This is a genomic window from Bacillus sp. GW823-FHT06A10 (genome assembly GCF_058795375.1).
In genome coordinates, this window is sequence record NZ_JBXAHT010000001.1 from 1,589,860 (window position 1) to 1,705,202 (window position 115,343).

Below are 115,343 nucleotides of genomic sequence, written 5' to 3' on the forward strand. Positions count from 1 at the left end.
AAGCCATCTATAAAATGGCAATATAACTAAATAATTGTTTGGTATGATTTTTGGATTTGGTTTTTTATCCGAATTTTCTGATTCAAATATTTCAACTTTATGAATATAGTAGGTGAAATATTTGTGTGATAGTATTTGAGATAGAAAAAAGCCAACTTTAAAAAGGATGTGAATTGAATGTGCAAACGACTGTAAAGGGTTATATTAAGGCAACGTTTAGCTGTTATTAGTGTAAGGGAAAGATATATTTTGTAACAGTTGATATAAAAATGAAGAAATGGGTACGCTTTATTTTATCTGACTATTTTAAAGATATAAAAAATAATAGTTTAAGTTTTGACGAAGTTAAATTTTAGGTGAGATGTCAATAATGATTAATTTGGTTTAATAAAGAGGTACCTTATACGCGAAAGCGTTTATATTAGTAACCTAAGGAGCTTGCTTTTATGAAAACTACCGATTCAAAAGGCCTATTAGGAAATAGGGTATATTTACAAGTTTTCTCTGCCTATTCATTGCTTATGCTTGGTGTTTTTATTGATATGTTAGCGATTATGACTATAGTTGGGTTTGAATGGGAAGTAGATCCTACTATGATTGGATTGATTCCTGTTGCATATGCACTTCCAGGAATTATTTTTGGCTCATGGGCAGGTGTTATTGCAGATCGTTTTAGAAAAATTCCAATTATGATGTTCTGTAATCTAATGGTTGGTCTAATAACGATTGCTCTTTTATTTGTACAAGATATCCACTGGCTCTTAGTGGCATTAATGATTCGTTCCATTTTTATTGTTTTCTATTATCCTGCACAGCAAACACTAACAAGACAGATTGTATCCCCGGATTTGCTTACTAAAGCAGTAAGTATCAACGGAATAGTAGAGCAGGGTACCAAAATAGTAGGCCCACTTATAGGGGGTATGTTGCTGAGCTGGTTTCAACCAGAGTTCTGCCTCATTATAAGAGCTATAAGTTGTTTATTAGCTACCTTAGTTCTCATACCCACAATAAAATTTAAAGAAACTATATCGAAAGAATTTGTTGAAAAGCAAAAACAAAGTACTTGGACCGCTTGGGTACAAGGGTGGGGTTATGTGTTATCTAATCGGATAATATTATCAACCATGATTTTCGTTACAATAGCCATGGCAGTATTACAATTAGTAGACTCACAATTCCCAACTTTATTTAAGAGCCTATTCCCACATGATAAAAGTAAAATGGGATATATCATTTCTATTATTGGTCTTGGCGGGATACTTGGTGCATTACTAACTCAGAAATTAAAACAATTTCAATATGGCTGGGTAGTATGTGGAGGTATGGTTTTAATGGGAATTGGTTTTGGGGGGATTGGTTTGATAACGCCCGGTACGGTCTTCGTTTTAGCCTATTTAATTAGTTTTATCGCTGGTATCGGAAGTGGGCTGATGCTTGTATCTAATCAAGTCATATTACAAATAGAATCCGATCAAGATCAAGTAGGAAGAGTATTTGGTATTCAAAGTAGTTTAACAAACGCAGTTTTAATTATTTCTCCTGCTATGAGTGGCCCATTAGTGCATTTGTTTGGAGTAACTCAACTCTATGTTTATGGAGGGATTGGGCTTGTTATTATTGGAGTAATTGGAGTTTCAATGCAGAAATATTTATGGGGTAAACATAAACACGAACCTATAAGAGCAAATAATTTTTGAAGGGAAGATTTTTATGACCAATGAGGAATGTTATCCATTAAGCCATCCGCAGCGAAGAATATGGTATACAGAAGTTATTCATTCTGATAAAGGAATATGTAATTTAAGATTTTTATTTAAACTTCATCGAAAAATGAATTATTCAAAATTAAACCAAGTTGTGAATCGCGTTATCAGTGAAAATGACGGTCTGTGCATTAGGTTAAAAGAAAATGGGCATCAGGAACCGAAACAATATTTTATTAAACATGAAGAACAAGAATTTGAGTTTTTTGATTTCAGTAATGTGGAGAATACAAATTTGCTTGAGGAATGGATTGAGCAGAAAACAAAAGAAACGTTTACATTATTTAATTCGAATTTATACTATTTCGCTTTAATAAAATTAAACGATAATGAATGTGCAGTCTTTGGAAATGTTCATCATATTATTATGGATGGTTTATCAATTCAAATATTTACTGAGCAGATTGCAAAATATTATTATGACATGCATAACGAGAATGAAGAAGGCGAAATTAAAAATTCATATGTTCAATTTCTGACCAATGAACAAACATACTTGAATAGTAGTCGCTTTCAAAAAGATCAAAAATTCTGGTTAGAGGAATTTAAAACACTGCCATCTGCGACTGGATTGAAGCCTTATAATACGTACCAAGTTAGTACCAAAGCATCACGTGAGACGTTTATATTAACGGAGCATTTGAAGAGAAAGATAGAGAAATTTTCTGAAGATTCAAAATTTAGTTTATACACCCTTTTTGTTGCTGCTTTCTCGTTGTCCATGTATCGGTGGACCTCATCGCTTAATATTGGTTTAGGAATGGCTTACGGCAACCGTATGACTAAAATGGAACGAAAATTGATTGGAATGATGGTGAGTACAGTTCCTTTAAGAATGGATATTGATCCAGAAGAAGAAGTACTTTCATTTATTAGTAGGGTGTCCAGAAAACAAAGTAAATCATTAAGACATCAGAAATATCCATTTGATTTGTTATTAAAGCGGATTAATAAAGAGAATAACAGTAATGTGAGACTTTTCGGAACTACGATTGATTATAGGGATCGTGATGAAAGTGGTGACTCACTATGGATTCCAAACCGTGAAGAAGTACAAGATTTTGCAGTGCATATTGAAAATCTAATTGATATAGACTCTTTACATGTACATATTGATTATCGTGAGGAGCTATTTTCTAAGGAAGAGATAAAACAGTTTTTTAACGTGATGTTAGCGATAATGGAAAACACTTTTGAAAACCCAAAGCAGAAGGTGGCTGAAATAGAAATCATTTCTGAGGAAGATAAAAGAAAAAGTTTAGTTGAGTTCAACAATCCTAAACTGGATGTCCCGCCTCAAGTAACTATTCATGAAATGTTCGAACGGCAAGCGATGATTTATCCAAATGCTATTGCAGTTACGTATGAAAAAGAAAAAATTACTTATAAGGAGCTTAATGAACGTGCAAACCAGTTAGCTCATTATCTGCAGAAAAAAGGAGTAGGACCTGATACTTTAGTTGGACTGTGCGTTGAACGTTCCCACGAGATGATTGTAGGTATTTTAGGGATTTTGAAGGCTGGTGGGGCTTATGTCCCACTTGATCCAACATATCCAGAGCAACGACTTCAATATATTTTAGAAGATGCTAGCATTCAGTTATTCGTAACGCAAGAAAGTTTAAAAGAATTGAACTGGTTACCAGAAAATGTTGAGTCGATTTGCCTGGATCGTGATCAAGATGAGATTGGGAAAGAAAGTAAGACTTTGCCGGTTTCTAGTGTCGGTCCCCAAAATCTGGCATATGTAATCTATACTTCGGGATCAACGGGAAATCCAAAGGGCGTTATGATAGAGCATCACAATGTCATTCGGTTATTTAAATCGACGGATTGTTGGTATCAGTTTAATGAAAAAGATACTTGGACGCTTTTTCATTCGTATGCATTTGATTTCTCAGTATGGGAAATTTGGGGAGCATTATTATATGGTGGAAAATTAGTTGTTGTTCCGTACTGGATTAGTCGATCACCTAAGGATTTTTATCAATTATTGGTGGAGGAAGAAGTCACAGTTCTAAATCAGACACCTTCCGCATTTCGACAATTAATACGAGTGTGTGAACAAGAAGATAAGAATAAAAATTTGCAGCTGCGTTATGTCATATTTGGCGGAGAAGCGTTAGAACCTACTAGCTTGTTACCGTGGTTTCAAAGGTATGGGGAGAAAAATCCACAGTTAATTAATATGTATGGAATTACAGAAACTACAGTTCATGTTACATATTATCCAATTACTCTAGATGATGTGCAGCATGCTTCAAGAAGTAATATTGGAAAGCGGATTCCCGATTTAGAAGTGTATATACTAGACGCTTATCAACAACCTGTTCCTATAGGTGTCGATGGTGAACTTTATATTGGCGGGGCAGGGCTTGCACGTGGGTATTTAAATAGACCTGAATTAACAGCAGAGCGTTTTATATCTCATCCATTTAGTAGTGATCTGAAAGCAAGATTATACCGGACAGGAGACTTAGCGAGGTATTTGCCAGATGGGAATCTAGATTATCGTGGAAGAATTGATCATCAGGTTAAAATACGTGGTTTCCGAATTGAGATTGGGGAAATTGAGTCTACTTTACATACATATGCATATGTAAAAGAGGCAGTTGTAATTGTAAGAGAAGATCAGCCGGGCGATAAAAGATTAATAGCATATGTTGTAGGAGATGGAAATGTAGATGCGTGGAGAGAGTATCTTAAAGCGAAACTACCAAGTTATATGGTTCCTTCGGGATTTGTGGCGATGGAAGCTATTCCACTTACAGCTAACGGTAAAGTTGATCGTGAGGCCTTACCTATGCCAGAGGAAAAGCAGATTAATAGTGAATGTGTTGGCCCTCGGAATAGTAACGAACAGATACTGACTACCATTTGGAAGCGAGTATTAGGTGTTAAAAAGGTGGGAATCTATGATAATTTCTTTGAAATTGGTGGCGACTCGATTCTCAGTATTCAAATCATATCTCAAGCAAGTCAAGTGGGGTTAAAACTTACTCCAAAGCAAATGTTTGAATGCCCAACTATCGCTGAGCTGGCACAAGTGGCTATAGAAACGCAGGGAGTACAAGCGGAGCAGGGAATTGTGATAGGTGATGTGCCTCTTACTCCAATTCAGTGCTGGTTCTTCGAGCAAGAACATCCACATACAGAGCATTGGAATCAATCAATGCTTTTAAGAGTAAAAGAAAGATTGAATGTGAAATTACTAGAGGGAGCGATATTAAATTTACTGAAACATCATGATGCTTTACGTTTCCGGTACGAACAGTTACCAAACGGAACGTGGAGGCAGAGAAATGAAGGGACTGATGAGCTGTCAGTACTCCATGTTGTAAAACGTAATCAAGTTAATGAAAAAGAGTGGAATAAAATAATACAAGAAGAGATGAACATTAATCAAGCTAGTTTCAATTTAGTTAATGGTCCGTTAATGAGAGTAGTGTACTTTGAAGATAACTTGACTAGAAATGATCGAATATTCTGGGTGATTCATCATTTAGTAGTAGATGGAGTGTCATGGAGGATTCTATTGGAAGATTTACAGGTGGTATATAACCAGATGAAACAAGGTCAAGAAGTTCGCTTACCTGCGAAAAGTACATCTTTTAAAGAGTGGTCTGAACGACTCCAGACATACAGTGATTCGGGTATTTCAAAAGAAGTACAAAATTATTGGAATGAACAAGTAGAAAAAGAAACGATGAAAATTCCAATGGACTATCCAATACAAGAAACAACAGAAGAATCGATTGATCAAGTGACGAGGACTTTAGGAATAGAAGAAACACAAACATTGTTACACGAAGTTCTAGTCACTCATAAGACAAGGATTGATGAGGTACTATTAACGGCATTAGGACAAGCTATCGTCGATTGTACAAATCAGCAAACCGTTTCTATTCATCTAGAAGGACACGGAAGAGAAGAGATGATTGAAGGTATTGATTCATCAAGGACAGTGGGCTGGTTCACGAGTATTTATCCCGTTCATCTCAATTTTCAAGGAACTCAAACACCTATTGAAGGGTTAAAGGCTGTCAAAGAACAATTACGTCGAATTCCAAATCGCGGAGTTGACTATGGTATTTTACGTTACTTGAATAAAGGATTACTTCCGTTTTATCAGCAAAAGCCTTCAATAAGCTTTAACTATTTGGGCCAATTTGATCAGGTGTTTTCAAGGGACTCTTTGTTTATGCAAGAGACAGGATTTACATTTTTAGATCATGCTCCAGATTCCAAACCATCTCATCTAATTGATGTTATCGGAATGGTGAAAGATGAAAAGTTACATTTTGTTTGGATGTATAGTAGAGAACAGTTTTCTAAATTGAAAATTCAATTGATAGCAGATGGTATGTTAAGGCATCTCCGTCAACTTATAAATAAACCAACAACAGAGTCTGCTTTTACGGTATCAGATTTTGCTGATGCAGAGGATCTTACGGAAGAAAGCTTGAGCAAAGTATTACTTAAATTAACAAAGAAGAGGGTGTAAAAATGGGAGACGTTATTGATATATATGGTTTATCACCTTTGCAAAAAGGAATACTGTTTCATACTTTATACGATCAAGATGATGAACATTCTTTTTCCTATATTGTACAAGTAGGTTTCTTGCTCGGGGGGCAATTGGATGTTGATATTTTTGAAAAGGCTTGGGAATATGTTATTAATCGACATGAGGTTTTACGTTCAGTATTTGTGTGGGAGGAAGTAGAAAAGCCATTACAAGCGGTTTACCAACGTCTTCCTTTTACTATTCATCAAGAGGATTGGAGCACCCATCCACATGAGGAAAGGGCGAAGAAATTACAACATTTTTTGAATGTAGATCGTAGAAAAGGATTTTTATTGGATGAAGCACCATTGATGAGAGTCACTGCGATTAAAGAAGCAAAAGAGGAAACGAGAATTATCTGGACACATCATCATATTTTGCTAGACGGATGGAGTGTGTCATTGGTCTTTAGTGAAGTGATGGAAGTTTATCTCAAGATGATAAAGGGAGAATTGTTGAATCTTCCTAAATCTCTTCCTTATAAAAAATATATTCAATGGATAAATAAACAAGATCAAAGTCAAGCAGAGGAATTTTGGAAAGAAGAATTAAAAGGGTTCTATGCACCTACTCCATTAGCAATGGAAAGAAAGGATCAAGGACAAGAGAAGGGTTATGGAGAGTGTGCTTATCAAGTATCTGAGGAACTTACTGAGAGTTTACAAAAGTGGGTACGAAATAATCGATTAACGTTGAATACGTTAGTACAAGGTGCATGGGCTTATTTGATGAGTAGGTATAGCGGTGACAGTGACGTCGTATTTGGCGTAACTAGCGCTGGACGTCCTACTGATTTAATAGGAGCAGAGAATATGGTGGGGCTATTTATTAACACATTACCTACCAGAATTCGATTAACGGATAATACATCAGTAGTAGATTGGCTTCGTAAAATACAAATGAAAGACATGGAACGAAGACAGTATGAGTATAATTCGTTGATAGATATTCAAGGCTGGAGTGAGGTTCCGCGAAATTGCTCCTTATTTCATACCTTGTATGTGTTTGAAAATTATCCAATTCAAGGTGAGAGAAATGATGATTTAAGATTACTAGATGTTAAAAGCACGGAACAAACAAATTATCCTTTAACACTCATTGTAATGCCCGGTAAGAAAATTACTTTAAAGTTGATGTATGATCGAAGCTATTTTAATGAAGAAGCAATAAATCGGATTCAGAATCACTTATTGCAAATATTAATTCAGATGACGAAGAGCCTAGATTCAAAACTATTTGAAATTACTCATTTAACAGAAGAAGAACAAATACAGTTACTAGAGGAATGGAATCATACTCAAGTTAATTATTCGGCTGAAGGCATGATTCATACGATGTTTGAGGAGCAAGTAAAAAAAACACCGGAAGCAATCGCGGCTAGTTACGAAAATGAACAAATTACCTATAAAGAGTTGGAGAAGCGTGCAAATCAGTTAGCTCATTATTTACAAAAGCATGGTGTAGGCCCAGAGTCTCTAGTTGGGGTATATATGGAACGTTCATTACAAATGATGATAGCGTTATTAGGTATTCTAAAATCAGGAGCAGCGTATGTTCCACTTGACCCTACTTATCCAGAGAGTCGACTTCGATATATATTAGAGGATGCTGGAATCGAAGTACTAGTGACGGAAGAGAATTCTAAAAATTTGTTTGTATCTGAAAATATAGAAACGATTTGTATGAATAAAGATTACACTGCAATTGAAAAAGAAGAAACAACCCCATGTATAAGTGGTGTAACAGGAGAAAATTTAGCGTATGTTATGTATACTTCAGGATCTACAGGGAATCCAAAGGGAGTAATGATTGAGCATCATTCAGTAATTAATTATCTAGAATGGATGCAACATAAATATCCGCTTTCTGAAAAAGATGTGGTCTTGCAGAAAACGCCATTCTCATTTGATGTCTCTGTTTGGGAATTGTTTTGGGGCATTCACGTTGGTGCAAGTGTATCTTTCCTACCTCCAGGTGGAGAAAAAGATCCTTCTATTATAGCTGAAGTGATTAAACAACATCAGGTTACTATAGTTCAATTTGTACCTTCGATGTTATCTGTTTTCTTAGATTACTTCAATCATATTGAATTGAACATGAATTGTTCGTCCGTACGCCATGTATTTTCTGGTGGAGAAGAACTAAGTTCAGGGTTAGTTAGACGTTTTCAACAGAAATGGGATTATAGTGGACAAGTGAAATTAACCAACTTTTATGGGCCAACTGAAGCCACTATTTATGTGAATGCATTTGATATTCAGCCTAATCAAGAATTTGTTTCTATTGGGAAGCCAATACAGAACACGCAATTATATGTATTAGACCAAAATCAACGCTTGCAATCAATAGGAACTGAAGGTGAGTTATATATTGGTGGTGTTGGTTTAGCGCGTGGATACTTAAATCGTCAGAATCTTACTGCTGAAAAATTCATTTCGCACCCATTTCAATTGGGGGAACGACTATATCGAACAGGAGATTCAGTAAGATATCTAAATGATGGAAATATAGAATTTATAGGTAGAATGGATCATCAAGTCAAAATGCGTGGTTTTAGGATTGAACTAGGAGAAATTGAAGCAACTTTAGAAAAATGTTCGTTTATTAAAGAGGCTGTCGTATTAGTTAGAGAAGATCGTCCAGGTGATCAACGATTGGTTGCATATGTAATAAGCGATGGAAATACCGAAGAGTGGAGAGAGTATTTACAAAACCAATTACCGAATCATATGATTCCAGCGCACTTTATAGAGTTAGAACATTTCCCGCTTACTCCGAATGGGAAAATTGACCGAAAGGCCTTGCCAGCACCTGATGAGCAAGCTATTGAAGATTTAAATGTGCTACCTCGGACGCCATCGGAAGAGCTTATTGCCTCGGTTTGGAGTCAAGTGTTAGGAACAGAAAATATTGGCATTCAGGATTCCTTCTTTGAACGTGGTGGGCACTCACTACTTGCTACTCAAATCGTCTCTCGATTGCAAGAACTGTTCCAAATTAAAATTCCATTACGTGAACTTTTCAAGCACGATACAGTGGAAGCATTGGCGAAACGAGTGGATCAGTTACGAAAGGAAGATAAAAAACGAAAGGTTGCTCCTCTTGTACCTATGAAACGAGAAGAAGTTATCCCACTTTCCTATGCGCAGAAACGTCTATGGTTTATTGATCAATTAATGCCAAATAGTGCTATGTACAATATTCATGCAGCGTGTCGCTTAACAGGTAAATGGTCAATTGAAGCATTGGAGGTCGGATGGAATCAATTGTTGGAGCGTCATGAATCATTAAGGACGACAATTCTAGAACAAGAGGGTGAACCTTTTCAACAGGTTCAATCTCATGTGTTCAGGCATATTCCTCAAACGAATCTAACAGATCTTTCTTTGGAAGATAGGGAAAGAGAAATGAAACGCCTTATTCAAAACGAGGCGGAGGAACCATTTCATTTTGGACAGGGTCCTCTGATTCGAACACGAATATTAAAAGTGGACAGGGAAGAATGGGTTCTCATTTGTACGATGCATCATATTATTTCAGATGGATGGTCAATGGGAATCTTACTTGAAGAATGGATGGCTTTTTATGAAGGAGCACTAACCGGAAAACCAGTGGAATTGAAGGAGTTATCTATCCAATATGCAGATTTTGTCATGTGGCAGAAGGAATGGCAAAAAGAGGAGAGTTTGAATCAGCATCTTCAATATTGGAAGGAAGAATTATCTGGGGAACTACCGGTTTTACAATTACCGATGGATCGTCCTCGACCTGCAGTTCAAACCCATCGTGGTGCAAGTCAGTCCTTAATAGTGGCGAATTCCTTACAGGAAAAGCTCAAAGATTTAAGTTTGCAAGAAGGATGCACTTTATTTATGACATTGATGGCAGCGTATCAAAGCTTCCTTTCTCGTTATACAGGACAGGACGACATTATAGTTGGAAGCCCAATCGCTAATCGAAATGTGAAAGAGATTGAGGGATTAATAGGATTCTTTGCAAATACGTTAGTTTATCGAGCTGATTTCAGTGGAAATCCGACGTTCCAAGAACTATTGTCGCAGGTAAGAAAAAAAGCGCTAAAAGCATTCGAGTATCAGGACATCCCATTTGAGAAAGTGGTAGAATCCGTAAAACCTGAACGGAATACAAGTCATTCACCAATATTCCAAACTATGTTTACTTTACAGAATACGAAACAAGAATTTCTTCAGCTATCTGAAAGACAAATGGAACTCATGAAAAGCCATGCTTCTGTTGCCAAATTTGATTTGAGTTTATTTGCTTCTGAGACGGAAGAAGGATTATCACTAACCTTTGAATATAATACTGATTTGTTTAATGATACAACCATTGAACGTATGGCAAGTCATTTTAAACATTGGTTAAATCAAATTGTCTCTCATCCAAAATGTATACTATCAGAACTGAATATGTTATCGAAAGTAGAATATAAGCAACTACTAGAGGAATGGAATGAATCAGCCGTTATAGATATAGAAGATAGTACGATTCATACAATGTTTGAAGAACAAGTGGAAAAAACACCAGAAGCAATTGCAGTAGTGTGCGAAGATGAAGAACTAACATATCGAGAGTTGGACGAACGCTCAAATCAGTTGGCACATTATTTACAAAAAAATGGTGTAACATGCGAATCATTAGTTGGGATTTGCGTTACACGTTCATCCGAGATGATTGTCGGTCTCTTAGGAATTATGAAGGCGGGAGGAGCATATGTCCCAATTGATCCAGCGTATCCGGAAAGTCGACTGCAGTACATTTTAGAAGATGCTCAAATAAAGGTACTGGTGACACAGGAAAAGTTACAACAAAAAATGGTTATACCTACATTCGTCAACGTCATTTGTATTGATCGTAATCGAGCAGAAATAGAACAGGAAGTTACTACGGTATGCACGAGTGAAGTGACGGGCGATAACTTAGCCTATATTATCTATACTTCAGGTTCCACTGGAAATCCAAAGGGAGTAATGATTGAGCACAGGAATACAGTAACAATGATTCATTGGGCGCATCACACGTATTCTCGAAAGGAATTAGCGGGAGTATTAGCTTCAACTTCACTATCTTTTGATTTATCCGTTTTTGAAGTATTTGTTCCCTTAACGATGGGTGGTAAGGTGATTGTCGCTGAAAATGCTCTACATCTAGACAAGTTGTCTACCAAAGGTGTGACTTTGGTTAATACTGTGCCATCGGCAGCAAAGGAACTGGTTCGAGCAAAAACAATTCCTTCTTCAGTAAAGGTAATAAATTTGGCTGGAGAACCGTTACCATATCCGCTTGTTCAAGATTTATACGAGAGAAGTACGATTGAGAAGGTGTTCAACTTATATGGACCGTCTGAAGATACTACGTATTCCACGTATATGGAATTAGAAAAGGGTGTCATGCATAGGGTACCACCAATCGGTAAACCAATCTTCAATACAGAAGTATATGTATTGAGTGCTGAACAAAAAATGGTTCCAATTGGTGTAGTTGGTGAGCTATACATTGGTGGATCAGGGTTAGCACGTGGATATTTAAAACGCCCTGACTTAACGAAAAATCGATTTATACCGCATCCGTTTAAAGAAGACGAGCGAGTATACCGGACTGGAGATCTAGTAAGGTATTTGCCGGATGGAAATTTGGAGTATGTTGGAAGAATTGATCATCAGGTGAAAATTCGTGGATTCCGGATTGAACTAGGAGAAATCGAGGCGGTATTACAAAAGCATACATTAGTTAGCGAAGCTATTGTGATGGTGCGGGAAGATTATCCTGGCGATCCACGTTTGATCGCCTATGTTGTAGGAGACGGGGATGCTCAAAAGTGGCGTGATTATCTCAAGGATCAACTACCAAATTATATGATTCCAGCCTATTTTGTTGGATTAAATGCATTTCCACTCACTCCTAATGGGAAAATTGATAGGAAGGTCTTACCAGCACCAGAGAGACAGGAGATAGCAAGTGGTTATATTGCTCCTCGTACGTCTACGGAAAAAACAATTGTTTCGATATGGCATGAAGTTTTAGGTATGGAAAACATCGGAATTCAGGATTCGTTTTTTGAAATTGGTGGACATTCATTACTTGCTACGCAAGCTGTTTCCAATCTTAAAGAGGCTTTTGGAATCGAGATACCATTGCATGATTTATTTATGTTTCATACGGTGCAGCAATTGGCAGAACAGATTGATCAATTGCTCTATAACAAAAATCAAGAAATGCAGAATGATAGTAAAGAGAATGTAAGTCTTCAAGACTATATTCAAAAAGAAGCAGAAGTCAGTAATGATGAAGAATTACTAGAACTGCTTAAGCAATTAGAAGGGCTATCAGAGGAAGAAGCACATGGGATATTCGAGAGTAATTTGATTGAGGAAGGGGTAAAAAAATGAGAAGTGATTTACTTGCAAAGCTGAGTTCACTTTCTCCTGAGAAGAGAGCATGGCTTCAGAAGCAAATGCAAAAAAAGGAGAATAAAGAAGCACTCCCGTTGTCTTATGCACAACAACGTTTGTGGTTTATGGACAGATTTAACCCAAACAGTTCTTTATATAATATTCCAACAGTATGGCATCTAAAAGGAAATTGGATACCTGAAGCATTAGAGAAGGGATTCAATCGACTCATTGAACGTCATGAATCATTACGAACTGTTTTTAAAGAAGTAGGAGAACAGCCTGTGCAACAAATTGTCGAATTCCTTCCTAGAGCATTACCTGTAAGGGATTACTCTCAACTTCCTCTAGAAGTAAAAGAAAAAGAGGTAGATAGTTTAATTGCGAGAGAAGCGCAAGAACCATTTGATTTAATGAATGGTCCTTTAATTCGTAAGCAGCTTGTTCAATTAGAGAAGGATGAATGGTTATTACTGTGTACGATGCATCATATTATTTCTGATGCTTGGTCCATTGGTATATTCATGAATGAATTACTTGCTTTCTATGAAGAAGAAACGGGCGGAAATCCTGCTAAATTAAGTTCACTATCCATTCAATATGCAGACTTTGCGAAGTGGCAAAAGGAGTGGTTGCAAGGTGATGTGCTAAATCGTCAGCTTACGTATTGGCAGGAAGAATTGTCTGGTGAACTTCCTATCTTACAACTGCCAGTGGATCGACCTCGACCGGTTAAGCAGACTTACTCTGGGGCTACGCATCATGTAATTTTTCCTTATAAATTGCTTAGTCAATTGAAGGATATAAGCCGACAAGAAGGATCTACTTTATTTATGACTTTAATGGCCGCATACCAGAGCTTTCTTGCTCGTTATACAGGACAAAAAGATATTCTAGTTGGTAGCCCGATTGCAAATCGGAACCATAAGGGAGTAGAAGGATTAATTGGTTTCTTTGTTAATACGTTGGTTTATCGATCAGATTTGAGTGGCACCCCTACCTTTCGGGAGATTTTGAACCAAACAAAGAAAAAGGCGTTAAAAGCTTACGAATATCAAGATATACCATTTGAAAAAGTGGTAGAAGCTGTGCAACCTGAACGAAGCATGAGTCATTCCCCTATATTTCAGACCATGTTTACGCTACAGAATATAAAACAAGAACGACTAGATTTGCCTGATAGAAGTATTGAAATGGTAGAAAGTAATATGTCTATTGCTAAATTTGATTTGAGCTTAACTGCCTATGAAGTGGAAGAAGGTCTATTCGTCTCATTTGAATACAACACGGATTTATTTGATAGTAGTACCATTGCACGTATGGCAGGACATTTTGAGAACTGGCTAAATGAAATCACGTATCATCCAGATGAATCATATACAAAGCTGTCAATGTTATCGGATACTGAGCAAAAACAACTCCTAGAAGAATGGAATGATACGGACGTAGTTTATGGTCATGATTGTATGATTCACGAGCTATTTGAGCAACAAGTTGCACGGACACCTGATGCAGTGGCGGTAGTTTATGAGGGTGGAAAGCTAACGTATCAAGAACTAAATGAAAAATCGAATCAATTGGCACATTTTCTACAAAAACGAGGTATCGGACCTGAATCATTGGTTGGTATATGTATTGAACGTTCTCCTGATATGATTATCGGTCTCTTTGGGATTTTGAAGGCAGGTGGGGCTTATGTCCCACTGGACCCAAGTTATCCCGAAAACCGCCTGAGATACATTTTGGAGAATTCACAAATTCAAGTGCTGTTAACAAAAGAGGCACTACAGGACTGGTTACCTAAAGATATTCAAGCAATTTGTTTAGATCGGGATCAAGTAATGATTTCTAAAGAGAGTAATTTAGCTCCGGTGAGTGGAGTAACAGCAAATAACTTAGCCTATATTATATACACTTCGGGTTCGACAGGAAATCCAAAGGGGGTAATGATTGAACATCATTCTGTTATAAATCGCCTACAGTGGATGCAGAAAAAATACCCATTGTCTGAGGAGGATACAATCCTACAAAAGACACCGTTTTCGTTTGATGTTTCTGTCTGGGAATTATTTTGGTGGTCATTTGTAGGAGCACGTGTTTGTTTACTTCCACCAGGAGGAGAGAAAGATCCTGCGGTGATTGAGGAGTATATTGAACGATACCGTGTGTCCACCATGCATTTTGTTCCGTCGATGTTATCTACTTTCTTAGATTATATGGAATTATATAATTCGAAAAGGGATGTATCGTCTTTAATTCAAGTTTTTACTAGTGGAGAAGCGTTAAACACTGAACAGGTTCGCCGGTTTAAGGGGATCTTTTACAATGCTCAGCAAACAAAGTTAATTAACTTGTATGGTCCTACTGAAGCAACTGTGGATGTGACTTATTACGATTGTGATTTAGAAAAAGAACCAATGCTTATTCCGATTGGTCGTCCGATTGATAATACAGAGTTGTATGTGTTAGATCAATATCAACAAGTGGTCCCGATTGGTGTGGCAGGGGAACTTTACCTTGGAGGAGTAGGATTAGCACGTGGCTACTTCAATCGACCGGATTTAACTACTGAACGTTTTATTCCGCATCCCTTTAAGGACGGGGAACGATTATATCGAACGGGTGACTTGGTTAGATATATAAATGATCGTAACTTAGAATATATTGGAAGAATAGATAACCAAGTTAAAATTAGAGGATTCCGAATTGAATTGGGAGAAATAGAAGCAGCTTTACATGATCACTCATCTGTAAAAGAGGCAGTCGTGTTGGTGAAGGAAGATCGACCAGGAGATAAGCAGTTAGTAGCTTATGTAGTGGGTGAAGGGGATGCTGGGGAGTGGCGTGAATATCTCAAGAAGCAATTACCACATTATATGGTTCCGGCATACTTTTTCCAAATTGAAGGTATGCCACTTACTCCAAATGGTAAAGTGAATCGGAAAGCATTATTGGAATTAGAAGAACAGTTCATAAGTGAAGATATTACTTCATCACGAACACCAGTGGAGGAGCTCATCGTTTCCGTTTGGAGCCAAGTGTTAGGAATAAAAAATATTAGTGTTCAGGATTCCTTTTTTGAAATCGGTGGTCATTCACTACTAGCTACTCAAGTAGTGTCACGTTTACAGGGAATTTTTCAAATCGAATTACCAGTACGTGAACTATTTGAATATACAACGGTGGAGTCACTGGCAAAGCGATTAGAACAGTTACGTAAAGGAGATAAAAAACGAGAGATTCCGCCACTAATACCAATGAAACGAGGAGAAGCTATTCCACTATCTTATGCCCAACAACGTTTATGGTTTATTGATCAATTTACACCTAATAGTGCCCTTTACAATATGCCAATGGTATGCCGTCTTACAGGGAATTGGCTACTTGAAGCATTGGAAACGGGATGGAATCAACTAATAGAACGTCATGAATCGCTGCGGACGGTCTTTCAAGAAGTGAATGGTCAACCCGTACAGCAAATTGAACCGTATGCTTTTCAATCAATTCCGAAAACGGATTTAACCATGCTTTCTTCTGAAGATCAAGAAGAAGAAGTTAAACGTTTAATTCAACAAGAAACAGAAGTGCCATTTGATTTAACAGAGGGTCCATTAATCAGGACAAGTATTTTGCACGTGGGAGAGGAAGAATGGATACTCCTTTGTACTCTACATCATATCATTTCAGATGGATGGTCAATGGGAATCCTACTTGAAGAATGGATGGCATTTTATGAGAAAGCAACGGATGGAAAGGTAGCGGAACTTGAACCATTACCGGTTCAATATTCCGACTTTGCTCAGTGGCAAAAAGGATGGCTAAAGGAGGAGGTGCTTGATCAACAACTCCAATATTGGAGGGAAGAATTGTCTGGGGAGCTTCCTGTACTCCAACTTCCTGTGGATCGCCCGCGTCCCGCAATACAAACTCATCACGGGTCGACATACACTATGGTTCTGCCAAGCACGCTACATGATAAATTGAATGAACTTAGTCGAAAAGAAGGGGCTACGCTCTTCATGACGCTTTTAGCTGCATATCAAAGTTTTCTATCTCGTTATACGGGACAAGAAGATATTCTGGTCGGAAGCCCAATTGCGAATCGGAATTATAGAGAAATTGAAGGACTAATTGGTTTCTTCGTTAACACGCTGGTTTATCGAGCTAATTTGAGTGGTAGACCGACATTTCAAGATGTACTGTATCAGGTTCGTCAAAAGGCATTGAAGGCGTATGAATATCAAGATATTCCATTTGAAAAAATTGTAGAAGTTGTGCAACCGGAGCGAAGTACAAGTCATTCGCCAATCTTCCAGACTATGTTCATCTTGCAAAATATGAAACAAGAGTTACCGGTGTTATCTAGTAGAAGTATTGAAATGATAGAAAGCCATAGTCCAATTGCAAAGTTTGATTTAAGTGTAATGGCAGTTGAGACGGAAGAGGGATTACTTTTTACTTTTGAGTACAATAAGGATTTATTCAATGCTACTACTATTGAACGGATGGCAGGACACTTTGAGAAATGGCTACATGAAGTTTCTCATCGCCCACAAAATCCGTTGCATGACCTGAGCATGCTATCAGAACCCGAACGTACTTTGTTATTAGAAACATGGAATGACACTGTAATGGAAATGTCTCATCAGGGTCTTATTTGCGACAGATTTGAGGAGCAAGTAGCAAGGCGTCCGGATGCGATTGCGGTAGTTGATCAAACAAAACAGTGGACTTATGGTGAACTGGATACACAAGCAAATCAGTTGGCAAATGTTTTACGGCGAAAGGGAGTAGCCCCAGAGTCAGTGGTAGGAGTTTATCTTCCGAGGTCAGCTGAGCTAATGGCAAGTTTACTAGGCATTTTAAAAGCTGGTGGAGCTTATGTTGTTTTAGATCCGTTATATCCAAAATCAAGGTTAGAATACATGATTGAAGATGCAGGAATTCAATTTGTAGTGACGGCGGAAGGACAAGAAGGACATTTCGCACACGTCGAAATGGTGAGGTTAGAAGAACTAACAGTGGAAAGCGTAATCGCACCTACACGTCAAATAAATCCAGAGAACTTAGCCTATATTGTTTATACCTCTGGTTCTACAGGAAAACCGAAGGGTGTCATGGTTGAAAATCGCTCATTAATGAATATGGTTTCTTGGCATCAAGAAGTTTATCATATTTCAGCAGAGGATCGTGCGACTCAGATTGCAGGGGTTGCTTTTGATTCGGCTGTCCAGGAGATTTGGCCGTATCTAACTGCTGGCGCAGCACTCTACTTGTCAACAGAGGAACTGAGAATTAATCCAGAAGCACTAAGGGACTGGCTCATTGATTCACGAATAACAGCTAGTTTTGCACCTACGCCTATTCTGGAAAGACTCTTGAAATTATCTTGGCCAGATAAAACGGATCTTCGTTTTATCATTACTGGTGGGGATCAATTAACGCAGTATCCATCTAGCGATATTCCTTTTGCGGTAATTAATCAGTATGGTCCATCGGAAAATACCGTTGTTACCACAGATTGTTACGTACCTGTAGGGGTGACAACAGGTACGCCATCGATTGGTCGACCGATTGCGAATACAGAAGTTTATGTGTTAGATTCTCATCTTCAGCTAGTACCAATTGGTGTAATTGGAGATCTCTATATTGGAGGGAAGAGTCTTGCACGTGGATATGCTAATCGTCCGGATCTTACAAAGGAAAAATTTATTCCACATCCTTTCAAGTCAGGAGAACGTCTCTATTATACAGGAGACAAAGCAAGTTATCTTTCTGATGGTAATCTCCAGTTCCATGGACGTATAGATGACCAAGTAAAAATTCGTGGTTTCCGGATTGAATTGGGAGAAATAGAAGCTGTTTTGCAGGCACATTCTTCTGTGAAAGAAGCAGTTGTATTGGTACGAGAGGATAATCAAGGTGATAAGAGATTAGTAGCTTATGTAGTTGGTGAAGGAAGTGTCCATGAATGGCGAGAACATCTACAAACACATTTACCAAATTACATGGTTCCAACAAACTTTATTGAGATGGAATTTTTACCACTTACACCGAATGGAAAGCTTGATTTGAAGGCATTGCCTATACTTAGTGAACAATCCGCTGAAAATAATGTATACCCAAGAACTCCGCTGGAAGAACTTATTGCTTCAGTGTGGAGTCAAGTGCTAGGAATAAGAGACATTGATGTTCAGGATTCATTCTTTGAGCTCGGTGGTCACTCTCTACTTGCTACACAAGTGGTCTCACGCTTACAGGAAGTCTTTCAAATCAAATTGCCAGTACGTGAACTGTTCGAATATTCAACGGTCGAAGCATTATCGAAACGAATAGATCAGTTACGTAAGGGGAGCGAAAAACGAGAAATTCCACCATTGATGCCGATGGAACGAGGGGGAAATATTCCACTGTCTTATGCCCAACAGCGCTTATGGTTTATTGATCAATTTGCACCTAATAGTGCACTTTATAATATGCCAATGGCATGCCGTCTTACAGGGAATTGGTTACCTGAGGCATTGGAGTTGGGATGGAATCAGTTGATAGAGCGTCATGAATCTTTGCGGACTGTATTTTATGAAGAGGATGGCCATCCTATGCAGCAGATTCAACCGTACGTTTTCCGTCCGCTTCTGCAAATGGACTTAACTAAGCTTTCATTAGAGGAGCGAGAAAGAAAGTTGGAGCAATGGATTCAAACTGAAGTCGAATCTCCATTTGATTTAGAAAAAGGGCCATTGTTCCGTGGGAAACTCATAAGAATTTCAGAAGAAGAATGGGTTCTTCTGTGTAATATGCATCATATTATCTCAGATGGATGGTCGATGGAAATCTTGCTTCAAGAATGGATGGCATTTTATGAGAATACGATTGGTGAAAAACAAGCAGAGCTGGAATCACTACCAGTTCAATATGCCGATTTTGCTCAGTGGCAAAGAGAATGGTTGAAAGATGAAGTACTATATCAACAACTTGCGTATTGGAAGGAAGAATTATCCGGTGAGTTACCAGTCTTAATGTTGCCAATGGATCGTCCGCGTCCGCCAGTGCAAACCCACCATGGATTAACTCATAATGTTTTGTTATCGCGCTCATTACTGGATAAATTAAACGAACTAAGTCGTCAAGAAGGGGCCACACTTTTCATGACCTTATTGGCATCGTATCAAAGTTTCCTTGCTCGTTATACGGGACAAACGGATATTATTGTTGGCAGCCCAATTGCAAATCGAAATTATCGAGAAATTGAAGGGCTGATTGGTTTCTTTGTCAATACATTGGTTTATCGCGCTGATTTAAGTAATGCACCGGCATTTCAAGAGTTGTTGTCTCAAGTGCGGATAAAAGCATTGAAGGCGTATGAGTATCAAGATGTTCCGTTTGAGAAAATTGTAGAGGTTATCCAACCTGAACGAAATACAAGCCATTCTCCGATTTTCCAAACCATGTTTACTTTGCAAAATACGGGACAGAAGCTACCAGAACTATATGGAAGAAATATAGAAGTAATGGAAAGTAATGCTCCTATCGCTAAGTTTGATTTAAGTTTAACTGCTGCAGAAGTGGAAGAGGGTTTATTACTTACTTTTGTTTATAGAACTGATTTATTTGACAGCTTAACTATTGAATCCATGGCTGAACATTTTGGGAACTGGTTGAATATAATCGTGGAGAATCCTGATAAATCATTAGCTAAGTTGCCTATATTGTCAGGATTACAGCAAAAACAGTTGGAGGAGTGGAATAATGATGCTGTAGCATATCCACAGGAAAGTACAATTCATCAGCTGTTTGAAGAGCAAGTAAATCGTACACCTGATGCGGTAGCAGTGGTAGATGAAAAACAGCAGTTAACGTATCAAGAGCTGAATGAAAAAGCTAATCAATTGGCCCACTATCTTCAGCAATGCGGAATTGGGAATGAATCATTGGTTGGACTTTGCTTTGAGCGTTCAATTGAGATGGTTGTTAGTATTATGGGGATTTGGAAGGCTGGAGCAGCCTATGTTCCATTAGACCCATCATATCCAGAAAGGCGCCTACGATATATTTTGGAGGACACTGGAATTCAAGTATTAGTTACGAACGAGTCATTGAAAGATTGGATACCTAAAGAAATCAAGATAGTTTGTCTAGATAGGGATCAAACAATGATTTCGCAAGAAAGCATTCTTTCACCAAAATGTGAAGTAACAGGAGAAGACTTAGCGTATGTTATCTATACTTCAGGATCAACGGGGAATCCAAAGGGTGTCTTGATACAGCATCATTCTGTACTAAACTTGTCGTATGGTTTACAAAAAGAGGTTTTCGAACATGAGATACCATCTAACATGCATGTCGGTCTAAATGCGTCAATTGCCTTTGATGCATCTATCCAGCAATTACAAATGCTGCTTTATGGTTCAAGTTTGTATATTATTCCGAATGAAGTACGAAGTGATCCGGAACAGTTTGTAGCTTATATTAGGGAGAACAAGTTAGCAATCTTTGATATAACGCCTTCAATGCTTCAATTACTTATAGATGCCGGATTGTTAGAAACGTACGATGGTGTTCATGTTCCAAGTAAGGTATTGGTTGGCGGCGAAGCGATTATGCCGTCATTATGGGAACAGCTAGTAGAGACTGATAAAATACAGTTTTATAATGTATATGGTCCTACAGAATGTACGGTTGATGCAACATGCTATCATATCAAAAAAGATAGTAAGAGAGTAACAATTGGGCGTCCATTGCCTAACATCCAAACTTATGTATTAGATAGAAATAGGTTGCCAGTTCCAGTTGGTGTGATGGGGGAACTTTATATCGGAGGAGCAGGTCTAGCAAGGGGGTACTTGAATCGTCCAGAGTTAACATCCGAACGATTTATTTCTCATCCATTCAAAGAAGGCGAGAGGTTATATAGAACAGGTGATCTTGTGAGATATCTTCCTGATGGTAATATAGACTACTTAGGAAGAATGGATAATCAAGTGAAGATTAGAGGATTTCGAATTGAACTTGGAGAGATTGAGTCGACTTTTCAAGAGCATGACTTGGTAAAAGAGGCAGTTGTAATGGTTAGGGAAAATCAGTCAGGAGATAAGAGGCTGGTAGCTTATGTAGTGGGCGAAGGTAGTTTAGAAGAATGGCGAGAGTATCTTAAAACAAAACTGCCAATCCATATGATACCTTCCTACTTTGTCGAAATGAAAGAATTACCGCTAACCATAAATGGAAAGATTGATCGAAAATCGTTACCTATACCAGATTATCAAGGAACACAAGAAGGATACGTGGCCCCAAGAAATGAACGTGAACATAAGCTTTCTATCATTTGGGAACGTGTGCTAGGTTCAAAACGTATTGGTATGAATGATAACTTCTTTGAAATTGGTGGAGATTCAATTCTTAGCATTCAGATTGTCTCTCGCGCAAAGCAAGCTGGTTTACAATTGACACCAAAACAAATATTTGAACACCAAACGATTGCTGAGTTGGCGCAAGTAGTCAAAGAAGAACAAGGTGTACAAGCTGAACAGGGAATTATAACTGGAGAGACGATACTTACACCTATTCAGCAAAGGTTTTTTGCACAAAATCATCCTAATCCACATCATTGGAATCAATCCATGTTCTTTAGAACGAAAGAGAAATTGGACATAGGATCACTGGAAAAGGCGGCAGGTAACCTTCTACTTCATCATGATGCCTTGCGATTAAGATATGAACGTTTACCTAATGGGGTTTGGAAACAGTGGAATGAAGGAATAGAAGAACAATTGATGCTTACTGTCATTTCATTAGACGAAGTGCCGGAAGCTGATTGGCATCAGGTTATTCAAAAAGAGATTAATGTTGCACAAGAAAGTTTGAATTTACATGATGGTCCGCTAATGAGAATGGTGTATTTTGATGAAGGTGAGCACGCTGGTCGATTATTTTGGACAATTCATCATTTAGCCGTGGATGGTGTTTCTTGGCGAATTTTATTGGAAGATTTGCAAACAGCATATACGCAAGTAGTCCAAGGGCAGAAAATTCAATTACCTATGAAGAGTACATCTTTTAAAGAATGGTCGGAGAAATTACATCATTACGCTGAAACTGGAATATCAAAAGAAGTGCTACATTATTGGGAGCAGCAGGCTGAACAAGACGTAGTTATACTGCCAGTAGATGGTACTATAAGTAATCCAGTAAGCTCAGTAACTGAGGGAATTACTGTGGTGTTAAACGAGAATGAGACCCGTATGTTATTGCAAGAGACTTTAAGCACTCACCGTGTCCAAATCAATGAAGTATTATTAGCAGCATTAGTACAAGCTACAGCAGCATGTACGGGGCAGCCGATATTAAGCGTAGATTTAGAGGGGCATGGTCGAGAAGAGATTATTGAAGATGTTGATTTATCGAGAACCGTGGGATGGTTTACAAGTATTTACCCAGTTCATTTAAATATTACTAATACTAATACGCCAATTGCAGCATTAAAAGCAGTTAAAGAACAAGTTCGCAAAATTCCTAATAAGGGTGTTGATTATGGGGTGTTGCGTTACATGAACGCAACAATGTGTGAGCAATTAAGCTCCCAATATACACCGTCTATTAGTTTTAACTATCTTGGACAATTTGACCAAATGTTTTCTAGCGATGCAATGTTTATTCCAGAGAACGAATTTAAGCGTTTAGATCATGCTGCCGGTTCCAAGCGATCGCATGTAATTGATGTAATTGGGGTTGTAACGGATGGAAAACTTCAGTTCACTTGGGTATACAATGTTGGACAATTTGCCAAATCAACGATTCAAAGTATTGCACAGAATATGCTATATCAACTGAGTAGATTGATTCAATCTTCAGATAGAGAATCTGCACTGACCATTTCGGATTTTGCAATGGCTAATCTTAGCCAAGAAGGTTTGACAAATGTACTAAACAAAATGCATCGTGGAAAGAACAATCAGATTACTGATTTATATCCACTATCACCTTTGCAAGAAGGTATGATTTTCCACACATTGCATGATCAAGGGGATGAACATGTTGCACCGTATATAGTGCAATTGAGTTTTATGATTCGAGGAAAAATGAATATTCCTACATTTGAGCAGGCGTGGAAATCTGTAATTCAGCGGCATGAAATTTTTCGTACAGCATTTGTATGGGACGAAATTGAAGAACCTGTACAAGTGGTGTATGAAAATATCCCATTTAAAGTGAACAAAGAAGACTGGAGTACAATGACAAGTGAAGAGATAGAAGAAAAAAGAAAAGTCTTTTTGGAATTAGATCGAAAACAAGCCTTCCAATTTGATGAAGCACCATTGATGCGGGTAACGGTCATTCAAGAAGGTGAGGAAGAATATCGGGTTGTTTGGACACATCACCATATTTTACTGGATGGATGGAGTTTACCATTGGTCTTTAATGAATTACTTACAGTCTATCAGAAGAGAATGAATGGAGAAGCTGTGAAGTTACCTAAATCCTCACCATATAAGAAATATATCCAATGGCTCAGAGAACAAGATAAGGAGCAGGCGGAACAATTCTGGAGAGAGAAGCTAAAAGGTTTTACTGCACCAACTTTACTGGGCTTAGAAAGTAAAGAGGAAGAAAAAGGTTACACAGAGAAGGTTACGTATTTATCAGAAGAGCAGACTCAAGAGTTACAAGGATGGGCGAAACGAAATAAACTTACTTTGAGTACAGTAATTCAAGGTGCATGGGCATATCTCATGAGCCGATATAGTGGAGAAAATGACATTGTTTTTGGTGTAACAAGCTCAGGGCGTTCTACGGAGATTATTGGTGTTGAAAACATCGTAGGTCCTTTCATTACAACGTCACCGACGCGAATTCAATTGATGGATGATATAAAAGTAATAGATTGGTTGCAGAAGTTACAAGAGGAAGAGATAGAAAGAAGACAATATGAGTATGCTTCTTTGACAGAGATTCAGGGGTGGAGTGAGGTTCCTAGAGGTACACCGTTGTTCAATTGTTTATATGTGTTTGAAAATTATCCAGTGAAAGAAGAATCTTCAGAAAATCTGGAAATTGGTGAATTGAAAGGGGTAGAACAAACCCACTATCCATTAGGATTGGCTGTAGTTCCAGGAATTCAGTTATCGTTAAAGTTAATGTATGACCGTAGTAAGTTTAATAGAGTAACCATTGAACGAATGCTGGGTCATTTACACAAAGTGTTAATGCAAATGCTCAAAAACATTGATCAAAATCTATCGGAGCTAGTATATATTACGGAGGCTGAACAAAGAAAGCTATTGGAAGAATGGAATAATAATGCTATATCCTATCCACGTGAGAATGTAATTCATCAACTATTCGAAGAGCAAGTAAATCGTACACCTGACGCGGTGGCAGTGGTAGATGAAAAACAGCAACTAACATATCGAGAGCTGAATGAAAGAGCTAATCAATTAGCACATCATTTACAGAAATGTGGAATTGGGACAGAGTCATTAGTTGGCCTTTGCTTTGAGCGTTCAGTTGAGATGGTTGTTGGTCTCATGGGAATTTGGAAGGCTGGAGCAGCCTATGTTCCATTAGATCCATCGAATCCGGAAAGCCGCCTACAATATATTTTAGAAGACACAGGAATTAAAGTGTTAGTTACAAATGAAGTATTACTAGGCTGGATACCTAAAGACATCAAGACAGTTTGCCTAGATAGGGACCAAGCAATGCTTTCTCAAGAAAGCAAACTTTCACCAATATGTGAGGTAACAGGGGAAAACTTAGCGTATGTTATCTATACTTCTGGTTCGACAGGGAATCCAAAGGGGGCTTTAGTACAGCACCATTCTGTAATAAACCTATCCTATGGTTTACAAAAAGAAGTTTTCTCACATGAAATACCTAATAATATGCGCGTCGGTTTGAATGCGTCAATTGCCTTTGATGTATCTATTCAGCAATTACAAATGTTGCTTTATGGTTCAAGTTTATATATTATCCCAAGTGAAGTTCGCACTAATCCGGAACAATTTGTGTCCTATATTAGGGAGAATAAATTGGAAATGTTTGATATGACACCTTCATTACTTCAATTACTTATAGATGGAGGATTGCTAGAAATAAGTGCTGATGTTCATGTACCGAGTAAGATATTAGTCGGTGGTGAAGCAATTATGCCGTCATTATGGGAACAGCTAGTAGAGACAGAAAAAATTGATTTTTATAATGTATACGGTCCTACAGAATGTACGGTTGATGCAACATGCTATCATATCAAAAAAGATAGTAAGAGAGTAACAATTGGCCGTCCGTTGCCGAACGTTCAAACTTATGTATTAGATAAAAATTTGTTACCTGTTCCAGTTGGTGTAACAGGTGAGCTATATATTGGGGGTGCAGGTATAGCGAGAGGATACTTGAATCGCTCAGAATTAACAGCAGAGCGATTCATCCGTCATCCATTTAATGAAGAAGAACGTTTATATCGTACGGGAGATTTGGTTCGTTATTTACCTGATGGTAATTTAGATTACTTGAGAAGAATTGATAATCAAGTGAAAATTAGGGGCTTTCGTATTGAACTTGAAGAGATTGAAGCGAGTATAGAGAGGCATCCATTGGTAAAAGAAGCAGTAGTTTTGGTAACAGAGGATAAATTAGGAGAGCAGAGATTGGTTGCTTATGTAGTTGGAGATGGTAGTATGCATGAGTGGCGTGAGTATCTCAAGACACAAGTACCAAATTATATGGTTCCCGCTCACTTTATTAAGGTAGACGAGATTCCTCTTACAACAAATGGCAAAGTTGATCGAAAGGCATTGAACAATTTAACTATTCATAGAGAAAATAACTTCTCTACACCAATCATTCCAAGGGATGAAATTGAATATCAGTTGATTAAAATCTGGCAGGATGTGTTACAGATAGAAGATGTCTATGTAAATGATGATTTCTTTAATAGAGGAGGACACTCTCTCCTTGTAATTAAATTAGTTTCAAAAATTAGGGAGAAGTTTGGAAAAGAGATTAAGGTGTCTACATTGATTAAGAATCCAACAGTGGAAGGAATCGCATGCCTTATTCGTGATAAGCATGATATGACGAAATCAGTAGCAGCGCTAGTTTCACTACAAGAATCAGAGAAAAGACCTTTCTTCTGCGTTCATCCGTTTATGGGGAATGTATTCTGTTACATTCAACTAGCAAGATTGCTTAAGAGCCATTGTTCATTTTATGGTTTACAGAATCCTCTTATAGAAAAGAAAGAAATTGACGAGTTAACTTTGCCGGAAGTAATTCAACTTTACATCGAAGAAATAAAACGTGTTCAGCCAGAAGGTCCATATCGTCTTGGAGGATGGTCTTTAGGCGGTGCGATTGCTTATGAAATCGCAACTGTACTAAGGAGTCAAGGTGAGGAAGTTGAGTTGTTGGTACTAATGGATACAAAAGTACCTTCAGAGCAGGATCATAAAACAAGGGAGGATATGCTCTCATATATATATGAGCATTTCATTCCTAGAGATTTTACTGAGCAGGAAGAAGGCCTCTTCCATAAACAAGATATGCTTGTAGAGCGATTAATTATGGAAGGAGTACTCCCGCCTGATGCAGATCTTATCAATTTGAAGCAAGTTATCAATGCTCATAGGAAATGCCTGAATATAATGGCAGAGCATGATTTAATACCATACTCTGGAGAAGTTCTCTACTTTAGTGCTGAGGAAGGAAAAGAGTTGTTTACAGATTGGGGACCTTTATTAAAAGGAAGAGTAAATAAGTATTCTGTCCCTGGATCACATGAGGAAATAGTAGACTTCCCCGCAGTTGAAAAGATAGCTAAGTACCTATTAAATGAATTTGAAGGGATAAAAGAAACATCCCTTTCATTAACTGAAAAGTAGAGAGTGCAAAAGATGCAACGCAATGAACGAAAAGGGGAGACCAATACCTGCATGCATATCAAGTGTAGGGAATAATGAATATATTAAGAGCATTACTTTTTAAGGGGATAATGTAAAAAGTAATTGGTAGAGACATAGAAATCTTTGTAATAGAAGCGAATGCCTGATGATATTACTGAGGAAAGGTGCATATTTTCATTGATATGTAAATATGCACCTTTCCTATTGTATATGCAATTTAGTAATGTGAATTTGAATTTATGTAACGTTCATATATGAAGTAATTCTTTAAAAAAGGACGTGATTTATCATACAAATTCAAGCTGTGAAAATACCAAAGAATATTGAAAGTCATTTGTTTAAGCAACTTAGTAACTTAGTTTCAAATGAGAAGAAAGAACGAATGAAGCGTTTATTAAATTCATGCGACATTAATAGGACCCTGATAGGAGATTTACTAATCCGATCTCTAATCTGCCAAAAGTATAAAATTAATAATGAAGAAATTAGATTTATATATAATGAGTATGGAAAACCTTTTGTTGAAAACTTTTCTGACTTTCATTTTAATCTGTCACATTCAGGAGAATGGGTGGTTTGTACTACTGCTAATTTTAATGTGGGTATTGATATAGAAAAGATTTCAGAGATAGAGGCTCTTAAATTAGCAAATGAATTTTTTTCAGAGGAAGAATTTTATGATATATCTAATATAAATTCTGATGAACAAATTAATTATTTTTATGATTTATGGACATTAAAAGAAAGTTATATAAAAACGATTGGAAAAGGGCTTTATATCCCGTTAAATTCATTCTCTATAAAAAAAGAGTCACCAACTTTAATTTCATATAAGTATATACCTCAAAACTTTTACTTTAGACAATATAACATTGAGCCAAATTATAAGGTATCTGCTTGTGCAACAAGGGATGAATTTCCGCAAGAGATAATAATTAAAGACATTTATGCAATTTTCCAAACTATATACAAATTTGAAAGTAAGGAGAAAATCAATGCAGAAGACTAAACTTTTTTGCTTTCCACATGCTGGGGGATCCGCGTTTAGTTACGCAAAATGGAAAAATTACTTTAATCCATATATTGAGGTAGTCCCGATAGAGTTAGCTGGTAGAGGATATAGAATTGAAGAAAGTTTGTACGGAAGTATGGAAGAAGCGGTAAATGATGTCTATAATAATATCGTTATGCAGATAGATGATTCGCCATATATTTTATTTGGGCATAGTATGGGAAGTTTGATTGCCTATGAAGTAGCTAGAAAAATACAAGATTCTAAAAGCGTATTGCCTAAATTTCTTGTCTTATCCGGTAGAAATCATCCAAATAGTAAAATAAAAAACATCCGACATAATCTTTCTAACGAACAATTTAAAAGAGAAGTTATTGCAATGGGAGGTACACCATCTGGGGTACTGCAATCAGAAGAATTAATGGAGATTTTTCTCCCTATTCTAAGAGCAGATTTTAAAATCGTTGAGACGTATATTCATGACAAAAATACACAACCATGTGATATTGATTTTCTTATATTTAATGGGGAAAATGATGAATTTACTACATATGATCAAGTAATAAAATGGGAACGATACACAAGTAAAACGTGTACTTTTCATTCTTTTGAAGGTAATCATTTCTTTCTAAATGAAAATATTGAAGAAATAGCAAATAGTATTATAGGAAAGTTTAATTCTAAAAGATTATCAACTAGTTTTTAGAGATTTTCTTTGATCATCAGACAGTCGTTGGATAACTGGTGAGTTAATTGATGCAATTTGTGGATCTTGCTTATAATGCTAATTGTAAGTATTATGTACTTTAAAACCAAAACTTTCCCAATTTAATGTTGAGAAAGTTTTGGTTTTTATTATTCTAGTAGTAATCACTTTTTAAAGTTATAGAAATTTAAAAATAAAGTATTGTATACATGTAAGTATGATTAAAAATAAAAAGTTGTAAATGCTAAATTTAATTAAATACGCCTTACTCTCTTTAACATTGGCCTGAATGAATAGTTTATAGGAGATTACACTGGCTAAAGATGCGATAATTGTTCCAAGCCCTCCAATATTTACTCCTAGTAATAAAGCTTTCCAATCAGAAGTAAAGTTTGATAGAAGAATTGAAGTAGGAAAATTGCTAATCAATTGACTCAAAAATATGGAACTAAAGAAGACTGAAGTATCTCCTCTTAAATTAGCGCGAGCAAATGTCCCCAGTGCATCGGAATGGGAAATGTTTCCGATAAAAATAAAAAAACAGACAAAGGTTATTAGAAGAAAGTAATCGATCTTAAATAGTAAGTTTCTATCTAACGTAAATGCTGCTATCAGTGTGACTATTAGCGCAATGTAATAATTAATAACACTAAAAATAGATGCAATGATAGTAATAAGTATCAAAATCCAGACGGTAGCTTTTTTTTGATTTTTCACGGTAATAACAGGTAGTTCTATTTTCAAATCTGTTTTTTGAAGTTTTTGAGTAAATATAAATAACAAACTAATTCCAAGTACAGCTAAAAGTAGGATTGAACCTAAAAATGGGATGAGCTTAATTCCATAGTAAGAATATAGGTATAAATTTTGTGGGTTTCCCATAGGCATCAAGCTACTACCGATGTTTGCCGCAATTGTCTGCAGGATGATTGTATCCATCATGTTCATTTGTGTTTTTTTACTAATGACAAGTGTTATTGGTACAAAAGTGAGGAGAGCGACATCATTTGTTACAAACATGGAGCAAATAAAGCATAACAAAATTAGAATAATAGATATTGACCTGCTGTTATTGCATTTATTTAAAATCGCAACGGCAAGTTTGTCTAATATCTTTAGCTGTTCCAAGGCCTTAATGGCTACCATCAGATTAAATAAGCTAATTAACACTTCAAAGTTAATATATTCGATCTTTGGCGAATGTATTAAGCAGCTGACAATTGCTAGTATCAGTGAAATGGTAAGTACTAAATCCTTTTTTAAAAATTCGAATTTCATAAGGAGTCTTTTTTTATTTTGAACAAATACTATTTCTTTCACAATACACCACCTGTAAGTTATGTTAGTAAATATACGTTTTTTGGGATAACTCGATATTGCTAGAAAAGAGGATGACATAAGGTCCTAAATAAGAGTTTTGTAATGTTTCATCCCTTCAACAAAATCCTTTTTTTCTTAGTGTCTTTCATGTTGTAAATATGTGCAATATAGACGAATCCAGCTAGGGGGATTAATTGAGAAAACAAATGTTTTTTGTATGATACCATAAATAAATTAAATGTTTTATTTTTTTAATATTCCTATAATATTCCGTCGATTCTTGATTTCAAATAATTTATATGAACTTCTAAAAGAGAAAAAGTATGCATGTTTATATGAAGAAAATAGAGACTTGTCAAAGGATAGATAGAACAAAATCTGCGACGTTTGGATACTGTATAAAATTCACAAAATCTCACTGTTTTTTTAGATGAAAAATCTTAAAAAATTTTTTGTTTTTATAAAAATCTGTACTTTTTCGTAACATTCTGTACTTTTAATTATAAATTAAAGACAAACTTCTCTTAGTTAAAGATTGAAAGCGCTTTATAGATTTTTCGTGAAATTTTTACCTAGCCTATTTTTGAGATTAGTAGTAAGAAAGGAGATATTTCCATGTTCTTAAGAAAATTAACAAAAAACCAGTTAATCACTATTGATTATTATGATTAAAATGTAAATCACCGGTAAACGAAACAAACATAATAGTACAACAACATTAGTGGATAAGAATATTAGTTTTGCAGAAGGGGATAGAGCATCGTGTGTATAAATGGTAAGTTTTTAGAAAATTTAGTTTCGCAGTTGCGTGTTGCGATGTTTGTTTAAACAGGCCAATTCTATTAATATAGAAAATTTTTATCCTTGTTGTATTTGAATATGAATGAGGTATTTATGCCAAGGAATATAGGTGATTTTATATAGATTATGATAGATAAATTTTTGGTATGGAGTGATAATATGGAAAGATTTTTTGTAGAGTTAGTCGGATCAACAAATGATTTTTTATGGTCTAAATTGTTAATTATTATGCTTGTTATTTGCGGAATTTATTTTACATTTAAATTGAATTTTGTACAGTTTCGAATGTTAAAAGAGATGGTCCGTGTATTAATGGAGGGGAAAAGTGGTTCTAAAGATCAAATCTCTCCTTTTCAAGCGTTTTGTATTGGTATGGCAGCCCGCGTTGGAACAGGGAATATCACAGGAATTGCGATTGCAATTGCATTAGGTGGTCCTGGAGCTGTATTTTGGATGTGGATTATTTCTATTATTAGCTCGGCCTCCAGTTTTGTCGAAAGCACATTAGCACAGATATATAAAGTAAAAGATAAAACTGGTTTCCGCGGTGGTCCATCCTATTATATGGAAAAAGGGTTGAATAAACGTTGGATGGGAGTATTATTCTCTATTTTAATCACAATTACTTTTGGTCTTGTATTCAATTCAGTACAATCAAATACAGTTACAATTGCTTTTCAAAACTCATTTGGTACAGATCGTCTAACAGTTGGGATAATCATGGCCATTGCTTTCGCTGCGATTATTTTTGGTGGTGTACAACGTATTGCAAAAATGGCTGAATACAAGGTGGTATTTTTAGCAGTATTATACATTGGAGTTGCCTTATTTGTTGTAGTTACCAACATATCAAAAATGCCGGAAGTTCTTTCTCTTATTGTTCAAAACGCATTTGGTTTTAAACAAATAGCAGGTGGTTCAATTGGTGCAGCACTTATGAATGGAGTTAAACGCGGTTTATTCTCAAATGAAGCTGGTATGGGAAGTGCACCAAACGTTGCCGCAACAGCAACAACAAGTCATCCGGTGAAACAAGGACTGATTCAAGCATTTGGTGTATTAACGGATACACTGATCATTTGTACTAGCACTGCCTTTATTATTTTGCTGTCTGATGCATATAAACAACCGGGGTTAAATGGTATTGCACTTACACAAGCAGCATTAAGTGAACACATAGGTCCTTGGGCATCGGGTTGTCTTGCTATCTTTGTTTTTTTATTTGGATTTGGTGCGTTAATTGGCAACTATTATTATGGTGAAACAAATATTCGCTTCTTACATACAAGTAAAGTGTGGTTAATGATATACAGAATAAGTGTGTTGGCTATGATTGTATTTGGTTCTGTTGCAAAGATTCAAATTGTATGGGATTTAGCGGACTTATTTATGGGCTTTATGGTTATTATTAATTTAATTGCTATTACCTTACTTTCAAAAGTAGCATTTGCGGCGTTACAAGATTATATAAACCAGAAAAAAGCTGGTAAAGATCCTGTTTTTTATAAAGAAAACATTAAAGGGCTTGAAAATATTGAATGTTGGGATAGTTATGAGAAAACTTCAAAAAAGAAAAGTGTGTAATAAGAAGGATATTCAGACTGCAATATGTCTGAATATTTTTCTTGGTTCTAGTGCAAATATTATTGATTATAGTAAAGAAAAAATCATTCTATATAAAGTTAATAGTACGGGGGAATATGATTAAATGATAAAGGATTCTAGCGTTCAAGTTGAGGGGCAAGAAAAAGTTTGCTTAGATCAATGGGTAGCTCATTATCGAGCGTATGCAGCTAAGGGACGAAGCGCCAGTTATATTCCCGCTCTGGGGGAAATAAATGTATCGCAGTTAGGTATTTGTATAGTAAAGCCAGATGGAACAATGATAAAATCAGGAGATTGGGAGATACCTTTCACATTACAAAGTATATCAAAAGTAATCGGTTTTATAGCCGCTTGTTTAAGTCGCGGTATTTCTTATGTATTAGAACGAGTTGACGTAGAGCCAACTGGAGATGCCTTTAATTCAATTATTCGTTTAGAGATACATAAACCAGGAAAACCTTTTAATCCTATGATCAATGCTGGAGCGATTACGATAGCTTCACTTTTGCCAGGGACATCGGTGCAAGAAAAATTAGAATCTCTATACGTATTAATTGAAAAAATGATAGAGAAGCGTCCCGCTATTAATGAAATAGTATTTCAATCAGAATGGGAAACGGCTCATCGTAATAGAGCATTAGCATACTATTTAAAGGAGAATGGTTTTCTAGAATCAGATGTGGAGGAGACACTAGAGGTTTACTTAAAACAATGTTCGATTGAAATAAATACAGAAGATATTGCCTTAATAGGGCTTATACTAGCACATGATGGATATCATCCTATTCGCAAAGAACAAGTGCTTCCTAAAGAAGTAGCTAGGTTAACAAAAGCTTTAATGCTAACTTGTGGAATGTACAATGCTTCTGGAAAATTTGCTGCTTTCATTGGATTACCAGCTAAGAGTGGGGTATCCGGCGGAATTATGACACTTGTTCCCTCAAAATCTAGGAAGGATTTATCGTTCCAAGATGGATGTGGTATTGGTATTTACGGACCAGCCATTGATGAATATGGGAATAGTTTACCAGGAATTATGTTGTTAGAACATATTGCAAAAGAATGGGATTTAAGTATATTTTAAAAAGGAGCACAGATATTTTGGTGTTAGAGCGAGTCCAAAAGTGTTCAGACCTTATATTGTGTCTGAACATTTTTGAGTTATAAAGTATCTTTCTAAAGTAGAAGGGTGTAATGAATACTCACAATCTATAATGCTTTCGTTTATATCTTATTTATCAGTTTTTGAAAAAAATAGAGTAAGTATTGTATTAATGCAAATAGGTTTGTATACTGACTGTTAGGCGAAAGTGAGAAGTGATTATTTTGAATCTTAGTAATTTAGTAAAAAAAGACATCTATATTCTCGTTTTAATGATACTTACAGTACCCTTAGTAGGTGAAATAAAGTCATTTCCTTTAAATGAAACATTTAGAATGAGCTTTGGCGCACCAACATTTTTCTTTTTTTTGTTATTGTTTCGACGAATTCCAGCATTTTTACCGGGTTTTTTAACAGCGATAGTCGTTGTAGTATTTCGTATCTCAATGGATGTCATTATAAAGGGAAATATGGATTGGCTAGCCGCTTTTCATACTCACTATCCTAGTTTTTTCTTTTATTTTACTTATTCGTATCTCTTTCATTTAGCAAAAATCAAACGTTTTTATCATCAACCACTCATGATTGGTTTTATTGGTTGCATGATTGAAATACTGTCAGACTGTGTGGAATTAATGATTCAATATTTCGTATTAAAAACATCGATCACATCCGAGGCAATAAATGAGATTATTGTTATCGCATGTTCCCATAGTTTTATAGTTCTAAGCTTTTTCAATATGATGAAATTGTATGAAGCGCAATCAAGGGAGAGACATATAAAGAAGCAAAATGAACACATGCTCATGCTTATCTCTAATTTATATGAAGATGCTGTTCATTTAAAGAAAACATTACAAGATGCTGAGAATATAACAAAAAAATCCTATGATTTATATAAAACCTTAGACTCTTTTGAGCACAAACAGATGGATTTTCAGTTTGGGGATTTAAGGCAACAGGCATTACAAATTGCTGGTGAGGTCCATGACGTTAAAAAGGATAACCAACGTATTTTTGCGGGACTTTCAAAACTAATTTCTGATGAAAGTTTTACAGATTATATGTCTGTACATGAACTAGTAAATATCATTATACGGGCAAATACGAAATATGCACGGTTGCTAGAGAAAGACATCCAATTTGTGTATAAAATTGATGGTGTGCATTCTCATTATCATATTTACACAATCTTATCTATTATAAATAATATCGTTACAAACGCTGTAGAAGCTATCCAAGGTATGGGAACCATCACAATTGACATTAATAAAGACCACCATTTTGTTGAATTTCAAATAGGCGATAATGGTCCTGGTATTTCTTCAAAATATAAAGATTCAATTTTTGAGCCTGGGTTTACTTCTAAATATGATGATTTAGGCAACCCATCGACAGGTATCGGATTATCGTATGTTAAAGAAATGGTCGAACAACTTGAAGGTGATGTTACGCTTGAGGACAGAACCGAAGGAAAAGGATCAATTTTTATAATTAGATTAGGGATTGATCATATAATTTCGAAAGGGTGATTCTATGTATTTTTATATAGTAGATGATGAAAAAGCGGTTCGCTCAATGTTGGCTCAAATTATCGAGGATGAAGATCTTGGGGAGGTTATAGGAGAAGCTGAGGATGGTTTATCTTTAGAGCAACAAATGCTAATCCTTAAAAATATAGACATTTTATTTATCGATTTGTTAATGCCGATTCAAGATGGAATAAAAACAATCCGTCAAATAAAACCTTCGTTTAAAGGGAAAATCATCATGGTCTCTCAAGTAGAATCAAAAGAATTAATTGCTGAAGCTTATTCGCTTGGTGTTGAATACTATATTATTAAGCCAATTAACCGGATTGAAGTATTAACAGTTGTTCGGAAAGTCATTGAACGAATTCGTTTGGAAAAATCGATAAAAAACATTCAAGAATCGCTTAATATGGTACTAAAATTAGATAGTAATTCAAGTGCGCAAGAAAAATACCGTAATGAAAAACATTTAAATACTTTTAATCATTTTCAAAATTCCATTCATTTTCTTTTGTCTGAATTAGGAATAGCCAGTGAAAGTGGAAGTAAAGATTTAATGGATATGCTAGATTATTTATATAAATATGAACAAGATAACACGTTGGAACAAGGCTTTCCCTCACTAAAAGAGATTTTTATGAATTTGGCTCAAAAAAAACTTGGGGATTCAGCTGAAGATGTCGAATTAAAAAGGTTCATAGAAGCTTCCAAACAACGGATTCGGAGAGCAATTTATCAATCATTAAACCATTTAGCATCCCTTGGACTTACTGATTTTTTAAACCCGAAGTTCGAAAATTATGCTTCTAGATTTTTTGATTTTACTACCGTAAGGAGAAAGATGACAGAATTGAATAATGAACCAACATTACCTGCTCGTATTGATACGAAAAAATTTATTCAAGTTCTTTATTTTGAAGCAAAACGAATACACTTGGAGTTAAGATGATAAACTCTTGCTAAGTATTATTTTCAATTGATAGATTGATAATAGTTTTTCTTTTTATTCTCCTTTATTTCATATTAGTTTTAAAATCAGAAAATTCCGTATCGATTTGCTAGAAGTGTATGAACTTAGAACAAAAGAATATGTATTTTTTACACATTAATATTCATTTAAAAACGATTATTTCCAAAATAAAATATAACTACATAGTAAGTTGAATTTAAAAAAAGATGCTATCTTCTAGCATCTTTTTTTCTTTAAGAGGAAATATCATTGATCCTTATATTATTTGAAATTCAAATGCGGGCATATAAATAACGGAAAAGGAGATAATATTTAACAAATTATAATTGGAAATGGTATTTTAGGTCAGAAATGTTTTTATACTAATTAGGTTATTTGTACTAAATAAGCATAATGTCTCGCTTTTCTGCTCTTTAATCTTATAGTTATTTTTTATTAAGTACATATCGTTTTTTAGAAATCTCAATCCTAGCAGAGTATATAAATTGGGTGATAAAAATGTGGAACATAATTACTTCTTATCTTCCAGATTGGAAAGTCTTTGTACAAGCTTTTATCTTGTTTTTAATTCCGTATACTATCTCAAGAGTTTTTCATTGGGTTCGTATGTCAGAGAAAGAGTGGGAAGAATGAGTTGGTGGAAGTCAAGAGACAAACAAGTGAAAAAAAATAATATTCAAAGTAAAACGAAACAAGAGCATAAACCATCTCAAAATGCAATCGTTCATTTCACAAATGATTTTGCCTCTAACTTAGAACTTATAAAGCAACAAATCGGACATAATTCTGATGTTCGCTTTCGGAAGTTTAATATTGGACGCACAGATATTCAGGCTGGGATCGTTTTTGTTGATGGCCTATCAGATAAAGAGATAATTGACAAACATATTATGAAATTACTAATGGATGATTTTTCTGATGAATATAAAAATGAATCTTCTTATGTGGAGGGGACTGTTTCAAAAGAATATATTAAAAATAAAGTTCTTACAATTAGTGAAGTAGCAGAAGTCCATTACATAAAAGATTTAATACCCAAAGTATTGATAGGTTCAACAGCTCTTTTAATTGATGGTTTAGCAGATGTGTTTATTCTTGGTACAACAAAAGCAAATAAACGAAATATTGAAGAACCAGTATCGGAGGCATTAGTCAGAGGGCCACGGGTCGGTTTTACTGAAGTATTGAGTGATAATACCTCACTTTTGCGACGACACTGTGCGGATGAGAACTTATCATTAGTAAAGCTACCAGTAGGAGAACGTGCAAAGAAAGAGTTAGTTGTCGCATTTATTAAAGATCTTGCTAGTACAGAATTGGTGGATGAAATAAAAAACAGAATTCAGAAAATTGACATAGACAGTGTACTCGAATCTGGTTATATAGAGCAACTTATTGAAGATAATTATCTCAGTCCTTTTCCGCAGATTCAAAATACAGAACGACCTGATCGTGTTATTAGTGCTTTAATGGAAGGTCGAGTAGCTATTTTGTTAGATGGAACACCATTTGTTTTAATTGCTCCAGTTACATTTAGTATGCTGCTGCAATCACCAGAAGATTATTATGAAAGGTGGCTTCCTGGTACGCTTCTCCGCTTATTACGCTTCATGACAGCTTTTGTTTCATTATTTGCCCCAGCACTATATATTTCTTTTATTTCATTTCATCCAGGATTAATTCCCACTAAGCTCGCTATTTCTATTATCGGATCGCGAGAAGGAGTTCCTTTTCCCGCTTTAATAGAAGCGTTAATTATGGAAGTAGCTATCGAAGTTTTGCGAGAAGCAGGTTTACGTCTGCCTAAACCGATTGGGCCTGCAATGGGAATTGTGGGTGGTTTAATAATTGGTCAGGCTGCCGTAGAAGCAGGAATTGTTAGTCCAATAATGGTTATCGTTGTTGCGGTAACAGCTATTTCTTCTTTTACTATTCCGCAATATAGTGTGGGAATTACGTTACGCATTCTTCGTTTTATAGCTATGTTTTGTGCTGCGATATTTGGCTTGTATGGAGTTATTCTCTTCTTTCTTTTACTTTGCAGTCATTTAGTGAAACTGAAAAGTTTTGGCGTTCCTTATACCAGTCCTGCTGTTCCATATCGATTTAGTGACTGGAAAGATTTTATGGTTCGCATGCCATTAAAAATAATGAGACGTCGACCAAAAATAATGCATACTAAAAAAAATATCCGCAAAAGGTAGCTGATGACGAAAGGAAGTGGCCTTCAGTGATTACTAAACTTAAAGACCGAATAACAACTTCGCAAGCAGTTGTTATTATTGTAAATTACATACTTGGGACAGGAATCCTCACTTTGCCCAGAGCATCTGTGGAAAAAGTGAAAACACCAGATGTATGGCTAAGTGTGATATTAGGTGGAATACTGGCAATGGTTTCAGGAGTAATTATGGTCAAATTAAGTCAGCAGTTTCCAGAAAAAACATTTTACCAATACAGTCAAGATATTGTAGGGAAATGGATAGGCAGGTTGCTTAGTTTTCTTATTATAGGGTATTTTCTTACAACTTCAGCATTTCAAATTCGTTCAATGGCAGAAGTAATAAGCTTTTTTTTGCTCGAAGGAACCCCCACATGGGCTATTGTTATGCCTTTTATGTGGATAGGTCTCTATTTGATTATGAGTGGTATTAATTCAATTGCACGGATGTTTGAAATAATATTTCCTATTACTGTTTTTATTTTTTTAATCATTTCCTTTATGAGCATCGGAATATTCGAGATAGATAATCTCCGTCCCGTATTGGGTTTGGGGATTAAACCAGTGTTAGATGGGATAAAAACAACGTCTCTCGCATATACAGGTCCTGAAATTATGTTAATTCTTTTGGTATTTATGGAACAACGAAATAAAGCAGTAAAAGCTATTTTAGTTGGAATTTCTATTCCGTTAATCTTTTATGTAATAACTGTTGTAATGGTCATTGGTGCATTATCAATTGATGGGGTTGTAACAAGAACATGGCCGACAATTGATCTTATGCGCAGTTTTGAAATTTCTGGATTGATATTTGAACGTTTTGAATCTTTATTGCTTGTAATATGGATTATGCAAATATTTGCTACCTATACGATTAGTTATTATGCAGCTGCATTAGGATTAGCACAACTCTTTAAAAAGGGAATTCATCCGTTTATTTTTGCTTTGATTCCAATCATTTACATCATTGCTATGACTTCGAAAAATATAAATGACTTGCTTAAATTGGGGGATATGCTCGGTAATGCTGCTTTATTTTTATTTGGTTTACTGCCACTGCTTCTTCTTATTATTACGCGATTAAAAGGAGGAGTAGTGTGAAAAATAAATTTAATTATATGCGGTTCTATTTGGCTTTGTTATGGACGCTTTTGCTTCTATTTTTAACAGGATGTTGGAGCAGTAAAGAAGTAGAAGAGTTGAGTTTAACTGCAGGTATAGCACTAGATAAAGGGAAGGATTCAACAATTGAGAAAGAGGATGAGGAAGGAGGTTATCCTAAAAGAAATCTTATAACAGCTACTTATCAAATTGTTAGTTCGCAAGCACAAAGTAAAGGAAATGGACAACAAAAACGTTATATAAATGTTTCTGAGACCGGTGATTCCATTCATCAAATTGTTCGTGAGTTTTCATTGAAAAGAGAGAGCACAATGTTCAGCCCACATTTAAAAAACATTGTTATTAGTGATAGTCTTGTACGTACATTCAGTTTAGAACAATTACTTGAACAGTATCTCCGTGACAATGAAGTTCGGCTTAGCTGTATGCTCTTAATTAGCAAGGGTCTAGCGAAGGAGGTACTGGAATCAAACAAAAAAGGAGAAATCCCAGCATTTCGTTTGTCTGGAATTGCAGATAATAGAAATAGAACAACAAGGATTTTACCTCCTGTATCGCTCGCTAAATTGGAAGGAAAGATGCGGTCAGGGTCCAGTTTTCTTTTGCAAAATGTAATCTCGATAAAAGGGGAAACAAAATTTGCAGGAGCTGCTGTAATTAAAGGGAAGACAAAAAAGTTGATGGGCTTTTTAAATGAACAGGAATTGGAAGGAGTAGTATGGATAAACGGAAAAAGGAATGGTGGTGTGGTAAAAACTTTTGATAAAGAATCAAAGAAACTCATTATATACGAAATAAAGTCAATAAAAAGCAAAATCATACCACATGTTAACGGAAATAATATTTCCTTTGATGTAAACATTGAATCAGAAGGGCGTTTGTCTGAAAATTGGATGCAATCAGGAAAAGATTTTGAAAATGAATTTTTAAAAAGGGAAGAAAAAGCTATTGAAAAAGAAGTAAAGCACTTAGTACATCATGTTACAAAAAAAATACAAAAAGAATACCAAGTCGATATTGCGGGTTTTGGCAACCAATTAAGAATTAAACACCCGAGAACATGGGAGAAAGTCAAAAAAGATTGGGATCAAACATTTAGTAAAGTACCGATTAAATATCATATAAATGTAACTATACAAGATTATGGAGCGTCAAGTTTAAAACGGTGAGATACATTAATTGAAATTATATTTACATCAAAACAAAAAGTTATAAAAGTTTTAATTTGAAAATTTTTGTAACTTTTTGTTTTTTTATGTCCTTCTTATTATAGATTAAAGAAATGATTTTATCCCGCTATTTGCCGGGCAGTAAGACCCACACCTCAAAATTCAGCGAAAGCAAAGAAGTTATTAGAGGTATATGTAAGCTCTATATAGGAAGGAGAATTTTGAAATTCTATTGATAAACCAAGTAATTGTAATAGCCCTTATTTAGAATAATAATTTCAAAATCAATAAAATTTAGAGTAGAAGGAGCAAGAGCAAATTATTATGAATAAACAAATAGGATTCATCGGATGTGGAAACATGGGTATTGCTATGATAGGTGGGATGATTAAAAAAAATATAGTTTCTCCAGATCAAATAATTTGTTCAGATTTAAATGTTATTAATTTAAAAAATGCTAGTAATGAATATGGCATAACTATAACTACTAACAACAATGAAGTCGCTAACAGCGCTGACATTTTAATTTTATCAATCAAACCAGATTTATACTCATCGGTAATTAACCAAATAAAAGATAAAATAAAAAATGATGTAATCGTTGTAACTATTGCTGCAGGAAAAAGTATTAAGAGCACTGAGAATGAATTTGGTAGAAAGTTAAAAGTTGTTAGAGTAATGCCTAATACACCGGCACTTGTTGGAGAAGGAATGTCTGCGTTATGTTTTAATGAAATGGTTACAGAAAAAGATATAAAAGAGGTACTGAACATATTTAATATTTTCGGCCAGACGGAGGTTATAAATGAAAAACTAATGGATGTTGTTACATCTATTAGTGGTTCTTCTCCAGCATATGTGTATATGTTTATAGAAGCCATGGCAGATGCTGCTGTACTTGGCGGTATGTCGAGAAAACAAGCTTATAAATTTGCTGCTCAGGCTGTATTAGGTTCTGCAAAAATGGTATTGGAAACAGGAATACATCCAGGTGAATTGAAGGATATGGTTTGTTCTCCAGGTGGAACGACGATAGAGGCTGTAGTAACGCTAGAAGAAAAAGGTTTAAGAACAGCTATCATTTCAGCTATGAAACGTTGTACGCAAAAATCTATGGAAATGTCTAGTTTAACTAGTAAGTGAGAAGCGAATTTATATAATATTTTAAATCTATTTAATGTAAAAGAAATATTATGAGGCTAGTTAATAACTAAGTAAATTTATATACAACACTAACGAGAAGAATAAACCTTATTTTAAAGGGGATACAGAAAATATGAGTAATTTACTAAAAAAGAAATCCGTTACACAATTGTTAGAGCATAATCAAAGCAAGACTTTAACGAAAACATTAGGAGCATTTGATTTAATTATGTTAGGGGTAGGCTCGATAGTTGGAACGGGCGTTCTTGTGTTAACTGGATTAGTAGCAGCAAGAAATGCTGGCCCAGCAGTTGTTTTTTCATTTATACTTGCAGCAATTATATGTGGATTTATAGCATTATGTTACGCGGAAATTGCTTCTACACTCCCGGCGTCTGGTAGTGTATATACATACTCATATGCAACAATTGGTGAGTTTGTTGCTCATCTAGTAGGTTGGTCATTGCTATTAATATATATCGTGGCAACAGCGGCTGTCGCTGCTGGATGGACAGGCTATTTCCACAATTTAATAAAGGGATTTGGATTAGAGATACCTAAAGCTCTAGTAACGATTCCTGCGCATGGTGGTATTGTGAATCTACCAGCAGTAATCATTACATTGATATTAGCATGGATGTTATCCCGTGGTACGAGGGAAAGTAAACGAATCAATAATACAATGGTATTGATTAAAATTGGAATGATTTTGTTGTTTATTACGGTTGGTATATTCTATGTAAAACCAATGAACTGGATACCAATTGCACCATACGGTTTAAGTGGAGTTTTTACGGGTGGAGCAGCTATTTTATTCGCTTTTACGGGTTTTGATATATTAGCAACTTCAGCAGAAGAAGTAAAAGATCCGAAACGTAATCTTCCGATCGGTATTATTGCATCATTAATCATATGTACAATTATTTATGTTATGGTATGCCTTGTTATGACAGGAATGGTTTCCTATAAAGAATTAAATGTTCCTGAGGCGATGGCTTATGTAATGGAAGTTGTAGGACAAGGAAAAGTCGCTGGTGCAATTGCTGCAGGTGCTGTAATTGGCCTTATGGCTGTTATTTTTTCCAATATGTATGCGGCAACACGAGTATTCTTTGCAATGAGTCGTGATGGATTATTACCGAAATCATTTGCGAAAGTTAATAAGAAAACTGGAGCACCCACTTTTATAACTGGATTGGCAGGAATAGGGAGCTCTATAATAGCTGGGTTTATTGATTTGAAAGAATTAGTTAATTTAGTTAATATCGGTAGTTTGGTGACGTTTGCGTTAGTTTGTCTATCAGTTATTATTCTACGTAAATCACACCCAAATTTAAAACGTGGATTTATGGTACCTTTTGTACCTGTATTACCATGCGTTGCAATTGTATGCTGTGTGTTTTTAATGCTAAATTTACCGTTAAGGACATGGGTGTACTTTAGTATTTGGATTACTATTGGGGTAGTAATATATTTCCTTTATTCGATAAAACACAGTAATTTAAATGAGGAAACGATCTCGAAATTACATGATAAAATTGCGAGATAATAACGATCGAAAATTTTATTAATAATCATATTGATAGTTGAGGAACATAGAAACAGTTTTTTGACATTTAGCAAGAGATAAAATAAGAGATGCTAGGGGAGCTAAGTACTTTTTTAGAAACCTTGCTTGTTTTTTACGATTTAAAACTGCTAAGGAGAGAGAAGTATGAGTGAATTGCATTTTATGAGTATAGAAGAATTAGATAATAAATTGAAAAAATCTGACAGTGGTATTTATTTCATTAAAGATTATAATGACAATATTATTTATGTAGGCAAGGCTTTTAGTATAAAAAGTAGAGTATTAGCTCATTTTAATAGTTATTCCAATATTGAGGAATATGTCCATTTATTTAATAAAGTAGCGTATCTCATTGAAGATAGTTTGTTAAAACGCTCATTGTTACAAGTTACTTATATGATTAAATATAAACCAGTATTAAACAAAGAAGTACAAAAAGAATTCCCAGAGTTGTATACTCAATACATTAAGCAGACAAATAAAAAATTTATGTTGTTAGAAATTGATGAAGCTAAAGAAAAAGGGGATGAGTTAAAGAATAAATTAGTAAAATTAGTGGGTGGAAAAACTATGTTTTATGACATAATTTCTCTGTTAAACAATGGATATAACTATCATGTCCTCGCAAAAGTATTGAACATAGAACTTCAAACTTTAATTATAATAAAAGAACAACGAAATAAATTCCCGATACCACATAATTATAAGAGGACAATAAAACATCAAGATATAATGTATGCTTTATCTGGAAAAAAGAATTTAAGTACTTCAAGGTTAAACACTTAACTTTAAAATAGTAAATTCGTTGCTTTTGTAGCTTTTATTGTTATATTGAAATGCAATGTACATTTGTGTTTCAAATTTAATTGGTGGAATAAGGGGAGGGAAAGGGTTCCTATAAAAATACTGGAATAAATTAGGTTGCTCATGCATAAATAGCATAATTAGGTACATGTTATTTATAAATATTCAAAGATGCGAAAGTAATACAAATGAAATTCTTATTTCTGCTACTACAAGTACTATTGAGCAAATGAAGTATGAAATTGCTTTTGAACTAGGAGTCACACTGGGACCTGATACATCACATCATCTGCAAATGGTTCGGATCGGTGGAGAGATTACAAAACGCTTAGTTCGAATGGCTGAAAAACAGTTAACAGGTCAATACAGAGTACACTAAGAAAATAATCCGTATATATGGATTATTTTTCCTTTAATTTACAAAAAAATAAATTTCGAAATTGAAAAAACCTCTCAGATTCCTTTGTAATAAACTTTTTTAGTTGTGTTAATGACATAGGTATCAAAAGATAATCAACCCGATACGAACGATTTACGAGCCCTTAAAAGAGTTTTGGTGTTATTTGTAATTTTAATTTCATAATACTTAAGCCGATATAATAAAATGTTTTATGTCTAAATTGATATAAAGTAATAATTATTAAGTGATATTTCTTTTTTATAGAATAAGTAAAAACTGATATTGTAGTAATTACTGTTTTGAGGTCAATTTACTGTGCACCTTAATTATTGAAGTTTTTTTGTTGATTAACAACTATTGTATTTGGAAATTAATAATAAGTTTATCCCGCTATTTGCCGGGCAGTAAGACCTCCACCTCAAAATTCAGCCGAAGCCAAAGAAGTTAGGTGGGGGGCGGGCTGCCCGTAAAAGCCCGATTGGTGAGAGCTAATAATCAGTGGGGGATGAACAAAACCCCCACTGATTAAAGTTTCACTTTATGTGATGCGGTAATAAAACTATCTAGTTTGCTATTCTTAGTATTTGTAAAGTCTATATATTTTTCCTCTTTTGTGGAAAGTAAAACTATTGTTACGACCAGTAATATAGTGTCATGTTTTTGAATATTCCATTCGTTTTTTATTTTTAGTTGATGAAAAGACCTTTCTCTCAATTAAATATTTAATTGAGTACTTGAATTTCCTCCACCTTGTACTTTTCAAAGCATAGTGCTTCAAAAATAGCCGTATCGCTTTCATCTGTTTCCAATTTCACAACTTCTTTATTATCTTTTTCTAAAATTTGGAGCAAAATAGTTTTTCAGTTTCACATTTAAATTAGCAGTATTTATTTTTTGAATTCAATTTGTATAAATGATTGAATTGGAACTTTGACTGTTGTTTCTTGCGGTGGTACAGTATCTCCTGTTACTTTCGCTTTATTTTAAATCTTTTTCCAGCTTGGTCCTCGCATTGACTACCACTGTATTTTGAAGTACTTCACTGTTTTCTCAAGTTCAATAATTATATTTTGTAGAATTAAGAAAAGAACTTAGTGTATTTCCTTTACTTATCTACTCTGATATTTAGATGCTAACTACAATTAAATAATATATGATTTTTATAAAAAAGATATAGTAACATTTTGTTGTGAATTGTACTAATTTGATATTTTATAGTATTATTTGTCGTGAATTATATATAACAGAATATATTTTATGGATCTATAAAGGAGAATGTAATGAATACTTCCATCGATATACAACACTTGTGTGATCTTGCACATAAAGCATTTAATGCCCCTGTGCATATTTTGTCTACAGACAGAAAAATTTTATATCATTCTACATCTGATAATGTTTGTAGTCCTTTTTATTCTTCAAAAGAAGAACATCTTAGTGATATTTATCAAGAAAACGATCCCTTTAACTTGCCACTTTTTCGAAGCAACAACTATCTTGAAAATTTTGTTCTAATTCATATAGAAAATCATGATGATATTAAAGGGACTATTATAATCGGTCCTACTATACATTCAAAAGATTCAGATGATATGATCATAAAATTTCAGAAAGAATTTAAATCAAATGATAACATTCAAGAAAGACTTGCCTATTATCAGTGTTTATCTGAGATTAAAAAAACTACATTAATTGATATGGGAATTTTATTACATTACATGATTTTCAATGAAAAGTTAGATGTAGATATTGTCTTGGAAAAAAATAAAGTACTAGAGGAAGTTCCTAATAAAATTGTAAAACCTGATTTATATATTTTAAAACGCCGACAAAACAAACCTAAAACGCACAATATGGCATTAGTAAATGATTTCTTTTCGACTATCAAAGAAGGAAATAAAAAAAAGTTAATACAGTATATGTATGCGGTTTCGCAAGAAGATGTTGAACTTATGCTAATAGAGGATCCGCTCAGGAATCAAAAAAACCTTGGAATTATTGCGATTACCTTAGCCACTCGATATGCAATAGAAGGAAATCTGCCACCAGATATTGCTTTTGCCCATAGTATTTTATATATACAAACCCTAGAACAATTAGATAATGTAGAATCTGTAAAGCGATTATCAGGGGACGCTTTACGTACCTTTGCAGATCGTGTGAAAGAATACAATGCAAAAAAGTATTCTTACGCGGTTACTACATGTATAAAACATATTAATAAAAATGTTTACGATGGAATATCTCTGAATGAACTTGCTAATCATTTAGAAATTACGCCTACTTATCTGTCTAAACTATTTAAAAAAGAAATGGGAATTACTTTAAGTGAATATATTCAAAGGGAACGAGTGGAAGAAGCAAAGAAATTATTAACCCTCACTACTTATTCGTTATCAGATATCTGTGCTTGGCTTAACTTTAATGACCAAAGTTATTTTATAAGAGTTTTCAAAAAAATCACTAGCATGACTCCTAGGCAGTACCGTGAAAAATATACAATAATATAAGCTTGTTATTTGCTGTCTCCAATGTAAAGACTTAAACATGGGTGTAAGTATCCCAAAAGATGAAAATACTGGACTTATTACTCTAGAAAGAGTTTGTGATTTGTCTAGAAAAAGAACTTGTATTCAAATAGACGTATGAGATTAACCAGATATTATCTTGTTAGCGGAACAGTTTCAATTTTTAGGAGTTAGAAAAATAATGGAGAAACAAAGTATATCTATTTTTTTAATAACAATCATGTGCTGAATTTATCCCGCTATTTGCCGGGCAGTAAGACCTCCATCTAAAAATTCAGCGAAAGCAAAGAAGTTAGGTGGGGGGCGGGCTGCCCGTAAAAGCCCGATTGGTGTGGGCTAATAATCAGTGGGGATGAACAAAACCCCCACTGATTAAAGTTGCATTTTATCGGTATAGTTCTGAATCAGATAAACTAGTCTGATGTCAGCTCAAACAAATAGCTCTTGAAGACTTTATAAACACATATGTGAGCAAAAGCTCAATGGAAATCTTTGTACCATATTGTTAATTTGAAAAAATACACTAACCGTTATTTTGCTAAAGGAAATAAAAAGACAGAAGGCTGCAAAGTGTTCCAAGGAAGCTTTGCAGCTTTTTTGTAATTCAAAACCTACGTTTATAACGAAGATAAGTTTATAGACTAATATCTTCATATTATATATTTATTAATAATGATATTAGGATGTTTTGTAAAAAATCAACAATATAACATATATTACTAAATATATCTACATTTTATGCAATTATACATAAGTAAATAAAGGTAAAAAAGTATAAAAAGACCTATTATATTATTCTATAAGTATTTTTTCTAAAATAAAATTTCTTGGTTGAGCTAAAATAGTTATTTTTAACCGTATACACATTAATTTGTAATCATTCCAATTACAGAAATGAAATTTACGAATAACTATATTTATATAATTTTTTTCGGTTCATATTTTTATTTAACAGTAAATTATCGAGCTTAATCGACAAAATTTTTCTATTTACGCATTAAAAATTTAATGTTTTAATGAACAACATAACTGGTATGACCAGACAGAAAGGAGAAGGTTACGCTAATAGGAATTATAGTGAAGTTATAAGTAACATTATGTTTTTAATAATTTTCTAAATAGTCAATTTATTCACAAGAGGTCAAGAATCAAATTGGTAATAAACGTGTTCTAAGTTTCTGCATAACAAAAGTGAAGTTATTCCGCAATAAAAGTATAAGCAATGTACAGTATAATTTCATCTTTTGTTGTCTAGTAAGGAGTTTGCTGACAAAACTAAGAGGGATATTATCAAATTGAAATTAAACAATGTTATGACAAGATTAACTGTAAGCATTGGTTTATTGATCCTCACGATTCTGTAAGTTAAACCGCAACTTTAGGAAAGAATTAATAATTTACTACTCATAAGGTGCCTGATTCAAATATAGTTAATAAATTTTTGTTATTTATATTTTAAAAAATAGAGTATCGAAATGAGAGATAAATAAAATCCTTATATCCTATTAGAAGTAAAAAACAACGATATTAACGTATCTGAAAGATTTCTCCTTCTTATCCAGTTTACAAAGAGAGCGGTCGTACAAGTTATATGAATTAAGTTATAAAAACAATGGTAAAGGAGTGTACGGAATGAAAACTAAAATAATGACAGGATTTTTAATAACATCCATTGTAACTGGAGCAACTATTCCTATCAATACTCTCGCAACACCAATCGTTCAAGCAGAAACTCAACAAGAAAACATGGATATTTCTTCATCATTACGAAAATTAGGTGCGCATTCTAAATTAGTCCAAACGTATATTGATCAATCTTTAATGAGTCCTAATGTACAGCTAGAGGAAGTCCCAGCTTTAAATACCAATCAATTCCTAATCAAACAAGATATGAAGGAATGGTCATCGGAACTCTATCCACAGTTAATTCTATTAAATTCAAAAAGTAAAGGATTTGTAACAAAATTTAATAGTTATTACCCGACATTAAAATCGTTTGTAGACAATAAAGAAGATAGAGAAGGGTTTTCGGATAGACTTGAAGTACTTCAAGAAATGGCTATGACGAATCAAGAAAATGCGCAACGACAAATCAATGAATTAACAGATCTTAAATTACAGCTTGATAAAAAATTAAAAGATTTTGATACTAATGTGGCAACTGCGCAAGGCATACTAAGTACAGATGGAACAGGAAAAATAGATCAGTTAAAAAATGAAATATTAAATACCAAAAAAGCAATTCAAAATGATTTACAGCAAATTGCATTAATACCAGGGGCTTTAAATGAACAGGGATTTGCTATATTCAAAGAAGTTTATAGTCTTTCAAAAGAAATTATTGAACCGGCTGCTCAAGCAGGGGTGGCAGCGTATAACAAAGGAAAAGAAATTAACAACTCTATTTTAGAAGCGGAGAAAAAAGCGGCGCAAGAAGCGACAGAACAAGGTAAAACTGCTCTAGAGATTGAAGCAGCAAAAAAAGCAGCTCGTGAAGCAATTGAGAAAAGCAAACAAGGTGAAATAGCAGCCGCAGCCGCAGCAAAAACACAAGAGTATGACCTGATGAAGGTCATTGATACCGAAAAGATTAAGAAAACATTTGGCGTTTTTGCTGAAGTAAATAAATTAACAGCAGAACAGCGAGCATATTTAGATGATTTAGAGAAACAAAATCAAAAAATATATGATTTAACAACGAAATTATCAATAGCTGATTTACAAAAATCAATGCTTCTTCTTACACAAAATGATTTGCATACGTTTGCAAATCAAGTAGATGTAGAACTGGATCTACTAAAGCGCTATAAAGAAGATTTAAATCTAATAAAAAATAGTATTACAAAATTATCCACTAATGTTGATACAACTAACGAGCAGTCTCAAAAAGATACATTAAGACAATTAAAAAATGTAATAAGTTACCTTGAAGAACAAGTATATAAATTTTAATATTGCGTTTTTTGGTAATTCATAAAGATTATAAGCATTTAGCGAAAGAAGGAGAATAGTCATGAAAAAATTTCCATTCAAAGTATTAACTTTAGCTACATTAGCAACAGTTATAACTGCTACTACCGGTAACACTATTCATGCATTTGCACAAGAAACGACCGCTCAAGAACAAAAAGTAGGCAATTATGCATTAGGCCCCGAAGGACTGAAGAAAGCATTAGCTGAAACAGGGTCTCATATTCTAGTAATGGATTTATACGCAAAAACAATGATTAAGCAACCAAATGTAAATTTATCTAATATCGATTTAGGCTCAGAGGGGGGAGAGTTGCTCAAAAATATTCACCTTAATCAAGAGCTGTCACGAATCAATGCGAATTACTGGTTAGATACAGCGAAGCCACAGATTCAAAAAACTGCTCGTAATATTGTAAATTACGATGAACAATTTCAAAATTATTACGACACATTAGTAGAAACTGTACAAAAGAAAGATAAGGCAGGTCTAAAAGAGGGTATAAATGATTTAATTACTACAATCAATACAAATTCAAAAGAAGTTACAGATGTGATTAAGATGCTACAAGACTTCAAAGGGAAACTATATCAAAATTCTACAGATTTTAAAAATAATGTTGGTGGTCCGGATGGGAAAGGTGGATTAACTGCAATATTAGCAGGTCAACAGGCAACGATTCCACAACTTCAAGCTGAAATTGAGCAACTTCGTTCTACTCAGAAAAAACATTTTGATGATGTATTAGCATGGTCAATTGGTGGTGGATTGGGAGCAGCTATTTTAGTTATTGCAGCTATTGGAGGAGCGGTAGTTATTGTTGTAACTGGCGGTACAGCAACACCGGCTGTTGTTGGTGGACTCTCGGCTCTTGGCGCAGCTGGTATCGGTCTAGGAACTGCGGCTGGTGTCACAGCATCTAAGCATATGGATTCCTATAATGAAATTTCTAACAAAATCGGAGAATTAAGTATGAAAGCAGATCGTGCTAATCAAGCAGTTCTTTCGCTTACTAACGCGAAAGAAACATTGGCATATTTATACCAGACTGTAGATCAAGCGATATTGTCTCTAACAAATATTCAAAAGCAATGGAATACAATGGGCGCAAATTATACAGATTTATTGGATAATATCGATTCTATGCAAGACCACAAATTCTCTTTAATACCAGATGATTTAAAAGCCGCTAAAGAAAGTTGGAATGATATTCATAAAGATGCAGAATTCATTTCAAAAGATATTGCTTTTAAACAGGAGTAGAACTGAAATTTAAAACCTAAATTGGAGGAAAATGAAATGATAAAAAAAATCCCTTACAAATTACTCGCTGTATCGACGCTATTAACTATTACAACCGCTAATGTAGTTTCACCAGTAACAACTTTTGCAAGTGAAATTGAACAAACGAATAATGGAGATACGGCTCTTTCTGCAAATGAAGCGAGAATGAAAGAGACCTTGCAAAAGGCTGGATTATTTGCAAAATCTATGAATGCCTATTCTTATATGTTAATTAAGAATCCTGATGTGAATTTTGAGGGAATTTCCATTAATGGATATGTAGATTTACCTGGTAGAATCGTACAAGATCAAAAGAATGCAAGGGCACATGCCGTTACTTGGGATACGAAAGTAAAAAAACAGCTTTTAGATACACTGAATGGTATTGTTGAATACGATACAACATTTGATAATTATTATGAAACAATGATAGAGGCGATTAATACAGGGGATGGAGAAACTTTAAAAGAAGGGATTACAGATTTACGAGGTGAAATTCAACAAAATCAAAAGTATGCACAACAACTAATAGAAGAATTAACTAAATTAAGAGACTCTATTGGACACGATGTTAGAGCATTTGGAAGTAATAAAGAGCTCTTGCAGTCAATTTTAAAAAATCAAGGTGCAGATGTTGATGCCGATCAAAAGCGTCTAGAAGAAGTATTAGGATCAGTAAACTATTATAAACAATTAGAATCTGATGGGTTTAATGTAATGAAGGGTGCTATTTTGGGTCTACCAATAATTGGCGGTATCATAGTGGGAGTAGCAAGGGATAATTTAGGTAAGTTAGAGCCTTTATTAGCAGAATTACGTCAGACCGTGGATTATAAAGTAACCTTAAATCGTGTAGTTGGAGTTGCTTACAGTAATATTAATGAAATGCACAAGGCGCTTGATGATGCTATTAACGCTCTTACTTATATGTCCACGCAGTGGCATGATTTAGATTCTCAATATTCGGGCGTTCTAGGGCATATTGAGAATGCAGCTCAAAAAGCCGATCAAAATAAATTTAAATTCTTAAAACCTAATTTAAATGCAGCGAAAGACAGTTGGAAAACATTACGAACAGATGCTGTTACATTAAAAGAAGGAATAAAGGAATTAAAAGTGGAAACTGTTACTCCACAAAAATAGGGAAATATTAATTCTGTTGTAAAGTGAACTAAAACATAGAAAGTCTATGATTACACTGTTAAACAGAAAAGTAATAATTAATAAATCCTTATATAACAGAAAGGCGGAGTCTCATTAAAGACTTCGCCTTTCAATTATATATAAGTATGATTCGAATAAAAAATAACCTTGTAGTTTAATTGCTTTTTTAAAATTTGCAACAGAATCGGTTAATTTGAAGCAGATTATATACATTTTCTTTAATACTTAATGATTTGAAGGCTGCTAAAGAAAGTTCAAACGATACTGATAAAAGATGTAGAACTCATTTTGAAAGACATCGCTTTTTAATAAGATTAGAACTTGAAACCATACCTTATATAGGAGGAATACGAAATGATGAAAAAAATCCCTCATAAACTACTCGCTGTATCAGCGTTTTTAACTATAACAACTACTTATGCAGTCATACCACTAGAAACTTTTGCAATTGAAATTGAACAAACGAACACTGAAAATATGTCTCTTTCAGCAAATGAAGAACAGATGAAAAAAGCTTTGCAAGATGCTGGTTTATTTGCAAAAGCTATGAATGAATATTCTTATTTGCTAATTAATAATCCAGATGTGAGTTTTGAAGGAATAACTATTAATGGAAATGCAGATTTACCTAGTAAAATTGTACAAGATCAAAAGAATGCAAGAGCACATGCTGTTACATGGAATACACAAGTAAAAAAACAGCTTTTTGATACATTGACAGGCATTATAGAATACAATACAAAATTTGAAAATTATTATGAAACATTAGTAGAGGCGATCAATACTGGAAATGGAGATACTTTAAAAAAAGGGATTACAGATTTACAGGGAGGAATTCAACAAAATCAAAAGTCTGCAAAAGCATTAAAAGAAGAATTAATTCAATTAAAAAATGCTATTGGAGAAGATGTTAGAACATTTGGAAGTCATAAAGAGACATTGCAATCGATTTTAAAAAACCAAGGTGCTGATGTGGAGGCTGACCAAAAGCGTCTAGAGGACCTTTTAGGACAAGTAAAATATCAGAAAGACATAGAATCTAAGGGCTTAGACATGGTGAAAATCCCCTTTATTCCAACCTTGATTGCTGGTGGCATAATGATAGGTGATGCAAGAGGTAAGTTAGGTTGGCTAGAACCTGAATTAGCAAAATTGCGTCAGACTGTAGATTATAAAATAACATTGAATCGTGTAGTTGGAGTTGCATTTCATAATATTAGTGATATGCATAGTATGCTTGATAGTGCTATCACTGCTCTTACTTATATGTCTACGCAATGGGAGGATTTAGATTCTCAATATTCGGGTGTACTGGGACATATTGATAAAGCTGATCAAAAAGCTGATCAAAATAAATATAAATTCTTAACCCCTAGCTTGAATGCAGCGAAAAACAGTTGGAAAACATTAAAAACAGATGTTGTCACTTTGCAAGAAGGGATAAAAATTGCAGAGAAAAAAGAACAGGATTTTTTGAATCAGCTTCGTCCATCAAACGTTTTCTACTTTTATAAAAAAATTCATAACGCATACACTTTTGAAATAAAGACTGGAACAAATGCGCCAAATGCGTCTTATAAAGTTATGAATTTAACTAAAAACACTGTTCATAATATGTGGAGTGGAGGGGCTAATACTAACATGTGGGCTGATTGGCTTTCATTCAATCCAAATGATGAATTTGCGGTAGTAGCAGTAGTGGATGGTAAAGAATATGTTGTGTATAAAGACAAAGTACAAAATATAATGAACTGAATCTGAAAGTAACGAAGTAATTGGAGCTGGAGAATAAACTAGACACCAAGTTAATTGAAAAATTGCAATGGCATATATCTCCTTATATCCTAGAATAATTTGCTCAAGAAAAAGAATTTGTTCAGCGAAAAAGTAAATATTGAACCAAGGAGTTAGTTGTATTATGTGTATGGTTTTACCGAAAGGTTTCAAGTACATTACTCATACAATTATGTAGTTATCCTGAAGCATCTACAGGTGTTCTTATCGACCTTGAAGAACTACTTAGCTTCCTAAGTTGAGTGATTTTATGCAAAATTAAGTGAACGTTTTTGTACATAGATTAGTTGACATTTATATAGTTTTTTTCCATTTTTAAAGATAGTTTTGTTTTTTATGTTATTTTTCAAAAATTACTGCTGAAATTTCTATATTCATCACTCAGCATATAATCATTGTTTGATGAAATGACATACCACGTCCCTTAGAGTTTCAGACATATTACGATAAATTAAAGAAAAAAGATAATAGTAGTCAACGGTTACTATTATCTTTTTTGAACTATTTTTCATTAAAATATCTCATCTGCTGTGCCCCTTATTTACTTTTCTAGATTTTATCCTAGTTTAAAATTTATGTATTTGAACTGTTTATACAATTTGTAGGATTTTTAGCTTTTTTGTCGAATACACTTAATGCAAGGAGGGACATTACATGATTATTAAAGATTATTTCATCAACCTTTCTATTTTTTCTTTATTAGTTAGCGCAGCAATATTTATTCAAGTGTTTACAATTAATTCTAGTCGATATTTTGAAAAGCTCTATGGAGGGATTATTGCAGTTACGTTAATGTTCTTTTCTTTTCCATACATGGGATTTTCCTACGATCTTCGAGTTGTTCCTCTTATTCTATCTTTTATTTACTTTGGTCGTATTGCTGGTTGGATTACGTTAATTAGCATAATTGTAATGCGTATCTTTTACACAGGAGGGTACTGGGAACCTCCTGTGATTGCTTATTTAGGTATGGGGATTCTATTTTCTACCTTTAAAACTTATTTTAAAAAACTACATCCTTTTAAAAGTGCATCGTTATATTTTTCTGTTTTTATTGGAATAAAGTGGCTAGTTGGCGTATTATTTAATACTACATTACTTTACACAGGAGGCTTATTATATATAGCGTTAGGACTTTTAATTGGGCTATTTCTTATGGAAGCCTACCAGAGATTGTATTATTTAACACAGGACTTATCTAAAATGAATCGAGAATTAAAAAAATCGAAGCAAGAACTTGCAGATACCGTACATGAGCTTCAAGGAGGAATTTTTAAATTTAAAAAAGTGGGTAAGCACTTTATACACACTTTATGTGATGGACAGTTTTATTATCAAAACGGATTTTATTCTGAACAGGTGGTAGGAAAAAGCTTACGTACTATTGATGCTTCTATTGTTCCTCCACATTTAGTTCCACAATTGATGAAGTACTATCTTCAGGCATGGGAAGGGAAAGAAATTATATTTGAATTACCTTGGCCAAATGATAAAACTATTATTCTTATTGCGCTTAGGCCGATTAAACGAAATGGACAAGTTATTGAAGTTGTTGGTTCTACAGTTGATATAACCGAAAGGAAAAAGGTAGAATCAGAATTAAGCGCTACCAAAGAATTATTGGAATCATTTATAAAGCACAATCTAGATGCTATTACCATTTCTGATCGAGAAGGGCATATTTTACAAGCGAATAAAGCTTATGAAAAGATATTTGGGTGGTCATCACAAGAAATCATAGGTAAGAGATTACCTTGTGTACCAGATTTTTTAATGGAAGAATCGCTTAAAAATATTCAGAAAATTCTAACAGGTGAATCTGTGGTTACTAGATTAGAAACTGTTAGACAAAGGAGCGATGGGAGTCTTCTTGATGTCAGTCTGACAGTTTCTCCTATACTAGATGTAAGAGGAAATGTGATAGCTTTATCAGCAATATGTAGAGACATCTCTGAAAGAAAACAAGCAGAAAGAGAACGACATCGATTACACCAGCAATTAAGAGATAGTGAAATGAAGTACCGTGCACTAATTGAACAAGCAACTGATGCGGTATATGTAGTAGAGCTGAATGAAGATAATGCTCCAAGTCGATTTATTGAGGTAAACCCTGTTGGGTGTAGAAGATTTGGATATAGTAGAGAAGAGTTGCTCTCATTATCATTTTCAAATGTAGTACCACAAGATTCTCAAATAATCGTAAGGTTATTAGAAAAAATTAAAAAGGGACAAACTTCCTTCACTTTGCAAGATGAATATGTTTTTCCAACAGGAAAAGTAATAACAACTGAGTTTAGTGTTCGTGTTTTTAACTTAAATGGTAAAAAAGTTTTCCTAAGTATTTCTCGTGATATCACTGAACGGCTAAAAACAGAAGAATTATTACGAAAATCTGAAAAACTTGCTGTTGTAGGACAATTAGCGACTGTAATGGCTCATGAGATTAATAATCCATTAACTGCAATGAAAGGGTTCATGCAATTACTAAAATCAACGGAAAATGAAAATAATCAAGGTTATATAAATATAGTATCATCAGAGATTGAGCGTATAGAGAGTATTACAACTGAATTTATGGCGGTAGCCAAACCACAGGTGGTAAAAATAAAACCTAATGATATTAGTGTGCTAATGGATCAAGTTTTAATGCTACTACAACCTCAAGCAATGATGAATAATATAAAAATTAGAATCGATCTTAACCCTGGTATTCCATTGATTTCATGTGAAGGAAATCAATTAAAGCAAGTATTTGTTAATATATTAAAAAATGCAATTGAATCTATGCCGATGGGAGGAGAAATTCTCATTCAATTAAATATACTTGATAATAATCAAGTAAGTATTCGTTTTATCGATCAAGGGTGTGGGATTCCAAAAGAACGTATACCATACCTCGGAGAACCTTTTTATAGTATTAAAGAAGAGGGGATTGGCTTAGGGTTAATGATCTGTTATAAAATCATTGAAACACATCAGGGAAAGGTATTTATTGAGAGTGAAGTGAATAAGGGAACTACAGTTGAAGTCACTCTCCCTATTTGTACACTTCAAAATTAATATGTTCTTTTACTGAAATTTTTTAAGAAACCATACAGAATGTAATGATAATGTTACTTAATGAAATAATAAAGAGAAGAACACTGGTAAATGTACCCTATAGAATAGACACTTGAAAAAGCCTGTTATAAAAACATCCTTTCTTTAGAACCAAAAGAAAGGATGTTTTTAATATTGTAATTTTTCTTGGGGATATTTAAAATTTTTACTTGTAATACATTTTTTAACTAATTTTGGTTAAGTTAGTTAAAAAGGCATTATTTTTAATGAGCATATTGACATATAAATATCCCTCATTTTTAAAATAGAAATTTCTAAAAACTATATATAGGTTCTTTTTGAAAGGAAGGGTATTATCAATTGAAACCACATGAAAAAGTACCTGTTCACTCTATAAAATCTTTGCAGGAATTAATGCAATTACTAAAAAAATCTAAAGATTTTATAACGTTGGAGATCGCTTCAAACAAATCCTCTATAGTCATTTCATATTTTAGAACCTTAATCGATGTAAATATATTTCATGAAGAGGTTTTAACTTATATAAAAGAGAAGAGCTGCGATTCATTACAAGATATTCGGTCTGTCTTACCCTTTGAAAATTCAAAAATAACAAATCAAATTGAAGATATTCAGGATAGTATTTTAAATGGCTATATACTTATTCAGTTCGATACAGATAAACTAAATTGTTTGTTAGTAAATGTGTCAAAGAAAGAAAAAAGGGATATTACAAAAGCTGAAATTGAATACAATATTGTGGGTCCGCAAATCGCATTTGTCGAAGATTTAGATGTAAATTTAAATTTAGTACGTAGAAAGCTCCCAACACCTTATTTACAAATGAAGGAATTGAAAGTAGGCTCTCTCTCTAACACAACTGTTGCGATTGTATTTATTGAGGGAATTGTAAATGATCAAAATCTACAAGAAATTATAAAAAGGGTAAGTCAAATAAAAACAGACCATGTTTTGGATAGTACTTATTTGATGCAGTTAATTGCAGACAACCCAAATTCTATATTCCCTCAATTTTTGAATACAGAACGTCCGGACCGTGTGGCAGCTGTATTAGCAGAAGGGAAAATTGCACTTTTTGTAGATGGCTCGCCTTATGCCATCACTCTTCCAACAACATTAATTGATTTTTTTTCTACGACAGAAGATTACACCATGCCTTGGATTATAGCCTCTTTTTTTCGTCTATTAAGGCTTTTTGCTTTTATATTTTCTGTCTTAACGACGCCATTATATGTCTCGATCTTAACATATCATTACGAGCTTATCCCAAAAGAACTTCTTGAAACGTTAATCATATCGAGAAGTAAAGTACCTTTTCCTCCATTAATTGAAGCACTTTTTTTAGAAATAACGATTGAATTACTGAGAGAAGCAGGGGCACGTTTACCAACTAAAGTGGGTTTAACTGTCGGTATCGTAGGTGGTATTGTAATTGGACAAGCATCGGTAGAAGCAAGTCTTACAAGTAACGTACTTATTATCATTGTTGCACTTTCAGCTCTTAGTTCATTTACAGCACCAATATATCGAATTGGTAATACAATTCGAGTAATTCGTTTTCCTTTTATAATATCTGCACACCTATTGGGCTTATTAGGAATTGTTTTAACAAGTTCTTTCCTTTTAGTACGCTTATTACGTACAGAATCATTAAGACGTCCTTATTTGTTCCCTTTTTATCCTACACGTCCTACAGATTGGAAAGACAGCATTATACGTATGCCAATCTCAGCGATGTTTCGACGTCCTATTTTTTCAAGGTCTAAACAGCGTTTTCGCTTTAATCCAGAAGAGGTAGAGAAAAATAAAATCATATCACGAAATGATTTTGATGATTGAATTTAACAGGGAGGAGCATTATGAAACAGATCCCAATTGAGTATCAAGTCTCGCCATATATGGTATTTTTTTTAATTATTACTATACAGTTGGGAGTTGGTATGCTTGGTTTTGAAAGGATTAGTGCAAAATTAGTTGGAAATGATGCGTGGATTAGCACGCTACTTTTTGGAATATCTGTTAATGTTATGATTTGGATCATATATCAGATTTTAAATCAGGGTAATGGAGACATCATTGCAATCAATCAAAACGTACTTGGAAAATGGATTGGTGGATTGCTCAACTTCATTTTTTTATCTTATATTGTATTGTTAGGTGCAACAACACTACATACTTATATCGAAGTAGTACATGTTTGGATGTTTCCTTCAATTTCATCTTGGGTTATAGCAGGGGCTTTTTTGGGTCTATGTTATTACATTGTTACTGGAGGATTTCGTGTAGTTGCCGGAATCGGCTTCTTTGGAATCGTTATCCCAAGCATTCTAATCTTCACATTTTTTTATCCTTTGCAGTATGCAGATTTCCAGAATTTATTTCCAATTGCACAGCATTCATTCCTAGAAATTATGAAAGGAATGAAAGGAAATATGTTTAGTTTTTTTGGATTTGAAATGTTATTGCTGTACTACCCATTTATTAAAAAGGCAAAAACGTCTCAAAAATATGCGCACTATGCAAATTTAGTAACGACTATTGTCTACACATACCTTATGATTTTAACTCTTGCATTTTTTAGTGAAAAACAACTAGCGAGTGCGATATGGGCATATTTAAGCATGATTAAAATTATACAATTTCCCTTTATAGAGCGGTTTGAATACATTATTGTTTCTGTTTGGGCTTTTTTTATATTACCCAATGTTTCCTTTACATTATGGGGAGTAAGTCGTGGTATAAAAGAGGCACTGGGAATAAAGCAAAAATATGTTTTGCCAGTTATCATCCTATTCATCTTTGTTTTATCATTTTTCTTGAATAATCGTAATAAAATTAACTTATTAAATACTTGGACAGGTCAAATGGGCTTTGTATATATATATGTATACCTACCTGTACTATGGCTAATTCAAACGGCCAAAATAAAGTTAAGGAGATAAACATGAAGCGATGGATACTTTTCCTTATATTAAGTGTCTTCTTAATAGGTTGTGCTAAAACGAAAATTGTGGATGACATTGACTTAGTTCAAGTTGCGGCATATGATACCGAAGCAGAAGGTAAGCTAAAAGGAACCTTTGCGATTTCAGCTTATAAAGGAGGCGGGGAAGGTGAAACAAAAATCTATTCAGCATCAGGCCAGACTGGTAGAGAAGTTCTTGCAAGAGCATCCGAAAAATCTTCTGGACCTCTAGAGTTGGGGCAATTGCGTGTTATTATATTTAATGAAAAAATAATTGAAAAGGGAATGCAGGAAATTTTAGAGACTTTGAACCGAAATCCTAGTGTAGGAAATGCAATTTATTTAGCAATTACAAATGTAAAAGGGGAATCACTATTAAAGGGGAACTATTCTAAAGAAAAAGAAATTGCTTCCTATCTATCCTCTTTACTGGAGCAAAATATGGACAATGGAACGCAGCCCAAAACAAATTTTTTTATGTTTTTAAACCAACTTAATGATGATGCGAGAGATTCCTATTTACCGATAATATCTAAAAAAGGTAACGTGTTGGAGTTAGATGGAATAGCACTTTTTAAAAGATGTAAAATGGTTGATAAAGTGAACCCTAAAGATTTATTTGTATTTAAATTGTTGACAGATAATTTTAAACAAGGTACATACCAATTCAAACTACCTGGTTCTTCAAATACTTACGCTACGATAGAGAATATAAAAGCTAGAACAAAATATAAGATGGAGGGGAATAGTAAGCATCCATTCGTAAATGCTCATATTCAAGTTAAAGCTGAAATTCAAGAATTTACAAAAACAAAAAATCTAGATAATCCTAAAGAAATAAAAAAATTAGAAAAAATTATGGAAAAAGAAATAGAAAAAAAAGCAACTACATTGATAAAGAGATTTATTAAAAAAGACACAGATCCTATAGGACTTAGAAAGCTTGGTAGAACTCACGTAAGAAAATGGAACAGTCAAGAATGGGAAGAATCCTATAAACATTTACGTTTTCGTGTAACAGCTGATGTAAAAGTAACCCAATCTGGTGTTACAGAATAAATAAATCAAATAAGATATGGAAAATTTCAATAAAAAAATATAGTCTCGCAGGAGATTAGGGAGAAGAGAAACTATTAACAAAGCATTTCATAAACATTAAGATGCTTTGTTAATAGTTTTTATACTTTTATAGCCATATCACTAATATGGGGTATAGAATTCCAGAAGGCTGGCGGATATGTGGTGAAAATGTGTATGCTTGTCATAGTATTCACTATATAGCACTGACGTCCTATTTTTATGTCTTTTCAATATGGAATGAGAAAAATGAATGTTTATCGTGGGATGCAACAGTTGCATGGTGTAAAAAGTTAGGCCTTGCACACGTTCCATTGTTATATCGGGGCCCTTATAACGAAAAGGTAATTTATTCCATTTTAACTTGGTGAACGGTAGAGAAAATACAATGAATTGTAAATGAAATCTGTACGGGAATCTAGTACCGTATAGTACAGTGCATATGAAAAACTCCTCAATGCTATCTCTCAAAAAATAATAATTCTCGGCTTTATAAACTGTATTTTCAAAAATATTGCGAGCTTGTAAGAAAGATGAAAGGTAATTCAATATGAGATAAACAACTTTACTACTACAATGAAAAACAGAATCATTCTTAAAAATCATGAGATACGATATCAAGTTATTTGCGTGTTTAATTCATTTTACTAAATATTCCAGTTTCAATAAGGAAAGTCGAATCAGACTATTAACGAATGGTATATTATTCGTATTTTGGAAAAGTCAAAATGAAGACAAGTATCTTCTATCAAATCTCATTCTTGGTGTATACATTTGAAGGGAATTTCTCATATGAAATTAGTAAAAGTAAAAGATCTTAGTTAGGAGAAGGATGATAATGTTAACAAATTCTATGGGAAGGTGAAGAAACAAGGTAGCGTAGGCCTAATCATTAGGGGGCAGACGCCTCTCTTTTTTTATGTCGCAAATAGCATTAATTCGTTAATTAATTTATATGAGATTATCTTAAATAAGTTAGTTAAGAAAGAAAAATAAAAGTGAGTAAAAAGATAAAAATACACAGGTACGTAAAAAATAAGGAAGTTGTATTTGCAAGTGTTTTAGTTGGGTGTGATATCAATTGTATTGGTAAAGGTGAATATTACGTTTAAATTGCCATGGATGGAAAAGGAGGAGTTTCAAAATCTATGGATGGTAAAGTGACGCGAAAGGAGTATGAATATACATTATCGGGTTTTGATAAGGAAGGTAAAGAAAAAGAGTTAGAATTTATTGCACAAAAGAATCTTCGTAAAGAAGCATTCCTACGTGTATATTATTCAGATAAAAAGGTGTAACAGCTTGGGAGGAAGTGCAGGAAGACGAGCTCCCGAAGAAAGCAAAAGAAAAACTAGGTGTGAAATAATCATTTATTTGTGATGGTGGATTCTTCTAGGTTGAGGGTCCGCCGTTTTTTATTATATGTTATGTTGTAGTTTTTATATAAAGCATATTGAAAAGATAGGTTAAATCTTCTGGAATAATATCTCCATAATTAATAACTTGTACAATAACCTTTCAATTATCACTAAATCCATTCATATCAACAAGTTGTGCCATATATCCGTTTGTAGCAATATCTTTTAAAGTACGCTAAAAATACCTTTTATTTTATCTTATCTTTATCTTATCTTTACCTTATCTTTAAATTTTTATATTAAACTTGAAACCTTAAAGTATTGATGTATGAGTCTAAAAAGGGCGGGAGATAGGTGTTCATTACATAGTTTGTATATAACCAATTACCTTTGAAAAATTGAATTTCTTATACGAGGAGGAATATATGAAGGATACAAGTAAAAATCAAATTATAAAAGCGTTCCTTATTAGTATTTTAGGCTTAGGAACAATACTTGGAATGCTATATTTTAATCATAAAACCAATATTCAACAAAATAAAGCGCAAGCCACCGAAAAACGTGTATTGCAATATGAGTCTACCTTAAAAAAAGAATTAGAAAAATATAATTTAGGAGAGAAAACACCAATTTTATTAGGAATTATGTATCAAGAGAGTAGAGGTGAGGGAAACGACCCTATGCAGTCATCCGAATCACTTGGATTAAAGCCAAATGAAATTCAAGAGACAAGCTTGAGCATTAAACAAGGGGTAAAGCACTTTGCTAAAATGTACAAATATGGAACGGACAAAGATGTTAGCATAGATACAATTATTCAAAGTTATAATATGGGGCCAGGGTATATTGATTTTATTGCTAGTCAAGAAGTTAAACAACACTCGGAGGATTCGGCCAAAAAATTTTCTAAGATGAAAGTTGATCAAAATCCAGCGATGTATACTTGTGGTGAAAATAAAAATAATTTTAGGTATCCATATTGTTATGGTGATTTCACATATGCCACAAAGGTAAATGAAAAAACAAAACTTATTGAAGAACTTCTTCGAAATGTACATAGCTTTTCTAAATAAGTTGCAGAATGAAATATAATGATACCATCAGTTATTAACAATAATATCTAAGAAAAAACTACTTTCTTTCTTAGTTCGCATAATTTTCAAAAACAAATCCCGTGGATGTTAATATTTGTTATATAATATATTTGTCAAAGCATTACCCCTAAAGTTTCTAAATTCAAGCTGTAAGATAGTTTGTTTGGCCCGTATTTTCACCTTGAAAGTGGAGTTTAAATATAGTTGCAATTTTTTTAGGGGGAAAAGTAAATGTTTATAAAAACAGAAAGATTATTAATACGAAAATTTGAGTTCAAAGATTGGCAAGCTGTTCATGAGTATACATCAGATATCAATGTTATGAAATACATACCTGAAGGGGTCTTTACTGAAGAAAATACAAGAAACTTTGTGAATGAAAACATTGGTGAAAACGCTAAAAACTTTCCTGTAGTATTAATTGATAAAGATATTCTGATTGGCCATATAGTTTTTCATAAATATTTTGGTGAGCATACATATGAGATTGGTTGGGTGTTCAATCCTAAATATTTCAATAAAGGATATGCTTCTGAAGCAGCAAAAGCTACTTTGAAATATGGCTTTAAGGAAATGAAATTACATAGGATTATAGCTACATGTCAGCCACAAAATACCCCATCATATCGAATAATGGAGAAGATTGGAATGAGAAGAGAAGGCTATTTCAGGAAGTGTATACCACATGGGAATGAATGGTGGGATGAATATTATTACGCTATTTTAGAAGAAGAGTAGTGCCTTGGAACGCATCATTTAAATTGACACTCCTATTCTTAAATAGGCAAGTTGGCTATCTTTATTGGGGATCCTTGCTACTAAAGGCGAACTTTATTTCCGGTATCGCTGACGTGCAAAACTTTGTATAATCTGATCTTATCTCTAAATCACAACTGTTACCCCCATCACCATCAAGTTAAAGTTTCATTTTATTTTGCTAACTTGATGGTGATGTGACGTAACCTTAATTATTTAAAAATTGAAAAAAGTTCCCTTAGTCATGTTAAAGGGACCTTGATCACGCAAATGATATGTAAGCCAATTCATTTTTGATATACAGATTATTTGTATGATAATTTTTATAAATAATTGCTAAATAGTGAATTTACATAAATGCTTTTAGAAGTTCTTGAATTAATGGGATTGCTCCACCTATAAATTTTAAAACTGCCATTGCGATTTCCATATTATTCTCTCCTCTTTTTCGTATTAAGATGTGATAAATCTTTATAACCTCATCATAGTAAGCGCTTATAATCATAACAATACATTTTCGTATGCAATATTGCATATTTATACATTGGATCTCTATTATTCATTTTTTAATGGTACTATAGCGAGGTGAGAGTCTTTAAGAGTTCTCCTTAATAGGAGGAAATATGGAAAGAGTGTAAGCGATTTACAGTAATCAAAAATTTAAGAGTTGGGTTAAACAGGTATTAGCTGTAGGAGGAGTAATAGGGGGCTGTTATTTGGTGTTATATGTTTTCTGTTTCTTAGTTATCATGTAAATATTATACAACTAAACTAGTAGAGTCTTGCCTAGAGAGGTAAGGCTCTTTTATTGTAGTACCTGGAGATGAGCAAACTACATACAATATCTCTCAGGTTTTTCAGATCACTTTGTATAATTCCTTGTTTAGAACACTAATTTCTATTATTGAAACTAAATAAACATCTATTTAAAAGTTTCAATTTATATTGAAAACAGAATTCCATTGATAAAAAATATGTTTTTACTAGATACATATTAAAAAGACAAGCATAAATTATATTAGATTTTGGCAAAGTCTTTTTGACTTGGAAAAGGATTTAAATCTTACTTATAGATTTGATTCCTTTTTATATACTATAATCATTATATTTCTACGTAAATATAATACATTAATAATGATTTAAAAGCAAGAATTTTAGTAGCGGTACGTTCACACATCCATCAACTTAAGATTTTAAAGTAGCTCTTAAACAAAAAAATTCTTTTTTTAATTGATTAATTAATAGTAAACAAGGAAGGTTGGCAAATTAACAACTAAAGAGATTTCTTCAGGTAAGCTAATAAGTAATCTATCAAAAAGTCCTTTACAAAATTTATACCTAAGTCAATTATAAGATCATGTAAATTTAAAATAATGTAAATATTATACATTTTTGTAAAAGGCACTCATTGACACTTGTGTATATAAGTAACTATACTCGTTACATCAAATTGAATGTGTGATAATACGATTTTATTATTATTACAAACATGTAAATATAAAAATAGAAAATCCCAATTTGATAAATACAATGGTAGAGGTGTTTATTTTAATGAAGCACAAATTAATTGCAACAGGTATCCTTGCAGGATCTATATTATCCTATTCTTCTAATATTTTAGCAGATACTCATACATTCCCTGATGTTCCTGTATGGGCCGATAAATCTGTTAATTATTTAGTTGATAAACAGGTATTGAATGGTTATCCAGATGGAACTTTTGGTTCAAATGACTCATTGGACAGAGCTTCGGCTACAAAAATTATGACAAAAGTTTTAGGGATACAAATTGATCCTAATGCAAAACCATCTTTTACTGATTCACAAAATCACTGGGCTACTCCTTATATTGCTGCTGCTGAAAGAGCTGGTATTGTTAAGGGTGAAGGTAATGGAATCTTCAATCCATCTGGAAAAGTAACTCGCGCTGCTATGGCTACGATGTTAGTAAATGCATATAAACTACAAAGCACAGCAAATCATAACGAGCAGGTTAGATTTGTAGATTTAAAAGGGCATTGGGGAGAAAAATACGCCAATATTTTAATAGATTTAAAAATCTCTAATGGTACCGAGAACGGTTGGCAACCAAATAGATTTATAACACGTGCTGAAGCTGCTCAACTTACTGCAAAAACAGATATGTTACAACAAAATTTAAACGATGAAAAAGAGATTATTACTGCTACCTCATATGAAGATTTAAATTTAACAGTGGCTTCGAAAATTACAGCTCAAGAGATTGATAGTTTTATTGCGAAATATCATTCGGATAGTCCTTTAGTTGGCCATGGGCAAGATTTTATCAATGCGCAAAATCAATATGGTGTGAGTGCTCATTATTTAGCAGCGCATGCGATTTTAGAATCTGGATACGGAAAATCAGAAATCGCATATCAAAAACATAATCTATTCGGTCTACGTGCATATGATGGAGATCCGTTTAAATATGCGAAATATTTACCAAGCTACGGCGATAGCATTGCTTATAATGCTAATTATGTACGAGAAAGATATTTGGAAGAAAGCGGTATGTATTATAACGGGCCAACATTAACTGGCATGAACGTGAAATATGCATCAGATAAAGGCTGGGCTAAGAAAATTGCAGGCATTATGGAACGTATTAAACCGTTTCGTGTAGAAGACTATACATATGCAAAAAAATTACCAAAGAATCCTGAAACATTAGATGTCGACGCGTTATCTAATGAAATTCCATATAAAATGTATGCAGACGATTCAAGCTCAAATGTTGTATCATCAGCTACTTACTATCAGGTACCTTATCCATTTAATTTAAAAATTAAAAGTAGACCAGATGTAGCTGTCGAGGAGAATAAAGTTGGTACAGTAACTCCTGGAACAACCATCTTTATTTATCGTGAAGATCCAAATGGATGGGTAGAATTCTCTTTTGAAGCGAATGGAGAAAAATACTGGACATTAAAAAGTAAATTAAGTATGTAATTAAAAAGATCTATTTCACTAGTTTTAATCTCATATAATTGAGAGACAAGTTTTTTACTTTCTTAAAATAAAGTTATGTATACAAGAAAAGTTAGAGAATTATTTTCTCTAACTTTTCTTCGCTAGTATTTGAAATTAAAAAGATGGTGGAGTTACTCCAAATATAACAGTGACTTTGTTTAAAGAAGTGTTTTCCCACTTATGCTTTGCATAAGGTGGGATTTTAACACTATCACCTGTATTGAGAAGTAAAACCGCATCATTTAGATATAGTTTCACTTGTCCTTCCATAATAAATGCTATTTCTTCCCCTTTATGTGCCACAGGCTCCATAGATGAAGCAGTTTGAGGTAACAGATTCATTAAAGCCAATTCTAGTGCTCCATCTAAATTAGGAGATAATAGCTCATACGAAACATTGCCGCTTTCAGGAAAAATTATTTTTTTCCTTTGGTTAGCTCGTACAACTAATTCTTCTGTATTGGTATCCTCTAAGAAAAAATTAAACAATGGAATATTTAATGCTACAGAAATTAATTTTAGTGTTTGTAATGAAGGATTTGTGATTCCTTTTTCAATCTGACTTAACATGGAAGGTGTTATATCAGCTAACTCTGCTAAACGCTTACTGGTTAATCCGGCACCTTTTCTAAATGCCCTAATTCTGTGACCAACATTAATATCGTTCATATATGTAATCCCCTTTAAATAAGTAAATAAAATTAAATAATTATTAATTTTATTTACTTATACTTAATATATTGTTAATATATACTTAATTATAATAAATTATGATTAAGTTTAAAACATCATATGTACATATGGCAGCAGCTGCGAAAAAGTGGGAAAAAGATTTACTTAGAAACAAAGGGGCTACTATTTTTGAATATACAGCGGGCTATAGTAAAGCAGTAGAAGAAGGAAGAATACAAGTTAATAAGAATCAAATGTGCTATTTGATTGACGATGAAAAATCAAAGCATTTATTTTAAGGTTATGCAGTAGCTGCTACTCGTCTGAATAATTGATATACAAATAAAAGTTGATGAATCGCATCCTCTATTTGTATATCTACCGTGTGGAGTAGGATTTGGTGGTGTTTCGTTCGGTTTAAAAATTATTGTACGGGATCATGGACATGTAATTTTTGCTGGGCCTACCATTTTCCGTATATGCTAATAGGTATGATGACCGTATTATATGATGGGATTTCCATACAAGATTTTTAATGAAAAGGATTCTAATAAGTAAAGGACAACTTAAGAGTAGACTTCAATGCTGTATTGTAAAATTTTTAAGGAAGTGAAAATAGTATGAAATCAGCTTTAAATAGTATTATGATCTCCTCGATTCTTGCAGTAGGAGGGATCCTTTCGCTTTTGTTTAATTTAATGGGGGATCAAGATTGGATCTGGAATTGGGTAGGGTTATTACTGGCATATCTATCTTTGGGCATTTTAATCGGTTTATATAATAAAACTGTGGATCACAAAACATTTCCTAAAATACTAAAAAGAACTTTGTTTATTTCCTTTAATGCTACTATATTAGGGATAATAATAGGGGTAACATACCAACTATTAGGAAAGTGGAATCTTACTATAATGATGTATTATTGGTTGATAATTTTATTATTACATTTAATTACTATAATAACATTAGTCATCCTAGTATTCGAAAACCGTAATAGTAAAAATTACAGCTTACTATATAGTTTTATTATACTTTTAAACATTGTCCTTACCTTAGGACCAGTATTATTTCCAGTAGTTCTAACTATTATAGGAAATGCCATGAACGCTAGTGCAGGGCACTAATTTTCACCTATATAGATTATTAAAATGATTAGTCCAAAATTGAGATTGGTTAAGTTAAAAAACTTAATAAACAAATAGGATAGTAAAACTAAACGACATAAAGTGGAATGATTTGATAGAAAGAAGATTATAATATGAAAATTAAGCTTAAGAAAAAAAGAATTATAAGTGTATTGTTGGCTATTACATTAGTAGCAATAGGGTATTACATGTTTCAATCTATTACGAATCCTAAGCTGGTAAATGCGGAAGAGGCAAATAGTGTTCAACAAGTGAGCAGTCTACCTAAAAATGAATTGAAAAAATCGATACCTAATCGTTTTGATGGTAAAGAAAGAAAAGTTGTATATTTAACTTTTGATGATGGACCAGGAAAATATACAGCTAATCTATTAGATGTATTAAAGAAAAATGATGTGAAAGCAACATTCTTTTTAATTGGCGATAACGTGAAAAGGTTCCCAGATTTAGTGAAACGAGAGCATGTAGAAAACCATTATGTGGGCATGCATAGTATGACACATGATTTTAAAAAGCTGTACACCAATCAGGAATATGTTAAGGAAATGAAAGAAGATCAATCTTTAATTAGAAATGTTATTGGAAACACACAGAAATTAACACGTCCACCATATGGATCAATGCCTGGCTTAAATGAATCACTTCGAAATGAAGTGGTCGGAAATGATTTGAAAGTATGGGATTGGACAATTGATTCTTTAGATTGGAAATACAATAAATTACCTGTGGATGTAGCGGCCGCAAAAATTGTTCAAAATGTCTTAGCAGGTGCGACGTCTTCAAAGGAAATTGTTTTAATGCACGATATTCATCCACAATCTGTCGCAGCAGTTCCAGCAATAATAAAAGGATTAAAAGAAAAAGGGTATGAATTTGAAGCTTATGATGAGAATAATCATTTTCCAATAAACTTCTGGCATGATAATCGTATATAAAGAGATGTATTAGTTAAAAGAAAATCAGAATGGAATAAGCAAATCATATAGGGTTTAAATATTTGTAAGAGCGTGTTTAGATAGATGAAACACGCTCTTTTTACTGGGCTATTTTATTGTAGATTTAAGTATAGGCTTTCTAATTTTAGAAAAATTTATATGATTTTTTCATTCATTTCTACATAAGCGTTGGATATTTCGTATGTTTGTCTAGAGTGAAAAGAACTCATAAAAAACCGCCATTATTCACGTTCTTCTTCATATAATTGCACCGCACTTATTTTTTGTATGTGGTTAAAACTAGTTTTTAAGAAGCATATGTTTTAGCAACTGCAGAAATTCTGTATCACTTTTATCATCTTTTATATAATCCTGTTCGTAGTTAAAAATCATTCGTACTAACATAAAAGCTGTAAGCGGTAATGGGACCTTATGCAAAGCTCCTTGCTGATAACCTTTTTCAAGTAAATTACTTATCATGTTAATTGCTTCTTCTTCAGATTGTTTAAAACAAGTTGTAATTTCAGGTGAATGGTACTCTTTATATTCTTGAAAGAGTGTAGAAACAAATGGATCTTGATGATATTCTAGGCTGATATAATGAAGAATTTTTTGTATTCGAAGTAAAACATCTTTTTCTTCTTTATATAAATTAAATAATTGTGAGCGTTTAAGCTGAATATGACGCATATAGCAGTCGCATAATATTTCAGTTTTATCTGTATAGTAATAATAAATAGTACCTTTACCAACTTTAGCTGTCTTTGCAATTTCATCAACCGTTGTGTTACGGACACCACGCGTAGAGAACAGTATTGTGGCAGATTGAATGATTTTCATTTTTTTATTTTCTTTTTCTAATTTGATCATTGTCTACACCCTATCCTTGAAATATTTAGCGAAGTTTTCTGTCTTTACATTCTGTATTAGTTCATTTCTAATTTTGTAAATCCTAATAGAAAGTCCTCTATTTGCTTCTTATAGAATAACATACACCATTCTTATTTCTAGTATATAACTATAATAGAATGCAACTGTATCACTTAAGATAAAAATGAAAGTTTAAGGTAATAATTTTTTAATCGGACGATGATTTCTTTCTTGATTTAATTATTTGATTTTTTATTCAATTCATTTTATTATATAAACATGACTAAAAGACGTTTTTAGTCGGATTTTTTTACGGAAAACCGACTGATATTCGATTTTAGTCGGTTTCTATACTATTTGAGAGAAGGTAGACACTATGTGTGGAATTGCAGGGTGGATAGACTGGTCTAAAGACCTGTCTAATGAACAAGAAACGTTAAAAAAAATGACAGATGCTATCATTCACCGAGGACCTGATGCAGAGGGGCATTGGTTTTCAAAACGAGCGGCATTAGGTCATCGACGTCTCATCGTCATTGATCCTGAAGGTGGCCTTCAACCTATGCTCTATAAAGATGGAAATGATATGATTGGCCTTACGTTCAATGGAGAAATTTATAACTATCAAGAATTACGTAAAGAACTTGAGGAGAAAGGTCATAAATTTCAGACCAAGTCGGATACAGAGGTATTACTACATGCTTACTTAGAATGGCAAGAAGATTGTGTTCAACATCTAAATGGGATTTTTGCTTTTGGTATTTGGGATGAAAGATTTGGGAAATTGATGCTTGGTCGTGATCATCTAGGTGTGAAACCTTTATTTTTTGCTCAAAGGGGAAGCGCAATTCTCTTTGGTTCAGAGTTAAAAGTTTTACTTTCGCATCCATTTGTAGATGCAGAGGTAGATAAAGAAGGACTTTCTGAAATATTTTGTCTTGGGCCAACACGTACTCCTGGTCATGCTATTTTCAAGGATATACATGAAGTGCGTGCTGGGCATTACATGACGTTTACCTCTAATGGCTCGACTACGACACAGTATTGGAAACTTGAAAGTAAAGAACATGTAGATGATATTGATACAACAGTTGAGACAATCCGTTCCATTTTACAAGATACGGTAAAACGTCAGTTAATTGCTGATAAACCAGTGGTATCTATGCTTTCTGGAGGTTTAGATTCCAGTGGTTTAACAGGTTTAGCAGGAAACGAATTTGGGAATAAAGGGGAACGTCTTCATACATATTCCCTGAATTTCATCAATGATGAAAAAGACTTTGAGCAAGACTTCCTTCGTTTTGATCGTGATGAACCTTGGGTGAAACGTGTGGCTGAATATGTAGGAACAAAGCATCATTCTATAGAGTTAGGATCAGATAGTTTAATAGAGCATTTATTAACTCCAATGCGAGCGCGTGATCTACCTGGAGTTGGAGAATTAGAAACGTCTCTTTATTTGTTATTTAAGGAAATGAAAAAAGATGCAACAGTTGCACTTTCAGGCGAATCCGCAGATGAAGTATTCTCAGGATATCCATGGTTCCATCAAGAGAAGTTTCTAGATGCAGAGATATTCCCTTGGAGTGTTAATTTATGGTATAGCACAGAAATTCTATCAGAGGATTTTAAAGCGAAGATTAGCCCTGAAAAATATCAAAAACAAAAATTTGAAGATGCGGTTGCTGAGGTTCCTTTTTTAGAAGGTGAAAGTGATCTGCAAATGAAGCAACGTCAAATGTCTTACATGTTTATTACACGTTTCTTGCCATTTATGCTAGAACGAAAAGATCGCACAAGTATGATGAATGGCTTTGAAGTACGAGTTCCATTTTGCGATTACCGGCTTGTAGAATACTTATGGAATGTCCCATTCGAAATGAAAAGCATAGACAATATTGAAAAAGGTATTTTACGTCGAGCTTTTGAAAATGTACTTCCAGAAGATGTGCGTTATCGCAAAAAAAGTGCATATCCAAGCACAAAGGATGCCTCTTATGTACAAGGTATTAGTGATTGGATGTTACATGTGTTGAACAATCCTGAATCACCTATTTTGCCATTAATTAATGTAGAAAGAGTTTGTGCTATTGCAGAAGGAAAAGACGAAGTAATTTCAGGTAATGATGCACGAGGTATAATAGATTATTTACTTCAAGTTAATAGTTGGCTTCAGGAATATAATATTAAATTAGTATGGTAGATGTAATTTTCAAATAAAGAGAATAGCTGAAACATCAATGACCTAAGTGAACCGCATTTCCAATGGATTAGATATTTATCTAATAATTGGAGATGCGGTTTTATTATTTTGGGGTAACTAGTTCTTTTAGCATAATAGCGATGTGTTAGTTCTAAAAACTCAAGAAAGCTTTAGAATACTATTATAGTTGGTCAAGGACATGAACTAGACACCTAATTATTTCAGAGGATTTCTCGATTTGCTCTGGATCAAAATCTGAAAGGTTCGCATTAAGAATATGTTTTAGTTTTTTCTCTCTTTCTAAGTGACAGTTTAAACCACTAGGCGTAAGTTGGACATTGACAACTCTCCGGTCGTTATTTGAACGAACACGCTCAACGTAACCAGCCTGTTGTAATCCATTGATTAATTGAGTAATACCAGCGGCGGTAGTTTCTGCTCGATCAGCTAATTCTTTGACTGACAATTCGCCTTCTTCAGCTAATACTTTAAGGGTTCGAGCATGGACCATTGAAACTGCCCCTAATGTACGAGTAGCTCGCCCTCTTAAACGTCCATCGGCTGCAGTCAGACTATATATAGCTTGACTAAGTTCGTCTATCGCAGTTAACTTATTTGAAGAATTTTTCATAACATCACCATTTTCCCGTTAACTAAGTACTTAATTATATGGTGTTAACATTAACATATGAAAAAGAGTAGAGTCAAATTAAGTAGAGACTGGCTATTCATTTTCCAAGCAATATTATATATGCTCACCTTAAATCATCAATAAAATAATAAGACGACTTGGTTTGTAGTCTTGACAAAAGTACATATTATCCTTCATTATTTTAATTAAGTACTTAATTGTTAAGTACTTAATTAAAATAATGAAGGATGATTATTATGACTCAACGTTCACAATCTCAAGGATGGGCTTTAGATATAGCCCTTGCACTTGGTGGGTTTGATGCTTTGCATCCTGAAGCAAAGGCAACTATGGAACAGTTAGGACATGACCACACTGATTTTGATAAAGTTTTTTCTCAAGTAAAGAGTGGAGCAATGATACCAAAAGCATGGGCGACGGTTGCTTCTCAGGCTCAAGAACGTGCAAAACATTATGAACAAAAGGGATTCACTGTTACTGCTCGTGATCTATATCAGCGAGCTGCTGTTATGTGGGGACGTGCACAATATTCATATTTTAATGATGATCCACGAAAATTGGCATTTCGAGAACGTTGTAACGAATGTGTGGCAGCTATTTCATCACTTGGAGGAGGAACAGTACAACGTATAGTACTAGAATTTGAAGGCAAACAGATATATGCACTACTTCATTTGCCCTCAGGTGAAGTTCAGAATGCACCAGCAGTAATATTAGGTCCAGGTATGGATATGATTAAGGAAGACTATATACAGATTGCGCAACGTTATTATACGTCTCGTGGTATCATAGCTCTATCAATTGAAGGACCGGGTCAAGGTGAATCTGTATCTGAAGGTCTAAAAGTCGATTTGACTAATTACGAACGCGCCGTTAGTTGTTATATCGATTTTCTATTAAAACGGCCTGAGGTTGATCCAAAACGGATTGGATTTTTTGGTATCAGTATGAGTGGGTATTGGGGGATGCGAGCTGCTGCGAGTGATAATCGTATAAACGCTATAGCCACTTTTGAAGGTGTATATGGTGAATTTGATACCATCTTTAACAGAGCTCAGCCGAGTTTCAAAGCCAATTTTATGTACATGTCTGGTTACACTGATGAAGTTGCTTTTGAAAACGAGTTGAGTAGCCAGATGAACCTGTGGAAATTGGCGCCAAAGATTACTTGTCCAGTCTTCATGGGAATAGGAGAATTTGATGAACTTACCCGTTTGGAAGAAGCATTAAGTCTTTATGAGTTTGTAGAAGCACCAAAGGAGATACGCGTCTATGAGAATGAATTTCACCCGCTTGGTGGAGTAGCTGCAGAAATTTTTCGTTTTGGTGCAGAGTGGGTGGAACTTGCACTTGAAGGAAACTTTAAAGCTAACCATGATGAGCGTTATTACATGCATCGTGATGGGGGTGTTACTGAAGGGACAGCTTTTCCAACTTATTGGCTTGGTGCCCAGCCGGCGGAAATTAAAGCACGCAAAAAGTGTAATAAATTAAACGCTTGTAATAATTAACAAATTTATACTGATTAAAAAAGAAAACAACAAAAATAGTATGTAGCTTTTTTACACTATTTTTGTTGTTTTCTTCAAATTTTTAGACTCCTCATAATTATGGACATTGATGAGGATATTCAAAGTGCGGAAGACTTCGAATTGCTGAAAAACACGGAGGAAAGTTACAGGAAATGTTAAGGGATTTATAAAGTAGGAAGACAAACTATATTTTTTCTTGAGCACAACTAGCATACATATATTCTCTAGGGATCCAGACCCGAATTGTTGAGACAGACAATGACAAATCTACGGTCTGAGGAACATGACCTTCATAAAAGGCTAAGTATCATTGGATGGGATTGCAAGACAAATCAAAGTCCCTATTTTTGAATTTTTAAGTTGATGGATGTGTGGCGGTACCCCATAGCTATTAAGTTAATATTTTAAATTACCCCCATAACGAAAATTTTATATCACTACAACAGTCATTTATGAGAAGTTAAGGCATTTTATTTATTGCTATGCTGTTTTCTTGTGACACAGAGTACAATTATAGACAACATCTAAAATATTAAAGACTTTCTTTTTCTCATAACAGTGGAACTTTCGCCATTTTTCTGTAGGAGGATAAACAGGCGAAGCAGAATTACTTGAGTTGAAAGTTCTTGATACAATCCGATATAAGCTTAGTAAATTTCGTGGGTTTGTCCTGGTTATAGCTAGAATGAATTTGACAATTGTTACAGAAAAAAGAACTGACATTCTTACAAATCTGGAAAATTGAAAATGGCTGTTTATGAAACTTTCAATATTTATAATTAAAGTTGGTGCTACTTCTTTATTGCATTAGATAGCAATGTAATTTATAATACGTTTAAATGATTAAATTCTTAAACGGAAGGTAATGTTAGCGAAATGAACTGTAATGATAAAGTAATGCATATTTTAGAAAATTTAAGACCATGTTTCCAAGGGTTGGGAGATCCAACTCGTCAGCAAATTGTATCGCTTTTAATTGATAAAGATAGCTTGAATGTGACGCAAATTGCGGAGCATATTCCCATGTCAAGACCTACTGTATCTCATCATTTGAAAATATTGAAACAATCAGGGTTACTTCGAGTTCAGAAAAAAGGCACTGAAATGTATTATTGTCTTGAATTTAATGAAACAATAAATCTTTTAAAAGAACTTGTTTCTTTAGTTGAAGATGAATGTAAGAATTAGGTACTCATTTATAGTTTAGGGGCACCCTTTGTCCCTTTTTTTAGCGACATTATGTTAAAAGGTTTAAGCTTTTAATCATTTGAACTTATGATTTCACACTAATTAAAATGGAGGTTTCAGATGAATAAGAAAACAGTATTAATTGTTGGTGGGTATGGTGTTGTTGGTAGTCAAATTGCTCAAATTTTACATGATCGACATCCTGATTTGGAAATTAGATTAGGAGGAAGAACTTTAGGGAAAGCGTTACCTTTTGAATCAGATAGAGTAAAAATAGTCACTGTAGACAACACAACAGATGATCCGTTAAGAAATTTGGATGATAATTTCACATTAGTTGTTAATGCGGTTAATGACCCGCAAGATAGACTACTTCTATCTGCAGTTCAAAAAAAAATTCCATTGGTTGACATTACTCGTTGGACTGAACGTTTTAAGAGTTCTATTGATCGATTAAAAAATGTTGAGGTCCAATCCCCTGTTGTATTAGCTTCAGGGTGGATGGGAGGGACAGCAGCCCTTTTTGCTAAAATGTATTCAAAAGATATTCAAGAGGTTACGGTTGATATCAACGCACTATATTCTCTTCAAGACAAAGCAGGACCAAATTCAACAGCATATATGGACCGGTTAACGATTCCATTTGAAGTCAAAGCTCGAGAGGGAATGCGACAGGCTTATCCAATGACTGATCCGATCAAAGTCCGCTTTCCCAACGGTTATATAACCAAATGTTATCGTTTGGATACTCCTGATCACGTAACCCTGCCAGAATCAATTCATGCTGTTTCGGCTAACTTTCGGATTGCTTTTGATAGTAAAATATCTACATATGGACTGGTTTCTCTGGTGAATACAGGAATTTGGAAACTGATTAGTGGAGAAAAATTTAATGACTTACGAAAAAATATTCTTTATAAACCCGGAAGTGGAAGTGCACATAACATAGTTATTCATCTTAAAGGTTATGATGCTAATGGTGTATTGCATAGGCGATGTGTGAACATATCAGATCCGTTAGGACAGACACATCTTACTGCTTTAGGAGCAGCTGTCCAAGCAGAGAACATTTTACAAACATCTGATATTATGGTTCTGGATTCTAAAATTTACTTTCCGGAAAATTTATTAGATTTGGGTATGAATGCATCTGTAATTTTAGATTTTTATAGGGAATATGGGGTTAATATTACGAAAGAAAATATATAAAAGGTATCGTTCTATTCGTGGTAGTACACATATGGCTATCAAGCAAAGAAGAGCAAATACCCCAAATAACTTAATGGCAGTTTAGTTTAATAAGAACCAATGGTAAAATGATGAGAATTAATTATGCTATGGGGCTGGTCAGTTGTAATTTTATAAAGGAGTTGTGAAAAGTTGAAATATCGCAAAGCAAATATCGATGATATTGATAAATTGGTCGAGTTAAGAAAAAGCAATTAGTTGATGAGGGGATAGAACCTAATATAGATATTGGTAGAGAACTATATGCTTTCTTTAAAAATAAACTAAGTGAAGGTACTTTAATTAAATGGCTAGTGGAAGATAATGAAGAAACTATAGCTTGTGGTGCAGTAATTTTTTATGAATTTCCACCTTGTTACACCAATAAGACTGGAAAAAAGGCTTATATCACAAATATGTATACTAATGAAAATTATCGTGGGCAAGGAATCGCAACAAAGCTGTTAACTAAATTAGTTGATGAAGTCAAGATTTCAGGTATCTCACAAATATGGCTTGGGGCTTCAAAAATGGGTAGACCAGTGTATAAGAAGTTTGGTTTTATGGAAACTGATGAATTTCTAGAATTAGGGTGTTTTTGCCCATCCACCGAAAAAGGGGAATAAGACAAGATATTCCAATGTGGAAAAGTAACTCTAAAATCAACCTTTATTATATATTTTGGAGTTACTTGACGTTAACTTTTCTACGGAAAGTTGACACTTTTATCCTATGCCTAAAGGCGGACTGAATTCCTGCATAGGTTTTCCAGTATCACTGAATTTGTAATGAAAAGTTGTGAACAATTGAAAAAATAATGGTTGAAATAATGAAAGGTGAAAAGGAGTTTATTTCTAATAAGCGAAATATTATATTGTATTGTTTTATCCTAAATTATTTGTAAAGGTGGATACATAATGACAGTAAAGAAGCTTTATTTCCTCCCAGCAGGTCGTTGTATGTTGGATCATTCTTCAGTTAATAGTACACTTACACCGGGTAAACTACTAAACTTACCTGTTTGGTGTTATCTTTTGGAGACAAAAGAGGGACTTATTTTAGTAGATACAGGTATGCCAGAAAGTGCTCTTAATAATGAGAATCTTTTTAAAGGTACATTTGTTGAAGGACAAGTTTTACCTAAAATGAATGAGAACGATAGGATCGCAAATATTTTAAAGCGTGCCGGATATGAGCCAGAAGATCTTCTTTATATCATTAGTTCTCACTTGCATTTTGATCATGCAGGAGGAAATGGCGTTTTTACAAATACACCAATTATTGTACAGCGTGCTGAATATGAGGTAGCACTCTACAGAGAGGAATATTTGAAAGAATGTATATTGCCGAATTTAAACTATAAAATCATTGAAGGAGATTATGAAGTAGTGCCAGGTGTGCAATTAATATATACACCGGGACATACGCCAGGTCATCAGTCATTATTAATTGAGACGGAAAAATCAGGTCCAGTGTTGCTAACTATTGATGCATCATATACGAAAGAAAACTTTGAAGATGAAGTACCGTTTGCTGGGTTTGATTCGGATTTAGCTTTATCTTCAATAAAACGTTTAAAAGATGTTGTTAAGAAAGAAAATCCGATTATTTTCTTTGGCCATGATATGGAGCAAGAAAAGGGCTGTAAAGTGTTCCCGGATTATTTGTGAGATAGCATATAAAAAGTCATGGGCTCGTTTGAGGTGACCCCGAAAGTTAGGTCATGACTTTTTGTTTTGGGGTGTTATAAAATTCTTAAGTTGATGGGCATGGGGTAATAATATGAATTGGAGGTTCCTTTCTAAGAGTAGGGAGTCTCTTTAATCTCGCTACCGATAATCAAATGATATGTTAATTAGATTTGAATATTGTATGCATCGCCTTTTCTTCAATAAATATTAAGTGATAAACTTCATATATAGTATATAAGGAGATTATCTCATGGGTTATTTGCAAATATTAGATGGGGAGTATTTGACACATACATAACCTAAAGATTTAGATGAAATTAATATAGATAAGTATTTACTACGATTGCCTTCCTATTTTTCTTAGAATTTTTTTAGTGAATCAAAATTTAAATTGCGTATACATCTTTTGTATTAGTAGACCTAAGTCTAAAAGTATGTACAATTACACCATTTGACTAATGGGTAAACTTCACAAACTGATATATACTAGTATTGTGTCTTGCCTTTTTAGGTGTAGTACACAGCCGGTGATTGGCTAGTGGATGTCCTTCCATTTTGCCAGTGCCGGTTTTTTGTTGGATAATAGAGAAGATGAAGTTTTTATAAGGAAAGAAGGGGTTGTTTTGAAAGATGTAAATTCTATCTTTATGAGAGAAAAGATTGCTAGTTTTTATCTTTATTTTATTTCTTTTCTTGGTTTGGTTACTATAACTATATCTTTACTTGAAATTAAAATCCCTTCTCATCTAACAATACTAATATTGTTGTTACTTTTTATGGGGATTGCAGAGTATTTTCCTGTAAGATTTTGGAGAGGAACTAGTTCGCTTACCTTTCCGATAATTTACGCTATGAGTTGGCAGTTTGGAATCCATATAACTATTGTTGCTATTGTACTTGTCACGCTAATTATTCACCTGCATCGTCGTTCACCGATACAAAGAATGTTATTTAATAGTACTCAACATGCACTTAGTTTGATCTTTGCCAAATGGTTTTCAGACAAATGTATGTCCTTAATAATTAATAAGATAGGTATGTCAGTTCTGTATGAGAATTTAATATCTTTGTTATTATTTTGCGTGTTTTTTTGTTTTTTCAACAATCGCTTTTATGATTTGTTAATGATACTTCTTCCGCAGCCATATTCAATTTATCAATGGTATAAAAAAACTATTACGGTATTTCTTTGCGAAACTTTTGGTTTCTCTTATGCGGCACTGATGCATGTACTAATTAGTACATATAGTGTGGAAGTAAACGAAATTACAGTACTGTTTTTCTTTTTTCCACTTGTAGCAACTTCCGTTATTAGTTCTTTTTCTGTACGGATAAGGATGGAGAAGGAACGATTATATGAGTTATTCCTTATTACGACTGAAATTAGTCGAGGATTAACCGGAGGAAACTTGAAACATATTAAACAAGCACTTAAAGGGTTTTTTGGCATACAAGCATATGTAATATGGACAAAAGATGATGGGAACTGGAATATTCTATTAAAAGATGGGAAAGTCCGCTCTGATATATCTGATGATTCAGAAAAGATCAGGGAGTTTGAGGAACTTTCTAAAAATCTTGTATTTAATGATTGGAAAATTGGCACGGCTCCTGAAGATGAAATATTTGATAGTGTTATACGCTCACTTGTATATTTTCCTCTTATAGTAAATGATGAATTAGTCGGAATGTTTGTTGCAGGGAAAAGTAGAAATGCAGGTTTCTTTCCGGAGGATGTACAGTCGTTAGCTACATTTTCTAACCAATTAGCTAACGTTGTTAAAACAAGGATATTGATTTCTGAACAGGAAAAAAGAATGATTTTAGAAGAAAGAAATAGAATCGCCCGTGAAATTCACGATGGTATTGCGCAAACATTAGCCGGGGTGATATTCCAACTAGAATCCGCGCAGAAAAAATACTGTGATAAACCAAAAGATATGCAGCAAGTAGTAGAGAAAAGCATAAAAGATTTAAGAGTAAGCCTAGGAGAAGTTCGCTATTCTATTTATGCTTTAAAACCATATCCGACACAACAATTAGGCCTTAAGCAGGCGATAGCAAGTAAAATAAAATCTTTAAAACAAGAATATGAACTAGATATTACATATCATGAAAGGGGTCATGCACGTGCGCTTAGTTTTTCAAAAGAAAGGGTTATTTTTGATACATTACAAGAGAGTTTGCAAAACATTGTAAAACATGCGCAAGCAAAAAAGGCTGATGTTTTAATCAGTTATCAAAGGGAGCACGTGCTTTTAAGAGTTAAGGATAATGGAGTTGGCTTTTCACTATTTGAGTCTATGGTTAAAACGAAGAATGAGCCACATTATGGTATATTACATATGAATGAACAAGCTGACCAATTAGGGGCTACTTTACAGATTGATAGTTCTGTAGGAAAAGGGACAGAAATTACACTGTTAATTCCAGATTCACAAACAAGGGGTGCGTAAAATGATTAAAATATTAGTAGTAGATGATCATGCTTTTTTACGGGATGCAATTCGGAGCATACTAGAGGATGAATCTGATATAAAAGTGGTTGGAGAAGCTAGCTCTGGGGATGGAGTATTGGGAAAAGTAGAAGAATGCCGACCAGATTGTATTTTGATGGATATTAATCTTCCAGGGAAAAATGGGATTGAAGCTACAGAGTTAGTGAAAAAAAAATATCCGAGTTGCCGTGTACTTGTGTTTACAATGTATGAACATGACGAGTATTTAATGGATGCACTCCAGGCCGGTGCTGATGGTTATTTATTGAAGGATTCATCATCAGATCAGGTAGTAGCAGCAATTCGAATGTTATATCGAGGCGATTCAGTCATTCATCCGCGTATGACTAAAAAATTAATTACATATCATCAGCAAAAAATGAAAGTAGAATCAAATGAAAATGAACTGACGGAACGTGAAAAGGAAATTCTCTTTGAACTAGTAAAAGGACTTAGTAATAAAGAAATTGCTGAAGTTTTATATATTAGTGATAAAACAGTTAAAATTCACATCAATAAAATTTTTAAAAAGCTAAATGTGAAAAGTCGATCGCAAGCAGTGATTTATGCAGTCCGAAATCAATTAGTTCCGCTAGATTAAATAAGAAATCTATCAAAGAACTATCGTGTCGCTTTATTCTGTATTACAAAGAATAAAGGACAAGGTAGTTCTTTTGTACTATGTAGGCATAGAATCCTTAGAGAAAAGATACTCCTTTTGTTTAATTTTCAGAATAATCAAAATGTGGAATAATAAAAATAGAATTACATTTTAATCTTGTTAATAATTCATTTTGTGAAAATCTTTTGTTGGAAATAAATGACGGAGGGCTCTTATAGAAAGAGTAAAGTGAGTGGTTAGCTATGTAAGGTATGGGGATGGTAGTAGTGTTGGAAATCTTTCATGATACAAAAGATTAAGATTAATAGAGTTTCCAATGCTACATGGGAATTTAAGAATCAATTTGTTTCAAAAAATAATATTAATAATGGGGAGATGTAATATGAAACGAGGGAAATTTGGAAAGATTCTTATTGGAACGTTAACAGCTGGAATGTTATTGTCTCAAGGAATTCCATATAACGTATTAGCGGAAGAGGTAAATACATCTACTTTAACTGGAATTGATGATGCAAATGCTATCTTAAAAGGTCTTACAAAGGAACAACGTAATGCCTTAAAAACGTTAGATACAAAACCAGGTTTTGTTATTTCGCCAGGTATCAATACAACAAGTCCTAATAATGTGAATGTGATTATAGAATTTAAGCAAGCGCCTAGCAAAATAGAGGTATTAAAACAAGCGGCTAAAGGGAAAAAAGTAGCTCTTTCAAATGCGGAACAAAAGGTAGAGGCATCACATAAAGGATTTAAAGCAGAGCTTGAGCAGCTTCAAAAGAATAAAGAGAAAGGAACAAATGTAAAATCTGCAAAAATAACAAGAGAATATAAGAATGCTTTTAATGGTGTAGCGATTTCTTTACCAGCAAATATGATCGAAGACTTAGTTCGTACCGGTATCGTTAAGCGCGTATGGGAAGATCATGAGGTTAAAATTGATTTGCCGAAAGAAACAACTAAGACTGCTGTTGAACCGAAAATGGCGGATAGTGTACCGCAAATTGGTGTGGACAAGCTGCATGATGAAAAAATAACAGGGAAAGGAATTAAGGTAGGTGTACTGGACACAGGTATTGATTACAACCACCCGGATTTGAAAGATGCATATAAAGGATATCGTGCAAAACAAGGTGAAGATCCAAGTAAAATAGATCCGAACTCCATAAAAGGATGGGACTTTGTTAATAATGATGCTGATCCAATGGAGACAACGTATAAGGATTGGCAAAATTCTGGAGGATATCCTGAGATTTATGAGGGGAGTGCATATTATACATCCCATGGTACGCATGTAGCTGGGACAATTGCTGCAGACAAACAGAATAGTGTGGATTATGCAGTGAAGGGTGTTGCTCCAGATGTAGATTTATATTCATATCGCGTATTAGGTCCATATGGAAGTGGACAAACAAGCGGTATTCTTGCTGCGATTGATAAAGCGGTGAAAGACGATATGGATGTTATCAATTTATCACTAGGAGCGTCTATTAATGATCCTTTATATCCTACTTCTGTCGCAGTGAACAATACGATGTTAGCTGGTGTTGTTACAGTAGTAGCAGCAGGTAACAGTGGTCCGGAAGAAGGTACCATTGGATCACCTAGTGCAGCGGCACTTCCAATTACAGTTGGAGCCAGTGATGCTGCAATGACGATCCCAACGTTTTCTATCGATGCAGGTGATTTACATGTGGATAAGATGATGCTACTTGGAAAAAGCTTTACTGATAAGATTGAAGATTTGAAAGGTCAATCCGTATCAGTTGTATATGCAGGGCTTGGAAAATCAAATGATTTTACAGGAAAAGATGTAAAAGGAAAATTAGCTCTTATCCAACGCGGTGAGATTACATTTGATGAAAAAATTAAGCATGCTAAGGAAGCAGGCGCAAAAGCGGTAATCGTATATAACAATGTAGATGGTGAAATTACAAGTTATCTTGGGGAAAGTACTTCGTCTATTCCATCGTTCCGCTTAACAAAAGTAGATGGTGAGAAATTACAAGTAAAAGCTGTACAAGGAGATGTGTCGTTAGCGTTTGGAGAACTAAGTAATATAAAAACAGAGGGAGATCACTTAGCTGATTTTAGCTCCCGCGGTCCTGCAACTAAGACAGATGATATTAAGCCAGATATTGTAGCACCAGGTGTGTCTATTTTCTCAACTGTTCCTGAATATATTAATGATCCAAAAGATGGAGATAATTATCCGGTAGCGTATGGACGTATGTCAGGTACCTCTATGGCAACTCCTCATACTGCAGGGGTAGCGGCACTTATTTTACAAGAACATCCAAACTATAGTCCATTTGAAGTAAAAGAAGCACTCATGAATACCGCAGTTGATTTAAAGGAAGAGCGTTCTGTATTTGAGGTGGGCTCAGGACGAATTGATGCATATCGTGCAGTTCATGCAGATACATCTATCGAGGTTGTTGATAAAACATCAAACGTTGTAGGTGATGAAGAAGTAGAAATTGAAGAAAAAACAGGTTCTATTGCATTTGGGTATAAAAATCAAATTGAAAATGGGCCTATTAAAGATAGTCGAAAAGTTTTAATTAAGAACAGCAGTAAAACAGATGGGAAAGAGTTTAAATTAGAGGTGAAATTTTCACCTACAAGTGTAGGTGTGCAAGATGCAGCGAAGAATGGTGTGAAGCTAAACGTACCAGATTCTATTAAAGTAGCTCCTGGTGCATCAGAGGAAATTAACCCTGAAATTACCATTCCAGAAAACGCTGAATTTGGTAGATATGAGGGCTATATTCATATTTCAAATAAAAACAATGAAAAAGAAGTATATCAAGTACCATTTGCAGTTAAATTCACAGAAAAAGGGATTGCGTCTGTAGATTTACTGAGAGATGCAATGGCAACAGATGCTTCTAAATTCCATCCATTTATGGAAAGACCAAGTTCGCCGTTGTCATTTAAATTAAATAGTCCTCTCGAAACCATTGATGCAATTGTGAAGGACCGAACGACAGGGAAGGCATTAGGAGTCGTTGGTACACTTAATGCAAGTAGTCTAACACCGAATGTTGAATATATGATGTTTTCTGGTATGGGAGGGTATGTACTTCCATTCACAGGAAATCCAGCTCATCCAATTGCGGATAAACCTGTTATGTTGCCTGATGGAGATTACGAATTGAACTTCGTTGGATATGATAAAGAAGGAAAATCTTATACAAAAGGCGATAGCATTATCATTGATAATGTAATACCTGAAATGAAATTTAAGGATGTACAACCTGGTATACACGAAGTCAATGATTCTATGTTTAAAGAAGAAGACGGCCAGCGTGCATTATGGGTGCATGGTAATATTTATGATTCTACAGTAGATGCATTAAAGGCAAAAGGCTTGCAATATGATCAAAAAGCGAATCAAATTGTATATTATCAAAACTCAGCCTTCCCATCGGGATGGTTGAATACAATTCAAGCAAATGGTGATTTTAAATTTGGAGTACTTCCAGAGGAAATAAATGAGCCGTTAAATTTAAAATTATTTGGATATGATCTTGCAACTGCAGGGAATATGGCAACTGGATATAAAGATTACGTCTTTGTAAAAGAAGGGACAGAATACGCTGTTCCAAGTTATGACAAAGATAAAATCAAATTAGGAGAGAAAATTACATTAACTTTGAATCTTAATAATGTAAAACAGCTTATGTCAGGTACATTTGAAATTCCTTATTACAAGCAGCTATTTAAATTTACAGATGTGAAACCAAATCCAGCACTTACGGAATATGTAGAACAACATGGATTGAACCTTAAATTAGAAGATCCGAAGATAAGTGAAGCAGGAGCTTGGGAAAACAAGGTGAAAGTTGGCGCATCATTGGAAGGAAAAGAATTTAAAGGATTAGATGGAGATAAACCATTTTTAGATGTTACATTCGAGATGACGAACGATGAATACTTTAATGATTTGACTGCATTTGGAGTAGATAAGTTCTCTTATACAAAAGTTGGTGCATCAGAAGGCATTGAGATTCCTGCGTTTAAAGATAAATCTTTTGCTATTGTTTCGAAACATTCAACGGTTACAGGATATATTGGCCCGGAAGCTTTCTTGAATGAAGAGGGGTATTTAGGTAAGAAAGACTATACAAAACTAGGAGCAAAAGTGTACGCAGTTGGAAAGGATGGAAAGAAATATACAGGAACGATTGGTGATAACGGACAATTTGAAATTCATAGTGTTCCAGTAAGCGATAAAGAATATGATATTTTCGTAGAAATGCCAGGTCATTTAAATAGTAAATTAACAACAAAAATAGGGAAAATGCAGGATGGAGAATTAGTGGGACAAAACTTTAGAGCTGACATGGATGATAACCTTGCAGGTGATGTAAACGGCGATAAAATGGTAGATATTCAAGATGCTAGAATAGCAGCTTTATCGTATGGAAAAGGAAAAGTATCTGTAAAAGATGGAGATATAAATCAAGATGGTGTTGTAGGTGAAACGGATGTTCGTTTAATTGAGAAAAACTTCTTGAAAAAGGGCCCAGATGCTAAAGGAAACGAGAAACCGAAAGAAAATGTAGGGCCAGTGACGTTAGAGAAAATTTTACGCTCTATCGGTTTAGAACCCAAAAAATAAGTGGACAAACTTCTAGAGTAAATAAAGGCATCAGACAATGGATATTAAATGAAATGGATTGGTTAACAAATGACCGGAAATGATTTACGGTAACATTACCGGTCATTTTAAGAGTCATAGTCGTTTGGGTACATGAAGTAACTAGTTTAAAGTAAGTTTGCTTTCATTATGGGACAAGGAAGTTGCTTAATTATTATTGTTGTTTGTGGGATGGAAATAAGGTTTGTAGTTTAAACTTTAACAATAGGGGGACTTGTGAAATGGGTATGAAGAAAAAACTTGGTATGGGTGTTGTAACTGCAATGCTTGGCTTATCCTTAATTGGCGGGGGAACATATGCATATTTTAGTGATAAGGAAGTATCACAAAACACGTTTGCAGCGGGTACTTTAGATTTGAGTGTGAATCCAGAAGTTGTTATTAATGTCGACAATCTGAAACCAGGTGATGAAATGGAACGTGGTTTTCAATTAGTAAACAAAGGAACCTTAGCAATAGGAGATGTGAAACTCCTGACAGATTACAGTGTAATCGATGCGAAAGGGGATAATGGAAATGCTGATTTTGGTGATCATATCCGTGTTGATTTCTTGTGGAACTTGGATAAAAATGAGGTTCCAATTTGGTCTACTACATTATCTGAATTAAAGGTAGCTACGCAAAATGGAAATATTCCTAATCTTGTAAAGAACGGTATTGTAGATCGAGAAGGAAATGGACTTGCTCCAGGTGATGATGATACATTTTATGTAATGTTTACATTCGTAGATAACGGTGAAGAACAAAATGTATTTCAAGGAGATGCGTTGAAATTAAATTGGACTTTTAATTCCATGCAAGCAAGCGGTGAAGAAAAGTAAGTGTAATAATTTGTATACTATATGTGTGAGACATATCGTATACAAATGAAAAGAACTGTTTTGAAATGAAGGCGTTTATCCTCAATGGTAAAACTCCTTATAAAAATATGGGTGAAAAACTTGATGATGATTTCCCTTTTAAAACACATCGTAAAAATATTTTGCGATGTGTTTTGTTGTAAGTTGGAGAGTACAGAAATATTAAATGATTATCCAGCTTTTGAGATACTTTGAGGGAATTTAGCACCTTACGCTAGCTTAGCAGCTTTCCTGAAGGGGATTTTGTTTTTTTACATGACGAAATGCTTAAAAACATAATATAAAATAAACATGTTTGATTTTCATCCATGTTTAATTTTTATAAACATCCATTACTTTAAACGTTTGACAAACGAGCATTAAGTCTGGAGTAAAAGTAAGTCCATACCGACTTAATTCCCAAGTGAAAAATTTAACGTGCTCACTATACCAATAATCATAGCTTAAATCGCCTTCACCCTCAGATCTTGCAAAATTACTTGTTACTTCATTCATTTTTAGTAAATCGATCTTTGTATATTTTATAATTGCTAATGGATTATTGTCTCCATCCAATACAATATCGTACTGACCAACTTTTTGAATTTCTTCCCCTTCAAGCTCATAAACACAATGTGCAGCGCATGTTCCTGTTTTGATTCCTTTAACTACTAAACTTCCTAATTCATCTCCCATTTCTTTGGAACCATCTCCAAACATCCATGCATCTGGAACACTCATGTTTAACTCATTTTCTTTAGAGTACATATACCAATATTCTTCTATCTTATTAACTGACATCTGTCACTCATCTCCTTAATATTTAAATATTTTGAATTTAACACACGGCATATTATCTGTCAATATTTTAGAAGAACTTGCAATACAACTACATCGATAAATGTTTATAAAAAATATAACTCTTCGTAAACATATTTTCCATTCTGTATATTAATGCGAATAAACGAAACTCATACTGTTATTCTGCTGAAATCGTTACGGAAAAGTAAAATAGTGGATAAAAGAACAAACTATAAATAGTTTTATTTACCAATAATATTTTCTTTGTTTCGTAGCATATTAAACGTACAGGAGGTGATATATGATGGCAAACAATCGTAACAACTCTTTAGTGGTTGCAGGTGCAGAAAGCGCACTGGATCAAATGAAATATGAAATTGCACAAGAATTCGGCGTACAATTAGGCGCGGATTCAACTGCAAGAGCGAACGGCTCTGTAGGTGGAGAAATCACAAAACGTCTCGTTGCTATGGCAGAACAGCAACTTGGTGGATATAACAAATAATGCTAGGTATAAAGTAGAAAAAGGAGAGATTATTTCTCTCCTTTTTTGTTTTGTATTCGATTATAAATAGTATATTTGTTATCTTTCTTGTCTCTCATTATTTGTTTCTTCCAGCCACTTAGAAACGGATTCTTGCATACGAGATTCTAATGATTGTATTATTTTATTTGATATAGCAAGTGCTTGATCCGCATACTTATTCGGGAACATGTTGCGCAAAGTAGGTTCATTTTCAGCACCATCTCCTGGTTCATGGTAATCTTCAATGATGTAATCATCCCCATTTTTTGTGACTGTCACACGGACTGGAAGTAAATGTCCTGCTTGAGGAACTGTCTGTGTTTCGCGGTTATATCCTTGCATGAGGGAATGGAGGTAGACATACATTTTTTCATCCTTCATCTCAGTTCCATAGATTACATGCGTCTCAAATTGTTTTTCTGTATGATTTAATTTGTCTTGATTCCAGGCAATGATACTTTCTGAAATAAGGGAATCTAGTTTGCTGTTAAGCGGAATATCCGTTACATCCTTTACCTCATTTTGGACAGAATCACACCCTGTTGCAATGAAAACGAGTATGACAATACTTACGGTAATTATTATCTTTCTCAAAATCTTATTTTCATATGTTAATGCAAAACGTCTGCTCATCAATTCACTCCATTTCTCTTTGTGCTAATCATCCACTGACATAACTCTTTTATATGACAATAGTAAAATCGTCTTCAAACTAGAAACTTATTCTATCCAAGGAAATATATCAAATTGTATAATACATACTATACATTCTTACACATAACGGGAGAGACTCTATGAGAAAAGTTATAATGTATTGCGGGATCTTTATTATGATTCTTTTAAGCGGTTGTATCCGATTCGGAAAAGACATTACAGATACAATCTATCTCATTCCTGAAGCATACGAAGGAGACCTTTTGGTTATATACAATGTTCCAGGAGCTGAGTTGTTGCCAGAAGAAGATGGATTTCGTGTCGTCACTTTTTCTGCAGACGGGACCGCAGTTACATCTACAGCCGATATGAAATATGGGGAAGTCAATGACACGTATTACACGGTTAACAAGGAAGGTAAGCGCACCAAACTTGATGAAAGCTGTATACGCGTTGGTTCAAATGGAGGCACTACTGAAAACATTGGTAAAGAAAATGAGCATACATTCTCATACGCGAAATTGGCAGTTACAACTAGTGCTTGCTCACAAAGCTTCTCATCATACGGGAGAGAAGTACCAGAAAATCAAGAACATCCTGTAGAGAAGAAACTGAGGGAATTATTGGTGCTCGTAAAAGAGCAGTATATGAAAGTGAAATACTAAATTTTCAAAAGGGTGAATGGATGATGTTAGGAATAGGGTTGATTGTAGTAGGCGTTTTACTTGTCAGCGTTGTATCTTACCGAGAAATAAAGAAAGCAGGGGGCGTAACCTGGATTGAAATTCTAGTATATCCCTTTTTATTATTAATAGGCGCGTTACTCGAACATTTTGATCTGCCAGAGTTTTTAATATTTTTAGGTTTGGTATGTATTGTTTTTGGTAGCTGTATGGTCATGGGCGTCAATATTCTATAACATTAAGAGCAAAGCATCTAGTTCAGATGCTTTTTTATTTTATTTTGTAATTTTTATTTTTAATGTCTATCACACTAGTTAGCCAGACATACAGGGTTCCAAGTGCTGGTAAAAAACTTAGCAAGTTGAATGTATTCTCTATAATATAGAATGAAATAAAAATGGAGGAAAAATAAATAGAAAATGGAAGAAAAATGTATACGTCACGTTTTAAAGATTTTAAACTTTGCACTTTATTCACCTCAGCTTTTCTGGCATTATGTTTTAAATAAGAACCCGTAAATTTGCAGATTCTCCTGGTGATGATTTTAAAATATGTAACTTAGTTTTAATCATAGAATGTATTGAATCACTATAAAAATCAAATATTAATTTTCTAAAGAATCCTATACAAACCTTATTGCGTTAGAAATATAGACCTAATTATAACCGTTGTAAATGGATCCAATTAGATTTCGGCATCCCAGTATCCGCATCATAACTAGTAACACATCCTGTCATCCCTTTTAAAATACCAACATGGATTGTTGCATCCGCATTAACTGTTACAATTTTCATCACATTCAGCTCCGTTTCGATAATATGCTTTGACTTCCCGCGTGATCATTTATTCGTTAGATAACAAAAACGCACCGTAACCCAGTGCGTTTCAGACAAATATACCTATATGTTTTACTTTGTAATTTGGAAGGAGCCACCATAATAATATGAATTGTCTACTTTTAGTACTGCCACATATGTACCTGGTGTGTAAACCGTTGTAATTGGTGTTTTGAACCTAGAATAGTAGTGGTGTCCAGCCTCACCTGCAGAAATGGTTTTGTAGCGTTGCAATTTACCTTCTCCGTTCAATCGATAAATCTTTACAACACCTACATCTTTTCCGCCTATATATACCGTCGTATCAAACGTATCACCTTGTTTTAACGTACCAGGGGCTAATTCTTGTAGATAGTCCACGTTGTGATGCAATAAGAAATACGTCTGCCATGGCCAATCATCCACAACAGCTGAAGCTTGCTTAATCGTATTTACTTCAGCGCGCGCTTTATCAGGTAGCGTACTGTCTAAAACGATAAAACCCGAAAAGGTTAAGGCACCGATTAAAGCAAATGAACATAATTTTTTCATATTAAATTCCTCTCGTTTATCTGACATTGTCATAGTCCAATTACAGGTATTAGGTTGTCATCCATTAATTGGATTATTATTCTAAAATCAATATATCATTTTCTTTTAATTTAATCAAATTAGAATTTTCTAACAAGTGATGAGGATAGATAAAATTCCATCTTTCTCCGTTTTTTCTATCATACAGAAGAAAGAACAGAGGCGATAAAGAAATTTTATTCCGCTCTCTTTTCAAATTAACAACATTTCCCGTTTGTACGGTACGAGACTATATTAAACATAAAATAGACACGAAAGGGGATTGGAATTAGCGAATATTTACATGGAATCTAGGAGATGCAAGCTCAACATTTCATAACGGATCGATGGTTCCATTTCAACAGACTCCGAATCCGACAGTAATTTTGTTCTGTTTACTCATGAGGTAACGGAAGAGAATTTAGAAAAACTTGCTACAATTGCTCATCAGTATACAGAGGATACCATCCATTGTTACAATTACGGCAGTGTAGAAAAAGTAGGATAAAAGAAGAAAACATACTGTTCCAAATTAATATTCCGTGTGTTTTTTTGAACATACATTCCTTTATTTAATGTATATATTGAATATATGGATATACTGTGTTATGATGTGAATTAGAAACTCGCGTGTTTCAAATACAACATTTTTATCTTCTTGATGACCTCTTATCTTTCCGTAAGAGGTCTTTTTTTATCCCTCCTCATTTGCATAGCCGTTAAAATACTATGAACAGATACTAGGAGACTACTACACTGTGATACTCTCTAGTATTTTTTCTTTATCCATATTATCTATTGTTGAGTAAATGATTAATTGTTAATTTTTGTATAATCTTTATAAAATAATAAAGGGGTATATATGAATAGGTATGTCCTTTTTATGTAATGATAATGCGAATTGAAGTGTAATACTGAAACGGTAAACGAGAAGAATCAGGGCCGAAACAGATAGTAAGGAAAGTAAAACAGTAACAGCAGACAATACTTATAATGAAAACGTTCATAATGGACTGTCTATGGATGGAGAAAAAAATACGAAAAGATAAAAGGGGCAAATGAATATGAACAGAGCCTTTAAAGGTATCGTATTAGCAGGTCTAAGTGTTAGCGGGTTGTACAATAGAAACATATGTCCTAACGCAGTCCAGAATATAAGCATGTAGATAAAGTATTCTTAGCTGATAAAATGGTAGAAGACAAGAAGACTATAGCAATGAAGAAATTGAAAGAGAACTAAGAGGTTTAGCATCCTGACTTTCTAAATAACATGAGTGTTTCTATAGAATGAATCCTTAGGAGGGCTATTGTGGAACCTTTAATCAATGGTATTTTATACTTTGTATTTTTTTTGGAGCACTGTTTCTTATACTGGGTACTGCATTGGTTTTATTTATCGTGGCTGCATTACTAATAATCTGGAAGGAGAATCTATCATTTCTAATGATTAGTTTAGGTATAAATATACTTGTCATTCCATTGTCTTTTTTTATTGGCGGGATGGCAACAGATTCCCCTGGTAGTACGATGCACGATTTTTGGAAAGTATTTTTCTTTATTCAGGTAATTCCGTTCCCTCTAGTACTGCTATCTTTAGTTTGGTGGCTTATTCGTCGAAAAAAAGCAAAAGTTCATGTGTAGCGTTTTTAATGCAAATAAGCTGTCCGTTTGGGGAGCTTATTGTATTTATTACTAAACGTGATTATTTCCAAAATGAATGCAATAACACTATACAGTTAAATAGAAGGTGAAACATATTGAAATCTTATCAAACGTTAGCCCACTTGTATGCATTAGGACTAGGCTGCGGGATTTGGGATAGAGAGGAGGTAATTTCATGGTGCGATAGGTTGATTGAAGCAAATGATCACCCGCCATATGAAATTATGGAGATATCTTTAATGTCTAAAGCAAAGCTGATATATATAGAATCGGCTTTACTGTCATATAGCCGCATAGTTGATGAAAAATACTCGGTAAATATCCTTCTTTCTGTCTTAAATGAAAAGTTAGTAGCTCAGAAATGTAATGTGAAACAAGCGCTTACTTGCTCCACTCGTTTACTAGTAAACAGAGGCGTATATTGGGAAGAGGAATATTTTGATTTATACAGCCTTGATGATAGCTATGATATTGCACAGGAAGGGATCCATTTTAATAAAGAAGATGTGATTACTGCTTATATCGATACATTAGGTGCTTTTCGCGTCCATTTTAACGAGTTTGAAGATCTATATTTGCAAGTCATGAAACAGAAGTGGCAAGGGTAGAAGGCAGGAAAAGGAATCATTGAATCGTAAGAGTTACTTCCTGTATTTATCACCAAATTTATCTAGCCAAGACGAATCTGTCTTCGTGTTGATGAATTTTTGTCTTTTAATAACTTAATGCTATCATCTTTAATTTTTCCGACAGCAAGCAAAGCTAGCATTTTTAATGCATAATCAGACGCTTGTAAACGAGCATCACTAATTAAATTTTTACCAGAGAGTAATTTATTTAATTAGTAGAAAAAGGAAGGGACCTATTTGGCTCCTTCCTTTTTCTCATACATACATAACGCTTGTTGACAACTTATGAAATAATAGCATTCATCGCTATTAAAATATAGCACTAAAAGCGATTTAATGGATATGCAATTATACATATCTGTTTAATTGCATGAATGGGAACAAAATGATTTAACTCTTCCGGTATGGAAACAAATAGATTCAGGTATATTTAGGGTAAGAAGACCTGATTATTGATTGCTGGTTAAATCATATTTCTACGTATCTGAAACAAATTATTTCACTGGATTGTATGTTATAGATGGTGAGGGATTTATGAAATGTAGATTGTTTCTTGGTTTTTTGCTCGTGATTTTACTTTGAGGATACATCGGAAAAGAAGTTACGTTATATACGATTCAAAAAGGGTTATTAGTTAGTGCATCCATAGATACGCTCCGTTTCCTGTTTCCTATCCTACTAAATTACCATTCCAAGCAGATACCTTCTCTTTCAAACAATTCATCCATTGAATAAAGATAATTCCGCCATACGTATCGGAGGGCATGAAGCTTTCTTAATACCATTTGGAATATATTTCAATATACTTCCGATACTATAACAGATCGAAAATTTCTCTATTGGAGGTATATAATGGCATATCCATTTCGTAACTTAGTATTTGAAGGTGGCGGAGTAAAGGGAAGCGCTTATATAGGTGCCATCCGTGCACTAAATGAAGAAGGGATTTTACCAGAAATACAACGATTTGGGGGGACTTCAGCAGGAGCGATTACTGCATTACTTTTAGGTCTTTCCATTCCATTCGCAGATCTTGTAAAAATCCACAAAGACATGAATTTTAAAGCGTTTAAAGATGATGATTTTTCGATTGTACAAGATAATATTCGTTTATTTTTTGATGGTTTTGGTATCTATAAAGGGGATTTCTTCACTGAGTGGGTAGGAAAGATCGTTGAAAAGTGGACAGGGAGTAAGGACACAACCTTTCAGCAGTTATATGACAAAACAGGAAAAGACGTGTTTTTCCAAGGAACGAACATTTCTACACACCAGCTTCGTACGTTTTCTCGCGAAACGACACCTGATGTCCCGTTAGTAGTTGCTGTGCGGATTTCGATGTCCATCCCATTCTTTTTTAAATCTGTGGAATGGGATAAAGATTATTATGTAGACGGAGGTGTACTGGATAACTACCCAATTCGTTTATTTGATCGGAAAAGTTTTGTGAATAAAGAAGAACACTTCACGACCACAGATACGATTGACGAGGTTAATAAACTGGTAAGCAATACGGAGGATCATTCTACACTAAGAAGCTTACACACGAAATACAATGCATCTTTCTTTGATCCTGCAGATGAAATTGTCTACAACAAAGAAACACTGGGTTTCCGTTTAGAATCTCAGGCCGAGATTGCCATGTTAAAACATATCGCAACTTCAACAGAACATCATATTGGCCATTCTCTTATTCATTTTGCATGGAATTTGTCTCAAACGATGATCAAAGGTCATGAGAGCGGAAAAACAACCAAAGAAGATGCTGCCCGTACTGTATTTATCAATACATTCTTTACGCCGTCGTTTAATTTCGATATCACAGAAGAAGAAAAGAAAACACTCATGAATTCAGGCTATACTTCTACTAAAGACTATCTACATCAGTTTAATACGTCTGAAGTAAAATTGTTTAATCGACCATAAAGCCGAGTGCAATGCACTTGGCTTTTTTTAATCGTCCTGTAAATTCTTTTTTTAGTAGCTAATAAAAATTCAGATAGACTATGCATAGAACAAGAGAAAGGAGATAACAGAAAGTAATAAATATAAGTTTTGATGACTTCTTATTTTGTAAAACTAGGGTGTAGAAAGGGTGAAACAGGTGGAAGAAAAACGAATTATGATTTATACAATTTTTCGGCTAACACAGTACAAAAGAGAAGCCTAAAACGGTGGATAGGAATGTATCAAAAAATGAATAGAGTAGCAAGACGGATTTATTGTGAAAGTAGGGATTTTCCTTTTTCTTTCTACTGATAATAAAGCGTTATGTAGACTGGGAATGTATAAGGTATTCATTGCTATTCCTTCAAAATGCTGATGTTACATCATATTAAAATAACCTCTAATTTAAGTATTGAAATTCTCTAAATCTCGATGTATTATATTCTTGTATTTTCTCACTTTGCTAAGCCTAGAAAACATCATCACTTCTGAAAGAACTCGAACTCCAGCGGGTTCTTTGAATTTACTTGAACTTATTTTTGAATCATTGTATTATATTTCCGAGTCTTACTCATATAAATCATTATCAGGAGAATCTGCAAATTTGCAGGTTCTTTTTTATTTTATTGAAAGTAAAATTTTAGCCAGTCATTTATTTTCATATTTTTGGTTTTTATACGTGTTTGGTAAAAATCAATGAGTTGCAAAAAAATACTATGCTGAAATCTAGTTCGGTATAGCAATGTGCATATAAAAGATCCCACTTTGCTATATCCCCTAAAAAGAGTCATAAAAATCTATATTTTTTTAATTCAGTTGCATACTACAAAACTTCTTTTAAAAGAAATGTATGTACATACACATTATATTTTGTTCCATAACTCTCTAACTTTTGTTCACGAGAGTCTGTTAAGTAAAGGATTATTGGCGGGTGGTGCAATAGGTGCAGAAGATGTGAAAACAAATGAAAAAGTACAAGTTGCTGTTGCAGGTAAAGAGGGAAATATAACGTATAAAGAAATTGATAAAGCAGAATCTCCATTGTTATTTGGAATGTATCCTTTATGTTAAGATCCGAATGGGAAGTTTGTTTTTTCTGATAATTAATATTTATACAAATTGTGTAATTAGTATACGGAAGTGGTTTTAAATTTCATTAATGTATTCCTTTTCATCTGAATGAATTATTTATTGCAACAGATTTCCCGTCCAAAATAAGATGTTCAAACAAAAGACAATATAAGTATCTTTATAATGATTTTTCAATATAATCAATGTGTTTATGAAAGGAACTCTGTGTTATTTTTGCTTTTTTACTAACTAATACAGCTTCAAACAAAGGACACAATTGCTACATACTAAGTGTGATTTATTACCTATTCAAAATTCTGTCTATTCAATCTTTCTAAAAATAAAAAAAGATTAAACTTATAAATATACAAGTTATAATGAGGGCGTCGAGACACAATTTATTACCTCTAGAGAAAATATCAAACCTTGTTTTGGATTAAAAATTCTAAAGAACTTGCCAGTAATTTTTTAAAATTGGACATACTGATATGATTACTATACGGTGGATAGCGGATTAGAAGGAAAGTTTATTCAACTCAATAAAGAAAGCGTTATCAAATGAAACTTGTTTTGAATCGATCATTCTAACAACTTAGATTCAACTACAGCTAAAAATAATAAATTATGGGGGTGCTTATATGAACATAAATGTAGCATCTATTAAAGAAAAAAAGATTGTTAAATACAAAAGTTGTTTTGATGTGATTGGGCCCATAATGATAGGCCCTTCAAGTTCACATACTGCAGGTGCTTTGGCTATTGGAACAGTTGCTAATAAATTATTTCAAGGTCTTCCCAAAAAAGTTGTGGTAAAGTATTATGAATCATTTGCTGAAACCCATAAAGGTCACGGAACTGATTTTGCAATTATTGCTGGTATATTAGGCTTTGCTGCTGATGACAGCAAAGTGCCAGATGCTATTAAAATAGCAGAGTCTAAGGGAATTGACATTACCTTTATTGAAAAATTGGGTAATAGTCCTGCTGGTCATCCAAATACGGCAGATGTATATGCAGAGGATGAAAGTCGAAGTATTAGAGTAATGGGGATTTCGGTCGGTGGTGGGTTGATTGAAGTCAAACATGTTGAAATTGATGGATTTAGCTTAAATCTGCAGGGGCCATTGCCAGTTGTTATTGCGATTTCAGAAAGAGCTGACTTTGAATTTGTTTTACGCAGGATCTTTAAACAATATGATGTGGAAATTAACAACTTTCATAGTTTGGAAGATAAAACAAAATATTTATATGCATTCGCTTTGGATTCGATATTGCCAGGTAATGCTCAGAAGGAATTAGGAGATTTAAGCAATATAGCTAATCTTATTATTCTTTAGTCACATTTAGGAGTGAAAAATATGTATATGGCCATAAAAGAAATTGTGGATGCAGCTAATAAAAGCCAAAAGCAAATTTATGAATTAGCAATCGAACAGGAAATCAAACAAACTAAAATTTCTTATGAAGAAGTATGGAGTAAAATGGAACGAAATTTAGCGACTATGCAACATGCAATAAATAAAAGTATCGAGGGCGACGGTGTATTTTCTCCAACAGGTTTGACCGGAGGGGATGCTGTAAAAATTAAAAACTATCGAGAAAATAGGAAAACTCTTTCTGGAGATTTGATGGTGTTAGGGATTCAAAGTGCTATCGGTGTTAATGAAGTAAATGCTGCATTAGGAGCTATTTGTGCAACTCCAACAGCAGGTGCGAGTGGGACGACTCCGGGAGTCCTATTTAGTATTAAAGATACGTTGCAGTTAAGTCATGAAGATATGATTCATTTTCTATTCACTTCAGCGTTATTTGGAACGATAGTCGCAAACAACGCTTGTATTTCAGGAGCGTACGGAGGATGTCAAGCTGAAGTAGGAAGTGCCTCAGCGATGGCGGCTGCAGCTGCGGTAGAAGCTGCGGGTGGAACGCCACAGCAATCTTCTGAAGCTTTTTCGATTGCATTACAAAATTTACTCGGTTTAGTTTGTGATCCGGTCGCTGGTTTGGTAGAAATTCCTTGTGTAAAGAGAAACGCCATTGGAACGGCAAATGCTTTAGCAGCAGCGGACATCGCATTAGCCGGCGTAAACAATCTCATCAATGCTGACGAAGTGATTGAAGCCATGTATAGAGTTGGAAGACAGATGCCTCGCGAATTAAGAGAGACAGGTTTAGGTGGTATTGCAGCTACACCTACAGGAATTGCCATTAAAAATAAAATCTTTGGGGAGAAACAATTAAATCAATAAGTTATCGAGTGTATTGTGAAATTTTTAACAATCTTTACTCTATTGTTCGCCTAAGGATGTCTGTATATTGGGGGAGTTATCAATAAAATATACTACTATATAATTAAAATATTTTATAAGTGGTAATAAACCCTTCAGGTTGATGCTTCGCTAATTTTTTGATTTTTATTAACCTAGAAGGGGGATATTCGTTGTGGCGCACTATATAAGCTATTCATTTTTCAAGAACGGTCTATATTCCTATATCTTAAAAAAGAAAATTAAGAATAGGACACAAGGAGGAATTATTATATGGATGGGAATACTGCAAAAAACATAGAATTTCAAGCTGATAACACTGCAGTAAAAAATGAGAAATATCTAGACCCTAAAAAGTGGCATAAACAGGATACTACCTGGGCATTGAGCCTTTTTGGAACAGCAATTGGAGCAGGAGTACTCTTTTTACCGATTAATGCAGGTTCAGGTGGTTTATTATCATTGCTGTTAATTACCATACTTGCATATCCTGTTATGTATTATTCACATAGGGCGCTTGCTAAAATGATTTACGCTTCGAACTCTGCCGATGAGGGGATTACAGGTACAATAAGAGAGTATTTTGGAAATAAGGCAAGTATCATTTTTAATATTGTGTATTTTGTCTCCATTTATACGATCGTGCTGATGTACTCGGTCGCACTTACAAATACCGCTAGTAGCTTTATCGTGCATCAATTGCACATGTCGGAGCCTCCAAGGTCCATTTTATCGCTTGTCTTAGTACTCGGTCTTATCGCTATACTAAATTTTGGTCAAGATATAACTGTAAAGATCATGAGCATGCTAGTGTATCCTTTTATAGCTTCTCTCCTTTTTATCGCAATATCTTTGATTCCACAGTGGAATACGTCAATGCTTAGTTTTTCAAGTGTTTCTACTGCTTCAACAGGAACAGGATATTTAGGAACGATATGGATGATACTTCCAATCATAGTATTCTCGTTTAATCATTCGCCTATGATTTCGTCATTTGTTATGAAACAGAGAGCTACGTATGGAATAGATGCTACTGATGCTAAATGTGCTCAAATACAAAAAGTTTGTTATATTATGACATTCGTAGTTGTTATGTTCTTTGTTTGGAGCAGTACCTTAAGTTTGACTCCAAATGATCTTAAGGTGGCAAAAGAACAGAACTTGTCAATCCTATCATATCTTGCTAATGAGCTTAATTCGCCAGTAATCACTATTGCAGCTCCTATCATTGCATTTGTGGCTATTACAAAGTCTTTCCTTGGTCATTATATAGGAGCGTATGAGGTAATGCGTGACATGATTATCAAGTCCAGTAAAAAACGTGGGAAAGATATAGGAGAAAAAACAGTTAAGACAATGATTCTTACTTTTGTCGTATTAACATGCTGGTATGTTGCTTATACAAATCCAAGTATTCTTGGAATCATTGATGCCCTTAGCGGTCCGCTAGTTGCTGTTATCTTATGTATACTACCAATGTATGCAATCCATAAAGTATCAGTACTTGCTAAATACAAAGGGAAATCGAGCAATGTATTTGTCATTATTATAGGTATTCTTACTGTCCTAGCAAGTATTAAGTCATTATTCTAATCCACTATTGTTAGTATCGATGCAAAAATCGTGGGATATGGAAAAAAGAAAGATTCTTATCGGAACTGAATTCTATATTGTTAAACTAAAGAAATCATGGTTTTGGACAAACTCCTCACATTGGAGAGTTTGTCTTTTTTTATTATATGCATAACTTTTATCATTTTAACCAAGAAGACCCCTTCCTCAAGGAACGCGAAATAAGTAGGTGGGAGATGAATTGGCTAAAATGATAAACTGGTGACCCAGTATGTAGAAGTGAAAAAGGGGAAAACTATTGTATAATTATCGATAATTTAGGGGGCGCCAAATGAAGCATAATAAAGAAGTAACACTTGGGGATTACGTTCAATTTTCATATCGTAAAAATCCTAATTTGCAATTAATGGGATTTGTGGTGAATGTTTTACAAAATACAATTGTTGTAGATATTGCGGAAAGAATGGATATCGAGGTAGATGATTTTAGGCAGGTTGTAAAGCATGGTTATTATAATAAAGTGGTTCATAAGCAAATAAAGAATAGTGTTTCATAAAAAAGTGCTCCTATATAAATTTAGGAGCACTTTTTATGGAGAGAATTTCCGCAAAGTTTTTTTGTCAGAGGTATAAAATTTTCATATGAAAATACGTTTTGAAGATATTTTCTTATTTGTTAATTAATAATTTTTTCAATCTTTATAGCTGTTATGAATTTAAAATATTATTCATAAAAATTTCACATAATTTTATTAAAAAGAAAAATACTAATACTTGTTTTAATACTTTACCTAGAGTTATTAAAACAAATTTACTAACTGCGAAACAAGGAGGCATCACTGTGGACATTCGTGAAGGATTAATTCCAACAGCTTTAGGTACAGCAGTGACAGCAGCAGGTTATGCTCTTAAACAAACTCGTGGAACTAATAAAATGATTGCAAATACAGTATTTGGTTTTGGTTTAGCACACGTCGTTTTAGGTGTAATCGATCTTGTTGAACATCGTCGTTAGAACGAAAGGCAAGCATTGATATATGCTTGCCTTTTTGGGAGTACATTTATTATTCATTTTTCAAATATGTTTGTATGACGTAATCATTATCAATGTAATTAAATAGTTACACTACAAGGAAATTAGAAAGTAAAACTGTGAGCATTGAATTTTATGAAATGAGATGGTGATGGAATGGAATTTTCTTCTGAAAGTAATACGTATCATGCTGGTGATATTGTTTATATTTTTTACCGAAATCCTCATACTCAAGACGTAGCTAACATACAAGCTGCAGCAGTTGTAAATAATCCTGAAAGACCTAATGAATTAGCACTATTTCTTTACGAAACGTATTATCCACTAACAAATGAGATGGCTATATATGCTACCGAAGATGAGGCAAACCAAGCTTACACTTACTATTATGGTGATATTTCAGAGGGGATGTTAGAATGAATAAGCCATTTATGCCTAAGCTCGTATATTTTGAACCGAAAGCACTAGATTATCCTTTGGGGAAAGAGCTGTTTGAGAAGTTTTCAAAGATGGATGTTGAAATTCGACATACTACTTCTCATAATCAAGTAAGAGATTTGCCAGGGGATAACGATTTTCAAAAGTATCGAGTAGCAAAATCCACGCTGGTTGTTGGTGTTAGAAAAACACTGAAATTCGATACTTCCAAGCCTTCAGCAGAGTATGCAATTCCTTTTGCAACGGGATGTATGGGACATTGTCATTATTGTTATTTACAAACAACGATGGGAAGTAAGCCTTATATACGAACGTATGTAAATGTTGAAGAAATTTTAGATGCTGCTGATAAATACATGAAAGAGCGTGCACCTGAAGTAACAAGATTTGAAGCGTCGTGTACTTCAGATATTGTAGGAATCGATTATTTAACGCATACCCTTAAACGGGCCATTGAGCATTTTGGAGAATCTGAATATGGGAAATTGAGATTTGTTACGAAATTCCACCATGTAGATCATTTACTTGATGCTAAACATAATGGAAAAACAAGATTTCGCTTTAGTGTAAACGCTGATTATGTGATTAAAAACTTTGAACCAGGAACTTCTCCCTTAGCTAAGCGAATTGAGGCAGCAGGAAAAGTAGCTAGAGCTGGATATCCTCTTGGTTTCATTGTAGCTCCTATTTACCTACATGAAGGCTGGAAGGAAGGATACTATCATATGTTTGAACGCCTAAATGCTGAATTACCTCTTGATTCACGGGATGATATTACATTTGAATTTATTCAACATCGTTTTACAAAGCCAGCTAAGAGAGTGATTGAAAAAAACTACCCGATGACAAAATTAGAATTAGATGAAGAGAAAAGAAGGTATAAATGGGGGAAATATGGAATCGGAAAATACATTTATCAAAAAGAAGAAGAAGAGGATATAAAAAATTATCTCTATTCCTATATGAAACAGTTCTTTCCTAATGCAAAACTAGAATATTTTACATAAAAGAAACGAACAAAATTCATTACATCATCAATCTAAAAAATTACTCACTCAAAAAAGTGATATTGGTCAACAATTCGCTAATAAATTATTTGAAAAATTTATATACGAAAGTCTTTTATGTAAAAATATGTTTCATTATGAGCTGAATCCCAACAGTTAAACAGAAAAATACAGTGGTTGCTCTGAGTTAATGGAGATAGAAGAAAGAGGATTTGTAGTAGGCGCGTCTTACGATATTGTTAAGGAAAAGAAATCAAATCCAATTATGAAAGGGACGTATCAGATGGTACTTCCCAGTAAGTTAGCGCAGCAAGGTGGAAAAGGGGCAGGGAATAATTATATTAATGTGAGTGCAAAAGCAGATAGTGTATTTGAACAAATACGAATTATTGCTAAAAAAATTAGTCGTGAATTATTTTTTCCGCATATACAAGTGATTATTTTTTCTGAAAAATTACTCTCGAATCCTAATGTTTTACAGAATACGCTAGATGTACATATTCGTGATCATGAAATGAGAAGAAACATCCGTCTATTTGTTTCTCGAGGGTACTTTGGCGGAGTTGCATTTTAGCGATTATAAACAAGTTATGGATGAAAAACGCTTAACGAAGGATATTTCAAAAGAGATGGAGCAAAGGATTCAAAAATCAATAAAGCTTGTTCAAAAAAATATAAGGTGGATGTATTAGCATTAGGAGAAGTATATAAGCGGAATAATTATAAAGAATGGAAGAAAATAAGTAAGAATTGGGATCAAGGTGAAAATTATTTTAGTAATGCTGACATTAATGTTTATGTTCATCCAGTAATTGAACATTCAGGCTCAACTTTACCGAAGAGAGTGAAATAAGGTGATTTAAGTCGTTAGCGGATTAGAAATACGCTAAACGATATTAATGCTGGTTCTGCATTTTCAATCAGTGCAGACTTATGTACTTTAAACGTGATTAATAAATTATATTTGGCTTATTATGATCCTTTGGTTAGCACTAGTTAGAGTTATAGTAAAAATATTAAGTAGAAACGACTTATTTTTAATAATAAGAGGAAATATGTTACTGAAAAGTAAGGAGACAAATTATTACTTTTCTAAAGAGTCATTAGGTCCGTACAATGATGCATTAAAGTGATTCATAAGGGATTCTGAATGCTAAGAGAGTGAGAATGAATTACAAAAGAAAGGTGCATAGGCGCCTTTCTTTTTTTGAAGGGATTTTTTGTTACGAGTTAGTACAAAATTGGGTTCAGGGGGTACTATAAAATTTTAGCTTGATGGCGATGGGGTAGCATCCACGTCTATCAACATCACTACACCTATATTTAATACTGCGTTACGTGCCTTTAATCAAGTGAAAAACAAGACCCATTTTGTAAAAACTGAAACCAACGTTTTCTAAACTGAATTTGAGCCATATCTGCATGAACATGGGCCTCCATTTTTAAAGCTTCTGGTATAGGTCTAGGATGTTGACTTTCTACAATAATTTGATCCTCTTTTAGTACTCTTAAACTAAATTTAGCTAAAATTTGGTCTAGTAAAGGGAAGTACTTTAAAAATGTCCTTCCGGTATATCCCATAATTAATGTCTCTTCTTCATCAATTGGTGTAAACGTAATATACGGAATAAATGACTCATTCTCCTGTTTGCCACTGTGAAGCATCCACTGATGTGGGAATTTGTATTCAAGGTAAGCATCACCATTTGAGAATATAAACTGATCCAGTGTTCCCTCCAGCTTATAATTGGTTGATTCGGCTTTTGTTTTTCTACCAATCGTTTTTTTATGTATATAAGCAAGATGAGCAGTATCCAGCACAGATTCGATTGATCGAGTAAGGTGTGCATTCCAAGTGGCGTGGAAGAAAGAGAGTTTAAAAGGAGTGTTCTCCATTACATGAAAAGTTTGCCATTCAGGTGGAGTTTCCTCACTATCAGGGTATATCCAAATCAACCCAATTTTTTCTCTTACAGGGTATGAGAAGGTATGAGCAAATTTCGGGATAGGTTTATTGGGTTGGGATGGAATTCTTACACAAGTACCACAACTATCGAATTCCCAACCATGGTAGGGACAGACTAGTTTACCATTTACTACTTGTCCCAGTGATAAGTCAGCGCCACGATGAGGGCAGTAAGGTGATAGAGCCTGAACTTCGCCTTTTTCATCCCGATATAATAGAAAATCTTTGCCAGTAACTCTTTTTTTACTGGGATCTTTTTTATATCTTTTACATAACTCACAGCATACCAATTACGTGGGAATACTCTATTTATATTTAGAGTCATTTATTTTCTCCTTCTTTTTTATTCACCTAGTAGATATTAGTGGTGTCTACTGTATACTGTCTATTCTATGCTATAAAATATTTTAAATGTTGGTTTAAAATTAATAAATCTACAGTTTAATCAAATCATTATGAAAGCCTGCATAATCTCTCTAAATGTAACAAAAATGACTAAAGTACAATAGATTTTAAAAAGGAGAAAGTTTTATTTTATTGAAAATTGAGATATTAAGCAATATTCCTATTGCTATTAAATTCACCATTAAAGAACTTCCACCAAAACTTACAAATGGAAATGGAGTACCTGTAAGAGGAAATAGTCCCGTAATACCACCTAAATTTACAACTGATTGCATACCAATCATACATCCTATACCAATTGCTATAAAACTGCCGAATGGATCTACACATAATTGTGCAATTTTTAAGGAGCGAAGTACTATAGTCAAAACTCCAACCAATAGAATAAATACACCAATAAATCCTAGTTCTTCAGAAACTATTGCCATTATAAAATCAGTGTGTGGTTCTGGAAGATAACCTGTTTTTTGTATGCTATTTCCAAATCCACGACCAGTGATTCCTCCAGAGCCCATGGCAATAAAAGAGTTTACAAGCTGGTATCCATTTCCTTGCGCATCAAGAAAGGGATTGAAAATCGTAGTAATACGTGTCTTTTGAACTTCTGATAAACTATATTGAATCAAATAATATAAAATAGGTAACCATAAAATAGAACCGATGGTAGTTCTTTTGATTAGTAGATTTATATTTATTCCTGAACAAAGAAATATGCTAAAACCTATACCTAATATTAAAAGTGCAGATCCTAAATTTGGTTGTTTAAAGATAAGAAAAAAAATTGTAGCTAAAAAAAATAAAAGTTTTCCGATACCACTCCAGTTATTTTTAGCTTGTTCTTGTCGCAATGCAAAAAAACGGGCTGTTACAAGGATTGTTCCTAATTTAAGAAATTCAGCTGGCTGTATTCCAAAGATCCATGATTGAGCATTATTTACCACTTTTCCTTTCCATAAAACCATAATTAATAAAAAAATCCCCCCAACCATAATACAGATTGAGACTATTCGTTTTTTCCATATTTCATATGGGAGTAAAGCACAAATTATTAATCCTATTGTTCCTAAAAGTAGCTTTGTTAATTGAGAATCAACAAAATGTCTACTGTTATAACCGTAATGTTGGACAGCGACAATGGAGCTTGCACTATACATCATGATAATACCTAAAGTACATGTTATGAATAGAGGAAGGAGCAATAGATAATCGAGTTTTAATATTTTTTTCATTTTAATATCCTCCTGATTTAAAACAAAACATAATATTACATTTGCTAATGAATAGAATCTTGTTCTCGTCAATTACTAAATATGACTTTTGTTTAGGAAGATTCTATCGCTTATTCCCTGTTTTTTACGCAAAAATCCCCCTAGTATGTAACTAGAGGGATTCAAAATGGCATGAGTAAATAAGGCTTTTTTCCCTCTAGTAGAGCTTTGGCACTATACAACGTAAAGTAATGAAAATTCATTACTTAGCTATCTTAAGAAGAGCCTTAATCCGACAATTCCTGTTCTACCCATTGGCGTCTTTCGACATTTTTGGGCAATAGCCTGTGTTTGCATAGGAGCCTCACCTAACAGGTTAAGCAATATAAATTTTATGTGTTTGTTTCGTGTAGCAAGCATAAATATATTTTTTTTGCTTGTCAAGCAACCATATTGCTAATTTTATTTGTTTTATTGCTTTATAGTTCTTTGAGAAATGATATGAAAAAATGTCTGTAATCATTCTGTATAAGTACATATTTTTGACTTGTAGTGTATCGTTTGATTAAGTAGTTTAACCATATAAATTTGATAAACAGTAAAGAAGATTTTAATCATAAAAGAAGATTTTTTTGTGAATGTTCTTTTGATATACAGAATGACTAATTATTCATCTTTTGTTATAAAGTTGGAATTTGATTAAAAACAATAAGTTTCATATGTTTTATTACGTTTCTTCGAATTAAATCTATTTGAATTCTATGTTTTTTAAGGGGAATTTTAAATTTATAATAAAATATAATTTCATTTTCTATAAAAGATTTTTTTATGAATGGAATTGAAAGTCAGTTGACAAATATTAAATTCTGGTTTAAATTTTGAAGTAATTCAATAAACTTTGTTAGGTGAGGCTCCTGTATAGAGAAACGCTGCTGCCCAAAAATGTCGAGAGACGCCAATGGGTCAACAGGAACGGTCGGATTAAGGCCCTTCTTAATGTAGCTGGTTATAAAAACCTATGCTATACAGTGCTAAAACTCAACGAGGGAGTGGTATACGATTTGGTAGAAAGGCACCTCTGTGATTTCGGCAGAGCTGTCTTAATAATCATTTATTTGTATTGTGATAAAACCTTTACTCCTTTTTGAGTAAAGGTTTTTCTGTTTAATGTTATTTATTTTTATCTTGTCTATATTCAAAAAGGAGGTAATTCTAAATAATGAATTGATTGCAATGTAACTATTATTGCTCTAATAAAAAATTTTAGACAGATAAAATAAAACAAAACCACTCATGAAACTCTAGAGTCTCCCTTAGCAATATGAGGAGGAGTTAACATGAAGAAATTATTAAAAGAATTACTTGTAACCAAAAATAATTTGGATGCAGAGAAAGTTTTACGTCTTCCGTCGTATGATGTTGCGCAAGAAGTAAAAAGATTTTCAATTGAAGATCAAATCATATTGCTAAATACGATTCCCGTATTAAAAAGCTCTAAAATGCTTCAATATATGAGTGCAGAAGAAAAATATAATATCTTAATTCACTTATCTGAAAACAAAGCTAAAAAGTTACTAAATTTACAACCGATTGATGAATTAGTAGATTTACTTCTAGCGGTTCATCCTGAAAAACAAGCTAAATTAATGGCGTATCTAGACAAAATTACAAAACATAACGTAAAAAAATTGATGAATTTCAAACCTGAAACGGCAGGAAGTCTTGTCACAAGTGATTTTGTTGCAGTTAGAGGAAATTGGTCAGTAAAAATGACATTGAAGTACATTAGGGAACATTCTGAAAATGTAGAATCAATATCTTATAGTTATGTTCTTGATAGTCATGGTTATCTTGAGGGAATCGTTTCCATACATGAGTTATTACTAGCAGCAGATGAAGAGATATTATCTACTATCATGATGCCAGAGGTAATTTCAGTACATGCTGAAGTTGACCAGCAAGAAGTTGTAAAAAAGCTACTAAATTATAATTTAGCAGCCATACCTGTGATAACAGTAAATAATAAAATGATTGGTATTATAACATTTGATGACGTAATGAATGTTATGGAAGCAGAAGCTACAGAAGATATTCAAAAGTTAGGCGGAAGTGAACCGTTGAATCAATCTTACTTTGAAGCTAGCGTTTGGAGTATTTTCTTCAAACGTCTACCATGGTTATTACTTCTTTTTGTTGCTGAGGCATATACAGGTACAGTATTAAAGTATTTTGAAGACGAAATTGAAACTGTAGTTGCCCTTGCTTTCTTTGTTCCATTATTAGTAGGTACTGGAGGGAATACAGGAACACAGGTTGTAGCAACAATTACTCGTGCAATTGGTATTGGAGAGGTGAAATTTAAAGACATTTTCCGTGTAATGAAAAAGGAATTTGCAATAGGTATGCTTCTTGGACTTGCACTTGGGATAGCTGGGCTCACTCGTGCTTATATGTTAGGAGTTGGAACAGAAGTTGCACAAGTTGTAGCAATTACTTTATTATTTATTGTTATTTGGGCCTCTCTTGTAGCAGCTGTTTTACCTTTGATTCTAAGAAAATTAAAACTAGATCCTGCAGTTGTTTCAGGTCCATTTATTACAACATTTGTTGACGGAACAGGATTAGTAATTTATTTCATGGTTGCAAAAATGTTATTAAATTTATAAATATACACTGAAAAAATGAAATTCGGAATAAGTATTTTGCCCTAATTGCTAAAATATAGCGGGGAATTCAGGCATGAGGAAATCAAACACCTTTGTCTTTATTAAAAAATATTTTAAAAGATTCATTGAATGTAATTAATACCGGAGGATAAAACTATGAAACATCTAAGAAAAATCTTCAAACGAATTTTGCTTCTATTGTCTATTTTCATGCTTATTGGCATAGGAATATTATTTGGTACTAGCTATGGCCGGGAGCTTCGCATAACAATGGCTGGGAGTATACTAACTTCTCAGCATCCACAATATGCGAAGTATACATTCCTATCCCAAAAGGAACTAGATAAATTGCAAGATAGAATTAATCATCCAAAATGGTCAAATAGTGATGAGCATATTTATAAAAAAATAGCAGGAAAAAGATTAGAAGAATTTAAAAATCAGCCATTAGAAATTGATGTAGAAACGATTAAAAGTAACAAAGATAGTCGCTTTCTTTTTGAAGGAAAATTAGTTACTATTAGCAATCCCTTCAATGTTAAACTTGTTAGCCATCAAGGAACACAGGGCGCTAACAGGGGAGAAAAAATTAGCGTAATGGCAAAACGTAATCATGCACTTGTTGCTGTGAATGCAAGTGGATTTGCTGACGAAACAGGAAGGGGTGGAGGAAATGTTGCTACTGGAATTGTGATAGAAAATGGGAAAGCTATTGATACAAATATGGATAGAAATGCCCCTACAATTATTACGGGATTAACAAAGTTTGGTCAAATGATAACAGGAAATTATTCTACCCAACAACTGTTGGATAAACAAGTCGTTTCCGCAGCTGGATTTATGCCACAGTTAATTGTAAATGGAGAAAAAATGATTACAGAAGGAGACGGCGGTTGGGGGTCGGCTCCAAGAAGTATTATGGCCCAAAAAGAAGATGGTACAATTATGTTTCTAGTTATTGACGGTAGACAGACGCATAGTATAGGGGCTACGTTAAAAGAGTGTCAAGATATTCTATATGAAAAAGGCGCTATAAATGCAATGGCAATGGATGGAGGTTCTTCTGCTACGCTATATTTAGGAGGAAAGGTTATAAATTCACCGTCTACATTATCCCATGAAGATCGTTATTTACCGAACGCTTGGGTGGTAACAGCAAACCAAAAACAAAAAATAAAGATGACAATTGATGGGAGAAAAATAGATACCAAAACATCAGATGAATTTGATGCGAACATTTCAACGAATTTATGAATTATTAAAAATAGAACAAATACATGATTTTTATCTCGTTAGTTGGAAAATTAAAATTATTTTTTAAAATTAGAAATTATTATTTCATATTCATGATTTGCACAATATCAAACGAGAGTGATGAGGATTCCAAATTTACGGAATTCTTATCACTCTTTTTTAGTTTTTTGTAAATATGGAACAATATCCTTACTTTCACTGTCTATTAAGCGTTAAAACATTTTTTATTAAATAAATTAAGAAAGGAATTATCATTTTTAACTAAGGGAGAAGATTGAATTGAAAAAATTATGGATGCTGTTTTTCATTTGTTTCGCAGTTATGTTGGTAGGATGTAATAAAAACGAACCGCCAAAACAAGCATTTGAAGAATATATTAATTTATGGAATGATAAAAAGTTTGCAAATATGTATGATCATTTATCAGATCATGCCAAAAAATCGATTTCTAAAAAAGAATTTACAGAAAAATATCAAAAAATATATGAGGGGATTGGAGCTAAGAATTTAAAAGTTAAAATGAAAGGAGAGAATACGAAAGATAAAGAGCTTTTTCTTTTTGAAGTTAAGATGGATACGGATGTAGGACCAGTTTCATTCATCCATGAAGCAAAACTTGTGAAAGATAAAGAGTCTTGGAAAACAGATTGGACACCAGACTTCATCTTCCCAGGTATGAAAAAAGATTACAAAGTACGTATGCAAATAGAGCAAGGAAAACGCGGAGAAATATATGATCGCAATGGAAAAGGGCTTGCAACGAATGGTAAAGCAACTGAGGTTGGAATTATTCCAGAGAAACTAGGCGAAACAGCAGTGCAAACGAAAGAAATAGTAGCACAATTACTTGATATGTCTATAGAAGAGGTCGAACAAAAGCTCACAGCAAAATGGATAAAACCAGACTCCTTTGTACCAATTGGTATTTTAAAAGAGGGAACCAGACAGAATGATTATATTGAATTAGAAGGAGTTTCATCTCGCCCAGTAAATATTCGTACGTATCCATTAGGTGAAGCAGCGGCACACTTAACTGGATATATCGGAAAGGTGAATGCGGAGGAGTTAAAATCACTTCAAAAACAAGGTTATCAAGCAGATGATTTAGTAGGTAAGACCGGTTTAGAGAAAGTGTTAGAAAATAAATTGCGTGGTGAAAAGGGTGGACGCGTATTTATAGAAGATGAGAAGGGGAAAGAGATTAAAAACGTAGCAAAAAAAGAAGCAAAAGAAGGAGAAAATGTTACGTTAACAATTGATGCTGCAATTCAAGAAAAAATCTTTAATGAGATGAAAACTGAAGCAGGGTCTAGTGCAGCGGTCAATCCTAAAACAGGTGAAACAATCGCACTTGTAAGTAGCCCTGCTTATAATCCAAATATAATAGTTAGAGGAGCATCGAAAGCCCAACGAGAAGCATGGAGTAACGACTCGAAACTACCAATGACGAATCGCTTTACACAAGCATTTGTACCAGGTTCCGTATTTAAAACGATCACAGGTGCAATTGGTTTGGAAACAAACACAATAAATCCGAAGGAAGAATTTAAAATTCAAGGATTGAAGTGGACAAAAGATTCATCTTGGGGAAATTACTATGTAACGCGTGTAAAGGATGCAAGTCCAATTGATTTTGATAAGGCAATGAAGTACTCTGATAATATTTATTTTGCTCAACAAGCTTTGAAAATGGGAAAAGATCAGTATGTAAAGGAATTTAAAAAGTACGGATTTCATGAAAAATTACCAATCGAATACGAATTTCCTATTTCAATCATTGCAAAAGATGGGATAAAAAACGATATTCAACTAGCAGACACGGGCTATGGACAAGGACAAGTATTAATGACGCCACTTCATTTAGCATTAACATATGCACCGATTGTGAATGAAGGGAATATTCCGTCGCCATATCTTTTAAAAGAAGCAAAAGTAGCAGGGAATTGGAAAGAAAATGTGGTTTCTAAAAAGAATCAAGAGATATTAAAGAGTGCATTAATCAAAGTCATTAATGACCCTGATGGTGCAGGGAGAATTGCAAAGGTTGATGGTGTAACGCTTGCTGGTAAAACTGGCACAGCAGAACTGAAAGAGTCGAAAGAAGCAGACGGAAAAGAACTGGGATGGTTCGCAGCTTTCGATGCAAATGCGCCAGACATGATTGTTACAATGATGATTGAAGATGTAAAAGGAAGAGGAGGAAGTAACGTTCCAGGTGAAAAAGTAAAACATGTATTTCAGAAATAATACTTAATTATATGGTGAATTTTTTGACTAAATTTATTACATGTTTGCTTAACTCAAAGATATAAATTGGGGAAAATATAGAACAATTAAATTTCAAAAAAGCATTCTTTCTAATCGAGAATGCTTTTTTGCTGCGACTCTAGAAAGTTAATGCCTTATCTTAATTTTCATTTCTGAAAAGTTGGCATTGCTAATGGTAAATAGAAGGAGATAGCAAATTGAAATGGACAAGTGGAGTGCTACATTAAATTCAAAAAAACAGATTGTTGTGAGTGGATTTTTATCATTGTATGCTTTACTTGTTTTTTAGTAGTATTATTCTGCCTGAAAAAGATAAACAATGGAACAAATGAAACTTGTATCTTGTCTATATATTGAAACCATAATAAAAAAGTGAGGGCAGTCTTATGTTTATTCAAATAAGTTTGAGGTGTGGAAATGGAACAGACGTTTATTGAAAAGTGTAATCATGATGAGCTGGACTATGTTATAAAAGATTATTGGCAAGATGTATGGAATTATTCATTTATTATTACGAAAGATCCACACTTATCAGATGATATCACGCAAGATGTATTTATAAAGGTGTTTAAAAATTGGAATTCATTTCGAAAGGAGTCATCTATTAAAACGTGGATATTAAAAATCACAAGAAATACGGCAATAAACTATTTGAAATCCTCTTATTTTAAAAGGATATCTTTAATAGGATTTTTTAGTGACGATAAGCAATCCCTGTCAGCAGAACAAGAATTTTTTAAGCAAGAAGAAATGAATGATGTGTGGAAGGTTGTATTAGAACTACCTAAAAAGCACCGTGAAATAATTATATTGGACGCAAAATATGAATTATCTTATGAAGAAATGGCTGAAACATTAGGAGTATCCATTGGAACTGTAAAATCGAGATTAAGTAGAGCGAGAAGTAAGGTTTCAAAATTAATAGGGGAGGGTAGTAGTGATGAACAATAAACAAAATCCTGACTGGTATAGAAAAATAAAA

Annotated in this window: 70 protein-coding genes, 7 pseudogenes and 2 riboswitches (1 of these 79 running past the window's edge); of the genes and pseudogenes, 64 read left to right on the forward strand and 13 right to left on the reverse strand. The window is 34.0% G+C overall.

Translation table 11 applies throughout. From position 1 onward, the window contains the following. The first annotated feature begins 446 nt into the window (after positions 1-446). From AC1Q8M_RS08205 to AC1Q8M_RS08230, 6 genes are all read left to right on the forward strand, one after another. On the forward strand, positions 447-1,700 hold the full coding sequence (locus AC1Q8M_RS08205) for an MFS transporter (RefSeq protein WP_000858616.1): 1,254 nt from the start codon (positions 447-449) through the stop codon (positions 1,698-1,700). A gap of 13 nt (positions 1,701-1,713) precedes the next feature. Further along, the gene (locus AC1Q8M_RS08210) at positions 1,714-6,270 is read left to right on the forward strand and encodes a non-ribosomal peptide synthetase (RefSeq protein ID WP_097997634.1); all 4,557 of its coding nucleotides are present in this window, start codon (positions 1,714-1,716) and stop codon (positions 6,268-6,270) included. 2 nt (positions 6,271-6,272) lie between these two features. Continuing rightward, the gene (locus tag AC1Q8M_RS08215) at positions 6,273-12,743 is read left to right on the forward strand and encodes a non-ribosomal peptide synthetase (protein ID WP_098365786.1); all 6,471 of its coding nucleotides are present in this window, start codon (positions 6,273-6,275) and stop codon (positions 12,741-12,743) included. Then, on the forward strand, positions 12,740-27,622 hold the full coding sequence (locus AC1Q8M_RS08220) for a non-ribosomal peptide synthetase (protein WP_098511499.1): 14,883 nt from the start codon (positions 12,740-12,742) through the stop codon (positions 27,620-27,622). Before AC1Q8M_RS08215 ends, AC1Q8M_RS08220 begins: the two co-directional genes overlap by 4 nt. Positions 27,623-27,947: 325 nt before the next feature. Further along, positions 27,948-28,652: a 4'-phosphopantetheinyl transferase family protein gene (locus AC1Q8M_RS08225; protein ID WP_090976612.1), complete on the forward strand. Its 705-nt coding sequence runs from the start codon at positions 27,948-27,950 to the stop codon at positions 28,650-28,652. After that, positions 28,639-29,361, forward strand: a complete 723-nt coding sequence (locus AC1Q8M_RS08230) for a thioesterase II family protein (RefSeq protein ID WP_001172951.1) — start codon at positions 28,639-28,641, stop codon at positions 29,359-29,361. Before AC1Q8M_RS08225 ends, AC1Q8M_RS08230 begins: the two co-directional genes overlap by 14 nt. 177 nt (positions 29,362-29,538) lie before the next feature. Here AC1Q8M_RS08230 and AC1Q8M_RS08235 read toward each other — a convergent pair whose 3' ends face one another. Further along, positions 29,539-30,681 carry an anion transporter gene (locus AC1Q8M_RS08235; protein ID WP_097822553.1) on the reverse strand — a complete coding sequence of 381 codons (1,143 nt, stop codon included), beginning with the start codon at positions 30,679-30,681 and terminating at the stop codon, positions 29,539-29,541. Between the two features lie 960 nt (positions 30,682-31,641). Here AC1Q8M_RS08235 and AC1Q8M_RS08240 point away from each other — a divergent pair. The 11 genes from AC1Q8M_RS08240 (at position 31,642) to AC1Q8M_RS08290 (ending at position 45,099) form a co-directional block, all read left to right on the forward strand. Beyond that, positions 31,642-33,066 carry an alanine/glycine:cation symporter family protein gene (locus tag AC1Q8M_RS08240; RefSeq protein ID WP_000439285.1) on the forward strand — a complete coding sequence of 475 codons (1,425 nt, stop codon included), beginning with the start codon at positions 31,642-31,644 and terminating at the stop codon, positions 33,064-33,066. A gap of 124 nt (positions 33,067-33,190) precedes the next feature. Beyond that, a complete protein-coding gene (gene glsA, locus AC1Q8M_RS08245; RefSeq protein ID WP_000588648.1) occupies positions 33,191-34,171 on the forward strand; it encodes a glutaminase GlsA in 981 nt (326 codons plus the stop codon). Between the two features lie 233 nt (positions 34,172-34,404). Next, positions 34,405-35,721, forward strand: a complete 1,317-nt coding sequence (locus AC1Q8M_RS08250) for a sensor histidine kinase (RefSeq protein ID WP_000584794.1) — start codon at positions 34,405-34,407, stop codon at positions 35,719-35,721. Between the two features lie 4 nt (positions 35,722-35,725). Beyond that, the gene (locus AC1Q8M_RS08255) at positions 35,726-36,670 is read left to right on the forward strand and encodes a response regulator (protein WP_098256448.1); all 945 of its coding nucleotides are present in this window, start codon (positions 35,726-35,728) and stop codon (positions 36,668-36,670) included. 650 nt (positions 36,671-37,320) lie between these two features. Beyond that, a complete protein-coding gene (locus AC1Q8M_RS08260) occupies positions 37,321-38,895 on the forward strand; it encodes a spore germination protein (RefSeq protein ID WP_141533085.1) in 1,575 nt (524 codons plus the stop codon). A gap of 26 nt (positions 38,896-38,921) precedes the next feature. Further along, a complete protein-coding gene (locus AC1Q8M_RS08265) occupies positions 38,922-40,013 on the forward strand; it encodes a spore germination protein (RefSeq protein ID WP_000628929.1) in 1,092 nt (363 codons plus the stop codon). After that, positions 40,010-41,203, forward strand: a complete 1,194-nt coding sequence (locus AC1Q8M_RS08270; RefSeq protein ID WP_000790799.1) for a Ger(x)C family spore germination protein — start codon at positions 40,010-40,012, stop codon at positions 41,201-41,203. Before AC1Q8M_RS08265 ends, AC1Q8M_RS08270 begins: the two co-directional genes overlap by 4 nt. A 324-nt stretch (positions 41,204-41,527) precedes the next feature. Next, the gene (gene proC / locus AC1Q8M_RS08275; protein WP_097924972.1) at positions 41,528-42,346 is read left to right on the forward strand and encodes a pyrroline-5-carboxylate reductase; all 819 of its coding nucleotides are present in this window, start codon (positions 41,528-41,530) and stop codon (positions 42,344-42,346) included. 133 nt (positions 42,347-42,479) lie between these two features. Then, on the forward strand, positions 42,480-43,895 hold the full coding sequence (locus tag AC1Q8M_RS08280) for an amino acid permease (protein WP_097924973.1): 1,416 nt from the start codon (positions 42,480-42,482) through the stop codon (positions 43,893-43,895). 165 nt (positions 43,896-44,060) lie between these two features. Beyond that, positions 44,061-44,702 carry a GIY-YIG nuclease family protein gene (locus tag AC1Q8M_RS08285; protein ID WP_097813987.1) on the forward strand — a complete coding sequence of 214 codons (642 nt, stop codon included), beginning with the start codon at positions 44,061-44,063 and terminating at the stop codon, positions 44,700-44,702. Positions 44,703-44,868: 166 nt separating this feature from the next. Further along, entirely contained in the window at positions 44,869-45,099 is a 231-nt protein-coding gene (locus AC1Q8M_RS08290) for an alpha/beta-type small acid-soluble spore protein (RefSeq protein ID WP_000897397.1), read from the forward strand. A 743-nt stretch (positions 45,100-45,842) separates the two neighbouring features. Here AC1Q8M_RS08290 and AC1Q8M_RS08295 read toward each other — a convergent pair. Then, positions 45,843-45,971, reverse strand: coding sequence for a hypothetical protein (locus tag AC1Q8M_RS08295; protein WP_000939299.1), 129 nt, complete (start codon positions 45,969-45,971; stop codon positions 45,843-45,845). 429 nt (positions 45,972-46,400) lie between these two features. On the opposite strand from AC1Q8M_RS08295, the gene AC1Q8M_RS08300 reads away from it, so the two are divergent. The 13 genes and pseudogenes from AC1Q8M_RS08300 (at position 46,401) to AC1Q8M_RS08360 (ending at position 65,174) form a co-directional block, all read left to right on the forward strand. Then, on the forward strand, positions 46,401-47,630 hold the full coding sequence (locus AC1Q8M_RS08300; protein WP_087948663.1) for a helix-turn-helix domain-containing protein: 1,230 nt from the start codon (positions 46,401-46,403) through the stop codon (positions 47,628-47,630). 1,650 nt (positions 47,631-49,280) lie between these two features. Continuing rightward, positions 49,281-50,600, forward strand: coding sequence for a hemolytic enterotoxin HBL lytic component L2 (gene hblC / locus AC1Q8M_RS08305; RefSeq protein ID WP_000850227.1), 1,320 nt, complete (start codon positions 49,281-49,283; stop codon positions 50,598-50,600). A gap of 61 nt (positions 50,601-50,661) precedes the next feature. Next, positions 50,662-51,882: a hemolytic enterotoxin HBL lytic component L1 gene (gene hblD / locus AC1Q8M_RS08310; RefSeq protein ID WP_000714435.1), complete on the forward strand. Its 1,221-nt coding sequence runs from the start codon at positions 50,662-50,664 to the stop codon at positions 51,880-51,882. A gap of 36 nt (positions 51,883-51,918) precedes the next feature. Continuing rightward, positions 51,919-53,046, forward strand: a complete 1,128-nt coding sequence (hblA, locus tag AC1Q8M_RS08315; RefSeq protein ID WP_098400619.1) for a hemolysin BL binding component B — start codon at positions 51,919-51,921, stop codon at positions 53,044-53,046. Positions 53,047-53,421: 375 nt separating this feature from the next. After that, complete coding sequence (hblB, locus tag AC1Q8M_RS08320) at positions 53,422-54,822, forward strand: hemolysin BL regulatory component HblB (protein WP_095690898.1); 1,401 nt, start codon at positions 53,422-53,424, stop codon at positions 54,820-54,822. A 693-nt stretch (positions 54,823-55,515) separates the two neighbouring features. After that, positions 55,516-57,921, forward strand: coding sequence for a PAS domain S-box protein (locus AC1Q8M_RS08325; protein WP_097822252.1), 2,406 nt, complete (start codon positions 55,516-55,518; stop codon positions 57,919-57,921). 360 nt (positions 57,922-58,281) lie between these two features. Then, entirely contained in the window at positions 58,282-59,781 is a 1,500-nt protein-coding gene (locus AC1Q8M_RS08330; protein WP_000802290.1) for a spore germination protein, read from the forward strand. Positions 59,782-59,801: 20 nt separating this feature from the next. Next, positions 59,802-60,884, forward strand: a complete 1,083-nt coding sequence (locus AC1Q8M_RS08335; RefSeq protein WP_000809694.1) for a GerAB/ArcD/ProY family transporter — start codon at positions 59,802-59,804, stop codon at positions 60,882-60,884. Positions 60,885-60,886: 2 nt separating this feature from the next. Then, the gene (locus tag AC1Q8M_RS08340) at positions 60,887-61,966 is read left to right on the forward strand and encodes a Ger(x)C family spore germination protein (protein ID WP_097822253.1); all 1,080 of its coding nucleotides are present in this window, start codon (positions 60,887-60,889) and stop codon (positions 61,964-61,966) included. A 143-nt stretch (positions 61,967-62,109) separates the two neighbouring features. Further along, positions 62,110-62,340, forward strand: a pseudogene (locus AC1Q8M_RS08345) (RNA ligase family protein); the annotation flags it as partial. A 762-nt stretch (positions 62,341-63,102) separates the two neighbouring features. Continuing rightward, positions 63,103-63,350 (forward strand): annotated as a pseudogene (locus tag AC1Q8M_RS08350) (YxeA family protein). 417 nt (positions 63,351-63,767) lie between these two features. Beyond that, positions 63,768-64,415: a lysozyme family protein gene (locus tag AC1Q8M_RS08355; RefSeq protein ID WP_016512821.1), complete on the forward strand. Its 648-nt coding sequence runs from the start codon at positions 63,768-63,770 to the stop codon at positions 64,413-64,415. Between the two features lie 252 nt (positions 64,416-64,667). Then, positions 64,668-65,174 carry a GNAT family N-acetyltransferase gene (locus AC1Q8M_RS08360; RefSeq protein ID WP_098855379.1) on the forward strand — a complete coding sequence of 169 codons (507 nt, stop codon included), beginning with the start codon at positions 64,668-64,670 and terminating at the stop codon, positions 65,172-65,174. Positions 65,175-65,541: 367 nt separating this feature from the next. On the opposite strand, the gene AC1Q8M_RS08365 is transcribed toward AC1Q8M_RS08360, so the two are convergent. Then, positions 65,542-65,727 (reverse strand): hypothetical protein, encoded by a 186-nt coding sequence (locus AC1Q8M_RS08365; protein WP_097822254.1) that lies wholly within the window; start codon positions 65,725-65,727, stop codon positions 65,542-65,544. Between the two features lie 1,016 nt (positions 65,728-66,743). Between AC1Q8M_RS08365 and AC1Q8M_RS08370 the strand changes: the two genes are divergently transcribed. Further along, positions 66,744-68,162 (forward strand): S-layer homology domain-containing protein, encoded by a 1,419-nt coding sequence (locus tag AC1Q8M_RS08370; RefSeq protein WP_025118711.1) that lies wholly within the window; start codon positions 66,744-66,746, stop codon positions 68,160-68,162. A gap of 135 nt (positions 68,163-68,297) precedes the next feature. On the opposite strand, the gene AC1Q8M_RS08375 is transcribed toward AC1Q8M_RS08370, so the two are convergent. Beyond that, on the reverse strand, positions 68,298-68,852 hold the full coding sequence (locus AC1Q8M_RS08375; protein WP_000997928.1) for a helix-turn-helix domain-containing protein: 555 nt from the start codon (positions 68,850-68,852) through the stop codon (positions 68,298-68,300). 131 nt (positions 68,853-68,983) lie between these two features. Here AC1Q8M_RS08375 and AC1Q8M_RS08380 point away from each other — a divergent pair, with 131 nt between their 5' ends. From AC1Q8M_RS08380 to AC1Q8M_RS08390, 3 genes are all read left to right on the forward strand, one after another. Further along, positions 68,984-69,154: a serine dehydratase gene (locus AC1Q8M_RS08380; protein WP_306802062.1), complete on the forward strand. Its 171-nt coding sequence runs from the start codon at positions 68,984-68,986 to the stop codon at positions 69,152-69,154. Between the two features lie 321 nt (positions 69,155-69,475). Next, the gene (locus AC1Q8M_RS08385; RefSeq protein WP_000833547.1) at positions 69,476-69,979 is read left to right on the forward strand and encodes a DUF3902 family protein; all 504 of its coding nucleotides are present in this window, start codon (positions 69,476-69,478) and stop codon (positions 69,977-69,979) included. A 134-nt stretch (positions 69,980-70,113) separates the two neighbouring features. After that, a complete protein-coding gene (locus AC1Q8M_RS08390; protein WP_098400620.1) occupies positions 70,114-70,935 on the forward strand; it encodes a peptidoglycan-N-acetylglucosamine deacetylase in 822 nt (273 codons plus the stop codon). A gap of 300 nt (positions 70,936-71,235) precedes the next feature. Here AC1Q8M_RS08390 and AC1Q8M_RS08395 read toward each other — a convergent pair whose 3' ends face one another. Beyond that, entirely contained in the window at positions 71,236-71,805 is a 570-nt protein-coding gene (locus tag AC1Q8M_RS08395; protein WP_000593069.1) for a TetR/AcrR family transcriptional regulator, read from the reverse strand. Positions 71,806-72,181: 376 nt separating this feature from the next. Here AC1Q8M_RS08395 and asnB point away from each other — a divergent pair, with 376 nt between their 5' ends. Next, on the forward strand, positions 72,182-74,008 hold the full coding sequence (gene asnB, locus AC1Q8M_RS08400; protein WP_000333856.1) for an asparagine synthase (glutamine-hydrolyzing): 1,827 nt from the start codon (positions 72,182-72,184) through the stop codon (positions 74,006-74,008). Positions 74,009-74,189: 181 nt separating this feature from the next. Here the strand turns inward: asnB and AC1Q8M_RS08405 are convergent, their stop codons facing one another. Then, positions 74,190-74,639 carry a MarR family winged helix-turn-helix transcriptional regulator gene (locus AC1Q8M_RS08405; RefSeq protein WP_000798525.1) on the reverse strand — a complete coding sequence of 150 codons (450 nt, stop codon included), beginning with the start codon at positions 74,637-74,639 and terminating at the stop codon, positions 74,190-74,192. A gap of 257 nt (positions 74,640-74,896) precedes the next feature. Here AC1Q8M_RS08405 and AC1Q8M_RS08410 point away from each other — a divergent pair, with 257 nt between their 5' ends. Beyond that, positions 74,897-76,171, forward strand: a complete 1,275-nt coding sequence (locus AC1Q8M_RS08410; protein WP_061660955.1) for an alpha/beta hydrolase — start codon at positions 74,897-74,899, stop codon at positions 76,169-76,171. 501 nt (positions 76,172-76,672) lie between these two features. On the opposite strand, the pseudogene AC1Q8M_RS08415 reads toward AC1Q8M_RS08410, so the two are convergent. Further along, positions 76,673-76,821, reverse strand: a pseudogene (locus AC1Q8M_RS08415) (IS4 family transposase); the annotation flags it as partial. A gap of 247 nt (positions 76,822-77,068) precedes the next feature. On the opposite strand from AC1Q8M_RS08415, the gene AC1Q8M_RS08420 reads away from it, so the two are divergent. The 8 genes and pseudogenes from AC1Q8M_RS08420 (at position 77,069) to AC1Q8M_RS08455 (ending at position 88,902) form a co-directional block, all read left to right on the forward strand. Continuing rightward, entirely contained in the window at positions 77,069-77,380 is a 312-nt protein-coding gene (locus AC1Q8M_RS08420) for an ArsR/SmtB family transcription factor (RefSeq protein WP_000995770.1), read from the forward strand. Positions 77,381-77,500: 120 nt separating this feature from the next. Continuing rightward, positions 77,501-78,589, forward strand: coding sequence for a saccharopine dehydrogenase family protein (locus AC1Q8M_RS08425; protein WP_001036801.1), 1,089 nt, complete (start codon positions 77,501-77,503; stop codon positions 78,587-78,589). 171 nt (positions 78,590-78,760) lie between these two features. Beyond that, a pseudogene (locus AC1Q8M_RS08430) lies at positions 78,761-79,233 on the forward strand (GNAT family N-acetyltransferase). 291 nt (positions 79,234-79,524) lie between these two features. Next, positions 79,525-80,277: a quorum-quenching N-acyl homoserine lactonase AiiA gene (gene aiiA, locus AC1Q8M_RS08435; protein ID WP_000216603.1), complete on the forward strand. Its 753-nt coding sequence runs from the start codon at positions 79,525-79,527 to the stop codon at positions 80,275-80,277. A 644-nt stretch (positions 80,278-80,921) separates the two neighbouring features. Beyond that, positions 80,922-82,754: a GAF domain-containing sensor histidine kinase gene (locus AC1Q8M_RS08440; protein WP_002094017.1), complete on the forward strand. Its 1,833-nt coding sequence runs from the start codon at positions 80,922-80,924 to the stop codon at positions 82,752-82,754. Between the two features lies 1 nt (position 82,755). Next, positions 82,756-83,397: a response regulator gene (locus AC1Q8M_RS08445; protein WP_000590664.1), complete on the forward strand. Its 642-nt coding sequence runs from the start codon at positions 82,756-82,758 to the stop codon at positions 83,395-83,397. 403 nt (positions 83,398-83,800) lie between these two features. Beyond that, the gene (locus tag AC1Q8M_RS08450) at positions 83,801-88,042 is read left to right on the forward strand and encodes a S8 family serine peptidase (RefSeq protein WP_025118481.1); all 4,242 of its coding nucleotides are present in this window, start codon (positions 83,801-83,803) and stop codon (positions 88,040-88,042) included. 260 nt (positions 88,043-88,302) lie between these two features. After that, entirely contained in the window at positions 88,303-88,902 is a 600-nt protein-coding gene (locus AC1Q8M_RS08455) for a TasA family protein (protein ID WP_016077688.1), read from the forward strand. Between the two features lie 351 nt (positions 88,903-89,253). Here AC1Q8M_RS08455 and AC1Q8M_RS08460 read toward each other — a convergent pair whose 3' ends face one another. Further along, on the reverse strand, positions 89,254-89,721 hold the full coding sequence (locus AC1Q8M_RS08460; protein WP_025118480.1) for an ASCH domain-containing protein: 468 nt from the start codon (positions 89,719-89,721) through the stop codon (positions 89,254-89,256). Between the two features lie 304 nt (positions 89,722-90,025). Between AC1Q8M_RS08460 and AC1Q8M_RS08465 the strand changes: the two genes are divergently transcribed. Then, entirely contained in the window at positions 90,026-90,226 is a 201-nt protein-coding gene (locus AC1Q8M_RS08465; protein WP_000002881.1) for an alpha/beta-type small acid-soluble spore protein, read from the forward strand. A gap of 78 nt (positions 90,227-90,304) precedes the next feature. Here AC1Q8M_RS08465 and AC1Q8M_RS08470 read toward each other — a convergent pair whose 3' ends face one another. Continuing rightward, complete coding sequence (locus AC1Q8M_RS08470) at positions 90,305-90,880, reverse strand: hypothetical protein (protein ID WP_025118216.1); 576 nt, start codon at positions 90,878-90,880, stop codon at positions 90,305-90,307. A 161-nt stretch (positions 90,881-91,041) separates the two neighbouring features. On the opposite strand from AC1Q8M_RS08470, the gene AC1Q8M_RS08475 reads away from it, so the two are divergent. Both AC1Q8M_RS08475 and AC1Q8M_RS08480 read left to right on the forward strand, forming a co-directional pair. Then, positions 91,042-91,566, forward strand: a complete 525-nt coding sequence (locus tag AC1Q8M_RS08475; RefSeq protein ID WP_001233337.1) for a DUF6843 domain-containing protein — start codon at positions 91,042-91,044, stop codon at positions 91,564-91,566. A 20-nt stretch (positions 91,567-91,586) separates the two neighbouring features. Further along, entirely contained in the window at positions 91,587-91,820 is a 234-nt protein-coding gene (locus tag AC1Q8M_RS08480; protein ID WP_002152897.1) for a hypothetical protein, read from the forward strand. Between the two features lie 423 nt (positions 91,821-92,243). Here the strand turns inward: AC1Q8M_RS08480 and AC1Q8M_RS08485 are convergent, their stop codons facing one another. Together AC1Q8M_RS08485 and AC1Q8M_RS08490 are read right to left on the reverse strand one after the other, a co-directional pair. Next, positions 92,244-92,378: a hypothetical protein gene (locus AC1Q8M_RS08485; RefSeq protein WP_255259031.1), complete on the reverse strand. Its 135-nt coding sequence runs from the start codon at positions 92,376-92,378 to the stop codon at positions 92,244-92,246. A gap of 114 nt (positions 92,379-92,492) precedes the next feature. Next, complete coding sequence (locus AC1Q8M_RS08490; protein ID WP_023521971.1) at positions 92,493-92,951, reverse strand: DUF5065 family protein; 459 nt, start codon at positions 92,949-92,951, stop codon at positions 92,493-92,495. A 1,327-nt stretch (positions 92,952-94,278) separates the two neighbouring features. On the opposite strand from AC1Q8M_RS08490, the pseudogene AC1Q8M_RS08495 reads away from it, so the two are divergent. From AC1Q8M_RS08495 to AC1Q8M_RS08550, 12 genes and pseudogenes are all read left to right on the forward strand, one after another. Further along, positions 94,279-94,610, forward strand: a pseudogene (locus AC1Q8M_RS08495) (hypothetical protein). Between the two features lie 116 nt (positions 94,611-94,726). After that, positions 94,727-95,239 (forward strand): protein kinase, encoded by a 513-nt coding sequence (locus AC1Q8M_RS08500; RefSeq protein ID WP_098855377.1) that lies wholly within the window; start codon positions 94,727-94,729, stop codon positions 95,237-95,239. Between the two features lie 873 nt (positions 95,240-96,112). Then, entirely contained in the window at positions 96,113-97,186 is a 1,074-nt protein-coding gene (locus AC1Q8M_RS08505; protein WP_000331130.1) for a patatin-like phospholipase family protein, read from the forward strand. 1,730 nt (positions 97,187-98,916) lie between these two features. Beyond that, positions 98,917-99,615, forward strand: coding sequence for an L-serine ammonia-lyase, iron-sulfur-dependent subunit beta (gene sdaAB / locus AC1Q8M_RS08510; protein ID WP_001024890.1), 699 nt, complete (start codon positions 98,917-98,919; stop codon positions 99,613-99,615). 21 nt (positions 99,616-99,636) lie between these two features. Continuing rightward, entirely contained in the window at positions 99,637-100,527 is an 891-nt protein-coding gene (sdaAA, locus tag AC1Q8M_RS08515) for an L-serine ammonia-lyase, iron-sulfur-dependent, subunit alpha (RefSeq protein WP_000281775.1), read from the forward strand. A gap of 291 nt (positions 100,528-100,818) precedes the next feature. Continuing rightward, positions 100,819-102,138: an aromatic amino acid transport family protein gene (locus AC1Q8M_RS08520; RefSeq protein ID WP_098855376.1), complete on the forward strand. Its 1,320-nt coding sequence runs from the start codon at positions 100,819-100,821 to the stop codon at positions 102,136-102,138. A gap of 310 nt (positions 102,139-102,448) precedes the next feature. Continuing rightward, complete coding sequence (locus tag AC1Q8M_RS08525; protein WP_000682217.1) at positions 102,449-102,673, forward strand: DUF2187 domain-containing protein; 225 nt, start codon at positions 102,449-102,451, stop codon at positions 102,671-102,673. 284 nt (positions 102,674-102,957) lie between these two features. Next, complete coding sequence (locus AC1Q8M_RS08530; protein WP_000354585.1) at positions 102,958-103,131, forward strand: hypothetical protein; 174 nt, start codon at positions 102,958-102,960, stop codon at positions 103,129-103,131. A gap of 174 nt (positions 103,132-103,305) precedes the next feature. Next, positions 103,306-103,569, forward strand: coding sequence for a transcriptional regulator SplA (locus AC1Q8M_RS08535; RefSeq protein WP_000396091.1), 264 nt, complete (start codon positions 103,306-103,308; stop codon positions 103,567-103,569). Then, a complete protein-coding gene (splB, locus tag AC1Q8M_RS08540; RefSeq protein WP_061660949.1) occupies positions 103,566-104,594 on the forward strand; it encodes a spore photoproduct lyase in 1,029 nt (342 codons plus the stop codon). Before AC1Q8M_RS08535 ends, splB begins: the two co-directional genes overlap by 4 nt. A gap of 172 nt (positions 104,595-104,766) precedes the next feature. Beyond that, positions 104,767-105,447, forward strand: a pseudogene (locus tag AC1Q8M_RS08545) (Ger(x)C family spore germination protein); the annotation flags it as partial. Between the two features lie 181 nt (positions 105,448-105,628). Beyond that, positions 105,629-105,727 (forward strand): annotated as a pseudogene (locus tag AC1Q8M_RS08550) (HXXEE domain-containing protein); the annotation flags it as partial. A gap of 211 nt (positions 105,728-105,938) precedes the next feature. On the opposite strand, the gene AC1Q8M_RS08555 reads toward AC1Q8M_RS08550, so the two are convergent. Both AC1Q8M_RS08555 and AC1Q8M_RS08560 read right to left on the reverse strand, forming a co-directional pair. Next, positions 105,939-106,850 (reverse strand): Rieske 2Fe-2S domain-containing protein, encoded by a 912-nt coding sequence (locus tag AC1Q8M_RS08555; RefSeq protein WP_061660948.1) that lies wholly within the window; start codon positions 106,848-106,850, stop codon positions 105,939-105,941. Between the two features lie 222 nt (positions 106,851-107,072). Then, on the reverse strand, positions 107,073-108,194 hold the full coding sequence (locus tag AC1Q8M_RS08560) for an FtsW/RodA/SpoVE family cell cycle protein (protein WP_000722115.1): 1,122 nt from the start codon (positions 108,192-108,194) through the stop codon (positions 107,073-107,075). Positions 108,195-108,379: 185 nt separating this feature from the next. Further along, positions 108,380-108,556, reverse strand: a riboswitch (M-box (ykoK) riboswitch). Between the two features lie 507 nt (positions 108,557-109,063). Then, positions 109,064-109,229, forward strand: a riboswitch (M-box (ykoK) riboswitch). Positions 109,230-109,510: 281 nt separating this feature from the next. Between AC1Q8M_RS08560 and mgtE the strand changes: the two genes are divergently transcribed. From mgtE to AC1Q8M_RS08585, 5 genes are all read left to right on the forward strand, one after another. Next, entirely contained in the window at positions 109,511-110,839 is a 1,329-nt protein-coding gene (mgtE, locus tag AC1Q8M_RS08565) for a magnesium transporter (protein WP_098855375.1), read from the forward strand. Between the two features lie 156 nt (positions 110,840-110,995). After that, positions 110,996-112,093 (forward strand): phosphodiester glycosidase family protein, encoded by a 1,098-nt coding sequence (locus tag AC1Q8M_RS08570; RefSeq protein WP_000681834.1) that lies wholly within the window; start codon positions 110,996-110,998, stop codon positions 112,091-112,093. Between the two features lie 279 nt (positions 112,094-112,372). Further along, entirely contained in the window at positions 112,373-114,340 is a 1,968-nt protein-coding gene (locus tag AC1Q8M_RS08575; RefSeq protein ID WP_098662304.1) for a penicillin-binding transpeptidase domain-containing protein, read from the forward strand. Between the two features lie 438 nt (positions 114,341-114,778). Further along, the gene (locus AC1Q8M_RS08580; RefSeq protein ID WP_000438327.1) at positions 114,779-115,312 is read left to right on the forward strand and encodes an RNA polymerase sigma factor; all 534 of its coding nucleotides are present in this window, start codon (positions 114,779-114,781) and stop codon (positions 115,310-115,312) included. Continuing rightward, a protein-coding gene (locus tag AC1Q8M_RS08585; protein WP_001060761.1) for an SH3 domain-containing protein crosses the window boundary here: on the forward strand, positions 115,302-115,343 show its 5' portion. The gene runs 786 nt beyond the window's last position; the window shows 42 of its 828 coding nt (coding positions 1-42); it begins with the start codon at positions 115,302-115,304; its stop codon lies beyond the right edge, outside the window. Before AC1Q8M_RS08580 ends, AC1Q8M_RS08585 begins: the two co-directional genes overlap by 11 nt.

Coding starts and splice junctions, on each gene's coding strand:
- AC1Q8M_RS08580 (WP_000438327.1), top strand. CDS start 114,779: ATGGAACAGACGTTTATTGAAAAGTGTAATCATGATGAGCTGGACTAT.
- AC1Q8M_RS08365 (WP_097822254.1), bottom strand. CDS start 65,727: ATGCAATATTGCATACGAAAATGTATTGTTATGATTATAAGCGCTTAC.
- asnB (WP_000333856.1), top strand. CDS start 72,182: ATGTGTGGAATTGCAGGGTGGATAGACTGGTCTAAAGACCTGTCTAAT.
- AC1Q8M_RS08465 (WP_000002881.1), top strand. CDS start 90,026: ATGGCAAACAATCGTAACAACTCTTTAGTGGTTGCAGGTGCAGAAAGC.
- AC1Q8M_RS08535 (WP_000396091.1), top strand. CDS start 103,306: ATGGAATTTTCTTCTGAAAGTAATACGTATCATGCTGGTGATATTGTT.
- AC1Q8M_RS08340 (WP_097822253.1), top strand. CDS start 60,887: ATGAAGCGATGGATACTTTTCCTTATATTAAGTGTCTTCTTAATAGGT.
- aiiA (WP_000216603.1), top strand. CDS start 79,525: ATGACAGTAAAGAAGCTTTATTTCCTCCCAGCAGGTCGTTGTATGTTG.
- hblD (WP_000714435.1), top strand. CDS start 50,662: ATGAAAAAATTTCCATTCAAAGTATTAACTTTAGCTACATTAGCAACA.
- AC1Q8M_RS08355 (WP_016512821.1), top strand. CDS start 63,768: ATGAAGGATACAAGTAAAAATCAAATTATAAAAGCGTTCCTTATTAGT.
- AC1Q8M_RS08410 (WP_061660955.1), top strand. CDS start 74,897: ATGACTCAACGTTCACAATCTCAAGGATGGGCTTTAGATATAGCCCTT.
- splB (WP_061660949.1), top strand. CDS start 103,566: ATGAATAAGCCATTTATGCCTAAGCTCGTATATTTTGAACCGAAAGCA.
- AC1Q8M_RS08210 (WP_097997634.1), top strand. CDS start 1,714: ATGACCAATGAGGAATGTTATCCATTAAGCCATCCGCAGCGAAGAATA.
- AC1Q8M_RS08395 (WP_000593069.1), bottom strand. CDS start 71,805: ATGATCAAATTAGAAAAAGAAAATAAAAAAATGAAAATCATTCAATCT.
- AC1Q8M_RS08425 (WP_001036801.1), top strand. CDS start 77,501: ATGAATAAGAAAACAGTATTAATTGTTGGTGGGTATGGTGTTGTTGGT.
- AC1Q8M_RS08490 (WP_023521971.1), bottom strand. CDS start 92,951: ATGAAAAAATTATGTTCATTTGCTTTAATCGGTGCCTTAACCTTTTCG.
- AC1Q8M_RS08450 (WP_025118481.1), top strand. CDS start 83,801: ATGAAACGAGGGAAATTTGGAAAGATTCTTATTGGAACGTTAACAGCT.
- AC1Q8M_RS08460 (WP_025118480.1), bottom strand. CDS start 89,721: ATGTCAGTTAATAAGATAGAAGAATATTGGTATATGTACTCTAAAGAA.
- hblC (WP_000850227.1), top strand. CDS start 49,281: ATGAAAACTAAAATAATGACAGGATTTTTAATAACATCCATTGTAACT.
- hblA (WP_098400619.1), top strand. CDS start 51,919: ATGATAAAAAAAATCCCTTACAAATTACTCGCTGTATCGACGCTATTA.
- AC1Q8M_RS08525 (WP_000682217.1), top strand. CDS start 102,449: ATGAAGCATAATAAAGAAGTAACACTTGGGGATTACGTTCAATTTTCA.
- AC1Q8M_RS08420 (WP_000995770.1), top strand. CDS start 77,069: ATGAACTGTAATGATAAAGTAATGCATATTTTAGAAAATTTAAGACCA.
- AC1Q8M_RS08375 (WP_000997928.1), bottom strand. CDS start 68,852: ATGAACGATATTAATGTTGGTCACAGAATTAGGGCATTTAGAAAAGGT.
- AC1Q8M_RS08290 (WP_000897397.1), top strand. CDS start 44,869: ATGTTATTTATAAATATTCAAAGATGCGAAAGTAATACAAATGAAATT.
- AC1Q8M_RS08230 (WP_001172951.1), top strand. CDS start 28,639: ATGCAGAAGACTAAACTTTTTTGCTTTCCACATGCTGGGGGATCCGCG.
- sdaAB (WP_001024890.1), top strand. CDS start 98,917: ATGAACATAAATGTAGCATCTATTAAAGAAAAAAAGATTGTTAAATAC.
- AC1Q8M_RS08215 (WP_098365786.1), top strand. CDS start 6,273: ATGGGAGACGTTATTGATATATATGGTTTATCACCTTTGCAAAAAGGA.
- AC1Q8M_RS08485 (WP_255259031.1), bottom strand. CDS start 92,378: ATGAAAATTGTAACAGTTAATGCGGATGCAACAATCCATGTTGGTATT.
- AC1Q8M_RS08205 (WP_000858616.1), top strand. CDS start 447: ATGAAAACTACCGATTCAAAAGGCCTATTAGGAAATAGGGTATATTTA.
- AC1Q8M_RS08255 (WP_098256448.1), top strand. CDS start 35,726: ATGTATTTTTATATAGTAGATGATGAAAAAGCGGTTCGCTCAATGTTG.
- glsA (WP_000588648.1), top strand. CDS start 33,191: ATGATAAAGGATTCTAGCGTTCAAGTTGAGGGGCAAGAAAAAGTTTGC.
- AC1Q8M_RS08390 (WP_098400620.1), top strand. CDS start 70,114: ATGAAAATTAAGCTTAAGAAAAAAAGAATTATAAGTGTATTGTTGGCT.
- AC1Q8M_RS08325 (WP_097822252.1), top strand. CDS start 55,516: ATGATTATTAAAGATTATTTCATCAACCTTTCTATTTTTTCTTTATTA.
- AC1Q8M_RS08570 (WP_000681834.1), top strand. CDS start 110,996: ATGAAACATCTAAGAAAAATCTTCAAACGAATTTTGCTTCTATTGTCT.
- AC1Q8M_RS08405 (WP_000798525.1), bottom strand. CDS start 74,639: ATGAAAAATTCTTCAAATAAGTTAACTGCGATAGACGAACTTAGTCAA.
- AC1Q8M_RS08385 (WP_000833547.1), top strand. CDS start 69,476: ATGAAATCAGCTTTAAATAGTATTATGATCTCCTCGATTCTTGCAGTA.
- AC1Q8M_RS08360 (WP_098855379.1), top strand. CDS start 64,668: ATGTTTATAAAAACAGAAAGATTATTAATACGAAAATTTGAGTTCAAA.
- AC1Q8M_RS08370 (WP_025118711.1), top strand. CDS start 66,744: ATGAAGCACAAATTAATTGCAACAGGTATCCTTGCAGGATCTATATTA.
- AC1Q8M_RS08280 (WP_097924973.1), top strand. CDS start 42,480: ATGAGTAATTTACTAAAAAAGAAATCCGTTACACAATTGTTAGAGCAT.
- AC1Q8M_RS08455 (WP_016077688.1), top strand. CDS start 88,303: ATGGGTATGAAGAAAAAACTTGGTATGGGTGTTGTAACTGCAATGCTT.
- AC1Q8M_RS08335 (WP_000809694.1), top strand. CDS start 59,802: ATGAAACAGATCCCAATTGAGTATCAAGTCTCGCCATATATGGTATTT.
- AC1Q8M_RS08220 (WP_098511499.1), top strand. CDS start 12,740: ATGAGAAGTGATTTACTTGCAAAGCTGAGTTCACTTTCTCCTGAGAAG.
- AC1Q8M_RS08560 (WP_000722115.1), bottom strand. CDS start 108,194: ATGAAAAAAATATTAAAACTCGATTATCTATTGCTCCTTCCTCTATTC.
- AC1Q8M_RS08285 (WP_097813987.1), top strand. CDS start 44,061: ATGAGTGAATTGCATTTTATGAGTATAGAAGAATTAGATAATAAATTG.
- AC1Q8M_RS08445 (WP_000590664.1), top strand. CDS start 82,756: ATGATTAAAATATTAGTAGTAGATGATCATGCTTTTTTACGGGATGCA.
- AC1Q8M_RS08260 (WP_141533085.1), top strand. CDS start 37,321: ATGAGTTGGTGGAAGTCAAGAGACAAACAAGTGAAAAAAAATAATATT.
- hblB (WP_095690898.1), top strand. CDS start 53,422: ATGATGAAAAAAATCCCTCATAAACTACTCGCTGTATCAGCGTTTTTA.
- AC1Q8M_RS08475 (WP_001233337.1), top strand. CDS start 91,042: ATGAGAAAAGTTATAATGTATTGCGGGATCTTTATTATGATTCTTTTA.
- AC1Q8M_RS08300 (WP_087948663.1), top strand. CDS start 46,401: ATGAATACTTCCATCGATATACAACACTTGTGTGATCTTGCACATAAA.
- AC1Q8M_RS08380 (WP_306802062.1), top strand. CDS start 68,984: ATGGCAGCAGCTGCGAAAAAGTGGGAAAAAGATTTACTTAGAAACAAA.
- proC (WP_097924972.1), top strand. CDS start 41,528: ATGAATAAACAAATAGGATTCATCGGATGTGGAAACATGGGTATTGCT.
- AC1Q8M_RS08520 (WP_098855376.1), top strand. CDS start 100,819: ATGGATGGGAATACTGCAAAAAACATAGAATTTCAAGCTGATAACACT.
- AC1Q8M_RS08240 (WP_000439285.1), top strand. CDS start 31,642: ATGGAAAGATTTTTTGTAGAGTTAGTCGGATCAACAAATGATTTTTTA.
- AC1Q8M_RS08505 (WP_000331130.1), top strand. CDS start 96,113: ATGGCATATCCATTTCGTAACTTAGTATTTGAAGGTGGCGGAGTAAAG.
- mgtE (WP_098855375.1), top strand. CDS start 109,511: ATGAAGAAATTATTAAAAGAATTACTTGTAACCAAAAATAATTTGGAT.
- AC1Q8M_RS08480 (WP_002152897.1), top strand. CDS start 91,587: ATGATGTTAGGAATAGGGTTGATTGTAGTAGGCGTTTTACTTGTCAGC.
- sdaAA (WP_000281775.1), top strand. CDS start 99,637: ATGTATATGGCCATAAAAGAAATTGTGGATGCAGCTAATAAAAGCCAA.
- AC1Q8M_RS08470 (WP_025118216.1), bottom strand. CDS start 90,880: ATGAGCAGACGTTTTGCATTAACATATGAAAATAAGATTTTGAGAAAG.